This window comes from Frankia casuarinae, from assembly GCF_000013345.1.
Lineage (GTDB): Bacteria > Actinomycetota > Actinomycetes > Frankiales > Frankiaceae > Frankia > Frankia casuarinae.
Window position 1 is genome coordinate 1,836,586 of the sequence record NC_007777.1, and the last position, 115,343, is coordinate 1,951,928.

General features: G+C 69.3%; 90 protein-coding genes, 1 tRNA gene and 3 pseudogenes (2 of these 94 only partly in view). 45 read left to right on the forward strand and 49 right to left on the reverse strand.

The window, feature by feature from the left end:
• From FRANCCI3_RS07700 to FRANCCI3_RS07710, 3 genes and pseudogenes are all read right to left on the reverse strand, one after another.
• A pseudogene (locus FRANCCI3_RS07700) lies at positions 1–287 on the reverse strand (transposase) (its annotated part extends 87 nt beyond the left edge of the window); the annotation flags it as partial.
• Between the two features lie 468 nt (positions 288–755).
• Positions 756–1,616 (reverse strand): LacI family DNA-binding transcriptional regulator, encoded by an 861-nt coding sequence (locus tag FRANCCI3_RS07705; RefSeq protein ID WP_237704568.1) that lies wholly within the window; start codon positions 1,614–1,616, stop codon positions 756–758.
• An 89-nt stretch (positions 1,617–1,705) separates the two neighbouring features.
• On the reverse strand, positions 1,706–2,344 hold the full coding sequence (locus FRANCCI3_RS07710) for an isocitrate lyase/PEP mutase family protein (protein WP_011435972.1): 639 nt from the start codon (positions 2,342–2,344) through the stop codon (positions 1,706–1,708).
• Positions 2,345–3,561: 1,217 nt separating this feature from the next.
• Between FRANCCI3_RS07710 and FRANCCI3_RS07715 the strand changes: the two genes are divergently transcribed.
• The 3 genes from FRANCCI3_RS07715 (at position 3,562) to FRANCCI3_RS07725 (ending at position 11,944) form a co-directional block, all read left to right on the forward strand.
• Entirely contained in the window at positions 3,562–7,404 is a 3,843-nt protein-coding gene (locus tag FRANCCI3_RS07715) for a TM0106 family RecB-like putative nuclease (protein ID WP_011435974.1), read from the forward strand.
• 217 nt (positions 7,405–7,621) lie between these two features.
• The gene (locus FRANCCI3_RS27885; protein ID WP_237704569.1) at positions 7,622–8,659 is read left to right on the forward strand and encodes a LuxR C-terminal-related transcriptional regulator; all 1,038 of its coding nucleotides are present in this window, start codon (positions 7,622–7,624) and stop codon (positions 8,657–8,659) included.
• 549 nt (positions 8,660–9,208) lie between these two features.
• On the forward strand, positions 9,209–11,944 hold the full coding sequence (locus FRANCCI3_RS07725) for an MMPL family transporter (RefSeq protein ID WP_237704570.1): 2,736 nt from the start codon (positions 9,209–9,211) through the stop codon (positions 11,942–11,944).
• Positions 11,945–12,010: 66 nt separating this feature from the next.
• Here the strand turns inward: FRANCCI3_RS07725 and FRANCCI3_RS07730 are convergent, their stop codons facing one another.
• Positions 12,011–12,472: a ChaB family protein gene (locus FRANCCI3_RS07730; RefSeq protein WP_011435977.1), complete on the reverse strand. Its 462-nt coding sequence runs from the start codon at positions 12,470–12,472 to the stop codon at positions 12,011–12,013.
• Between the two features lie 206 nt (positions 12,473–12,678).
• Here FRANCCI3_RS07730 and FRANCCI3_RS07735 point away from each other — a divergent pair, with 206 nt between their 5' ends.
• A complete protein-coding gene (locus FRANCCI3_RS07735; protein ID WP_011435978.1) occupies positions 12,679–14,139 on the forward strand; it encodes an N-acetylmuramoyl-L-alanine amidase in 1,461 nt (486 codons plus the stop codon).
• Positions 14,140–14,189: 50 nt separating this feature from the next.
• Here the strand turns inward: FRANCCI3_RS07735 and FRANCCI3_RS07740 are convergent, their stop codons facing one another.
• Complete coding sequence (locus FRANCCI3_RS07740; protein ID WP_011435979.1) at positions 14,190–14,879, reverse strand: class I SAM-dependent methyltransferase; 690 nt, start codon at positions 14,877–14,879, stop codon at positions 14,190–14,192.
• A gap of 280 nt (positions 14,880–15,159) precedes the next feature.
• On the opposite strand from FRANCCI3_RS07740, the gene FRANCCI3_RS07745 reads away from it, so the two are divergent.
• The gene (locus tag FRANCCI3_RS07745; protein WP_011435980.1) at positions 15,160–15,864 is read left to right on the forward strand and encodes a FadR/GntR family transcriptional regulator; all 705 of its coding nucleotides are present in this window, start codon (positions 15,160–15,162) and stop codon (positions 15,862–15,864) included.
• A gap of 93 nt (positions 15,865–15,957) precedes the next feature.
• Here FRANCCI3_RS07745 and FRANCCI3_RS07750 read toward each other — a convergent pair whose 3' ends face one another.
• Positions 15,958–16,203, reverse strand: a complete 246-nt coding sequence (locus tag FRANCCI3_RS07750) for a hypothetical protein (RefSeq protein WP_011435981.1) — start codon at positions 16,201–16,203, stop codon at positions 15,958–15,960.
• A gap of 26 nt (positions 16,204–16,229) precedes the next feature.
• Positions 16,230–16,700, reverse strand: coding sequence for a response regulator transcription factor (locus tag FRANCCI3_RS07755; RefSeq protein WP_011435982.1), 471 nt, complete (start codon positions 16,698–16,700; stop codon positions 16,230–16,232).
• 765 nt (positions 16,701–17,465) lie between these two features.
• On the opposite strand from FRANCCI3_RS07755, the gene FRANCCI3_RS07760 reads away from it, so the two are divergent.
• Positions 17,466–17,786 carry an alcohol dehydrogenase catalytic domain-containing protein gene (locus tag FRANCCI3_RS07760; protein WP_035730374.1) on the forward strand — a complete coding sequence of 107 codons (321 nt, stop codon included), beginning with the start codon at positions 17,466–17,468 and terminating at the stop codon, positions 17,784–17,786.
• Positions 17,787–17,814: 28 nt separating this feature from the next.
• Here the strand turns inward: FRANCCI3_RS07760 and FRANCCI3_RS07765 are convergent, their stop codons facing one another.
• From FRANCCI3_RS07765 to FRANCCI3_RS07790, 5 genes are all read right to left on the reverse strand, one after another.
• Positions 17,815–18,354 carry a pyridoxamine 5'-phosphate oxidase family protein gene (locus FRANCCI3_RS07765; protein ID WP_011435984.1) on the reverse strand — a complete coding sequence of 180 codons (540 nt, stop codon included), beginning with the start codon at positions 18,352–18,354 and terminating at the stop codon, positions 17,815–17,817.
• 199 nt (positions 18,355–18,553) lie between these two features.
• Positions 18,554–19,354 carry a GNAT family N-acetyltransferase gene (locus FRANCCI3_RS07770; protein ID WP_011435985.1) on the reverse strand — a complete coding sequence of 267 codons (801 nt, stop codon included), beginning with the start codon at positions 19,352–19,354 and terminating at the stop codon, positions 18,554–18,556.
• A complete protein-coding gene (locus tag FRANCCI3_RS07775) occupies positions 19,351–20,268 on the reverse strand; it encodes an NADP-dependent oxidoreductase (protein WP_035730472.1) in 918 nt (305 codons plus the stop codon). Before FRANCCI3_RS07775 ends, FRANCCI3_RS07770 begins: the two co-directional genes overlap by 4 nt.
• A 531-nt stretch (positions 20,269–20,799) precedes the next feature.
• Positions 20,800–21,963 carry an acyl-CoA dehydrogenase family protein gene (locus tag FRANCCI3_RS07785; RefSeq protein WP_011435988.1) on the reverse strand — a complete coding sequence of 388 codons (1,164 nt, stop codon included), beginning with the start codon at positions 21,961–21,963 and terminating at the stop codon, positions 20,800–20,802.
• 83 nt (positions 21,964–22,046) lie between these two features.
• Positions 22,047–22,889 (reverse strand): 3-hydroxybutyryl-CoA dehydrogenase, encoded by an 843-nt coding sequence (locus FRANCCI3_RS07790; protein WP_035909043.1) that lies wholly within the window; start codon positions 22,887–22,889, stop codon positions 22,047–22,049.
• An 84-nt stretch (positions 22,890–22,973) separates the two neighbouring features.
• Here FRANCCI3_RS07790 and FRANCCI3_RS07795 point away from each other — a divergent pair, with 84 nt between their 5' ends.
• Positions 22,974–23,657 (forward strand): TetR family transcriptional regulator, encoded by a 684-nt coding sequence (locus FRANCCI3_RS07795; RefSeq protein ID WP_011435990.1) that lies wholly within the window; start codon positions 22,974–22,976, stop codon positions 23,655–23,657.
• Between the two features lie 264 nt (positions 23,658–23,921).
• The gene (locus FRANCCI3_RS07800) at positions 23,922–26,141 is read left to right on the forward strand and encodes an SF1B family DNA helicase RecD2 (protein ID WP_011435991.1); all 2,220 of its coding nucleotides are present in this window, start codon (positions 23,922–23,924) and stop codon (positions 26,139–26,141) included.
• A 48-nt stretch (positions 26,142–26,189) separates the two neighbouring features.
• On the opposite strand, the gene FRANCCI3_RS07805 is transcribed toward FRANCCI3_RS07800, so the two are convergent.
• Positions 26,190–26,417, reverse strand: coding sequence for a hypothetical protein (locus tag FRANCCI3_RS07805; RefSeq protein ID WP_011435992.1), 228 nt, complete (start codon positions 26,415–26,417; stop codon positions 26,190–26,192).
• 190 nt (positions 26,418–26,607) lie between these two features.
• On the opposite strand from FRANCCI3_RS07805, the gene FRANCCI3_RS07810 reads away from it, so the two are divergent.
• Together FRANCCI3_RS07810 and FRANCCI3_RS23290 are read left to right on the forward strand one after the other, a co-directional pair.
• Positions 26,608–28,440, forward strand: coding sequence for an MFS transporter (locus FRANCCI3_RS07810; protein ID WP_011435993.1), 1,833 nt, complete (start codon positions 26,608–26,610; stop codon positions 28,438–28,440).
• Between the two features lie 19 nt (positions 28,441–28,459).
• A complete protein-coding gene (locus FRANCCI3_RS23290) occupies positions 28,460–29,062 on the forward strand; it encodes a MerR family transcriptional regulator (RefSeq protein ID WP_236701461.1) in 603 nt (200 codons plus the stop codon).
• On the opposite strand, the gene FRANCCI3_RS07820 is transcribed toward FRANCCI3_RS23290, so the two are convergent.
• Positions 29,056–30,156 carry a PP2C family protein-serine/threonine phosphatase gene (locus tag FRANCCI3_RS07820; RefSeq protein WP_232234921.1) on the reverse strand — a complete coding sequence of 367 codons (1,101 nt, stop codon included), beginning with the start codon at positions 30,154–30,156 and terminating at the stop codon, positions 29,056–29,058. The two genes, FRANCCI3_RS23290 and FRANCCI3_RS07820, sit on opposite strands and share 7 nt — an antisense overlap.
• Positions 30,157–30,226: 70 nt before the next feature.
• Between FRANCCI3_RS07820 and FRANCCI3_RS26750 the strand changes: the two genes are divergently transcribed.
• Entirely contained in the window at positions 30,227–30,379 is a 153-nt protein-coding gene (locus FRANCCI3_RS26750) for a hypothetical protein (protein WP_023840923.1), read from the forward strand.
• A gap of 6 nt (positions 30,380–30,385) precedes the next feature.
• Here FRANCCI3_RS26750 and FRANCCI3_RS07825 read toward each other — a convergent pair whose 3' ends face one another.
• From FRANCCI3_RS07825 to FRANCCI3_RS07840, 4 genes are all read right to left on the reverse strand, one after another.
• Positions 30,386–31,147 (reverse strand): 3-hydroxyacyl-CoA dehydrogenase, encoded by a 762-nt coding sequence (locus FRANCCI3_RS07825; RefSeq protein ID WP_011435996.1) that lies wholly within the window; start codon positions 31,145–31,147, stop codon positions 30,386–30,388.
• 252 nt (positions 31,148–31,399) lie between these two features.
• Complete coding sequence (locus FRANCCI3_RS07830) at positions 31,400–33,037, reverse strand: LCP family protein (RefSeq protein WP_011435997.1); 1,638 nt, start codon at positions 33,035–33,037, stop codon at positions 31,400–31,402.
• Between the two features lie 158 nt (positions 33,038–33,195).
• Entirely contained in the window at positions 33,196–33,462 is a 267-nt protein-coding gene (locus FRANCCI3_RS07835) for a DUF1876 domain-containing protein (RefSeq protein ID WP_011435998.1), read from the reverse strand.
• Between the two features lie 435 nt (positions 33,463–33,897).
• Positions 33,898–35,664, reverse strand: coding sequence for a GAF domain-containing sensor histidine kinase (locus FRANCCI3_RS07840; protein WP_011435999.1), 1,767 nt, complete (start codon positions 35,662–35,664; stop codon positions 33,898–33,900).
• Between the two features lie 102 nt (positions 35,665–35,766).
• Between FRANCCI3_RS07840 and FRANCCI3_RS07845 the strand changes: the two genes are divergently transcribed.
• The 12 genes from FRANCCI3_RS07845 to FRANCCI3_RS07900 all read left to right on the forward strand — a co-directional run bounded on the left by FRANCCI3_RS07845 (position 35,767) and on the right by FRANCCI3_RS07900 (position 50,779).
• Complete coding sequence (locus FRANCCI3_RS07845) at positions 35,767–37,104, forward strand: acetyl-CoA hydrolase/transferase family protein (RefSeq protein WP_011436000.1); 1,338 nt, start codon at positions 35,767–35,769, stop codon at positions 37,102–37,104.
• A gap of 532 nt (positions 37,105–37,636) precedes the next feature.
• A complete protein-coding gene (locus FRANCCI3_RS07850; protein ID WP_373420616.1) occupies positions 37,637–38,884 on the forward strand; it encodes a glycosyltransferase family 4 protein in 1,248 nt (415 codons plus the stop codon).
• The gene (rfbF, locus tag FRANCCI3_RS07855) at positions 38,881–39,654 is read left to right on the forward strand and encodes a glucose-1-phosphate cytidylyltransferase (protein ID WP_011436002.1); all 774 of its coding nucleotides are present in this window, start codon (positions 38,881–38,883) and stop codon (positions 39,652–39,654) included. The genes FRANCCI3_RS07850 and rfbF overlap by 4 nt, the downstream gene beginning before the upstream one ends.
• Before the next feature lie 5 nt (positions 39,655–39,659).
• Entirely contained in the window at positions 39,660–40,700 is a 1,041-nt protein-coding gene (locus FRANCCI3_RS07860) for an NAD-dependent epimerase/dehydratase family protein (RefSeq protein WP_011436003.1), read from the forward strand.
• A gap of 102 nt (positions 40,701–40,802) precedes the next feature.
• On the forward strand, positions 40,803–41,993 hold the full coding sequence (locus FRANCCI3_RS07865; protein WP_011436004.1) for a class I SAM-dependent methyltransferase: 1,191 nt from the start codon (positions 40,803–40,805) through the stop codon (positions 41,991–41,993).
• The gene (locus FRANCCI3_RS07870) at positions 41,994–43,238 is read left to right on the forward strand and encodes a class I SAM-dependent methyltransferase (protein WP_011436005.1); all 1,245 of its coding nucleotides are present in this window, start codon (positions 41,994–41,996) and stop codon (positions 43,236–43,238) included.
• Positions 43,239–43,289: 51 nt separating this feature from the next.
• Entirely contained in the window at positions 43,290–44,381 is a 1,092-nt protein-coding gene (locus FRANCCI3_RS07875; RefSeq protein ID WP_011436006.1) for a glycosyltransferase family 2 protein, read from the forward strand.
• Between the two features lie 186 nt (positions 44,382–44,567).
• Complete coding sequence (locus FRANCCI3_RS07880; protein ID WP_011436007.1) at positions 44,568–45,335, forward strand: Wzz/FepE/Etk N-terminal domain-containing protein; 768 nt, start codon at positions 44,568–44,570, stop codon at positions 45,333–45,335.
• 34 nt (positions 45,336–45,369) lie between these two features.
• Positions 45,370–46,839 (forward strand): O-antigen ligase family protein, encoded by a 1,470-nt coding sequence (locus FRANCCI3_RS07885; protein WP_011436008.1) that lies wholly within the window; start codon positions 45,370–45,372, stop codon positions 46,837–46,839.
• The gene (locus FRANCCI3_RS07890; protein WP_236701460.1) at positions 46,836–48,500 is read left to right on the forward strand and encodes an oligosaccharide flippase family protein; all 1,665 of its coding nucleotides are present in this window, start codon (positions 46,836–46,838) and stop codon (positions 48,498–48,500) included. Before FRANCCI3_RS07885 ends, FRANCCI3_RS07890 begins: the two co-directional genes overlap by 4 nt.
• A gap of 34 nt (positions 48,501–48,534) precedes the next feature.
• The gene (locus FRANCCI3_RS07895) at positions 48,535–49,725 is read left to right on the forward strand and encodes a glycosyltransferase (protein ID WP_011436010.1); all 1,191 of its coding nucleotides are present in this window, start codon (positions 48,535–48,537) and stop codon (positions 49,723–49,725) included.
• 94 nt (positions 49,726–49,819) lie between these two features.
• Complete coding sequence (locus FRANCCI3_RS07900) at positions 49,820–50,779, forward strand: right-handed parallel beta-helix repeat-containing protein (RefSeq protein WP_011436011.1); 960 nt, start codon at positions 49,820–49,822, stop codon at positions 50,777–50,779.
• Between the two features lie 43 nt (positions 50,780–50,822).
• Here FRANCCI3_RS07900 and FRANCCI3_RS07905 read toward each other — a convergent pair whose 3' ends face one another.
• Complete coding sequence (locus FRANCCI3_RS07905) at positions 50,823–51,782, reverse strand: glycosyltransferase (RefSeq protein ID WP_023840916.1); 960 nt, start codon at positions 51,780–51,782, stop codon at positions 50,823–50,825.
• A 171-nt stretch (positions 51,783–51,953) separates the two neighbouring features.
• Here FRANCCI3_RS07905 and FRANCCI3_RS07910 point away from each other — a divergent pair, with 171 nt between their 5' ends.
• From FRANCCI3_RS07910 to FRANCCI3_RS07920, 3 genes are all read left to right on the forward strand, one after another.
• On the forward strand, positions 51,954–53,057 hold the full coding sequence (locus tag FRANCCI3_RS07910; protein WP_167534310.1) for a glycosyltransferase family 4 protein: 1,104 nt from the start codon (positions 51,954–51,956) through the stop codon (positions 53,055–53,057).
• Positions 53,058–53,320: 263 nt separating this feature from the next.
• Positions 53,321–53,803 (forward strand): YdcF family protein, encoded by a 483-nt coding sequence (locus FRANCCI3_RS07915; RefSeq protein WP_131728911.1) that lies wholly within the window; start codon positions 53,321–53,323, stop codon positions 53,801–53,803.
• 244 nt (positions 53,804–54,047) lie between these two features.
• A complete protein-coding gene (locus tag FRANCCI3_RS07920; protein ID WP_011436015.1) occupies positions 54,048–54,989 on the forward strand; it encodes a glycosyltransferase family 2 protein in 942 nt (313 codons plus the stop codon).
• On the opposite strand, the gene FRANCCI3_RS07925 is transcribed toward FRANCCI3_RS07920, so the two are convergent.
• Complete coding sequence (locus FRANCCI3_RS07925; protein WP_236701459.1) at positions 54,986–56,518, reverse strand: sugar transferase; 1,533 nt, start codon at positions 56,516–56,518, stop codon at positions 54,986–54,988. The two genes, FRANCCI3_RS07920 and FRANCCI3_RS07925, sit on opposite strands and share 4 nt — an antisense overlap.
• Before the next feature lie 513 nt (positions 56,519–57,031).
• On the opposite strand from FRANCCI3_RS07925, the gene FRANCCI3_RS07930 reads away from it, so the two are divergent.
• From FRANCCI3_RS07930 to FRANCCI3_RS07955, 6 genes are all read left to right on the forward strand, one after another.
• Positions 57,032–57,895 (forward strand): glycosyltransferase family 2 protein, encoded by an 864-nt coding sequence (locus tag FRANCCI3_RS07930; RefSeq protein WP_011436018.1) that lies wholly within the window; start codon positions 57,032–57,034, stop codon positions 57,893–57,895.
• Positions 57,895–59,691 (forward strand): glycosyltransferase, encoded by a 1,797-nt coding sequence (locus FRANCCI3_RS26755; protein WP_011436019.1) that lies wholly within the window; start codon positions 57,895–57,897, stop codon positions 59,689–59,691. Before FRANCCI3_RS07930 ends, FRANCCI3_RS26755 begins: the two co-directional genes overlap by 1 nt.
• Positions 59,688–61,088 carry a glycosyltransferase family 2 protein gene (locus FRANCCI3_RS07940; RefSeq protein ID WP_011436020.1) on the forward strand — a complete coding sequence of 467 codons (1,401 nt, stop codon included), beginning with the start codon at positions 59,688–59,690 and terminating at the stop codon, positions 61,086–61,088. Before FRANCCI3_RS26755 ends, FRANCCI3_RS07940 begins: the two co-directional genes overlap by 4 nt.
• Positions 61,085–61,474, forward strand: a complete 390-nt coding sequence (locus tag FRANCCI3_RS07945; RefSeq protein ID WP_011436021.1) for a hypothetical protein — start codon at positions 61,085–61,087, stop codon at positions 61,472–61,474. The genes FRANCCI3_RS07940 and FRANCCI3_RS07945 overlap by 4 nt, the downstream gene beginning before the upstream one ends.
• Positions 61,471–63,369, forward strand: a complete 1,899-nt coding sequence (locus tag FRANCCI3_RS07950) for a hypothetical protein (protein ID WP_011436022.1) — start codon at positions 61,471–61,473, stop codon at positions 63,367–63,369. The genes FRANCCI3_RS07945 and FRANCCI3_RS07950 overlap by 4 nt, the downstream gene beginning before the upstream one ends.
• A gap of 118 nt (positions 63,370–63,487) precedes the next feature.
• Positions 63,488–64,738, forward strand: coding sequence for a lipopolysaccharide biosynthesis protein (locus FRANCCI3_RS07955; RefSeq protein ID WP_041257837.1), 1,251 nt, complete (start codon positions 63,488–63,490; stop codon positions 64,736–64,738).
• On the opposite strand, the gene FRANCCI3_RS07960 is transcribed toward FRANCCI3_RS07955, so the two are convergent.
• The 8 genes from FRANCCI3_RS07960 to FRANCCI3_RS07995 all read right to left on the reverse strand — a co-directional run bounded on the left by FRANCCI3_RS07960 (position 64,684) and on the right by FRANCCI3_RS07995 (position 76,114).
• Positions 64,684–65,454 carry a class I SAM-dependent methyltransferase gene (locus FRANCCI3_RS07960; protein WP_011436024.1) on the reverse strand — a complete coding sequence of 257 codons (771 nt, stop codon included), beginning with the start codon at positions 65,452–65,454 and terminating at the stop codon, positions 64,684–64,686. The genes FRANCCI3_RS07955 and FRANCCI3_RS07960 overlap by 55 nt on opposite strands.
• Before the next feature lie 32 nt (positions 65,455–65,486).
• A complete protein-coding gene (locus tag FRANCCI3_RS07965; RefSeq protein WP_011436025.1) occupies positions 65,487–66,821 on the reverse strand; it encodes a glycosyltransferase family 2 protein in 1,335 nt (444 codons plus the stop codon).
• Entirely contained in the window at positions 66,818–68,686 is a 1,869-nt protein-coding gene (locus FRANCCI3_RS07970; protein WP_023840911.1) for a polysaccharide deacetylase family protein, read from the reverse strand. Before FRANCCI3_RS07970 ends, FRANCCI3_RS07965 begins: the two co-directional genes overlap by 4 nt.
• A gap of 381 nt (positions 68,687–69,067) precedes the next feature.
• Complete coding sequence (locus FRANCCI3_RS07975) at positions 69,068–69,478, reverse strand: RNA-binding S4 domain-containing protein (protein ID WP_011436028.1); 411 nt, start codon at positions 69,476–69,478, stop codon at positions 69,068–69,070.
• A gap of 150 nt (positions 69,479–69,628) precedes the next feature.
• Positions 69,629–70,783 carry an ABC transporter ATP-binding protein gene (locus FRANCCI3_RS07980; protein ID WP_011436029.1) on the reverse strand — a complete coding sequence of 385 codons (1,155 nt, stop codon included), beginning with the start codon at positions 70,781–70,783 and terminating at the stop codon, positions 69,629–69,631.
• Positions 70,780–72,336, reverse strand: coding sequence for an ABC transporter permease (locus tag FRANCCI3_RS07985; RefSeq protein WP_011436030.1), 1,557 nt, complete (start codon positions 72,334–72,336; stop codon positions 70,780–70,782). Before FRANCCI3_RS07985 ends, FRANCCI3_RS07980 begins: the two co-directional genes overlap by 4 nt.
• Positions 72,333–73,346 carry an iron ABC transporter substrate-binding protein gene (locus FRANCCI3_RS07990; RefSeq protein WP_023840907.1) on the reverse strand — a complete coding sequence of 338 codons (1,014 nt, stop codon included), beginning with the start codon at positions 73,344–73,346 and terminating at the stop codon, positions 72,333–72,335. The genes FRANCCI3_RS07985 and FRANCCI3_RS07990 overlap by 4 nt, the downstream gene beginning before the upstream one ends.
• A 98-nt stretch (positions 73,347–73,444) precedes the next feature.
• On the reverse strand, positions 73,445–76,114 hold the full coding sequence (locus FRANCCI3_RS07995) for an AMP-binding protein (protein WP_011436032.1): 2,670 nt from the start codon (positions 76,112–76,114) through the stop codon (positions 73,445–73,447).
• A 406-nt stretch (positions 76,115–76,520) separates the two neighbouring features.
• Here FRANCCI3_RS07995 and FRANCCI3_RS08005 point away from each other — a divergent pair, with 406 nt between their 5' ends.
• Both FRANCCI3_RS08005 and FRANCCI3_RS08010 read left to right on the forward strand, forming a co-directional pair.
• Positions 76,521–77,195 (forward strand): DUF308 domain-containing protein, encoded by a 675-nt coding sequence (locus FRANCCI3_RS08005; RefSeq protein ID WP_235186898.1) that lies wholly within the window; start codon positions 76,521–76,523, stop codon positions 77,193–77,195.
• Positions 77,196–77,379: 184 nt separating this feature from the next.
• On the forward strand, positions 77,380–79,320 hold the full coding sequence (locus FRANCCI3_RS08010; protein WP_108913736.1) for an ABC transporter ATP-binding protein: 1,941 nt from the start codon (positions 77,380–77,382) through the stop codon (positions 79,318–79,320).
• 54 nt (positions 79,321–79,374) lie between these two features.
• On the opposite strand, the gene FRANCCI3_RS08015 is transcribed toward FRANCCI3_RS08010, so the two are convergent.
• From FRANCCI3_RS08015 to FRANCCI3_RS08025, 3 genes are all read right to left on the reverse strand, one after another.
• Positions 79,375–80,868 carry a hypothetical protein gene (locus FRANCCI3_RS08015; protein ID WP_011436035.1) on the reverse strand — a complete coding sequence of 498 codons (1,494 nt, stop codon included), beginning with the start codon at positions 80,866–80,868 and terminating at the stop codon, positions 79,375–79,377.
• Between the two features lie 148 nt (positions 80,869–81,016).
• Positions 81,017–81,277: a hypothetical protein gene (locus FRANCCI3_RS08020; RefSeq protein ID WP_011436036.1), complete on the reverse strand. Its 261-nt coding sequence runs from the start codon at positions 81,275–81,277 to the stop codon at positions 81,017–81,019.
• A 304-nt stretch (positions 81,278–81,581) separates the two neighbouring features.
• Positions 81,582–81,830, reverse strand: coding sequence for a hypothetical protein (locus FRANCCI3_RS08025; RefSeq protein ID WP_011436037.1), 249 nt, complete (start codon positions 81,828–81,830; stop codon positions 81,582–81,584).
• Positions 81,831–82,388: 558 nt separating this feature from the next.
• Here FRANCCI3_RS08025 and FRANCCI3_RS08030 point away from each other — a divergent pair.
• The 3 genes from FRANCCI3_RS08030 to FRANCCI3_RS23295 all read left to right on the forward strand — a co-directional run bounded on the left by FRANCCI3_RS08030 (position 82,389) and on the right by FRANCCI3_RS23295 (position 85,979).
• Entirely contained in the window at positions 82,389–83,588 is a 1,200-nt protein-coding gene (locus tag FRANCCI3_RS08030) for a cytochrome P450 (protein WP_011436038.1), read from the forward strand.
• 43 nt (positions 83,589–83,631) lie between these two features.
• Positions 83,632–83,826: a ferredoxin gene (locus tag FRANCCI3_RS08035; RefSeq protein ID WP_023840904.1), complete on the forward strand. Its 195-nt coding sequence runs from the start codon at positions 83,632–83,634 to the stop codon at positions 83,824–83,826.
• Positions 83,827–84,332: 506 nt separating this feature from the next.
• Complete coding sequence (locus FRANCCI3_RS23295; RefSeq protein WP_011436040.1) at positions 84,333–85,979, forward strand: fibronectin type III domain-containing protein; 1,647 nt, start codon at positions 84,333–84,335, stop codon at positions 85,977–85,979.
• Between the two features lie 90 nt (positions 85,980–86,069).
• Here FRANCCI3_RS23295 and FRANCCI3_RS08045 read toward each other — a convergent pair whose 3' ends face one another.
• The 11 genes and pseudogenes from FRANCCI3_RS08045 to FRANCCI3_RS25290 form a co-directional block, all read right to left on the reverse strand.
• The gene (locus FRANCCI3_RS08045) at positions 86,070–87,806 is read right to left on the reverse strand and encodes a fatty acyl-AMP ligase (protein ID WP_011436041.1); all 1,737 of its coding nucleotides are present in this window, start codon (positions 87,804–87,806) and stop codon (positions 86,070–86,072) included.
• Between the two features lie 53 nt (positions 87,807–87,859).
• On the reverse strand, positions 87,860–88,660 hold the full coding sequence (locus tag FRANCCI3_RS08050) for a thioesterase II family protein (protein WP_011436042.1): 801 nt from the start codon (positions 88,658–88,660) through the stop codon (positions 87,860–87,862).
• Positions 88,657–89,952 carry a cytochrome P450 gene (locus FRANCCI3_RS08055; protein ID WP_049760874.1) on the reverse strand — a complete coding sequence of 432 codons (1,296 nt, stop codon included), beginning with the start codon at positions 89,950–89,952 and terminating at the stop codon, positions 88,657–88,659. Before FRANCCI3_RS08055 ends, FRANCCI3_RS08050 begins: the two co-directional genes overlap by 4 nt.
• Positions 89,953–89,963: 11 nt before the next feature.
• The gene (locus tag FRANCCI3_RS08060; RefSeq protein WP_011436044.1) at positions 89,964–90,866 is read right to left on the reverse strand and encodes a class I SAM-dependent methyltransferase; all 903 of its coding nucleotides are present in this window, start codon (positions 90,864–90,866) and stop codon (positions 89,964–89,966) included.
• Between the two features lie 5 nt (positions 90,867–90,871).
• On the reverse strand, positions 90,872–91,129 hold the full coding sequence (locus tag FRANCCI3_RS08065; protein WP_011436045.1) for an acyl carrier protein: 258 nt from the start codon (positions 91,127–91,129) through the stop codon (positions 90,872–90,874).
• A 12-nt stretch (positions 91,130–91,141) separates the two neighbouring features.
• On the reverse strand, positions 91,142–92,158 hold the full coding sequence (locus FRANCCI3_RS08070; protein ID WP_011436046.1) for an acyl-CoA desaturase: 1,017 nt from the start codon (positions 92,156–92,158) through the stop codon (positions 91,142–91,144).
• Positions 92,159–92,408: 250 nt separating this feature from the next.
• Positions 92,409–93,659, reverse strand: a complete 1,251-nt coding sequence (locus tag FRANCCI3_RS08075) for a cytochrome P450 (protein WP_011436047.1) — start codon at positions 93,657–93,659, stop codon at positions 92,409–92,411.
• Between the two features lie 181 nt (positions 93,660–93,840).
• Complete coding sequence (gene chrA / locus FRANCCI3_RS08080) at positions 93,841–95,037, reverse strand: chromate efflux transporter (RefSeq protein WP_011436048.1); 1,197 nt, start codon at positions 95,035–95,037, stop codon at positions 93,841–93,843.
• 195 nt (positions 95,038–95,232) lie between these two features.
• Entirely contained in the window at positions 95,233–95,892 is a 660-nt protein-coding gene (locus tag FRANCCI3_RS08085) for a DUF305 domain-containing protein (RefSeq protein WP_011436049.1), read from the reverse strand.
• Between the two features lie 91 nt (positions 95,893–95,983).
• A complete protein-coding gene (locus FRANCCI3_RS08090) occupies positions 95,984–96,484 on the reverse strand; it encodes a hypothetical protein (protein ID WP_011436050.1) in 501 nt (166 codons plus the stop codon).
• Between the two features lie 82 nt (positions 96,485–96,566).
• Positions 96,567–96,782 (reverse strand): annotated as a pseudogene (locus tag FRANCCI3_RS25290) (C40 family peptidase); the annotation flags it as partial.
• Positions 96,783–97,014: 232 nt separating this feature from the next.
• On the opposite strand from FRANCCI3_RS25290, the pseudogene FRANCCI3_RS24290 reads away from it, so the two are divergent.
• Positions 97,015–97,345: pseudogene (locus FRANCCI3_RS24290) on the forward strand (SAM-dependent methyltransferase); the annotation flags it as partial.
• A 357-nt stretch (positions 97,346–97,702) separates the two neighbouring features.
• Here the strand turns inward: FRANCCI3_RS24290 and FRANCCI3_RS08100 are convergent.
• Together FRANCCI3_RS08100 and FRANCCI3_RS26760 are read right to left on the reverse strand one after the other, a co-directional pair.
• Positions 97,703–99,469 (reverse strand): GGDEF domain-containing protein, encoded by a 1,767-nt coding sequence (locus tag FRANCCI3_RS08100; protein ID WP_011436052.1) that lies wholly within the window; start codon positions 99,467–99,469, stop codon positions 97,703–97,705.
• A gap of 60 nt (positions 99,470–99,529) precedes the next feature.
• The gene (locus FRANCCI3_RS26760; RefSeq protein ID WP_023840896.1) at positions 99,530–99,670 is read right to left on the reverse strand and encodes a hypothetical protein; all 141 of its coding nucleotides are present in this window, start codon (positions 99,668–99,670) and stop codon (positions 99,530–99,532) included.
• A gap of 697 nt (positions 99,671–100,367) precedes the next feature.
• Here FRANCCI3_RS26760 and FRANCCI3_RS08105 point away from each other — a divergent pair.
• Positions 100,368–101,210: an SAM-dependent methyltransferase gene (locus FRANCCI3_RS08105; protein WP_011436053.1), complete on the forward strand. Its 843-nt coding sequence runs from the start codon at positions 100,368–100,370 to the stop codon at positions 101,208–101,210.
• A 193-nt stretch (positions 101,211–101,403) separates the two neighbouring features.
• Here FRANCCI3_RS08105 and FRANCCI3_RS08110 read toward each other — a convergent pair whose 3' ends face one another.
• Both FRANCCI3_RS08110 and FRANCCI3_RS08115 read right to left on the reverse strand, forming a co-directional pair.
• Entirely contained in the window at positions 101,404–101,952 is a 549-nt protein-coding gene (locus FRANCCI3_RS08110) for a flavodoxin family protein (protein WP_011436054.1), read from the reverse strand.
• A 517-nt stretch (positions 101,953–102,469) separates the two neighbouring features.
• On the reverse strand, positions 102,470–103,015 hold the full coding sequence (locus tag FRANCCI3_RS08115; protein ID WP_011436055.1) for a hypothetical protein: 546 nt from the start codon (positions 103,013–103,015) through the stop codon (positions 102,470–102,472).
• 168 nt (positions 103,016–103,183) lie between these two features.
• Here FRANCCI3_RS08115 and FRANCCI3_RS08120 point away from each other — a divergent pair, with 168 nt between their 5' ends.
• Positions 103,184–103,966, forward strand: coding sequence for a DUF899 domain-containing protein (locus FRANCCI3_RS08120; RefSeq protein ID WP_011436056.1), 783 nt, complete (start codon positions 103,184–103,186; stop codon positions 103,964–103,966).
• Positions 103,967–104,419: 453 nt separating this feature from the next.
• On the opposite strand, the gene FRANCCI3_RS08125 is transcribed toward FRANCCI3_RS08120, so the two are convergent.
• Positions 104,420–104,495: transfer RNA gene (locus tag FRANCCI3_RS08125), tRNA-Leu, on the reverse strand.
• A gap of 246 nt (positions 104,496–104,741) precedes the next feature.
• Here FRANCCI3_RS08125 and FRANCCI3_RS08130 point away from each other — a divergent pair.
• From FRANCCI3_RS08130 to FRANCCI3_RS08150, 5 genes are all read left to right on the forward strand, one after another.
• Positions 104,742–105,341, forward strand: a complete 600-nt coding sequence (locus FRANCCI3_RS08130) for an ANTAR domain-containing response regulator (protein WP_011436057.1) — start codon at positions 104,742–104,744, stop codon at positions 105,339–105,341.
• A 91-nt stretch (positions 105,342–105,432) separates the two neighbouring features.
• Entirely contained in the window at positions 105,433–107,049 is a 1,617-nt protein-coding gene (locus FRANCCI3_RS08135; RefSeq protein ID WP_035909012.1) for a branched-chain amino acid ABC transporter substrate-binding protein, read from the forward strand.
• A gap of 311 nt (positions 107,050–107,360) precedes the next feature.
• Positions 107,361–108,566, forward strand: coding sequence for a branched-chain amino acid ABC transporter substrate-binding protein (locus FRANCCI3_RS08140; RefSeq protein ID WP_011436059.1), 1,206 nt, complete (start codon positions 107,361–107,363; stop codon positions 108,564–108,566).
• 212 nt (positions 108,567–108,778) lie between these two features.
• Positions 108,779–111,499, forward strand: coding sequence for a DNA polymerase I (gene polA, locus FRANCCI3_RS08145; protein WP_023841700.1), 2,721 nt, complete (start codon positions 108,779–108,781; stop codon positions 111,497–111,499).
• A gap of 250 nt (positions 111,500–111,749) precedes the next feature.
• Entirely contained in the window at positions 111,750–113,828 is a 2,079-nt protein-coding gene (locus tag FRANCCI3_RS08150; RefSeq protein ID WP_011436061.1) for a putative bifunctional diguanylate cyclase/phosphodiesterase, read from the forward strand.
• A 9-nt stretch (positions 113,829–113,837) separates the two neighbouring features.
• Here FRANCCI3_RS08150 and FRANCCI3_RS08155 read toward each other — a convergent pair whose 3' ends face one another.
• Together FRANCCI3_RS08155 and FRANCCI3_RS08160 are read right to left on the reverse strand one after the other, a co-directional pair.
• Positions 113,838–114,965, reverse strand: a complete 1,128-nt coding sequence (locus FRANCCI3_RS08155; protein WP_011436062.1) for a M4 family metallopeptidase — start codon at positions 114,963–114,965, stop codon at positions 113,838–113,840.
• A 162-nt stretch (positions 114,966–115,127) separates the two neighbouring features.
• Positions 115,128–115,343, reverse strand: partial view of a hypothetical protein gene (locus FRANCCI3_RS08160; RefSeq protein ID WP_011436063.1) — the 3' portion only. It continues 456 nt past the right edge of the window; 216 of the gene's 672 nt are visible here — the last part of the coding sequence; its start codon lies beyond the right edge, outside the window — the gene reads right to left on this strand; the stop codon is at positions 115,128–115,130.

Sequence of the window (115,343 nt, forward strand, 5' to 3'; positions counted from 1 at the left end):
ACGACGCCAGTCCGACCACCATGTGATCATCGCTGCTGGGATAGCAGTCTGTCCGAACAGGGCGAGGACGTGCCGGATTTCGTTGGAACTGAACGGAATCATCTGCTCCTCCAACCAGTCCCGCAGCTCGGCGTTCGCGCCGTACACCTCGTCACCGGCGACCCAGCCCAGCTCCCGATGAGCCAGCCAGAACCGGCGGATCATGTCCAGGGCCAGCAGTGGTTTCGTCGCGAACCCCGCCGTCGGGGCACCCCCGCCGCGGCGCACCGATCCCGGTCCTCGGTCCAAACCGGCCTCCCACACCGCCACGTCCGACCCGGATACACTCCGCGCCGCGGCCACCGCGGATTCTTTGTTGGTTCTCACAAACTACGGAGGATCACAGGGTGGCCACCCCCGTTCGGACGCCACGCCGCCACCCCACACAGAGACCACACATCGGCCACTGTCACTGGAGTACTAGGCACGGTTGACGGTCTCCAGACCGCGCCCAACCCGCCACACTTGTCCGTCGCGACCATCCGTCGCGACGTCGGCCCCCGGCCGAGGCCGTGCTGCGGCGGGTCGTCGGACGTTGACGAGCGCGCAGGTATCGAGGCCACGGATGCCCACCCATGGCACAGTGGGAATCCGTGACAGGTGAACGTATGGCTACGGCCGGGTAGCAAGGACGATCAACCGCGCCGATGTAATGGCGTCGTAAGGTTTCCCTTGATAGCTGCCTCGGGTGTCAGTGATGCGAAAATCAGCATGAGTTATGTTGTTCCGCTCGCGGGGCGGCACGTCGTGTCACGGATCTCGATGCTCACGGGCAGCACGACCACTTCCGAGGCGTCCAGGTTCTGGGAAGCATCCGGAACAGCGTCGAGGAGACTGAGCAGCAACTCGGCGGCGATCTTCCCCTGACGGGCCAGCGGCTGGACGACCGTCGTCAGCTCGAACACCTCTGCCTTGTCGTGCCCGCCGAAGCCGATAACAGACATGTCCTCCGGCACGCGGAGCCTGGCACGGCGCAACGCCCGCAGCGCACCCATCGCCATCTCGTCGTCCGCGACGAACACCGCCGTGGGCGGCGACTCGACCGAGAGCAGCTCAGCCATGGCCCGCTCGCCTCCCAGCCAGGTAAAACCCCCGACCGCCTCCAACCCCGGGTCACATTCGATACCGGCAGCCGCGAGAGCCTCGCGATACCCGCGCCGCCGATCCGCGGAAGCGGTGGAAAGCGCCGTCTCGCGATTATCTGATCCGTCCCCGGCCGCCTCACCCGAGATCAGCCCGATCCGCCGATGACCCAGATTGATCAGGTGCTGCACCGCCGTACGGGCACCGCCGACGTCATCGACCCGCACGCTGGGGAAACCGGGCACGCTCGCGCCGACCAGAACAACTGGTTCTTTAAGAAGGAAGCCCAGGATTTCGATCTCCGTCGGAGTGACCGGAGTGAGAGGTGGACACAGGACGAGCGCCGCATCGACTCGCTCACACAGTGACAGCGCATCGAAGAGGCCCGAGTCGTCCCCGAGGTTGTAAAGCAACAGGTCCAGTCCGGCCCCCCGCAGCACCGCCTCGGCCCCCCTGAGGACTTCGAGGAAAACCCAGTTGGCAACATCCGGCACGATCACCCCTTGTGGACCAGGACCGCGCCGGTCAGGCTCAAAACGGCGGCGAGCACGGCGAGAATCATCGCGGCTGGGAGGGTACGCATTCACGAGGTCTCCGATCTCTGACACCGATGCGATCTGATCGTCCAGTTGTGGAGCGGGGCCGGTCCTAGCTTCTCCGATCTGTTGGGCGGTGTCTTCCATCGCCCAACAGATCGGAGGGGCTGGTTCGCGAAGATCCAGTGTGTGATACCGGACCTGGCGTACTCCTCGGCACCGAGCGCTGGATAGCAGGTTGGTGCGATGAACACCGGCGTGCGCCGATCCCATCCCCGGCCGAATTCCAGAAGTTCCTCGCCCCCGTCGGGTCGCGTGGCTTGCACAAACACCGCGTCCGCGCCGGCATCCACATAGCGGTTCGCGCGGTTCAAGGCCTCGGCCACGCCGTGCCCGGCCACCAACGCTTCGGTTCGGGCGATCAAGAAACAGCTGGGCTCCAGCCCGCGGCGCGTGGCGCGGAGGCATTTCTCCTGTTCTTCCACGCTGGCCAGGTCCCGCTCACCGGGGTACAGGATCGACCACTTGTCCAGCGTGTTGTCCTCGATGCACACCGCGCTCGCGCCGGCCTGGGAGATTGTCCGCGCCGCCAGGTCTACCTTGCGCGGGCCTCCGTACCCGGATTCCATGTCCACAACCACCGGATGACGCGTCGTCCTCGCCACGGTCCGTACCACACTGGCCATCTCGGAGGAATCTATTAGCCCGAGATCGGGAAGGCCCCCAGCGCGGCGGACACACAGAAACTGCTCACCCAGACGAAGTCGGGGTTGTGCTTGTCGGCCAGCCGTGCGGACGGGCCGTCATACACGCCAACTCCGAGACGTACAGGAGTATCGGTCGAGAACCAGCTGGGTGTCACGTGATTACCTTCCCGGTTTGTGATGTCGAAGAGTTCGACTTTTAACCATTGGAGTGGTATGCGTAGCGCTCCATCGAGCCGCACAGATGAAATCTTCGTTGGGAGCTAGCGGCTGTCCGGTGACCATCACGGCGCCCGCGGCTGCGGGCCCGGCACCCTGCTCGTGACCGACGGTGACATACCGGAGGGTGGCGCCGTCGATCAGCGTTCGGGGCGGGGAAGGGATCGGACCCCTGGGGGTGCCAAAGATGATCTTTTCATTCGTCGACCCCAACGAACCGACCACCGACCGCGCTCCGGTCATCTTCTTGATCCTTTTTCTCCGGTCGGTGAGATCATGAAGATCCGAAGTGAGCTCCCGAGGCATATCGTCAACCATCATGTTTACGTACGCTACTCCCGGATTGGTGTCGATGCGCGTCGCGCGTCGCCTGGGGGCGTGTGACGTAAATCTCCCTAACTGGGTGCCAAGCCCTTTTATCGATCTTGATCTCAGCTAGCTTGCTGGGAATTTTGGGGCATTTGAAGCTTTTGCGTAGCAATCATGTACGGTTCGCAATCGTGATGTCATCCTTGGTTAGGTTGCATGGGCTCTGGTCCGTGAGGAGGCGGAGTCCCAGGATTCCCGATCCTTATGATCTTAACAATCGATCGGTTGAAGATTGTGCTGTCGCTGGACGAGCACTGTGTCCCGCTCCGTCCACGCTGGTACATGCGTGGCTCACCGCTCGCGACCGTGCGGTGTGCCGGGCAGTTCTCGCCTGCTCGTGGTTACGGGTCCACGTGTAGAGCCGGGCACGGGCCCGGCGGCCGACCGCACGCCCCAGCCGATGGCCGTCGTCACCTCGGTGTCCCGCGCGACGGACAGGGCGCGTACCCAACGCCCGGCTGGTGTCGCCGCCCTCACCGGCCACCTTCAGTCCTTCGGGGCACGCCCGGCCGGGTTGGTCCGGACCGTGAACCCGGATCGGGAGAGGATTGGCACGGGACCGAACGGGATGGCCCGGATGGAAACGGGATGGCCCAGATGGGGATGGTGTCGTGCACAGGTTCGAGGACCGCTGGGTGGTTTCCGCCAGTGATCTTGTCGACGTCGTCGAGTGTGGGCATCGCGTCGGGCTTGCGCACGCGCTCGCCGCCGGGCTGGTGACCGGGGAGACGTCGGAGAACGGGCCGCGCCGGATCGACCGGGTGCGCCTGACCCCCGCGGACACCACTGCCGTGCGGCACGGCGAGGCGCACGAACGACGCTGGCTGGAGCATCTGCGCCGGTGTTTTGGCGCGGACGGGGTCGTGGCGATCGAGCGGCCCGCCCCCACGCTCGCCGCCCTGGCCCAGGCCCACGAGCGGACCCGCCAGGCGTTGGCCGCCGGGGTTCCCGTCGTCTACCAGGGGGCGCTGTTCGACGGCGCGTTCCAGGGGCGCCCCGACTTCCTCATCGCGGCGCATCTCGACCCGGTCGCCGGCGCATCGACCGGGCCCGCGGTCGCGGGCCGTTACGAGCCCTACGACGCCAAGCTCGCCCGGCACGCCAGTCCGGGAGCCGTGCTGCAGCTCGCCGCCTACGCGGCGGCCTTACCGTCGGTGGGCGTACCCGTTCCGCGGTTCATGCATCTGCTGCATCCCGCGCAGCGGGCCACCGCTCCAGAGCCAGAGCCAGAGCCCGCGCTCGGGGTCGGGGTCGGGGTCGGGGTCGTGCGCACGTTCCGGGTCGACGATGTCGTGCCGATGGTCGGGCACGCGCGCAGCCGTCTCGCCGATCGGCTGGCGGCTGCCCCCGCGGTTCCCGAACCGTCCTGGGCCGAGCCCCGGTCGGCCTGCGCCACCTGCGCGTTCAGCGCGCACTGCGCGCGCGGCCGGGCGGAGGCCCGCGACCTGTCGCTGGTCGCCGGGCTGCGCGGCGACCAGCGACAGGTGCTGCGCGCGGCCGGCATCACCGCGGTGGAGGAGCTCGCCGCGGCCCGCGACGACCAGCGGCCCGCGACGATGTCCCCGGCGACGTTCGCGGGACTGCGTCTTCAGGCGGAACTGCAGGCCGGGCAGGATGCGACGCGTACCGCGGACGACCCGGTCGGGACGGTGACCGTCCGGATGACCGGCCCGGAGGGTCTCGCGGCCCTTCCGGTGCCCGATCCCGGTGACATCTACTTCGATATGGAGGGCGATCCGTACGCGCTGGACGCCGCCGGTCTGGAGTACCTGTTCGGCGCGGTCACCCTCGCGGACGGCGAGCTCTTCCGGGCGTTCTGGGCACACGATCGGGCGGGGGAGCGGCAGGCGTTCGAGCGTTTCGTCGACTGGGCGACGGAGCGGTTGCGCGCGCACCCCGGCGCGCACATCTACCATTACGCGCCCTACGAGCCGAACGCGTTGCGCCGGCTGGCCGCGCGACACGGCACGCGGGAACGGCAGGTAGACGATCTGCTCGCCGGGCACCGGCTGGTGGATCTCTACGCCGTGGTCCGGCGCAGCCTGCGGATCTCCCAGCCGTCCTACTCGATCAAATACCTCGAACCGCTGTTCCTGCCCGGTGCCCGACAGGCCGAGGTGAAGAACGCCACCGACAGCATCGTGGCGTACGAGAGCTTCCTGGCACACCGCGCCGCCGGGGAGCTCGCCGCGGCCGACCGCGTCCTCGCTCAGATCGCCGACTACAACCGGATCGACTGCGTGTCGACCCACCGACTGCACCGCTGGCTACTGGGCCTGCGGGGGGCCGACGGCGGCACGCCGCGGATCGACACCGCTGCCGCCGTTGACACCGCTGCCGCCGTTGACACCGCTGCCGCCGTTGACACCGCTGCCGCCGTTGACACCGCTGCCGACGCCGCCGACGACGCGCTCGTCGACGCCGCCGACGACGCGCTCGTCGACGCCGCCGACGACGCGCTCGTCGACGCCGCCGACGACGCGCTCGTCGACACCCTCGTCGCGGGCCTTCCCGACGATCCGGCCGACTGGACGGGAGACGAGCGGGCGCGCGCCCTGCTCGCCGCGGCCGTCGGATACCACCGGCGTGAGAACAAGCCCGCCTGGTGGTCGTACTTCGCGGCGCTGACCGCCGATCGCGCCACGCTGGAATCGGCCGACGACTGCGCGGTCCCGGTGAGCTGGACCGTTGTCGAGGACTGGGTCGAACCGGCCGGGCGACGGCGGCGGAGTCGTCGACTGCTGCAGGCCCGCGTCGATCCGGACCGTCCGCATCCCTTCGACCGCGGCGAGGCGGTGCGGCTGCTCTACCCGGGACCGCCCGGGGCCGAGGGCGCCACCACCGACGCGGTCGTCGAGCGAGCCGAGCCGCACACGCTGCTGCTGCGGGAGAGCGTCGCCCCCGACGGCGTGGCCCGCAGGCCGCCCCTCGCCGTGCTGCCCGGATCGCCGGTGCGTCCGGAACCCAAGCCGGCGGCGATCCGCGGCCTCGCCCGCCGGACCGCCGACGCCCTGCCGGACCTGCCCGCGGACCCCGCGTTGGACCTGCTGCGACGTCGCCCCCCGCGGCTGGTCGGCCGGGACGACCTGCCGGCGCCCGGCGAGCACGACGGAGACCAGATCGCCGCCGTGCTCGCCGCGGTGAGCATGCTCGACGGCTCCTACCTGGCCGTGCAGGGGCCGCCGGGGGCGGGCAAGACCTACCTCGCCGGCAGGCTCATCCGCCATCTCGTCGAGCAGGGGCGCACGGTCGGGGTCTGCTCGACCAGTCACAAGGCGATCGAGAACGCGATGCTCGCCGCGACCGGCCAGCCGCCGGCGGACCCGAAGCCCGCGGACGCCCGGGCCGCGGACGCCCGGGCCGCGGACGCCCGGGCCGCGGACGCCCGGGCCGCGGACGCCGTGCCCGCCTGGCGCCCCGCGGTGCCCGCCGCGAAGAAACAGCGGTCCGGGGCGAGGCCGGCTTCGGCGGCTTCGGGCATGTTCCCGCCCTGGGATGGTCCGCGGGATCTGCGGGCACTCGCGGCGTGGCGCCGGGAGCACCCCGAGGGCCACCTGGTCGGGGACACCGCCTGGGCGTTCGCGAACCCGGTGCTGCGTGGTGACCCCTTCGACGTTCTGATCATCGACGAGGCGGGGCAGTTCGCGCTCGCGGACACCCTCGCGGTGGCTGGCGCGGCCCGCAACCTCGTGCTCCTCGGCGATCCGCAGCAACTGCCGCAGGTGGTGGCCGGCATCCATCCGGACGGCGCGGACGCATCGGCGCTGTCGCATCTGCTCGGCGACGCCGAGGTGATCCCGCCCGAGTTCGGCTACTTCCTCGACCGGACCCGCCGGCTGCACCCGGCCGTGTGCGCGCCGGTGTCGGCGCTGGCGTACCGGGGGCTGCTGCACGCGCATCCGGTGGCCGGGACGCGCGCCGTGGCGGGTGTGCCGGCCGGGCTGTACCTGCACGACGTCGAGCATCACGACAACGGCACCCGGTCGGACGAGGAGGTGGCCGTGATCCGTGACATCGTTCGCCACCTGCTCGGTCGTACCCTCGTCGACGGCGGGCCCCCGCGCCCGCTCCTCGGCAGTGACCTGCTCGTCGTCGCCCCCTACAACCGGCAGGTGCGGGCGGTCGAGCACGCGCTGGGCAAGGCGGGCCTGCCCGGGGTGCGGGTCGGGACGGTGGACCGTTTCCAGGGCCAGGAGGCAGCCGTCGTCATCACCTCGCTCACCACGTCCAGCTCGGCCCAGGCGCCGCGGGGGCTGGACTTCCTGCTCTCCCGCAACCGGCTCAACGTCGCGATCTCCCGGGCCCAGGTGGCGGCGGCGCTGGTCATGTCACCGGCGCTGCTCGACAGCTCTCCCCGTTCGGTCGCCGAACTTCAGCTCCTCGCCGGGTTAGCCCGGCTGCGTGTCATGGCCCGAACGGACCTGCTCGCCGTGCGCTCCCCGATACATTCCTGACACTTTCCTGGTACGTTGCCGGAACCTGGTGGGTGGTGGCGATGAAGCCACGGAGTCCACTACGCGCCCGCGGCCCCCGACTCTCATGCAGATATGTAAAGTCCGTTTCGTCGGTATTTGTTTGTGCTTATTGTAAAGCCGGTGCTAGGATTCGCGACGTCTGGGCAGGTTGGGGAAGGGGATGCTCATGACTCTTACACTGGCTATTCCTAGCCGTATGCAAACTGTTCTGCCTCGGGCGCTCGCGCGCCTGCGGGCCTCATCGGGTGCACACATTACTTTCGGGGGAATGGTCGCACTCCATTCCCGCACCCTGACCATCACCAACGTGGACGGGCCGGGGCCGGCCGGGCTGATCGGTGTCGAGATCCCGTCCGGGATGGGCATCGGCGGTCAGGTCGTCAAGCATTGCCGGCCGGTCGTCATCAACGATCGAGCTGCCGCGCGAAGAGCGCTGCGATCCACCGCCGCGGAGATCGACGACACCGGTCTCGGTGCGATCATGGCGGTGCCGGTGTGCGAGGACGGCGCGGTGGCCGCGGTACTGTACGCCGCTGTCGAACCGGATCTGTCATTCGATGAGTCGGCTATTCACGCGGCCATGGCGGTGGCCCGGTTGATGGAGCGCGAACTCGGTCTCGTCAGTGGGGGGCCGCGGTCGAGAGTGCCGTCGGTACCGGTCCAGGGGCGGGTACCGGTCCAGGGGCGGGTGCCGGTCGAGGGGCGGGTGCCCGTTCAGGGCGGGGTGCCGGTCGAGGGGCGGGTGCCCGTTCAGGGCGGGGTGCCGGTCCAGGGGCGGGTGCCGGTCCAGGGGCGGGTGCCCGTTCAGGGCGGGGTGCCGGTCGAGGGGCGGGTGCAGGTGCCGATCCAGGGCGGGGTGCCGGGGGCCGTCCCGTTTCCGCGGATGCCGGGTCTGCCCCGGGAGAGCCTGCGGCTGGCCTATCGGGAGCTTCAGGAGGTCACCGAGCATGTCGCCGATCCGTTTCTGCGTGGTCGCATCGGCGGGGTGTCCGAGCTGCTGCGCGGGCTGCTCGCCGAGGAAACGAAGACGGTCGGACGGCTGACGCTGACCCCGCGCGAGTTGGAGGTGCTTGCCCAGGTCTCGTTGGGATTGTCCAACGTCGAGACGGCCCGCCGGCTGACGGTCTCGCCCGAGACGGTGAAGGCGTACCTGCGCAGCATCATGCGCAAGCTCGGTGTCCGTAACCGGACGGCCGCGGTACACGCCGCGCGCCAGATGGGAATGCTGCCCTGATCTCAGGGGTCCGCACCGGACCCCTGCCGGGGGTGTGGCCGTGGCTGCCGGTCTGGCAGTCACGGCCATTCGACCCCGCCGTATATTCCCGGCGCCGGTGTACGAGGATCTCGACCGCGGGTCGATGTGGCCTGCCATCGGTGCCATAGCGGCGTTTTCACGTTGTGCGGGCAGGCGTGGCGGGGCCGCCCGGCCGGCGAGCCGAGGCTCAGGCTGGACCTGAGGCATTGCCCTACTACCTTTGGGATTGTTCCCGGCATTCCCGCCCACTCCTCCTACGCCGCGGCGGCAGCCTATCCTCGAAGATTCTTCCAGTTGCCCTGCTTTCGGCGGCCGAATATCGATCGTGGCCGGGTTCCCGCTACACTTCTGCCTCCGGGCGAGGGTAGTTCGGAACCGGGACCCCAGGCGGGTCTACTTTCGAGGCGGAAGCTCGGGACTTCCTCGCAGTGCTCCATGCGGTGCTCCATGCCCGGACGTGTGGTCGCTGGCGGCCACCGTCCGGCCGTTACGAGATCCATCGGCACGGGAGATCCTCGAAGGAGCGTCATGCCGTCGTTCGCTGATCCGGCGCAGCAGCGCGAATCCCGACCCGATCGGGTGACGTATGCCGCGTTGTCGCACGGACGGGACGAGGGGTCGCACGGACGGGACGAGGGGTCGCACGGACGGGACGAGGGGTCGCACGGACGGGACGAGGGCTGGGCCGACCGCGGCCCCGCGTCGGCGGGCTCCACCGGCGCACCACCCCGTTCGCTGTTCACGATGGTGGCTGACGCGGCCGTCGTGTACCGGGGAAGGGTACTCGCCGCCGCCTGCCTGCTGGTGGTCGTGCTGCTGCCGTGGAATGCCGGAATCTACGACCAGCTCGCCACCGGTGGTTTCTACGCACCGGGCGATCCGTCGACGCGGGCTGAGCGGCTGCTCGACGAGGAGTTCCCGGACGCGCCCCCCGACGTCGCCATCATGCTGACGTCGGCCCCGGGTATCGACGGGCCGATCGCCGCCCGCCTGGGCCGGGAGCTCACCGGGCGGATCGCCGCGGAGCCGGGGGTGACCTCGGTGCTGTCGTACTGGCCGGGCGGGCCCAACGAGGCGAGCCCGCTGCTGCGTGCGAAGGACGGCCGGTCGGCCCTGATCGTGTTCCGGCTCACCGGTTCCGAGGACCGCATCCAGCACCGCCTGAACGCCCTGCACGACCGGTACGCCCACGATGGTCCGGGGGTCCAGGTCCGGTTCGGCGGGGCGCCCGCGGTCATGCGTGATGTGACCGAGCGCAGCCGTGTCGACCTGGCGCACGGTGAGCAGATCTCCGCTCCGCTGGTGTTCCTCGTGCTGCTCTACGCCTTCGGCACGGTCCTGGCCGCCCTGCTTCCGGTCCTGGTCGGCGTGGTGTCGGTGGTGTCGAGTCTCGCGCTGCTGCGGCTGGCGGCCACGCTCACCGACGTGTCGGTCTTCTCGGTGAACCTGACGACTGCCCTCGGATTCGGTCTCGCAGTCGATTACAGCCTGTTCATCTTGCGACGTTTTCGGGACGAACGGGACCGCGGGCTGCTCCCGGCGGCGGCGCTGCGCCGGACGCTGGAGACCGCCGGGCGCACGGTGTTCTTCTCCGGGGTGACGGTGGCGCTGTCCCTGACGGCCGCGCTGGTCTTCCCGATCTATTACCTGCGTTCGTTCGCCTTCGCCGGCATCATCGTCGTCGTCGCATCGGAGGTGGCCGCACTGCTCGTGCTGCCCGCGGCGCTGATGGTGCTCGGTGACCGCATCGAGCGCGGCAACGTCCGGCTGGCGTTGTCGCGCCTGAGACGCTCGGGGTCACGCCCCTCGGGTCGCCGGCGGTCCGGTGGCCACCGCGTGGGGGCCTCGGCGGCTGGCCGCGGCTGGTCGGCGCTGGCGCGGCGGGTCATGCGCCACCCGGTGTTCTTCGGTGGGGTCGCGATCTTCGTGTTGGTGCTGTGTGCCGCCCCGCTGCGCCACCTCGACCTCGCGCTGGCCGACGACACGGTCCTGCCGGCGACCGCGGAGGCTCACGTCGTCAACGACGCGATGCGGGAGGACTTCGTCGTCTGCCTGTCCTGCCAGATTCCGATCGTGGTGCCCGGAGTGGACGCGCGGGACCCGGGGAGCGCCGAGAAGCTGACCGACTACGCGACCCGCCTGTCCGCGCTGCCGGGCGTTGCCCGCATCGACACCGTCACCGGCAGCTTCCTGCGGGGCGAGCGGGTCGGTGTGGTGCCGAAGACTGCGATGAGGTACGTCGGAACGCACCGCGGCGCCTGGCTGTCGGTGTGGCAGACCGACAGGTCTCCGCTGTCCGAGTCGGCGAAGGACCTGGTGCGGAGGCTGCGGGCGGCACCGGCGCCGTTCGGCGTCCTCATCGGCGGACTCGCGCCGCACTTCCTCGACACCTCGCATTCCATCAAGCGGAGTCTGCCGCCGGCCTTCGCCGTCGTGATGACGGCGACCTTCATCCTGCTGTTCCTGTTCACCGGCAGCGTGCTCCTTCCGCTGAAGGCGATGTTCCTCAACACGCTGAACCTCGCTGCCACCGTCGGGCTGCTGGCGTTCGTCTTTCAGGACGGACACCTGACCGGTCTGGTCGGCGACTTCCAGGTGTCGGGCACGCTGGAGATGACCAGCCCGGTCCTGATGTTCTTCATCGCGTTCGGGCTCAGCATGGACTACGAGATCTTCCTGCTCGCCCGCATCCGCGAGGAGTACCTGCGGACGGGAGACAACCGCGATTCCGTCGCCCGTGGGCTGGGGACGACCGGTCCACTGATCACGAGTGTGGCGCTCGCTCTCATCGTGGTCATGGTTGCGCTGTCCGCGTCGGACATCAGCATGATCAAATTGGTGGGTATCGGGCTGACCGTGTCGATCGTGCTCGACGTGACCCTCGTTCGAGCGATCCTCGTCCCGGCGTTCATGGCCCTGGCGGGCGACTACAACTGGTGGGCTCCCGAGCCGCTGCGCCGTCTGCACGCGCGGTTCAGCCTGCGGGAGGGCGGCGACGAAGCGGCCTCGCACGCGGGGGACCCGGGGCCCGGGGGACCCCCCGACCCCGGGGGACACTCCGACCCCGGCAACCGCATGACGACGAAGATCATTTATCGGCGGGGGCGGGGAGAACCTACCCGAGGGGCCCGGCCGCCGGTCGGGCCGGCCCCGACCTGGCACTACTACCTGCGCCCGCGGCGGCGCGCGGACGGTGGGCCCTTACCGGCCATGATGGGTATCCGGGGTTTCGCACTCGACGACATCCGCGTCGAAAGCGCATAGGTAGTACGCATTAGGTAGTAAACGCCAATCTCGGCCTTGGCCGGTAGCCTCGGGAGCTGACGACTCCTACCCGCCGCCGCGGGCTTGCGCGGTCCGCCTGCGGTTGGCCTTCTTGATCGCATCGACGAGATCGTCCCTCGACATCGTCGAGCGGCCGGGGATGTCGAGCTCACGGGCGAGCGCGCGCAGGTGTGTCAGCGAGGCGTTCGCGTCCACGCCCTCGGCGGTCGGCCCGCTGTGCCGGGAGGCGGGCGTCGGCTTGGCGGCCTGATCGTCGGAGGGACCGGGCCGACTCTTCGGCCGCCAACGGTCCCCCACCTTCTCGTGGGTGTGCTTGAGCGCGGCAAAGGCCGCACGGTGGGCACGCGCACCCTCACCGTAGGTTTCCACCGCCGAGTCGTGGGTCTTCTTCCAGGTGCGGATGGCCTGATCGTCGGAGCGGGTGATGGTGGACGGAACGTCGTCCCGCATCTCGTCGGCCTGCGCCTTCTTGTCGGTCTTGTCGGTCCGCGGCTTCTTCCCGACCATGGCACTCCTCCTCCCGAACGGATGCTCAGGTCCTCCCGAGCGGATGCTTATGGACCTTCCCTCGATGCCGGGACGTATTCCCGTCCCCGTTGCCGCCGGGTAGCTCGTGGCCCGTGGTGGATCTCTTGGCGCCTTGATGCAAAGAGTGAGGCATCGGCTACCGTAGCGTGCCAATGTCTCGACCATGACGACCCGAAGGACGCCTCATGTCCCATGCCGCTGACCCGTTTCGTCGGCGTCGCCGTGAGCCCGGTCTGTCCCGGCGCGGAATTCTCGGTCTCGCCGGTGCCGGTCTGGGTGGAGGGGCGGAGGCGCTGCTCGCCGCCGCGCCGAGCAGCGCGTCCGCTGGCCCGGCCGGGCCAGCGGACGCGGGGGCCCGACCCGGTGCGGAAGCGCGGGCCCTCTCGGCGCCGGGGACGCGTGTCGTGCTCGTGCCCCGGACCCTGGCCGCCGTGACGAGGGGAGCGGGGCCCGCGACGTCGGATTTCGACATCGGTTACGTGGCGGTCCGATGGACACGTGACGGGAACGATCGCGCGGCGGATGGCAGGGCCGGTTCCGGGGGTGCCGGCACGGGGACCGCCGGGACCGCCGATGCCGGCGGTGCCGTTTCTCGGGGCGCCGAGATCCGGCTGCGCCAGCCGGGGGGTGGGTTCGACGCATGGCGGCCGCTGGCGGTCGGCTGTCCGGCGGAGCGGGACGATTCGCCGGCCGGGGGGAGGAGCGCCGCCGTGCTGGTCGCCGCGCACCGCGCGACCGGCTACGAACTGTGGTTGCCACCCGGCGCGACGTCCGTGACGTCCACCGCCCTGAACACGACGTCGGGGCCGTTGCAGCGGTTGACGGCCCCCATTGTGTCCGCCTATGCCGCCCTTTCCGCGATCTCGGCTTCCCGCGCCGCCCTTTCCGCGCCTTCGGCTTCCCGCGCCGCCTGGTCGCCGGGGCTCTTCGCCGCGCCCAGGTCGTCGCCGCCGCCCCGGGTCGCGACCGCGTCCGGGGTGTCGGCGGTCCCCGCCGCGCCGGTCGCCCCCGTCCGGCTGCCGGCGACGCTTGACCTGCGCTACCTGCCCCGGGCCGCGTGGGGCGCGGACGAGTCGCTACGGCTGTCCCCCTCGTCCGGCAGCGGTTGGAAACCGACGTACCACCCGGGCCAGGTGGTCACGGTTCATCACACGGTGACGCCCAACGACGATCCGAACCCCGCCGCCACCGTGCGGGCGATCTACCACTTCCACACGGTCGAGCGGGGATGGTCGGACATCGGGTACCACCTCCTCATCGACGAGGCGGGCACGCTCTACGAGGGCCGGTGGTCGGGAACGGACAGCGTTCCCGGCCACCGGGAGGACGGCTACGTGGTGACGGGCGCGCATGTGGCGGACTTCAACGCCGGCAACGTCGGCGTCGCGCTGCTCGGTGACCTGCGGACGCGCATCCCCACCGCCGCCGCCCGTCGCACGCTCGTCCTGGTGCTGCTCGCGTTGACCGGAGCGCATCATCTCGACCCGCTCGGCACCGTCCACTACGTCAATCCGGTGAGTGGCAGGCGTCGTACCGTCCCGGCCGTCAGCGGGCACCGCGACTGGATGGCCACCGAATGTCCGGGCGGCACGGCCTACACCGCCCTGGCAGGTGTGCGGACGGACGTCGCCCGGCAGCTGATGTGAGGCTCACCGGCTGGTGCCCCGCCGGGCGACGGGGTGGGCCGTGGACGGATTCAGGGGCGCCAGCCGGCATAGACCGCGAACCTGCCGTGCTTGACGACGCAGTCGACCGGCGCGAATCCGGCGTCGGCCAGCCAGTCGAGCTGGTCGGCGAGCGGCGCGCACCGATCGAAGGACATCCGCCGCAACGCGGCCTCCCACTCGGCGTCGTCCGAACCCGCCGCCCGGGCCTGCCGTTCGTGCATGTCCTCGTACTGCCGGGTCAGGGCGGCGGTTGGGCCGTTGACCTGCTCGAGGTTGACGAACAGCCCACCCGGCCGCAGGACGTCGCGCACCCGGCGGAACAGGTCGCGCTTGCCGGGGTCGTCGAGGTGGTGGATGGCCAGCGCCGAGACGACCGCGTTGAACGGGCCGGGAGGCAGGGCGGATGCGAGGTCCGCGACGGTGACGGCCTCGACCGGGCCGCCGGACAGCCGCGCCTGGGCCTTGGCCAGCATCGGCGCGGCGCGGTCGAACAGGTGCAACCGGACGTCGGGGACGGCCGCGACGACCGCGGCGGCCAGCAGACCGGTGCCCGCGCCGAGGTCGAGCACCGCCGGTCGGGCGCCACCCTGGCGTGCCACCAGGTCGCCGACCGATCCGTACAGCAGGTCGAAGGAGGGGACGAGCCGGCGGCGCTCCCCGTCGTAGGTCCCGGGATCCCAGCTGGGTGTCTCATAATATGAGATAGGCATCTCATTCATTGAACAATCATACGATCGGGCCCGGCCGCGCAGCACCGCTTCCGGCGGGTCCGCACATCGTGCGTCACCCCGCAGGTCCGCCCCGTACTCCGCCCCTTGGGCCTCGTGGCGCCCTGTACGCCGGCGTTCGCTCCCGCTCGTCCCGCTGTCGGCGTCGATCTCGCCGACGGTGTTGCCTTCGGTACCTGAAACTCACAGGTACCTGAAAGTATGATGTTGTTCGCGTCATGTCTCGGGAGGCGTCACGTTCGGGAGGAGGGACGCTCGGGAGGAGGGACGCATGAAACGGGTGGCCGCGGTGAGCACAGCGACGGCGGTCGCCCATGTCCTGCGGGAGGAGATTCTCAGCCGGCAGGACGGCGACCTGTACCTTGGCCAGGAGAACGAGCTGCTGGCCCGGCTCGGCGTCAGCCGGCCGTCGCTGCGTCAGGCGGTGCGGCTGTTGCAGGCCGAGGGGATCCTCACCGTCCGCCGGGGTCATCACGGCGGTCTGTACGGACAGCGGCCGGACGCGGCCGGGGTCGCCCACATGGCGTCGGTCTTCCTGCGCACCCGTCGGGCCTCGTTCGCCGACCTCAGCGCGACCCACGCCCTCATCACCACAGAGTGCGCCCGGCTCGCCGCGCTCAATCCGGATCCGGCCGAGCGGGGTCGGCTGCTGACCTTCGTTGACGCCGACGCCGGTGGGGACGCCCGCGACCACGCCCGGGCCCGGGCGCAGTGGGGCGTGCTGCTCGCCGAGATCGCCCGCAGCCCCACCCTTCAGCTCTTCGAGGACGTGCTCGGTTCGCTGTCGCGGTATCCGACCTCGCGGCCGTTCCTGCTCGACCCCGACAGCGTCGCCCTGGCCTGGGAGCAGTGTCGGTGGATCGCGGAGGCGGTGCGGGACGGCGATGCCGACACCGCCGCCATGCTGTGCCGCGAGCACGAGGACGCGATGGCCCGCTACCTCCGCGACCAGCCGGATGATCTCCTCGGCTGGTGAGCCGTCCGGCCGGGTCCATGCCGCCACCCTCGCGCATCGTCTGCCCGGCGATAGTGGCCGGCTGGCCGGGCGCGCGGGGTGGGGCCCCGTGCCTCAGACCGTGAACGTCCTGGTGATGGCCTGCTCGGTCTGCTGGAACGAGCCGTTGGAGTCGTGCACCGCCGTCTTGAGCGCCAGGATGTCCTCGGTCAGCTCGCCGGCCGCCGTCGACCACGTGGTCCGCAGCGGGGCGTACGCCTGCTGCTCCGTGCTGCGCCAGCTCAACGCCGCCGACCTGACGGCGGCGTTGGGGTGTCCGTAGGCGGATGAGCCGCGGGCCCCGGCGCCGCCGGGGTCCACGGGCCGCCTCGGTCCACGGGTCGGGTTCAGTCCAGCAGGCCGCTCTGCCGGGCGGCGTGCACGGCTGCCGTACGGTTACGGACCCCCATCTTGCGCATGATGCTGCGCATGTAGGTCTTCACGGTCTCGGCGCGGATCGTGAGGTGCTCCGCCGCCTCGACGTTGGAGCAGCCGGTGGCCACGAGGGTCAGCACCTCCATCTCCCGCAGGGTGAGGCGGAAGGGCGGCGGCTTCGGCGGGCCGGGCGTGACGACCGGTTCGTTGCGCAGCAGGGAGTAGATGTGCAGGATCTGCCGCCGGAGATGGGGGGCCGTCATCTGGGCGCTCAGCTCCAGTAGCTCGATCTGGGCCAAACGGACCCGCTCCCGCTGCGTGCGAGAGTCGGGCGGCTGTCCATCGGCGACGAATGGTCCCGGTGCGTGGTCAAAGCCGGCGGGGGTCATCGTCCGGTGCAGGCGCACCTGCATCGGGATCGAATCCGATGCCACTGGGCCCATTATGCTCCTCTCCCTATCCACGTCGATAACCCGGCTACCTCCGGCTGGGCGCCCCCGGCCAATCAGGCGCGTACCGGTGTATTCATGAAGGGGTGGTCGGTCCCGGGATCAGCCGTACACCACCTTTGTGCGATGCCTTCCATGATCCGATCGCGGGTGAAGTGGACACACCGCCACGTCGGCTCCGCTCCAGGCTGGCCGTCCGTCTTCGTCGGATGGCCGCTGCCGGCTACATCGAAAAGGTTATCTCCTTGCCCCGGCCGGTCGTCAATGGTGTCGCTCCCATGGGTGAGAACATACTGCTCCCCCCAGTCGGAAGGTTCGAGGGTAGTCTTGAATGCTACCCCGAAAGGGGCTCCTTCGGGTGCGTCATGTCACGTCGCCGCACCAAGGTCCCCCTCGGTTTGAGGGGGTGCGAAGGAGATTCCTGGAGGTCGGCGGAAACCCGCACGTCAGCGGGTTGATGGTGGGCAGCGGAAACGGCCTCGGGAGTTATCCGATGAGCCGGCTGGGTTAATAGATGGGACGGCGGCGGATGATGTGCGCGGATGCACGGGAATCTGCGCGGGTGGACGGTAGGAATAGGCCAGGCTGGCCATGGCGGCCGCGGTCACACCCGGTCGGAGCCACCCGGTCGGAACCACCCGGTCGGAGTTACCCGATCGGAGCCACATCCGGCTGGAGCCACCCGGTCGGAGCTACCCGACCCGACCCGAGCCCGCCGGCCCGCGTCGGCCCGCCGCCCCCTCGATCATGCGCGCAGCCGTGTACCGAGATCGCGAGGACGTCAAGGTCGAGGAGGTCCCCGAACCGGGGTGCCGGCCGGGGCACGTCAAACTTCGCGTCGCCCACAACGGGATCTGTGGCAGCGACCTGCACGAGCACTACGCCGGCCCCATCCTCTTCCACGCCGAGCCGCATCCGCTGACCGGCCTGTCGATCCCCCTCGTCCTGGGACACGAGCTAGGCGGCACCGTGGTCGACGTGGGCGATGGTGTCGGCTCGGTCGCCGTGGGCGACCGGGCGGCGCGCGGTGACGCTACCAGGCAGTCGGTGGTGATCGACGATGGTCTCGTGATGCGCTGAAACGCGGGTTTCCGCTCGAGCCGGCGGGTCAGGAGTGGATGACGGCCCGGCCGGTCATCGACTCGGGCAGGATCCGTACCCAGTGCGGATGCTCGATGCGGTCCGCCCAGGGCTTGAGTCCCGTCTGCTCAAGCCTGGCCAGCGTGCCCGGGTCGGTGACGGACACGGCCTTCCCATTGATCAGGACGCTCCAGCCGCTGCGGGACGCCGGATCGCGCCCGTCGACCTCGAAACCAACCGCGTCCTCCTCGATCGCGGCGGTCAGCTTCGAGCCCACGGCCGTCCGGAAGGCCACCGCCTCCCCGTCCATCACGTAGTTCACCGGCAGCACGAGGACCTCCCCATCCGCCCGGAACGCCACCCGGCCGAGCTGCTCGTTCCCGAGCAGCCACAGGCAGGTTGCGGGGGACAGCACCCCGCCACCGGCATGGTCGAAGGCGAACGCCACCCTGATGCTGGTCCCGCTGGTCTGGGTCGGTGTCTGCGTCGTGGGCATGGCCAGCTCGGTCCGATCGGTCGGTGAAGCCACGGTGACGAGCGCCGGCGCGCCCGCGTTCGGCGGGGTCATCGCGTCATCCCCCTCGTTCTGGGTAGTCGACGTACCTCCACTTCTGGACGGTAGTCGGACGGGGCGACCGCGGGCAGGGCCGGTCGTCGCGCCGGCGCGGGTCGTCCGACCGGGGGATGGCCTGCCGGTGGTCCGCACCGGTCCGCGGGGAAGGCGTTCGCCGGCCGGCCGGGACGGTGGTTACGCGGCCGGGCGGTGGTCACGCGGCCGGCTCGATGTCCGGTATCCGCGCGGCGCGGAACGTCACCTCACGCCGCAGCCGGAACCCGAGCGACTCGTAGAGCCGGATCGCGTTCGTGTTGGTCGCCGCGGCGTGCAGGAACGGTGTCTCCCCGCGGGCCCGGATGCCCGCGGCGACCGCGCGGACGAGCCGGGTCGCGAGGCCCTGGCCCCGGTGGTCCGCGTCCGTGCAGACGGCGCTGATCTCGGTCCAGCCGGGCGGGTGCAGCCGTTCCCCGGCCATCGCCACCAGCGTGCCGTCCCGCCGGATGCCGAGGTACGTGCCGAGCTCGATCGCGCGAGGCAGGAACGGCCCGGGTTTGGTGCGTTCGGCCAGCGCGAGCATCTCCGGCACGTCCGCGGTCCCCAGCCGCACGGCCTCCTCGTCCGGGAGCGCGTCGACCCCCTCGTCTACGAGCTGCGCGCCGTCGAAGATCGCATCCCCCCAGCCGGGCGGCGGGGAAGCGTCGATGCCGGTGAACGGCGCGATCGCGCCCGGGCCGAGCAGCGCCGCGACGTTGCGCCAGGTGCTCTCGTCGGGCACGTCCGGCAGGGCGACGAACGGTGACACGCCGACCGGGTAGCGCAGCACGTCACCGACCCGCTCGGCGAAATGCGCGTGCGGACCCAGGAGGGAGGAACGGACGGGGTTGTTCAGCACATGCTGGCCGGTCGCGTGCCGCCCGGGCTCCGGCCGGTCGGGTCCCGGCCGCCCGGGGGCGTGCCGCCCGGGGGCGTGCCGCCCGGGGGCGTGCTGTCGGGGAACGGCAAGCTCGGTCACGCGGCGACCTTGATCACGATCTTGCCGCGGGCGTGGCCGTTCTCCACCGCGCGCAGCGCCGCCGGGGCCTGGTCCAGCGGGAAGGTCGCGGTCACGAGCGGGTCCAGCGCGTCGTCCACGACCAGCTGGGCGACCGCGTCGAGCACGCGGCTGTCCCGGGCCCGCTGGACCGTCGTCCCGCCGTACCGGTCGCTCGCCCCAGACAAGGCCGTGACGAGCTTCGACCGGTCCGCGAGGACCTCGACGACGTCGTCCAGCGTCTCGCCCCCGACGAGATCGTAGATTCCGTCGACCCCCCGGGACGCGGCGGCCCGCACCCGGTCCGCGACATCGGGGCCCGGCTCGACGTGCGCCACGCCGAGGGCCTCGACGAAGTCCTTCTTGCCGGCGCTCGCGGTGCCGACGACCGTCAGGCCCGCATGCCGGGCGATCTGCGCGGCGGCCACTCCCACGCCGCCACCCACACCGATGATCAGCAGGGTGGCGCCGGGCGGCAGGGCCAGCTGGTGCACGCCGTCGTAGGCGGTCGCCGCCGCGACCGGAAGCGTCGCCGCGGCCACGAAGGACACCGCGGCCGGCTTGCGCGCGCTCTCCCTGGCGGTCAGCACCGTGTACTCGGCGTAGCCACCGCCCGGCGCGCTGCCGAACACCTCGTCGCCGACGGCGAATCCGTTGACGTCCGGGCCCACCTGCGTCACCACGCCGGAGGCCTCCACTCCGAGCACGACCGGAAACACGGCCGGCGGGGCGGCCGGCAGCCGCAGGCCGCCCCGCAGCTTCCAGTCCACGGGGTTGACCCCGGCGGCGCGTACCGCGATCGTGAGCTGACCCGGCCCGGCCACCGGGATCGGGAGGTCAGCGAACGCCTCCACCTCCGGACCGCCGTGGTCGTTGTAGACGTAAGCCTTCGGCACCACAACCACCGTTCCCTTCGCCGTTTCCCTGGCCGTCCCGCCGCGGCTGTCCCACCGCGTCGAGACCTCCGCGATGTCCGCGATGTCCGCGGCAGGCGTCAACGCCGACCGCGATCACCTACAACACCGGGGCGGGCCGTCACCTTCCGGCGGTGGCCGGCACCGGGACGGCGGCGGCCACCGCCGAGGTCAGGCCGATAGTCGAATTCTGGTTCTGTTCGACGTCGAAGAAGGGCCGAAGAAGATCGAAGAAGGCTGGGGGAGGCCGGGGGAGGCCGGGAAAGGCCGGGGTGACCTGGGAGGCCGAGAAAGGCCTGGACAGGTGCGAACCCGGCCGACTCACGTCCGGCGCAGCCACTGCTCGGTGAGTAACTCGTAGGACCGCACCTGCTCGGCGGGGGTGACCTGGCGGGGCCGGTTCTGCGCTCACGGCCACGACCCCGCCGGTGGCTACCGGCACCGAGCCTGCCCTACAGCCGACCCGGTGACTCCCATAAGCCTGCTAACTCCCTCCAGGTAGGGCCAGCGGAGTTAGCCGGCGAGGAGCTGGCGGGCCATGACGATGCGCTGGATCTGGTTGGTACCTTCGTAGATCTGGGTGATCTTGGCGTCCCGCATGAGCCGTTCGGCGGGGAAGTCCTGGGTGTAGCCGTAGCCGCCGAGTAGCTGTACGGCGTCGGTGGTCACCTGCATGGCGGTGTCCGACGCCAGACACTTGGCGGCGGCGCCGAAGAACGTGAGGTCGGCGTCCCCCCGCTCGGACTTGGCGGCGGCGACATACACCATCTGGCGCGCGGCCTCCAGCGCCATGGCCATGTCGGCAAGCATGAACTGGATCCCCTGGAAGTCCGCGATGCGCTTGCCGAACTGCTTGCGCTCCTTGACGTAGTTCAGGGCGAGGTCGAGTGCGCCCTGGGCGATGCCGATGGCTTGTGCACCGATGGTCACCCGAGTGTGGTCGAGAGTACGCAGCGCCAGCCGGAGGCCGTGACCGAGCTCGCCGATGAGACGATCCTCGGGAATTCGGCAGTCGTCGAAGAGCAGCTCGCGGGTCGGAGAGCCCTTGATGCCCAGCTTCTTCTCCGGGCTGCCGACGGAGAAGCCCGGGTCGGAGCTCTCCACGATGAAAGCGCTGATGTTGGCGCCGCGTCGGCCGTCGGGGTCGGTGACGGCGAGCACGGTGTAGTACTCGGAGATCCCCGCGTTGGTGATCCAGGACTTCTGCCCGGAGAGCACCCAGTGGTCGCCGTCGCGGACGGCGCGGGTCTTCATCGCAGCGGTGTCGGAGCCGGCCTCACGTTCGGAGAGGCCGTAGGAGAAGGCGGCCTCGCCGCGGGCCAGCGGTGGGAGGTATCGCTGTTTCAGGTCGTCGGTGCCGCCGAGGATGAGCGGGAGGCTGCCGAGCTTGTTCACGGCGGGGATCAGCGAGGAGGACGCGCAGACGCGGGCGACCTCCTCGATGACGATGCAGGTGGCGAGCGCGTCGGCGCCGACGCCGTCGTATTCGACAGGGACGTGGGGCGCGTGGAAGTCGGAGGCCACCAGCGCGTCGTAGGCCTCCTGCGGGAACCGGCTGTGGGCGTCGACGTCGGCGGCGTACGGCGCGATCTTGTCGTAGGCCAGGGTGCGCACGGCGTCGCGCAACTCGAGGTGCTCGTCGCTGAGTCGGTACAGGTCGAAGTCGGTGGCGGTCATGGGTTCCTCGCTCACTAGGTCGCTTGCCAGGGCGCTCAGTAGGTGCAGAAGAGTTACTAAGGCGCTCAGTAGGTGTAGGGCGCTCAGTAGGTGTAGAAGCCGCGGCCGGTCTTGCGACCCAGCAGGCCGGCGTCGACCATGCGGGCCAGCAGCGGCGGCGGCGCATAGAGGGGTTCCTTGAACTCCTCGTACAGCGACTCGGCCACTGCCTTGGTGGTGTCCAGCCCGATCAGGTCAGCCAGCGCCAGCGGTCCTTGCGGGTGGGCGGCACCACGGACCAGTCCCTGGTCGATGTCCTCGGCCGTGGCGAACCCGGACTCCAGCATCCGGATCGCCGAGAGCACGAACGGGATCAGCAGGGCGTTGACCACGAAGCCCGCCCGGTCCTGGCAGTCGATGGCGTGCTTGCCCAGATCGTCCTGCACGAACGCCCGCGCCCGCTCGGTCGTCTCCGGGTCGGTCAGCAGGCTCGGCACCAGTTCGACCAGGGACAGCACCGGGACCGGGTTGAAGAAGTGGATACCCAGGACATGGGTGGGCCGTTCGGTGGCCACGGCGAGCTTCATGATCGGAATGGAGGAGGTGTTGGAGGCCAGCACCGCGTCCGGGTCCTTGACGACCTCGTCGAGTCGCTTGAACAGCGTGGACTTGGCGGTCTCGTCCTCGACGATCGCCTCCACCACGAGGCCGCGGTCGGCCAGGGCCTCGATGTCCTCGACGACCTGGATGCGTTCGAGTACTTCCGCGGCGCTGGCCACCTTGCCGCGGCTCTCCGCGCGGGACAGTGATGTCTCCAGGCGCTGCCGTCCCGCGGTCACGGCGGGCGTGGTCATCTCCACGACGACCACGTCCTTGCCGGCACGGGCGCAGACCTCGGCGATCCCGGCACCCATCAGGCCACAGCCGACGATACCGACCTTGTTGATGGCGTTCACCTGGCTCCTCCTCCACGGTGTTGGTACGCAGTATCATAGTTGTGGAACTACGTACCACCAAGTAATTTCGGTGCCGTGGAGCAGCAGCCGGCCCGCTTGGCCAAGGACAGGCTCGTCGCGGCGGCGTTCGAGCTCTTCGAGGAGCGTGGCTTCGAGGGCACGACGGTCGACGACATCGCGCAACGCGCGGGCGTCGGTCGGACGACGTTCTTCCGGATCTACCGGTCCAAGGAGGACGTGATCTTTCCCGAGCACGACGTGCTGCTCGGCCACATCGAAGCCCGGCTTGCGACCGCCGCTCCAGAGACCCGCGGGCTCGCTCTCGCGGAGGCCGCCCGCATAGTGCTGCAGCACTACCTCGCCGAGGGCGAGCTCGCCCGCGCCCGCTACCGCCTGACCAGCACCGTCCCTACACTGCGCGCCCGCGAGGTGGCCGGCATCCGGCAGTATCAGCGCCTGTTCGCCAGGTTCCTGCGCGACTGGATGGGCAACGCGCCCGACGGCGCCCTGCGTGCCGAGTTGGTGTCCGCGGCCATCGTCACCGCCCACAACCATGTGCTCCGACGCTGGCTCCGAGGCGAGACCACCTCCCCCGGCGAGGAGTTCAACCGTGCGATGGAGGTGGCGCTCGAGCATCTCGAAACACCTGCTGAAGCCGGGACAGCCGTTGTCATATTCCGCACCTCCGCCGGCGTGGACGCCGTGGTCACCCGGCTGCGTCGGGCACTTGAAGAGGAACAGCGGCGCCCCTTGAGCTAGCGAGGGTGTCTGAAAGGGATGCCGGCGGACCTACTTCGCGGTACTGGTCACGGAAGGGGACGCCCCGGACCGCGCCGGGGAACGGTGGCGATCGACCGAAGGGCAGGATGGGCACACGGTCCGGGGCGGACACCGCCCGCCCGGCTGCTCTGCTCGTTGCCCCGCTCGGTCCGTTACCCTGCTACCCCATCCGAAGCTGGAGATCGTCTTGTCCCACCCCGAGGAAGCGGTGATTCTCATCGTCCCGGCGTCCCGGCGGCTACCATGATCGGACGCGAACCCTTCCGCGGCGCGGTCCTCGATGCGGTGCTGGAACGGATCACCTATGCCAACGAGGAGACCGGCTACACGGTCGCGCGGGTTGACACCGGGCGCGGCGGTGACCTGGTGACCGTCGTCGGGGCGTTGCTCGGCGCGCAGCCGGGGGAGTCGCTACGGATGCGGGGGCGATGGGGTTCGCACCCGCAGTACGGCCGCCAGTTCCAGGTCGAGGATTACACGACCGTGCTGCCGGCGACCGTCCAGGGCGTGCAGCGCTATCTCGGCTCGGGCCTTATCAAGGGCATCGGTCCGCGCCTGGCCGAACGCATCGTCGAGCATTTCGGGGTCGCGGCGCTGGACGTCATCGAAAAGGAGCCGGAACGACTCATCGAGGTGCCGAAGCTCGGCCCGAAGCGTACCAGGGCGATCGCCGAGGCGTGGGAGGAACAGAAGGCCATCAAGGAGGTGATGGTCTTTCTTCAGGGGGTGGGTGTGTCCACCTCGCTGGCGGTGCGGATCTACAAACAGTACGGGGACGCGTCGATCGGTGTGGTGCGCAATGAGCCCTACCGGCTGGCCACGGACGTCTGGGGCATCGGGTTCCGCACCGCGGACACCATCGCGAAGGCGGTGGGGATTCCGCATGACAGTCCGCAGCGGATCAAGGCTGGCCTGCTGTTCACGCTGTCCGAGGCCACCGACGGCGGTGGCCACTGCTTTCTGCCCGAGCCCCGGCTCATCAGCGACGCCGTGCAGATTCTCCAGGTCGACACCGGTGACGTCATCGAGTGCCTGGGGGAGCTGGTCGCCGAGGACGGGGTCGTCCGGGAGGAGGTTCCAAGCGAGGATCCGGCGACGCCGACGGCCGCGATCTACCTGGTGCCGTTCCACCGGGCCGAGATATCCGTTGCCGGCCAGTTGCGCCGCCTGCTGAATACCGGCGCGGACCGGTTGGCCGCCTTCGCCTCGGTGGACTGGGACCGGGCGTTGGGCTGGCTGCGGGAGCGGACCGGGGTCGAGCTCGCGCCGGCCCAGCGCGATGCGGTGCAGCTTGCCCTGACGTCCAGGGTCGCCGTGCTGACGGGCGGACCGGGCTGCGGCAAGAGTTTCACCGTCCGCTCCATCGTGACGCTCGCACTGGCCCGGCAGGCGAAGGTGATCCTCGCCGCGCCGACCGGCCGGGCCGCGAAGCGGCTGACCGAGCTGACCGGGCACGAGGCATCGACGGTGCACCGGCTGCTGGAGCTGCGGCCGGGCGGTGACGCCGCCTTCGACCGGGACCGCCCGCTCGACGCCGACCTGATCGTCGTTGACGAGGCGTCGATGGTCGACCTGCTACTGGCGAACAAGCTTGCCAAGGCGGTTCCGCCCGGCGCGCATCTGCTGCTGGTCGGCGACGTCGACCAGCTGCCGTCGGTCGGTGCCGGCCAGGTGCTACGCGACCTGCTCGCCGAGGGGACGCCGATCCCGCATGTCCGGCTCACCCAGGTCTTCCGAGCGGCGACCGAGTCCGGGGTGGTGACCAACGCGCACCGCATCAACCGTGGTGACTATCCGCTGGTCCGGGGACTGCCCGACTTCTTCTTGTTCGCCGCCGAGGAGGCGGAGGAGGCGGCGAAAATCACCGCGGAGGTGGTCGCCCGGCGGATTCCGGCGAAGTTCGGGCTTGATCCGCGCCGGGACGTGCAGGTACTGACCCCGATGCACCGCGGCCCGGCGGGGGCCGGCGCGCTGAACACCCTGCTGCAGGAGGCCCTGACGCCGTCCCGCCCGAACGTGGCCGAGCGGCGCTTTGGCAGCCGGACGTTCCGGGTCGGCGACAAGGTTACGCAGGTGCGCAACAACTACGACAAGGGCGCGAGCGGGGTCTTCAACGGCACTCTCGGCGTGGTCACCGCGCTGGATGTGGAGAACCAGACGCTCACCATCCGGACCGACGAGGACGAGGACATCGACTACGACTTCGGGGAGCTCGACGAGCTGACCCACGCCTACGCGGTGACGATCCACCGCTCCCAGGGCAGTGAGTACCCCGCGGTCGTCATCCCGCTCACCACCAGCGCCTGGATGATGCTGCAACGCAATCTGCTCTACACGGCCGTCACCCGGGCGAAGAAGCTGGTCGTGCTGGTGGGATCCCGCCGGGCGATCGGCCAGGCGGTGCGGGCCGCCGGTCACGGCCAGCGGCACACCGCGCTCGACCACCGGCTGCGTAGCGGGTGACTGGTGAACACCACCTACCATCGGCTCGTAACGGTAACGGCGACACGGTCAGCTCGACGCCGCCACGCCCAGGCTCACGCTGGTTGCCGCGGCTATGACCACTGCCTCCGCTTCCGCGATGACCTTCTTGACGATCGGGGCGACCGGCGTCAGGTCGGTCGCCGTCCGGATCCGCTCCTTCGCGTGCCCGCGGGACGCGCGCTCGGGTGCCACCACCTCGAGTAGACGGGCCGGGCCCGCGAGCGCGAGCAGGAGAAGTTCCTCGGCGAGCAGCATCGTCGTCTCCTCATTCGTCGGCGTTCGTGCCCCGGACCCTTACCTGGTCCGGGGACGGGGGCGCCCGGTCGGCCGGCTGGCAATCCCCGGTCGCGAAGCCGACGCCCACAACGGCGTATATCGGCCTCCGGCCGCTATGAACCATGTCACATCTACCGCTGACGTTAGATAGAGGCGCTACCTTCGTGCGGTGACGACTTCCGACACCGCCGCCGGCACCCTGTCGCTTGAGGCCGACGAGGTCCTGGCCCGGCCCGGTCCGGACAACTACAAGTGGATCGCGCTGTCGAACGCGACCATTGGCATCCTGATGGTGACGATCAACAGTTCGATTCTTCTCATCGCCCTTCCGGATATCTTCCGGGGAATCGAGATAGACCCGCTCGCACCGGAGAACACCTCGTACTTCCTCTGGATCCTGATGGGATTCCTGCTGGTCACCTCGGTGCTCGTGGTGAGTCTGGGGCGGGTCGGCGACATGTTCGGCCGGGTGCGGATGTACAACCTCGGCTTCGCGATCTTCACGCTGTTCTCGATCCTGCTCGCCGTCACCTGGATGCATGGCACGGCAGCCGCCTGGTGGATCATCATCATGCGGGTGCTGCAGGGCGTGGGCGGTGCCTTCCTCTTCGCCAACTCCAGCGCGATCATCACTGACGCCTTCCCGGAGGACGAACGCGGGCTCGCCCTGGGGGTCAACGGCGTCGCGGCGATCGTCGGATCATTTCTGGGGCTGTTGATCGGCGGTCTGCTGGCGCCGGTCGAATGGCATCTGGTCTTTCTTGTCTCGGTGCCGTTCGGCATCTTCGGGACGGTCTGGGCCTACCTGAAGCTGCGCGACAACGGGGCGCGCACCCAGGCCCGGATCGACTGGGCCGGCAACATCACGTTCGCGGTCGGCCTCATCGCGATCCTGACCGGCATCGTCTACGGGCTGCAGCCCTATGGCGGTCACACGATGGGCTGGACCAAGCCGTTCGTGCTGAGCTGCCTGTTCGGTGGTCTCGCGGTGCTGATCGGCTTCGTCGTCATCGAGCTGCGCTCCGCCGACCCGATGTTCCGCCTGGACCTGTTCCGGAGCCGGACCTTCACCATGGGCAGCATCGCGGCTCTGCTCGGCGCGCTCGCCCGTGGTGGTCTGCAGTTCATGTTGATTATCTGGTTGCAGGGGATCTGGTTGCCGCTGCATGGCTACAGCTTCGAGAAGACCCCGCTGTGGGCCGGCATCTACCTGATTCCGGTGACCGTCGGATTCCTGGTGGCGGGGCCGCTGGCCGGCCGGTTCGCGGACCGCTACGGTGCGCGTCCGTTCGCCACCCTGGGACTGGTGATCACGGCGGTGGCGTTCCTGCTGTTCGACGCCATTCCCATCGACTTCGACTATCCGTGGTTCGCGCTGATCCTGTTGCTGATGGGCCTGTCCATGGGCCTGTTCGCGGGGCCGAACACCAGCAGCGTGATGAACACCCTGCCGCCCAACCAGCGCGGTGCCGGTGCCGGCATGCTCAACACGTTCCAGAACTCGGCCAGCGTGCTGTCCATCGGTGTTTTCTTCACCATCATCGCGCTCGGGCTGGCCGCCAGCCTTCCGGACGCCATGTACTCCGGGCTTGTCGGGCAGGGCGTCTCCCCGGCGAAGGCGCACGAGCTGGCGAACCTGCCGCCGATCGGCAGCCTGTTCGCCGCGTTCCTCGGGTACAACCCCACCGAGCGACTGCTCGGCCCGGACACCCTGTCGCAGCTCGACCCGGCGAAGGCCGACTTCCTCACCGGGCACACCTTCTTCCCGAACCTCATCTCCGGGCCGTTCGGTGACGGTCTGCGCCTCGCCTTCGCCTTCGCCGCCGTCGCCTGCCTGGTCGCCGCGGGCTTCTCCTGGCTGCGCGGGAAGCAGCGGCCGCACGTGCGCCGTCCGCTGCTCGAAGAGACGGCCGAGGGGCTGGCCGGCGCGGGCGACATCGCGGCGATGGAGGACGGTGCCGGGAGCGCTCTTTCGAGCAGCCCCCTGGCCGCCGAGCGATAGGCCGCGGGCTAGGCCGAGCGTGAGAAAGGCCCTGACGTCGATGATCAGAGCCGCCGATGGCGCCGTGCGGGCCGATGGCGCCGTGCGGGCCGATGGCGCCGTGCGGAACAATTGCCTGGTGCGGGACGGCGACGCGGCCAAGAGCCCGGTCAAGAGCGCGGCCAAGAGCGCGGTCAAGGATGCGGCTCGTGACCTGCGCGGGATCGGTCAGGCCGCGCAGGAACTGGGCGTCTCGGTGCGGGCCCTGCGGTATTACCAGGAGGTGGGGCTGCTCACCCCGTCCGGGCGCACCCTGGGCGGGAACCGGCTGTACGCGGATTCCGACCTCGCCCGGGTGCGGCGCATCCGCGAGCTGCAGACGCTGCTCGGCTTCAACCTGGACGAGATCCGCACGATCCTCGCCTACGAGGATCGTCTCGCCCAGGTCCGGCAGGAGTACCACGCGGCGTCCGACGACGCGGACCGCATCCGGCTGCTGACCGAGGGCACGTCGGCCTACCGGAGGCTCCGCGTCGAGATTGACGAGAAAATCAGCCGGCTGGTGGCCTTCCGTGACGAGATCGACGAACGGATCGAGCGGGCGGACCGGCTGGCCAAGGGGGTCGCCGACAGCTCTCAGTGATCATCCGATCGTCGGGTTGGGCCGGCGTGCCGGGTCGGTCCGGGAACCTCGACCGCCAGGAGCGCCACATCGTCGTTCAGCGTCGATCGCGTCCAGTCCCGGACCCGGTCGGCGAGATCGGTCAGCGCCTCGTCGAGTGACGTGTGGGCGAACGCGGCCTCGGCCGCGGGCAGCAGGGGGAAGAAGGCGCCGGTCGTGGGGGCGCGTGCCTCGGTGATGCCGTCGGTATAGAACAGCAGGCGATCCCCCGCCCGCAGCACGGTGTCCGTCACGTTGCTCCCGTCCGTGATCAGCCCGAGCGGTGGCAGCCTGGACGAGACAGTGAGCAGATCCGCCTGCCCGGCACGAACGAGAACGGGATCGGGATGTCCCGCGTTCGCCAGCGTCAGACGGCTGCCGTCGACCTGCCCGACGACCGCGGTGACGAAGTCGTCCAGGCAGCTGGCATCGGCGACCTCCGCGTCGAGGTTCGCCAGCAGATCGCGCAGGCCGCCCGTGCGTCGACTCATCAGCCGGAAGCAGCTGAGCACCCGGCTCGCGATCCGCACGGCGTCGAGCCCCTTGCCCCGTACGTCACCAATGAGCAGGCGGGTTCCCCACGGGCTGTCGACGACCTCGTACAGATCCCCACCGATCATGGCCTCCACGGTGGCACTCTCGTAGCGGACGGCGAACCGCAGCCCGCCGGACGACGACGGGACGGGACTGAGGATCGTCTGCTGCGCCACCTCGGCCACCCGAGTGACGTTCTGCAGCTTCGTCTCGCGTCGGATGTTGTATCGGCTGACCAGGACGGCCATCACTCCGCCGGCCGTGACCCCGACCAGCCGGACCACCTGGGCCGTCGGGCCACCGCCGCTCCGGCCGAACAGGTCATCGTGCAGACCCAGCAGGATGCCCGCCAGGACCGCCGCCACCCCGTAGCCTGCGGTCAGCCGGGGTCCGGCGAACGTGGCCGCGAGCATGGGGCTCAGAATCGCGAGTCCGATCACGTTCCATTTCTGGTTGCTCAGTTGCAGTCCGACCACCAGGGCGAGTATGAGCATCGGGGTGATCGGGGCGATCGGGGCGAACCAGCGCAGCACCCTCAGCACCTCAGTACCGCAGCACCCTCAGCACCCCGGGAGATCCGCCCGGGGATCTCGCCTTGGCCAGGCCGCATGGGTGTCTGTCTACCCGCGAGCGGTCCGGACCGAACCCGCCGGAGCCTGCTTCCAGGGGGCCTCACCAGCCAGCATGGACGCGCTGACCCGGCGGCGGGCCCGGCCCGCCGAGACCTCGATCGCGCGCCTCGCCGAGCAGCTCGCGGCGCTGTGAACCCGTTCAGCGGGGTGCCATCCGGATGGCACCGTCGAGGCGGATGGTCTCGCCGTTGAGCATGGGGTTCGCGATGATCTGGGTCGCGAGCAGGCCGTACTCGTCGGGGGAGCCCAGGCGCGAGGGGTGCGGGACCTGCTGGCCGAGAGAGACGCGAGCCGGCTCCGGCAGCGAGGCGAGCAGCGGGGTGTCGAACAGGCCGGGGGCGATGGTCACCACGCGGATCTTCAGACTGGCGAGGTCGCGGGCGATCGGCAGCGTCATGCCGACGATGCCGCCCTTGGACGCCGAGTAGGCGGCCTGCCCGATCTGGCCCTCGAACGCCGCCACGGACGCGGTGTTGATGATGACGCCACGCTCGCCGTCGATCTCCTCGGTCCTGCTGATCCGCTCGGCCGCGAGTCGGATGACGTTGAACGAGCCGATCAGGTTGACCTTGACGACCCGCTCGAAGATGGCCAGTGGGAACGGCCCTTCCTTGCTCAGCGTCTTGGCGGCGTTGCTGATGCCGGCGCAGTTGACGGCGATGCGCAGCGGGCCCAGCTCGGCAGCCACGTCCAGGGCTGCCGTCACGTCCTGCTCGGAGGTGACGTCGCCGGGGCTGAATCGCACCGAACTGCCGAACTTCTCCGCGACCGCCGCGCCGTTCGAGGACGGGAGGTCGAGGAGGACCACGCTGGCACCAGCGTCGATGAGCCGGGTGGCGGTGGCAAGGCCGAGGCCGGAAGCCCCGCCGGTCACCACGGCGACTGAATCCGTGATCTGCACGTGAGTTCCTCTCCGGGAGGGACATCGGCCGGAGGCGCGGCCTTGGCTGTGCGGGGTGGAGCTGGGGGAACGAGCCGGCCGTCCCCCGACCGGCGACCAGGGGAGGCGGCCATCCGTGCACACCCCGGAAGACGTGCACACCCCGGAAGAGTAGTGCAAGCCGCGCGGGCGGACAGCGCTCCCGTGGGCCGCCAGCTCCGCGCTGCCCACCGGTTGGCGCGGATTGGGACCGGGCCGGTGGGACCAGGAGGATCAGTAGGTGCAGGTGGGCGGGCCCGGCGAGGGCGCTCCCGGCGGCGCCGGTCCGGCGGCGGGTCCGGCCGCCGCCGGTGCGGGCGCAGGCGCGGTCCCACCGGCCGTCACACTCGGCGTCACCACCGCGGTGAAGCCGGAGCCCAGGACGAGCTGGACACCGGTGATGCTCGCATCGGCGAGCAGGACCGAGCCGGGCACCGCCGCGGCGACGGTGTTCGCCTCGGCCTCCTGCCCGGGGGCGTAGAGCACCCGGGAGGTCTCGTGGGTGAGGACCGAGGCGTTGCCGGCGTTGCGGGCGTGGAAGCCCTTGGCAGTCAGCTGCTCGGTGACCTTGGAGGCGAGTCCGGCCCGCGACGAGCCGTTGTAGACGGCGACCCGGACCTGGGAGGGCGCGGCGGCGGCGCCGGGAGCGAGCGCCGGACCGGTCCCCCCGCTCCCGGCGTCGGTGGTAGAACTCGCGCCCTCGGCCTTGCCACCCATCGGCGCGACGATGCGCTGCAGGTCGTCCGGCCGGTAGAGCTGCACGGAGGCCGGGACTCCGTGCAGGCGGATGTTGCCGTTGTCGTCGATCGCCCCCTCGGCACGGGTCGGCGCGTGGACGGGCACGGTCTGCATCTGGAGGCCCCCGGTGGCCAGCCCGCGGACTCGGGTGCCGAGGCTGCGCAGGTCGGCGATGCTGGTGTGGTTGTCGAGGGTGAGCGCGCTCGCTGCCGCCGATACCAGCTTCTGGGCCTTGATCGGGTTCGTCAGGGTGTCGTCTGCCATGATCTTGTGGAACATCGAGCCGATGAACTGCTGCTGCCGGCGGATGCGGTCGAAGTCGCCGTCCGGCAGGCCGTGGCGTTGGCGAACGAAGGCCAGGGCCTGGTCGCCGCCGAGCTGGATCGTCCCGGGCCCACCGACGAATCCGCTCATCGGGTCGTTGGTGTTCGTGCTCATCCGCCACCGCCCGCGGTCGTCCTGGTAGCGGCTCGGTTTCGCGTCCGACGGCTTGATGCAGACCTGGACACCGCCGATGGCATCGGTGATCTCCTTGAAACCCTCCAGGTCCATCGAGATGTAGTGGTCGACCTGCAGGCCGGTCAGGCTCTGCACCGTCTGCACCAACAGCGACGGGCCGCCTACGGAGATCGCGGCGTTGAACTTGTCGTGCCAGGCCTTGTGACGTTTGCCGGCCCCGTCGGTGTACTCGGGGATCAGCACATACATGTCGCGGGGGAAGGAGACCATGGTGGTGGTCCCATCCTTCGTCAGGTGCGCGAGGATCGTCGTGTCGGAGCGCTGGCCCGGCGCGTCTCCGTACTTACCGTTGGTACCGGCGCGGCTGTCGGTCCCGACCAGCAGGTAGTTCGCGGTCCCCACCCCGCCGGAGTCGCCGCCCGAACCGAGGCCGAGGTCGACCCGGTTGACCTTGCCGTCGACATAGAAGTACGCGGCCCAGCCCCCCACCGTGGCCACGAACACGAGGCAGGACACGCAGGCCAGGAAGACCCGCAACCCGCGACGCCTAGCCGACCGTCCGCCGCGTGCCGACCCGGATCCCGACCGGCCGGACCCCGATCCCCGCGGGTCGAGCCGGGGTGGAAGCACCCGCGCGTGGTCGGCGGCGTCGTTCTGCGGGTGCGGTGCGGTCACTTCCCGCCTCTCCTCGAGCGGTCCGGCGAGCAGGGTCCGGCATGGCACGGAAAGTAACACGAATGGTTTCATGCTCCCTGATGAGGGGTTCAGCCGAGTTTGGCCATATCCGGGTGAGCGGCGGCGGCTTCACCGGCTTCACCGGCGGCGGACGACGATCACATAGTCCGGTCGGGTCCCGCCATCGCCGCCTGGATGTTTTCGGCGGCCGCGTCGAACAGGCGGTGTGCCAGCTCCGACAACGCGCGCGCGGCGGCCACCTCGTCCCCGATCTCGGGAACGTCGGACTCCCCGGGGTGCAGCCGGGCCTGCCCCGTCCCGTGTAGATCGTCGCGGGCGCTGCCGTGCAGGGCCGCATCCGCCTGGGTACGGCCGTGCTGCTCCGTCAGGGAGATCTGCACGGTCCAGGTTCTCGTGGTGGTCATCTCGGCCTCCGTCCGACGAGTTCTCCTCGGATGAGTTCTTCCTGGTTGTCACGTGCCCGCGTGGTCCCCGGTGACACGGGGGGGGGGGTGACACGGGGGGGTGACACGGTGCCCGGCCCGGGCACCGGCCGGGCCGGGCACCCACAGGTGGCGTATGGCCCGTTCATCGGCGCGCTTAATGTTGGGCATCCTCCGCCTTCCGGTATTGCCGGGATTCACCGTCCCGGCAACGGGAAGGCGTGGGGCGCCGCGCCGGTTGGTCCAGGAGGAACCGGTCCCCGGGAGGGACTGGTCCGAACGCGAGAACGGGAGGCGAGTGGATGACGGCCGAGGCACGAGGGCGGATTCGGCTCGAACAGGGCCGCGGGCGGGTGCGGACGTATCTGGGCGGCCAGCTGGTCGCGGATCCGTCGGCCGGCGGGATCCGCGGACGGGTCAGCTAGTCGGCACCGACCAGCGCAGCTGGGTGCCGCCGTCGGGGCCCGGGCCGAGTTCGAAGGTCCCGCCGAGATCCCGCGCCCGGGCCCGCATGTTCGCCAGCCCGCTGCGGCGGGTGGTAGGGCCGATGCCGACCCCGTCGTCCACCACGTCGACGGTGACGGCGCCGCTCGCGGCGGTCACGGTCACCTCGACACTGCTCGCCTTGGCATGCCGGGCGGCGTTGGACAGCGCCTCGCGCACGACCGCGATCAGATGGTCGCCGACGGTAGAGCCGATCATCGTGTCCACCGGTCCGTCCAGCCGGACCCGCGGGGTGAAGCCGAACGCGCCGGTCATGTCGTCGATGACGCCCAGGATCTGCGCCCGCAGGCCGCTGCCCGTCGCCGGTGCCGCCCGGCCCCGCAGCTCGAAGATGGTGTGGCGGATCTCCCGTACCGTCTCGTCGAGATCCTCCACGTAGGTGTTCATCCGTTCCGCCCGGGTGGGCCGCTCCTCGCTGGCCGCGAGGCCCTGCAGGCCCATCGCCACCGCGAACAGGCGTTGCATCACGTGGTCGTGCAGGTCGCGGGCGATCCGGTCGCGGTCCTCCAGCAGGGACAGCCGGCCGCGTGCGGCCCGGGAGCGGGCGAGTTCCAGCGCGAGCGCGACGTGCGCGGCGAACGCGGCCGCCAGCTCCAGGTCCGCGTCTGTGAACAGGTCACCGCCCCGGCGCCGGGCGAGGATCAGCGCCCCGGACGTGACATGTGACGTGATCAGCGGAACGATCATCGTTGGCCCGATGTCGAGGTCGTGGACCTCGGATTCGGCCAGTTCACGGACGTCGGCGACGACCAGCGGCGCATGGTCGCATACCGCGCGGCCGGCCAGCGAGCTCTCTATCGGTACCCGTCGGCCCCGCAGCAGGTCCGCGTCCTGCCCGGCGGCGACGTCGAAGGACAGCTCGGTCGCCGTCTCCGACCCGAGGGCCAGCGCCGTCGTGTCCGCGCGGGCGACGTCGCGGGCCCGCTGGACGATCAGCTCCAGCGGGTCGTCGCCGTCTGCGAGCAGATGCCGGGTGATGTCGGCGGATGCCTGCGACCACTGCTGGCGATGCTGGGCCTCCCCGAACAGCCGGGCGTTGTCGATCGCCACACCGGCGTTCGCGGCCAGCGCGAGCGCCAGCTCCTCGTCCTCCGCGGTGAACACCCGACCGCCGCGTTTCTCAGTGAGGTAGAGATTGCCGAAGACCTCGTTGCGGACCCGGATCGGCACCCCGAGGAAGGCCCGCATCGGTGGATGGCCCGGGGGGAAACCGACCGCCTGGAGGTGGTCGGCGATGTCGTCGAGGCGCACCGGCCGCGGTTCCGCGATGAGCAGGCCCAGCACGCCGTCTCCCCGGGGCAGCCGCCCTATCGTCTCGACGAGTCCCGGGTCCATCCCGACGTGCACGAACTGTTCGAGCCGACCGTCGCGGGAGATTACCCCGAGCGCGCCGTAGCGGGCGTCAACCAGCTCGCACGCGGACTCGACGATGCGCCGTAGCACCACGTCGAGACTGAGGTCGGCGGTGACCATCCGGTTGGCCCGCAGCAGGCCGTGCAGCCGGCTTTGAGTGGCCAGAACGTCCTGGGCCCGGTCCACCAGCTGGGCGAGAAGCTCGTCGAGCTCGAGCCGAGCGACCGCGGGAAAGATCAGCTCTCCCGGCGGTCCCGGAGACGGCGCGGTGCCGGCCAGATCGGAGGTCCCTTCGTCCGCGGAGGCGAGGTCCCGTTCGGACTCCATGTTCTCAAGACGATAACCGACCGGGCCTGGGCCGGCATGATCCGCGGGATGAGGCGATGACCATTCTTCGCTGGCCGCGCACCGGTACGCCACCATGCGGGTATGGATATCGTCAGCGAGGCGGAGTTCGGTCGCCGCATCGAGACCCATCTCGCCGCGGGTTCCGGTGTGGGCGGTGGAGCCGGTCCTCGTGGAGCCGGAGCCGGTACGGGGGTAGCCGGTCCTGGCCGATGGCGGTCGGCCACGCCGCGGGTCGTGGCGGCGGGGAACTTCGCCACCCCGCTCGTCGCGTTGCGTGTGATCGACGCGGTGGTGAGTGAATACCGCCTCTTTATGATCAACGCTCAGGGTGGCGTGCCGGAACGCGGCGGCGTGACGCCGGAGACCGCGTTCGTCGGCCCGGCGATGCGCAACGTGCCCGGCCTCGACTACCTGCCCAACCGGCTCAGCCTCGTGCCTCGCCTGCTCGCGACCACCCACCGGCCCGACGTCGTCGTGTTGCACACCAGCGTGCCCGACGGGGGGAAGGTCTCGCTCGGCACCGAAGTCAACATCCTGCCGGCCGCGGTCGAGGCGGCCCGCGCGCACGGGGGACTGGTGGTCGCCCAGCTCAACCCGGCGATGCCCTACACCTTCGGCGACGGTGAACTGAGCATCGATGACGTCGACCTCGCCGTGGAGGTGGAGCAGCCGCTCGCCAGCCCCGCGGTCACGCCCGTCGACGACGTCCGCGGGCAGATCGGCGAGCGGGTCGCCGCGCTCGTCGAGGACGGGGCGACCCTGCAGCTCGGCATCGGCGGTGTCCCGAACGCCACGCTGTCGGCCCTCGTCGACCGGCGGGATCTGCGCGTGTGGACCGAGACCTTCTCCGATGGCATGCTCGCGCTCGAAGCCTCCGGCGCGCTGGCCGCCGGGACACCGCTGCGGACCTCGTTCCTGTTCGGGTCGGCCGAGCTCTACTCGTGGGCGCACCGCAATCCGCGGCTGCTGCTGGTGCGCACCGAAATCGTGAACGACCCGGGGGTCATCGCCCGGCAGCCGCGGATGACCTCGATCAACACCGCGCTGCAGGTGGATCTGTATGCGCAGGCGAACGCGTCCTGGATCCGCAACCGCATCTACTCCGGCTTCGGTGGGCAGTCCGACTTCGTCGTCGGCGCGCTGCACGCGGCCGACGGCAAGGCGATCATCGCCCTGCCGAGCCGGCATGCCCGGTCGGGGGATTCCTGTGTGCTGCCGCGGCTCACCAGCCCGGTCACCAGTTTCCAGCACAGCTACGTCGTGTCCGAGAACGGGACCGCGGCCGTGTGGGGGCGCGGCCAGCACGAACAGACCGCCCGACTCATCGACCACGTCGCCCACCCCGACGCCCGAGCCGGCCTGACGGAGGCGGCCGGGTCGCTGGGACTGCTCGCCGGCCGCGCATCGTCAACCGTCTGATCCGGGACCGTCTGATCCGATGATCGTCTGATTCGGTAAGCTGACCAGAAAGCCGAGGAACGCACGACAAGTCACCGGGTGGTCCGCCGCCAGGAGCGGCTTTGCGTCAAAAAGCGCGAGAGTGCCCCGGGCGTTAAAGACGCGAACACGGCATCCATGGCGGCCATGGCTGCCGCCGTCAAACAGCATGGCTGGAATAAGCCGCCCCCAACGGTCAGTTCTGTCGTTCCTGCGTCGAGAATCGGCCGAGCCCGGTCCCAAGACGCGACACGCAAGTTTTTCAATCGCCGGTGACGCCCAGGCCGACCGCTAGCCTCGCCATGACGGAAAGGAAAGGATAGGTCCACCGTCCGCGGGCAACGGGGTCGTTCATCTTCGGGAGAAAAATGTGGGACAGACACGCGACGGGACTATCTCGTTGGCTACGGGCGCGAATACTCTCACGTCGGCGCCTGACACCGACTCGACCGAATCTCCCGACATCGGCGACGCAGGACGGGTTCTGATCGTAGTTCAGAACCTGCCGATTCTGATCGACCATCGGACGTGGCAGGAATGCCAGGCGCTTCGCAACCAGGGCTACCAGGTTGCCGTAATATGCCCACGGGGCCCGGGGCAGCGGCGTCACCAGATCGTTGACGGTGTCAGCATCTGGACGTATCGTGGCGCACCCCGGACCCAGGGTGTGCTCAGTTACGTCTTCGAGTTCGGCTACTGCTGGGTGCGAACCGCTGTCCTGTCCGTCGCCGTGGCCCGCCGGCACGGATTCGACGTGATCCAGGCATGTAACCCGCCGGACACGTACTGGGCGCTCGCGCTGTTCTACAAGCCATTCGGCAAGAAGTTCGTCTTCGACCATCATGATCTCTGTCCGGAACTCTATCGCTCACGGTTCGGTAAGGACGGGGGGCTGTTGCTCCGCGCGTTGCTGCTGCTTGAACGGATGAATCAGCGGGTCGCTGACCACGTGATCGTGACCAACGAATCTTACCGGCGGCTGGCCCTGACCAGGGGGCGGCTGCCGTCGGAACGGGTGACCGTCGTCCGAAACGGACCGGACCCCGAACTGATGAAGCCCGCCGCGGAGCGGCCCGAATTGCGGCGCGGCCGGCAGCACCTTGCCTGTTATCTGGGAATAATGGGCCCGCAGGACGGTGTCGACCGACTCCTCGATGCCATACATCACTATGTCCACGTTCTCGGGCGCACCGACTGCGCCTTCGCCCTGCTGGGATTTGGTGACTGTCTGGACGATCTGCGGAAACAGTCGAGCCGGCTCGGTCTCGACGACTGGGTCGAGTTCACCGGGCGGGCCGACGACCAGATGATCCGGGACTACCTGTCCACCGCCACGGTCGGATTGTCGCCGGACCCGCGGAGCCCGCTGAACGAGGTGTCCACCATGTCCAAGACGCTCGAATACATGGCCTATGCGCTGCCGGTGGTGGCCTATGACCTGACCGAGACCCGGGTGAGCGCCGAGGACGCCGCCGTCTATGTACCCTCCGACACGGTGGCGGACTTCGCCCGGACCCTCGCCGAACTGCTGACGGACCCGGACCGACGCCGGACCCTTGGCGCCCGGGGTCGGGAGCGCATTGTGAACGAACTGTCCTGGCGGTATTCGGAGCCCCGCTACGTCGGGGTCCACGACCGGCTACGTGGTCGCCAGGCCGGCCACCCCAGTATCCCGGTCCCTCGTCAGGGCGGCTTGACCCGCGTGAGCGGCTCGGCAGCGCCGGTTCACGCGACCGGCTCCCGGGAACGAGCGGAACGATGAAGGTCGGTATTCTTGCCGGCGGTCTGGGCAGCCGGTTGGCGGAGGAGACGGTCATCAAACCCAAACCGATGATCGAGATCGGCAACCGGCCGATCATCTGGCACATCATGAAGTACTACGCTCACTTCCAGTTCACCGATTTTACGATCGCCCTGGGGTATAAAGGCGAATATATCAAACGCTGGCTGGTGGACTACGCGGCGCTGACCAGCGATCTCACGGTGTCGCTTCGGCAGAGCGCTGTGGAGCGGCACGGGGGTACCTCGGAGGATTGGCGGGTAAATCTGGTCGACACCGGTCAGAATACCGCCACCGGCGGTCGTATCAGGCGACTCGCGCCCTGGCTCGGTGACGCGGGGACGTTCATGTTGACCTGGGGGGACGGCGTAGCGGACATCGATCTCAACGCGTTGCGCGACTTCCACCGCTCGCATGGCAGGATCGCCACGCTGACCGCCGTGCGGCCACCCGCCCGGTTCGGTCACCTCGAGCTGGCCGGGGACCAGATTGTGGAGTTCTCGGAGAAACCACAGGCCGGTGAGGGCTGGATCAACGGTGCCTTCTTCGTCCTGGAACCGCAGGTCTTCGACTACATTGCCGGCGACGACACCCAGTTCGAGAAGGAGCCCCTTGAGAGGCTCGCCAAGGACGGTCAGCTCATGGCGTATCGGCATGGCGGCTTCTGGCAGTGCATGGACACGGTACGCGACCGCAAACTCCTGCAGTCACTGTGGGATGGTGGCTGTGCGCCCTGGAAGGTATGGGACTGAGCTCGATGCGTATTCTGGTCACCGGACACGACGGATATATAGGAACCCGTCTCATCCCGCTCTTCCGGGCTGCCGGACACGATGTGGTGGGTCTGGACAGCGGACTGTTCTCCGGGTGTACCCTCGGACCCGATCCGGACTTCGTGCCGGCGTTGAAACTTGATATTCGGGACGTCCGGCCGTCCCAGCTGGAGGGTTACGACGCGGTGGTCCATCTGGCGGGCATATCCAATGATCCGCTGGGTGATCTGAACCCAGCCGTGACCTATGACATCAACGCCCGGGGGACGTTGCTGGTTGGGCGTGCCGCCAAGGCCGCGGGCGTACCGCGTTTCGTCTTCTCGTCCTCGTGCAGCCTCTATGGTGCGCACGGAGACGCGCCCATCGACGAGTCGGCCGAGTTTCATCCGGTGACTCCCTACGGCGAGTCAAAAGTGATCGCCGAACGAGAGCTCGCCGAGCTTGCCGATGACGATTTCAGCCCGGTCTTCCTGCGTAACGCCACGGCGTACGGCGTCTCACCCCGACTGCGTGGTGATCTTGTGGTGAACAATCTCACCGGCTACGCGGTGACGACCGGCGAGGTTTACCTCAAGAGCGACGGGACGCCGTGGCGGCCGCTGGTACACATCGAGGACATCGCCCGGGCGATGCTCGCCGTGTGCGAGGCGCCCCGCGAGAAGATCCACCTCAAGGCCTACAATGTCGGCCGGTCGGCGGAGAACTATCGGATACGCGACGTGGCCGCGATCGTCGAGGAGGTCGTGCCGGGCGGCCGGGTGGTCTTCGCGGACACGGCCGGGCCGGACAAGCGGAACTACCGGGTGGACTGCGACCGTATCGCCGAGGAGATACCGGGATTCCGGCCGGTGTGGACCGTCCGCAAGGGGGTCGAGGAGCTCTACCTGGCCTACGTCGCCGCCGGGCTGACCAAGGAGGAGCTGATCGGCTCCCGCTTCCAGCGGATCCAGCGCATCCAGCAACTCATGGCGGACGGTCTGCTCGACGTCACCCTGCGGTCGGCCGCACCGATGCGGGTGCCATGAGCGTGCTCGGCCGCCGCTGCCGCGGCTCGACATACCTGCGGCGACGTACCCGCGGCGGGGCTGCCGGTTCATCCTTCCCGTTCCGACACCGAGGGTCGTTCCATGACTGACCAGTCCACCGCCTGCCCCGCCTGCGGCGGTTCCCGTCTCACCTCCGTCTATACAAAGGACGACGTCCCGTCGCACAGTTGTCTGCTGCTGGCCGACGAGGACGAGGCCCGGGCGTTCCCGAAGGGTGATCTGCGGATCGCCTTCTGCGAGCGCTGCGGCTTCATCATGAACACGGCCTTCGATCCGACCAAGAATCAGTACTCCGCCCGGTACGAGGAGACGCAGGCATTCTCCACCCGATTTCAGGAGTTCGCGCGGGACCTCGCCAAGCGCTGGACCGACAAGTACGATCTGTACGGGAAGACGGTCCTGGAGATCGGGTGCGGCAAGGGTGAGTTTCTCGTCCACCTGGTGGAGCAGGGTGCCGGCGCCGGCATCGGGATCGACCCGGGTGTCCGGCCCGAGCGCATCACCAGCCCGGTTGCCGGCCGGCTGACCTGGATCACGGACCTCTACTCCGAGCGGTATGCGCACCTGACCGCCGATGCCGTCGTGTGCCGGCACACCCTGGAGCACATCGCGCCGGTCGGCGACTTCATGCGGATGATCCGGGCCGCGCTCGGTGACCGGACCGATATCCCGGTCCTCTTTGAGCTGCCGGACGTCCTGCGGGTGCTGCAGGAGGCGGCGTTCTGGGATGTGTACTACGAGCACTGCTCCTATTTCAGCGCCGGTTCGCTGGCGAGGTTGTTCCGAGCTACCGGGTTCGAGGTGCTCGACGTCTCCCTCGACTATGACGATCAGTACCTGCTGATCGAGGCGCGGCCGTCCACCGTTCCGGCGGCCGGTGACCCGCTGCCGATCGAGGACGACCTGGCCACCCTGCGCGTCGGGGTACGGCACTTCCAGCGTGAGGTGGCCACGACGCTGAACCGGTGGAGCGAGATGCTGTGGCGCGGGCACCAGCGCGGCGAAAAGGCGGCGATCTGGGGTTCGGGCTCCAAAGGTGTGTCGTTTCTGGCGACCCTCGGCCCGGCCGCCGACCTGGTCCGCTACGCCGTCGACATCAACCCGCACAAACACGGCATGTTCATGGCGGGCAGCGGCCACCGTATCGTCCCGTCCGAGTGGCTGCGGGAAGATAGGCCGGATCTTCTGATCATCATGAATCCGATCTATCGTGACGAGATCGCGGGGGAGTTGACCCGGCTGGGCGTCGACACCGAGCTGAGGGCCGTCTGAGTGAGCAATGTCTGTCTGGTGAGCAACGTCTGTCCGGTGACCAATGTCTGTCCGGCATGCCAGGGCACCGCGCTCGAAGACCTGGTACGTGTTGAGCGTTCGCCGGTGATGACCGGCGTGCTGTGGCCGTCGCGGGAAGCCGCCATGACCGCGCAGCGCCGTGCTCTGGAGCTGTCGCTGTGTGCCGAGTGCGGCACCGTGGTCAATGTCGCGTTCGAGGCCGGCCTCGTCGAGTACGGCGGCGAGTATGACAACTCGCTGCACTTCTCGCCCGCCTTCCGGGCGTACGCCGAGGCGTTGGCGGACCGTCTGATCGTCCGGCATAACCTGGTGGGGCGGGAGGTTGTCGAGATCGGGTCGGGCAAGGGGGACTTCCTGCGCCTGTTGTGTGCCCGGGGACTGTGTGCCGGAACCGGGTACGACCCGACCTACATCGGCCCCGAACGTGCCGACGACGCCGCGGTGACCTTTGTGGTCGACCTGTACGGTTCGCGCTATTCCCATCTCCCGGCGGATCTTGTCGTCTGCCGGCACGTCCTCGAGCACGTGTCCGATCCACTGGGCTTTCTGACCGATATCCGCAATGCGCTGGGCGGCCGGGACGCGTCGCTGTATCTCGAGGTGCCCAACGGCGGCTTCGTCCTCGGCGAGGCGGGGGTGTGGGACTTCATCTACCCGCACGTGTCGTACTTCTCGCCGGCTGGACTTCGGCGGGTGGTGAGCGCGGCCGGGTTCACCATCACCGACGCCGGAACATCCTACGGTGACCAGTTCCTCTGGATCGAGGCCAAGACGGCGCCGACGACCCGTCCGTCCGGTCGGATCGGACCGGCCGCCGGCGAGGACGTGGTGGCGACGGACCGCTTCGTGGTCCAGGCCAGAAAGTTCGGTGACGTCTACCGGGAGGTTGTCGGGCGCTGGTCCGCGCATCTCGCCGACCTGGCGACGGACGCCGATTCCGCCTGGGACGCGCCGCGTGCGCTGGTCTGGGGCGCGGGGTCCAAGGGGGTGGCATTCCTCAACGTGTTGGACGTCGGTTCCGCCGTGCGGGGAGTCGTCGACCTCAACCCGCGGAAGAGGGGCCTGTTCGTGCCCGGCACCGGGCATCCGGTGTTGGCACCCGAGGACCTGTCGGTGGAGCGGGTGGGGCGCGTTTTTCTTCCGAATCCGCTGTATCTGGACGAGGTGCGCGGCCGGTTGGCGGAACTGGGTGTGCCCGCGGAGGTCGTGCCACTTAGCAGCTGACAATCTCGTCAGCAGAGGTTCGGCTCCGGTCGGACGGAGGGACGATGGAGAATGGCCATACCTGTCGACAGCGGCACCCAGGACGAGGCCCGACCCAAGGGACCTGATCGCCAGGCGGGGCGTGGTGTCGTGGGGCGTGATGTTGTGGGGTGTGATGTTGTGGACCGTGGTGTTGTGGGGCCCGGTGTCCCGTCACCCCACCCGGACGCCCGGCCGCTCGTGACGGTGGGACTACCCGTCTTCAACGGGGAGAACTTCCTGGCTCGGGCGCTGGAGTCGATCGTCGTGCAGGACTACCCGAATCTTCAGATCGTCGTCGCCGACAACGGCAGCACCGACCGAACCGAGCAGATCTGCCGGGAATTCGTCCGCCGGGATCCGCGGATCGAGTACCACCGGAGTCCGGTGAACCGCGGCGCGGCCTGGAACTACAACCGGATCGTCCACCTCGCCGCGGGAACCTACTTCAAGTGGGCCGCCCATGACGACCTCTGCGCCCCCGCGTTCGTCAGCCGGTGCGTCGAGGCCCTGACTGCCGCGTCGTCCGCCGCCGTCCTGGCCTACCCCAAAACGGCGCTCATCGACCTGAACGATACGGTGACCGGTGGCTTCGAGGATGGGATGAACCTGTGTGAGCCGACGCCGCACGAGCGTCTGCGACACTTCCTGTCGACCCGTACGGAATACCATCCGGTATTCGGCGTCATACGGGCAGAAGCGCTCCTGAAGACGGATCTCATCGGAAAGTACGTCGGTTCAGACGTGGTTCTCCTGGCGCAGCTCGCCCTGGGCGGCCAGTTTGTCGAGGTGCCCGAACGCCTGTTTCTCAGGCGTTTCCACGAGAATACTTCTATGAATGCCAACCCAGATGCCGCGGAACGCGCTCTGTGGTTTGACCCGCACCGGCGGGCGCCGTCGCTGCCGATGGTGGAGAAGACCATCAGGATGGTTCACGTGATCCTGTCCCACGACCGGCTCGACCGGGCCGAGCGGGCTCGCTGCCTGGCGGTTCTGGGGCGGCAGTGGGCATTGCCCCATGCTCGGCACATGGGTGGCGAGGTACGCGCGGCATTCGGGACCCGAATCGGGACCCGAATCGGGACACGAATCGCCGCGAAGTTCCCCTCCCAGCGGTCCAGGTAGCGCGGCGACACGCGGGTCGGCCTGCATATCGGCGCGGCGCAGGGCGACTACATTGAATCGGTCCAGGCTGATGATGGGATCGGTTCAGGTGCATGAATCCTTGGAGCCCCGAATGACAGAACCTTCCGGTCATGGTGCGGACCAGGCCTCGCCGTCGGCGTCGTCGGCTTACCGGGGGAGTCCGACATGGACATCGTGACGGTCTCCAGAACGGCGTTCCGCCGATGGTATGTCATGCTTCCGATCCTGCTCGCCACGGCGGCCGCAATCGGGATCACGATGTCTGTCGCCAAGCCCGTCTACCAGACGAAGGCCATGGTCCTCGTGGTCGGCCCGTCGGTGGAGCAGAAGCTCGCCGCATCCTCCTCCGGTTCCGGGTTTATCCTGCAGCCCGTCAACCCGCTTTCCTACTTCGGCGATTCGCTCAAGTCGCTGGCTCTCACGGAGTCGAAGATCATGGACTCTCGCCAGGTACGGGAGGAGATCCGTTCGGCTGGATTCCATGGTGACTACGAGATCTCGGTGCAACCGGAGACGGTATTCCTCGACATAACGGCCACGGCCGCCGATCCCACCGAGGCCACTCGCACCCTGGATCAGGTGGTACGTGTGATCACCGCGAAGTCGAACGGCCTGCAGTCTGCTGTGCCGCCGGACCAGCGTTACCGGATAGCGCCGCTGTCCGAGCCGCCGCTGATGAGCGTGCGACCCGCCCGCAGCCTCAAGCTGCTTGGCACCGTCGCGTTCCTCGGCGTAGCGGCGGCGCTGGGGCTGGCGCTTGCCGTCGACGCCGAGGTCGGGCGCCGGGCCCGGTCACGGTCACGGGCGGAGCATTACGGTGCCGCCCGGGCAGGCGCCAGCCGCGGCCGGGGTCGGCGCGGACGGCACGCACTGCCCGAAGATTCCATGGCGGGCACTCGACGGGTCGCCTGGCGGTTCGAGGCGAATCGGTGAGAGGCGAACCGGTGATCAGCGGGCTGGTGGCCGGATGACCGCCGGCTCTCTCGTCGGCCGGGCGGCGCCGGGGGTCGGGCCGTTCGGTACCGGCCAGGCACCCGGCGTCGCCGGGCCGGTGCTCGCCGCGGTCGCGTTCGGATCCGCCACCGTAGCGGCGGCGATGGTGCTCGGGCCGGTCGGGCCGGCCGTGGTGCTGGCCGTCCCGGCCGTGGCGGTACCCCTGCTGGCGAGTCGGCGGGACGCGGTGACGCTGCTGACATCGATGGTCTTCGTTCTCTTTGCCGTGCCGGCGACCTACCGGCTCCCCCCGCTGGGGAAGTTGACCGTGCCCGTCGGCCTCTGCTGTCTTGCCGGCTGGCTGGTTCACCAGGCCGCACGACGTGCCCGCTTCGACCCGGTGTTCCAGCCGGTGCGGGCCGCGACGCTGGTACTCGTATGGGTTCTCACGCTCAGTTTCGCGATGATGTTCACCCGCGTGGTGGAGGCGACAGAGGTCAGCTCCGCTCATCGCAGTCTCGTGACGGTGGTGGCACAGGCCGGGGTGACGCTGTTGGCCGCCGATGCGATCCGGTGCCGGACCCGGCTGGACAGCCTGCTGCGCCGGGTGGTGCTGGGCGCCACCTTCATGGCCGCCATCGGCGGGATCGAGTTTCTGACCGGTCGTAACTACAGCGCCGTCCTGGTCCCCCCGGGACTGTCGCTCAGTCCGGACGTCGATCGCATTGACGTCCGGTCCGGCTTCGAGCGGGTCGCCGCGACGGCCGTGCATCCGATCGAGTTCGGGGTTGTCCTGGCCGTGGTGTTGCCGTTGGCCCTGCACTACGCCATTGCCGCCCGCGGGTGGGCGCGGGTCGGTGCCTGGGCCCAGGTCGCCGTCATCGGGGCCGTCCTGCCGATGAGCGTCTCGCGAAGCACCGCCGTGAGCCTCGCCGTGGCGATCCTGACCCTGACGGCGATCTGGCCGGTTCGCCGCCGCCTCAACGGCCTGCTGGCGCTGGCCGGGTCCGTCCTCGTCCTGCACACGGTGTTTCCCGGTCTGATCGAGGCGACCGTCTCGCTGTTCCTGCGGGCCGACGCGGACCCCAGCGTGACCGGCCGCACCGAGGACTATGCCCCGGTCTGGAAGTTGTTCACGCAAAGGCCGCTCCTCGGCCGTGGGCTGGGCACGTTCACCCCCCACCAGTACTTCTACCTTGACAATCAGCTACTCGGCTCGGTGCTGGAGACCGGAGTCGTCGGGACAACCGTGCTGCTGGTCTGGGTCGCCGTCGGTCTCTCGGTGGCCCGTGGGGCGCGGCGGTGGGCCCGGGAACAGCGTGACCGGGAGCTCGGCCAGGCGTTGACGGCCTCGATCCTCGCCGGGGTCGCCAGTTTCCTCACCTTCGACGCCCTGAGCTTCGCGTTGCTCGCCGGCCTGCTGTTCCTGCTCATCGGCTGCGCCGGAGCACTCTGGCGGATGACCGCCGCACCGGCGGTCCTGGCCCCCGGGGGGCAGCGGTGACCCAGCCGGCCGTGACCCAGCCGGCCGTGACCCAGCCGGCCGTGACCCAGCCGGCCGTGACCCAGCCGGCCGTGACCCAGCCGGCCGTGACCCGGTCGGCCGCCCCGTCGGGGGCGAGGGAGACCGTGGCGGAACCGTCGCCGCCCCGTCGGGCGCCGCGCGGTTCGATGGCCAGCGGCGCCCGGTGGATGTCGGTGAACCAGGTTGTCGTGCAGGTCACCCGCCTGCTGGTCCAGGTCGTCCTGGCGCACCTGCTCGAACCGCGGGCGTTCGGTCTCATGACGATGGCGCTGGTCATCGTGATGTTCCTCGAAATTCTGCGGGGTTTCGGGACCGGCATGGCGGTCGTCCAACGAGACAAGATCAGCGAGCGGCTGCTCAGCAGCGTCTTTTTCCTCAATATCGGGCTTGGTCTGGTCATCTCGGGCCTGCTGGCGTTGCTGGCGCCCGGCCTGGCCAGCCTGTACGGCGACTCGGCGCTGACGCCCGTGCTCCAGGTCCTGGGCCTCGGCCTGCTGCTCGCCAGCCTCGGTGACCTGCAACAGTGGCTGCTCCGCCGGGAGATGAAGTTCGGTGCCGTCGCCGCGGCGAACATCATCGGGACGGCGGCCAACGCGGCCTGCTCGATCGTGCTCGCTCTGCTGGGCTACCAGGTGTGGTCACTGGTCATCGGCTATCTGGTCGGATTCGGGGTCACCACCCTCGTCGCGTGGCTGCAGTCGCCGTGGCGTCCCAGGGCCTCGTTCAGCCCCGCCGAGGTCAGGTCCGTGCTGCGTTTCAGCGCCAACCTGAGCGGGTTCAGCGTCTTCAACTTCTTTCTGCTGCACGGCGACAAGGTGATTGTCGGGCATTTCCTCGGAGCCCAGCAGTTGGGCTACTATGGCCTGGCGCAGCGGGTGCTCATGTATCCGGTGAGCACTGTTTCCACGGCGTTTCAGGAAGTCATGTTCGCCGGTCTTTCCCGGCTCCAGAACGATCACTCCGCGATCCGCCGGGTCTATTTCCGGTCATGCGCGGTCGCCGCTCTGGTCTGTTTTCCGGTCATGGCTGGACTCACTGTCGTCGCGCGCGACGTCGTCCTGGTCGTGCTCGGCGCGCGCTGGGAACGGCTGGTGCCGCTCATCTGGCTGCTCGCCCCGATCGGCGGCATCCAGTCGGTGAGTTTCAGCGTCGGAGTCCTCTACAACGTGAAGGGAAGAACCGACCTGCTGCTGCGCTGGGGAATCTTCTCCGGCCTGCTGATGCTCGGCAGCTACTTCGCCGGCCTGCCGTGGGGAATCAACGGGGTCGCGGCGGCGTACGCCATCGTGATCGTCCTCCTGCTGCCGCCCGGCTTCGCGATTCCCTTCAGCCTGGTGGACGCGAAGCCGCGCGAGCTGGTCACCGCGGTCTGGCCGCACGTCGTGGCGACCGCGGGGACCGTCGCCGTGATGGCCGCCGTCCAGTGGCTCACCCACGGGTTCCGGCTCGCCCGCCCGGTGTGCCTGTTGGCGAGCGTGCTGGCTGGTGCCGCGACCTACGTCGTGATCACGTGGAGGCAACGTCCACCCGCGTTGGCGGACCTACTGCAGTGCGTCCGGCGCGCGAGCGCCGGCTCGGGGCAGCCTGCTTCGGCGTCGTCGCGCAGAGACGGCGCGCTGGGCCCGACGGCTCACGGGTGAACCCGATGGCTCAACGGTGAAGGAGTTCACTCTTATGAAAGACGCCCCCACGGCGGATCAGCGGGACGTGGTGCTGGCCCTGCCGATCGAGACGCTCCAGGACATGGCGATCAGGGCGTACATGCGTCCTCCCGATCGTCTCCTGCTAACCCTGCTGCGATCGCCCCGGGTCCGGCGCGTGGTGGTGGCCGAGCCGTTCCGGAGCCATCTCGGTACGGTGCTGCGGGGCGGCCGGAGCACCGTCCTGCCACCGTCCGGTGGCGTTGAGGGGCATCTGGTGTCGCCGCAGCGGTGGCGCCGCAAGGACCCGGTGACGCTGCCGTCGCTGCGGGCGGCCTATCGGCGGTATGACAGGAGGCTCGGCCGGGCCGCGGCCCGAGCCGGCTGTAAACGACCCGTCGTGATCACCATGTATCCGCCGCTGGCGGGCTTTGCCGACATGTCCTGGGCCGGCTCGGTCATGTACTACGCCCGGGACGACTGGGCGACCTACCCACCGCTACGGCGGTGGCATCCGGCCTTCCGGCATGCCTACGAGGAGATCCGGCGCCGGCGGCTGCCGGTCATCGCGGTGTCCAGGCCGCTGCTGGAACGCCTCCATCCCACCGGTGCCGGGCTGGTCGTGCACAACGGTGTCGATCCGGCCGAGTGGCTGCGCCCGCCGTCCCCGCCGGACTGGCTCCGGCGCCTCCCGCGGCCGTGGTGCGTGTATGCGGGCACCGTCGACACTCGCCTCGATCTGGACATGATTCGCCGCCTGGCGTCGGCCGGCACCGTGATTCTGGCCGGCCCCATCCCGGACGAGGCCTCCGTCCGGTCGCTGCGGTTGCTGCGGTCGGTGCGGTTGCCTGGGCATCTGCCCCGGCCGGCCGTGACCGGTCTGATCGCCGCGGCCGACGTGTGCCTGCTCACCCACCGGAGCACTCCGTTGACCGAGGCCATGGACCCCATCAAGATCTACGAATATCTGGCGGCCGGGCGTCCCGTCCTCGCCACGGACCTCGCCCCGGTTCGGGGCATCGGGCGGCGGGTCCGGCTGCTGCGCCCGGGGGACGATCCGGTGGCGGCGATGAACGAGGTCCTGATCTGGCCGGCCGTCACGGAGGCTGACCGGCTGGATTTCGTCGCGGACAACAGCTGGTCCGCTCGGCACGTCGCCTTCCTGGACTTCGTCCTTGGCCCGGCCGCGCCGGCCGAATCCCGTCTTCTGGCGGTGCAGGCGTAGACCGGCTGGCGGTCCTCGCTCGGGTCTGCGGACCCGCGAAAAGAGCCGGTATGGCGCGGCCTCCGGCTCAGTGGGATATCCCTGGAAGGATTCGATGGCTCGCGCTGAGTTGACCAATCGACGCCGGTATGTCCTGATTGGATCCGTGGCGATGCTTGCGGTGCTGGTGGCGGGCGGTGGGCTGCTGGTCGCCCTTCGCTCGAGAGGCGGGCCCGCGCGGACGGCGGGCGCACCGGCCCCCGCCACTGTCCCGGCCGGGGTTTCACCGGATGGCGCTGCCGCGACCCGCGGCCTACCAGGGGACGACCAGGCCGCGGCCCGAGGATGCGACCGCAAGCCGGACGCCTCGAACACCGGCCCCGCGCCCGGATCCCGGTTCCAGCCGATGCCCGCCGGGAAACTGGCCACTCCCGGACAGGTACTGGAGAACAAGGAGTTCTCCGGACTCATCGACATCTACGCCGACAACGTGACGATAAGAAACTCGATCGTCCACGATGGCATCCGCGTGCGCGGAAGCCACGTGCTGATCGATCACGTGGCGACAAGTGGGATTGCGATCAGCGGTGGCACCGGTCACGTCATCCAGTACAGCAATCTTTCCGGTGGCGACGACGGCTTCCACATCTCGTCCACGCTCGAACCGGTTTCCGGCGTCATCATCCGCCATAACTACGTCCACGACCGAAGGCCGCCGAAAGGGGCCCACACCGACGGCATCCAGGTCCGCGGCGTCCGGAAACTGAGTGTGGTGTGCAACAACATCGACCTCTCCCCGTACGACAAGACCCAGACAGCCGTCGTCTTTCTGGAGTGGGCGAACGGAGGCAACCGTGACGTGGTCGTCGACCACAATTGGTTGAACGCCGGCGGAACGACGCTCGTGGTCGCCGCCAAGAATCTCCGCGTGACGGACAACCGTTTCGGCCGCGGCTTCCGCTGGAATGTCTGCCGGCTGGGCAACGACGATGCCGGTAGGAGCACTTTCTTCAGTGCCGGGAATGTCTGGGCGGACAACGGCCGGCCGGTGGTCCTGTGTGGCCAGACCCGATGACCTGTGTGGCCGGACCCGATGTGTGGCCGGACCCGAAGTAAGGTCAGGGACACGACGTCGACGTTGACGGTGCCGGGCTGCCTCCGCGGCTGCTGCCGTCACGCTCCCACGTGCCGAGGTCCCCGCGACGCACCTTCCGGCGGGCGAGCACCTTCGCCACGGTGGAGACCGCGAGGTACGCCGGCGCCGCGCCGAGCAGGCGGGGCTCGGCGCGGACCACCCTGAGCCAGTCCACGGACCCGCCGACGATGCCACGACCATCCTTCGTGGAACCGCCCGCGGGCGCCAGCCCGAGGGCGCGCAGTTGGGCGTTGCCGGCGAAAACCCGGCTCTTTTGTCGAACGAGGTCGCGTGCGGTCCGGGCCGGATGTACGACGAAACAGGTGCCGTCGACCGTGGATCGCTCATCCGGTGCGAACCGGTGATAGAGGAAGAAGTCATCCGCGATTGCGTCCGGGAAACGATCGAAACAGGCCCGGCCCTGCTCGCTCACTCCGATGACCCCACCGATTCGGCCGTTGCGCACATAGGGCAGCCGCAGCCAGATGCGGTAGTAGTCGCGTACTACACGGCTCGTGCCGGCAAGACGGATTGTCAGGTGCGGTGATGCGGCCAGTGCCGGGCCGGTCCGCAGCACGTCGGCCACCTGTAGCAGGTCGGCGCCGGACACCTCCAGGTCGGCGTCCACATAGAATCGCGGGAAGGTGGTGACCTCGGCGTCGCCAAGGTTCAGCGCGGCCGCCTTGCCGGCCTTCGCGGTCTCCACGCAGCGGACACCTCGGTCGCGGACCCGACGGGCGGTCTCGTCGGAGCAGCCGTTGGCGACCACGACGATCTCCAGGTCCTCGGGGGCGGCGCCGTCGGCGAGCCGGTCAAGGCAGCGGCCGATCACGGCCGCCTCGTTATAGGCCGGAATGACGACGCTTGCGCGCGCATGCTTATAGTGCGCCGGGGTGGCGGGGGTTTTTCCGCTCACCCGGTCGGCGCGATCTGACTGTTGCATGACAAAATCCACGGTCTGATCACCCCAGGCCGGCGCCGGCCCGCGCGACGCAGTCGTATTCAGGTAGGCGGGCGGCACACACGGTAGACCATCGTGACCGGACCGGGCGCGTGCGTGGGGACCCGACGACACTTCCCGTGGTGACGCCCGGCGCTGGCGATGAGAACTCTCGTGAACTACCAGAACTTAGGTGGACTAATGGTCGAATGTAATCTTGCGCTTCACTACAGCGGCGGCCTTGACGCGAACAAGTGGCGCGAGCGTCACGGTCGCGGCGAGGTTCCGGACGCTCTTCCGTATGGGTTCGATCGGTTGGCGCGCTATTCAGTGAAAGTCTCTCCGGTTAGCTTGCGGGTATCCCGGGACGCGTTCTTCGTTCGTGGTCCGCGTATTTTCGGCGGCTATGAGTGGGTGGAGACCGCGGCCTCCCGCCGAACGGTCGGTGGCTCGGACGTCGTCTTGTGCTGGGACGAGCGGGTCGGGGTCCCGGCGGCGCTGATGGCGGGAACGCGAAACCATCCCCCCGTCGTGACCGGCGTGATCTGGCTGGCCGATGTCGCCGGTCGACGGCCCGGCTCGCTGAAGATCGCCCGTTGTGCCCTGCGAAGGTCCAGCCGGATATTTACGCTTTCCACCGCCCAGATTCCGCCGCTCCGAACGCAGCTGGGCATTCCTGAAGGACGTTTCTCGCACGTCCTGTTCGGGGTCGACTCCACATTTTTCCGGACCTCTGTCAACCCTCCGAAGAAAGGGCTCGTGGTGAGTGTCGGAAATGATCGGCACCGCGACTTCGAAACGTTGATCCGCGGCCTGTCCCAGGGGTGGAGCAGGCTGGCGGAGCTGAGGCTGGCGGAGCTGAGACTCGAGCTGGTGACAGCCCGAAACGTGGCCGTGCCACCGTGGCTCGGCCGGCGTCGGAACCGTCTTACTCTTCCCGAGGTGAGCGATCTGTACAGGGCCGCGTCGATGGTGGTCGTCTGCCTCCGGCCCAATCTTCACGTGAGCGGCGTAACCGTCGTGCTGGAGGCGATGGCCAGTGGTCGTCCCGTCGTGGTGACCGATACCCCCGGCATCCGGGACTACGTCGATCACGGCCGTACCGGGATTCTCGTTCCGCCCTACGACACCGATGCGCTCGCTGAAGCGGTCGTGCATCTGGTGCTCGACCCGGACCGGGCGGCCGCGCTCGGTGCGGCCGCCCGCCTGGACGTCGAGCATCGCCTGAACACGGAAGCTCAGGCCCGCCGGTTCGCGACTTTGTTGAGAGAGCTCTAGCCCAGCCCGGAAAACGGAGAATCCGTGGTCAGGAGAAATACCGACAGATGGGCGTTCGGGACCGGCCGGGGTCCTCGGGCACCGACGGTTTCCTCGGTCGTGGTCGGACACAGGCATGTTTGAATGACGGTGTGGTTTCCGCTGCGTCGTCACCGCCGGCCGGTGAGCGGGGGTCATCCGGTCCCCCGCCGGGGGCGGGCCGGGCTGCGCGCCACCGGCGGGGACGAGCGGGGCGACGCCGGCTCATCGTGATGCTGTTCGCGGTGTTCCTGGCAGGTTTCACCGCGCTTACCCTTCGGCTGTTCGTATTCCCCGCCGCCGACGTGCCCGTCCAGGCGGACGCCATCGTCATGTTGGCGGGTCCGGGGGACAGAACCGGCAAGGCGATCGAGTTGGCCCGTACCGGTTACGCTCCCGTCCTCGTGATGTCCACCCCAGGGACGCGGGGGTGCTCGGCCCACGAGGCACCGAAGGCGGAGGTGATCTGCTTTTCTCCGCACCCGGTGACTACGCGGGGCGAGGCGCGGGCAGCCGCTGAGCTCGCCGCCCGACATGGCTGGACCAGGATCCTCTTCGTCACCGGCCGCGCGCAGGACACCCGCGCCCGCATCCGCATCAGCCGCTGCTTCCACGGTGATCTGCGGGTCACTGTGGTCGGTCCGCGTCGCCTCCGGGAATGGCCTTATGCGATCGCCTACGAGTGGGGCGCCCTCGCCAAGGCGCTGATCTGGCAGCGAAGCTGCTGACCCCGAGGAGCAGACCAGGAGACCGGGTGGGAATACTGGCCCACGTTGCGAGGATCCGGAATACGCCAGAAACGCCCGCCGGCCTGCGGTCGGATAACCAACCGAACGACAACCCGTCGTCTAGGGTGAGGCAGGAACTGGCGGCCGGGGCCAGCCGGCACGATTCGCGTTACGGCCGATGGCCGGACCACCACTGCCGACACAGATTACCTGGGTCACAGATTACCTGGGTCTGGAGAGGGAAATGGGCGTCGACGTCTCGATCCTGATCGTCTCGTACAACACCGGCGCGATGACGGCGGCATGCCTGGAGTCCTGTGCGGCCACGTCCGACGGCCTCGCGACCGAGATGATCGTCCTGGATAACGCCTCCACGGACGACTCCGTCTCGATCATCCGTGATCGGTTTCCCAGCGTGAACCTGATCGAGCAGAGGACGAACCTCGGCTTCGGTCGGGCGGTCAACCTCGCGGCTTCCCAGGCGAAGGGGGAGTACCTGCTCCTCCTCAACCCCGACACGGTGGTGCTCCCCGGCGCGGTCGCGAACCTGCTGGACTTTGCGCGGGCCAACCCTAGGCACGGCATCTACGGCGGTCGCACCCTCGGTCCAGACCACACCGTCGACCCCAGGTCGTGCTGGGCTGTTCCGACCGTCTGGAGCCATGTGTGCTTCGGCCTCGGACTGTCCACCGCCTTCCGGCGTTCGGCCCTGTTCGATCCCGAATCGATGGGACCGTGGCCTCGCGACACGGTTCGGACCGTGGGGGTGGTGACGGGCTGCCTGCTGCTCATCCCACGCGCGCTGTTCGAGCAGCTCGGTGGCTTCGACTCCCGTTTCTTCATGTACGGCGAGGACGTCGACCTGTCGATCCGGGCCCGCCGGGCCGGCCTGGATCCCGTGATCACACCCGCCGCGGTCGTGGTTCACCATGGCGGTGCGTCCTCCGCCGGATGGGCGGACAAGCACGTGCTGGTGATGACGGGCAAGGTGACATTGGCGCGGACCCATTGGACCGGGTGGCGCCGGACGGTGTGTCTGGCGATGCTGGTCCTCGGGGTGGCGCTGCGGGCGGCCCTCGCCACGGTAATCGGCCGGCCGGCCGGCACCGGGAGCGGCGGCTGGCGCGTCGTATGGACCCGGCGGGCCGACTGGCGGGCCGGCTATCCGCCCCTTCCGCCAGCCTAGAATGCGCCGGACCGCCGCAGCACGGCGCTAACAGTCCGGGCGATGATGGCGAGGTCGAGCATGATCGACCAATTCTCTACGTAGTAGAGGTCGAGTCGCACCCCGTCCCGCCAGGGCAGTTCTGAACGCCCATTCACCTGCCACAGTCCGGTCAGGCCGGGCTTGACCTTGAATCGACGGTGGACGGAGTCGTGATATTGAGCGACCTCTGCCGGCAGCGGCGGCCGCGGCCCCACCAGCGACATCTCGCCGCGGAGGACGTTGACGAGTTGCGGCAGCTCGTCGATCGACAGGTGCCGTAGCGTTCGTCCGACCCGAGTGACGCGGGGGTCGTCGCGAATTTTGAAAAGTGGTCCGTCGGCCTCGTTGCGCTCCTCCAGCGCTGCCCGGCGCCGTTCGGCATCCACGTACATCGTCCGGAACTTGAGGATCTGGAACTCGCGGCCGTCCTTACCCACCCGGGTCTGGCGAAACCATGCCGGTCCGGTGCTGTCAACCTGGATGGTCAACGCGACGAGAAGCAGCAGCGGGGACAGGGTAACGAGGGCCACGGCGGCAAGGACCCGGTCGAAGATGTCTTTGGCCACCTTTCGCCAACCGGTATAGACCGGGCTCTCCACGTGTAGCAGGGGGAGACCGGCGATCGGCCGCAGGGATACCCGCGGCCCGGCGATTCCGGCCATGCTCGACGCGATGACAAGATCGACACCGGTCCCCTCGAGGTCCCAGGCGATCCGCTTGGCGGCTTCGATGTTGACCGCCACGGACGAGGCGACCACCACCGTGTCGGCCATGGCGCGGGCGACGGTGGACCGCAGCGCCGGCAGGGCGCCGAGGACGGGAAAGGGAGAATAATCGGCCGAGTAGTCGTCCTGCCGGGGTAGACATGCGCCGACGATCTCGAATCCGGCTGCGGGTTCATATCGGAGCTCGCTGACGAGTTCGGCCACCGTGCTACGGTCGCCGACGACGACGACCCGGTGGCGGGCACGGCCGGCCTGCCGAGCCGCCACCAGCCGTCGGCGGGCGAGCATCCGACCGGTAATCAGCAGCAGTAGCCCCAGCGGCAGGACCACCAGACAGAACCCGCGAGCGACTTCTGCGCGCAGGACGTAGGAGAGGATCGCCGTCGTGCCCCACAGTCGGAATGTCGCGACGCTGATCCGCCGGTATTCCTCGGTTCCGATGCCCAGATATTTCGTCTGATAGGTGTCGGCGGCGCCGAGCATGGCGATCCAGCCCAGTCCGATACCTATCGCGACGGAAAGATATGACGCCCCGTGGACGGTTGGGTTCGCATTCATGCCGAACCGGAGGAGATAGGAACAGGTAAGCGCGACCGTGATTGCCGTGGCATCGATGATGAAGATTCTGGCGGTCAGCCTGACCTTCCACTCCGGCGGCCCGGCTGCCGGCGGCTCTGGTTGCCGTTGTCGCGGAATAGCCGGGACGGTCGTGTCCCGGGGCGTGGCCGCCACCGACGAGAGCACCGCGGGGTCCTCGTCCCGCCCCCCGGTCGAGTCAGACACCTCGGGCCTTCGTCGTGCGGTGTCCCCGGCCTTGGCCATATTGGTTGTTCTCCGCTCCATCGGATGGCAGTGGGTGTTCATAGTTGCTGCTGGATTGGACCTGGAACGATCCTTCTTCCGTAGCCAGCGAAGGTGAGCCAGTCGGTGAGCAGCCCCAGCGACCCGCCGGTCGTGGCGAACGTACGCACCTCAGTGGTCGCGCGTCCAGAACCCCGTCTGGACACCTCGTCTGAACGTGTATCGCTGCCGCGACCGTGTCCCGGTGAACGCATCCGCTGGCCATGCCCCGACCGGCCGGGGAAACGGTTGAGCCGCCGGTTGCGTGCCATCCGCCGCCGGCGATGAGGAAATATCCCGACCCCCGTCGGCGACACGCCAGCATCCCGGGTTTCCAGAGCTATCAACATCCATTATCTAGAGTCACGGCGCGTGACGAGCGCGTGGTCGGAAGCTCGGCAGGACGAAATTCCACCGTGGTCCACCGACTATCCAGGTCTGTCCAGGGGGGCGTCCTTGTCTGGTTCGGGTGATTCGCCATCGGTAAGTGTGGTGATTCCGGCGCTCAACGAGGCGCGGAATCTGCGGGAAGTATTCGGCCGACTTCCGGTGGACGCCGAAATAATCCTGGTGGACGGGAACTCCACCGATGACACCGTCCGACTGGCCCGCGAGCTACGCCCCGACGTGGTCGTCGTCCGCCAGACCCGATACGGCAAGGGCAACGCCATGGCCTGCGGCTTTGCCGTGGCATCGGGGGACATCGTGGTCACGCTCGACGCCGACGGCTCGGCCGACCCGGCCGAGATACCCTCCTTCGTCGCGGCCCTCGTCCAGGGCGCCGACTTCGTCAAGGGAACCCGATTCGCCCACCGTGGCGGCAGCAACGACATTACCCTGCTGCGTACTCTTGGAAATCTCTTCTTCTGTCATCTGGTCAACCTGCTCTTCCACCGCCGGTTCACCGACCTGTGCTACGGCTACAACGCATTCCGGCGAGATTGTCTGCCGATGCTCGGGCTGATGCCGGGAGAAACCGACGGCATTCGGCGGCATGGCGACGGCTTCGAGATCGAAACCTTGATCACCCTCCGTGCGACCAAGGCCTGCCTGCGGGTCACCGAGGTCGGCAGCTTTGAGCACAAGCGCCTTCACGGCGCGAGCAACCTGAATGCGGGCCGGGATGGTATGCGCGTCCTGCGGACCATCCTCGTCGAATGGTCGGAAAACCTTACCGCCCGGTCACGAAACCGCGCCAGGTGGGACGGCATGCTGCTCAGCAGTCCCGGTCAACCGGTATCGACCATCGTCAGCCAGCGACGTCCGGGCGACCTTCCCCATGGCCGGCGCAGGACAACCGGCGCGACGGAATACGCGTGATGACCCCCCCGGCCGGCCCGCGGCTCTCGGTGGTCATCTGTGCCTATACCGAACGGCGCCGGCACGATCTGCAGCGCGCGGTGACCAGCATCGCCGAACAGACCAGGAAGGCCGACCAGCTGATCCTCGTCATCGACCACAATGACCGGTTGCGCCGGTGGGCCGAGGCTGCGTACCCCGGTGCCACCGTGATCCCCAACACCGGCCGCCGTGGCCTGTCCGGTGCCCGCAACTGCGGCGTCGGGGCCGCCACCGGCGACGTGGTCGCCTTCCTGGACGACGACGCCCACGCCGAGCCGGACTGGCTGGCCCAGTTGGCCGCCCACTACACCGACCCCCGGGTCGCCGGGGTCGGCGGTGCCGCCATGCCGGTGTGGCCGCACCGCCGACCCCGCTGGTTCCCCCCCGAGTTCGACTGGGTGGTCGGATGCAGCTACGTCGGGCTGCCGACCGACACGGCTGCGGTCCGTAACCCGATCGGAGCGGGGATGTCGTTCCGGCGGGCCGTGTTCGATCGCGTCGGCGGGTTCACCGAGGGGCTTGGGCGGGTCGGCACCACACCGCTGGGCTGCGAGGAAACCGAGTTCGGTATCCGCCTTCAGGCGATCCTCCCGGACGCTGTCGTCCGCTACGAGCCACGGGCACGGGTCTGGCACCAGGTAACCGGCGACCGGGCCTCCCTGCGGTACTTCCTGGCACGCTGCCATGCCGAAGGCCTGTCCAAGGCCGCGGTAGCCGACCGGGCCGGGGCGGACGCGGCGCTCGCCACCGAACGGCAGTACCTGAGGCGGACGCTGCCCCGAGCACTGGCTCGTGACCGCCACAGCCTGGGCACCTGGCCGCGAGCCGGGGCCGTGCTGGTCGGCACCGGGTCCACGGCCATCGGCTACGCACGCGGCCGGCTACGCCTCGCCGCCGGCCGGCGTGACACGCCACGTCAGCCGATCCCGTCGGAGGTAGCTGTGATCCCGATTCTGCTGTACCACTCGGTGACCGATTATCCGGTGGCGAGCTATCGACGTTGGACGGTCGATACCGCAACCTTTGTCCGCCATCTCACCCTCATTGCCGGTTCCGGCCGGGTACCGCTGACGGTGTCCGAGTATGTCGAACGGAGGCGGCACCAGACCCTGCCTCCGCGACCGGTCCTCATCACCTTCGACGACGGATTCGCCGACAACCTGGCCGCCGCTCGTGAGGTCGTCGCGCACGGGCTCACCGCGACCTGCTACGTCGTCACCGACTGGATCGGCCAGGTCGGCATGCTGCGCGGCGCCGACCTGCGGACCCTGGCCGGCCTCGGGGTCGAGATCGGTGGTCACAGCCACACCCATCCCCGGCTCGACGAGCTTCGCCCCGACGAGGCGCGCCGGGAGATCAGCGACTGCAACGCCCGGTTGACCGCTGCGATCGGCGCACCGGTGGGCTCCTTCGCCTACCCCCACGGCAATTACGACCATGCCGTTCGGCGGCTCGTCGGGCAGGCCGGCTTCACGTCCGCCTGCGGGGTGCGCAACATGATGTCGCACGGCGCCGACGACCCGTTCGCCCTTGCCCGACTGACCGTGACGGTCGACACCCCGGACCGGCAGATCAGGGCGTGGCTGGACGGGGCCGGCCGCGCGGCCCCCGCTCGGGAGTTGCTGCGTACGCGGGGCAGCCGGCTCTCCCGTCGAACGAGGGCTCGGCTCCTCGGCCCGCGTCTACCCTACCGACCAATCGTCACCGATCTGCCCGTACCAGCCGATCTGCCCGTACCAGCCGTCCCGGCGGCGTTCGGGGAGGTGCGGCCGTGACCACCACGCCGCCGGCCATGATGCTGCCGGGCGACGGTCCGATCGCGCTGCACGAGGTAGAACTGTCCGCGCCGCTTCCGGTGCTCACCGGTGACGGGCCGGCACAGGTGCTGGTCCGGCTGCACGGCCGTCCCCTGGGGGTGGTCGCTGCGACGCTGTCCCCGGCCGGCCTGCGCCCGGACCAGCTCGCCGGCCGGGTCATGGACAGACTCGGGCCGGACGTGGCCGCCCACCTGACCGCGGACGGGCTCGCGGTTCCCGAAACGGTCCCGATCGACGGAGTTGTGACGTCAGACGTCTGCCGGCCGGTGCTCCCCGCCGAGCTCGCCGGGACCGTCGTCGTGACAAGCTGCGTCGCCTCCCCCTCGCTGGCGGCCACGCTCGCGGGAATCCTGGCGCAGTCCGTGCCAGCGCAGGAAATCATCGTGGTCGACAACCGGCCGCGCACGAGCGGCATCCGCGAACAGCTCAGTCGGATGGCCGGCGAGGTGCGCTACGTCGCCGAGCCAGAGAGGGGGCTTTCCCGGGCCCGCAACGCCGGACTGGCCGCCGCGACCACACCGGTGGTCGTCTTCACCGACGACGACGTCGAGGTCGACCCGCGCTGGTTGGAGTTCCTCCTGTCCGGGTTCGCCGCCGGCTCGGGTGTCGTCGACGAGACGGTGGGGTGCGTCACCGGGCTGATCCGGCCACTGGAGCTCTCAACCCCGGCGCAGGTGTGGTTCGAGCAGTTCGGCGGCTTCGGCAAGGGCTTCGTCGGACGCCGGTTCGACCGCACCGAAAATCGATCAGGCGACCTGCTCTATCCCTATACCGCGGGCGTGTTCGGCAGCGGCGCGAACAGCGCTTTCCGGACTGATACGCTGCGTCAGCTTGGTGGTTTCGACGAATTTCTCGGCACGGGCACCGCGGCCCGCGGTGGCGAGGATCTCGACATCTTCCTGTCCGTGGTGCGCAGTGGCCACGTCCTGGTCTACGAGCCGGCCGCGCTGATCCGCCACCTGCACAAGCGGACCACTGTCGAACTGCGGCGCCAGATGTACGACTACGGGGCCGGCCTCGGGGCGATGGTCACCAAACGCATCGCGACTCAACCCGCCGAACGCCTCCAGATCGCCCGTCTCGTCCCCGGCGGCCTGCATCATCTTCTCCACCCACGCAGCAGCAAGAACGCCGGCAAATCCCGTGACTATCCCCGGTCCCTGACCTTGATCGAGTTGGTCGGTGTGGCCCGAGGGCCGGTCGGCTATGCCGCCAGCCGGGCCCTCGCCCGGCGCCGGCAGCGCGATCTTCCTCATGACCACGCACCGACTCCCGGTGCTCCCCCCGCCCCCTTTCCCAGGGCGCCCATCCCCGAACCGCGGATCTCCACCGTGACCACTGGAGCGCAACCATGAGCAGCGTGTACGCCCGCCGAACAACGCAGGCGGCGCTCGTGGCGGTAACCGTGATGCTCGCCTTTCTTGTGGTCTGCCGAACAGATTCTCCGGTACGGGTCCTGCTCGCCGTCCCCGCCGCCTTCCTCCTTCCCGGGGCCGCCGTGCTGGCCAGGCTCCCGGTCGACGGGACGGCGGCATGGATCGGGCTTGCCGTCGCCATCAGCCTTGCCGTCGACGTCCTGACCAGCATGCTCATGGTCTGGTCGGGATGGTGGCACCCAGCCGTGATGCAGTCCGTCGTGGGACTTGCCTGCTGCGCGGTCCTCATCCACAGCCTGCGCGCGGAGCTGCGCGCCCAGCCGCGCGCCCGGCCGCGCGCTGACGGGAAGGTGCGAGGGCGTTGACCGGCAGACCGCTGCTTCCGCCGGAGATACCGGATCCCCGGCTCGGCCAGAACGCGGCTTCCCAGCCCCACGCCGCGGCTGCCCGGGCCCGCCTGCGCTCGGTCCGTCAAAGACGGCCCGAGGACCCCGGAATCCGGCGGCCGGCGCGGTTGTCAGGCCCCTTCGCGACGGGCCTTCGCTGGCTGTTTCCGCTGGCGGTCGGCATCACCCTCTGGGGGCTGTCACTGCGGTGGATCCACGTCGAGAACCTCACCGACTACGGTCTCCCGCCGGCACTGCCCATCGCCTGGTACGTCGGCCTGGGCGTGCTCCTGCTCGGCGCTGTCGGCGCCGTCGGGCGGGCCCGCTTCCAGCCGTTCATCGCGGCGGCCTACCTGCTTGCCTGCATTCTCGTGCTCTACGGCACCCTTCCGCTCATCCTGGACGTTCCGCACTACCCCTGGGTGTACAAGCACATCGGCGTGGTCCGCTATATCGAGCAGCATGGCGGCGTCGACATCGACATCGATATCTACCACCGATGGCCCGGCTTCTTCGCCGGTACCGCGGTCTTCGGCTCGCTTGCCGGCCGACCCAACCCGATCGCCTTCGCCGCCTGGACCGAGGTCTTCTTCACCGGCATCGACGCCCTTCTCGTCTGGGCGGCCACCAGGACGCTGCTTCGCGAGCCACGGATCGCTGCGGGCGCGGCACTGGTCTTCGTCGTGACGAACTGGGTCGGGCAGGACTATTTCGCCCCCCAGGCCCTCAGCCGGACGCTGGCCCTCGCCCTGTACCTGGTGCTCCTGCGGCAACTCCGCACCGGCGCGCCGAGGGCCATCCTGCGGCGGACCGTGCGGTCCGCCGGAGTCCACAGCAGAAGGCCGCCGCTGCGCTTCGCCGCCCCGCCAGGCCCAACCTGGCCGCTGCCGGTGGCGGTCGGCGTCGTGCTGCTCCTGGACGGGGCGGTGGTGGTCAGCCACCAGTTGACCCCGTACCTGCTCCTCCTCGGAGTCGGTGCGCTGACCGCGGCCGGGCTTGTGCGGCCGCGGTGGGTGGTGGTCGCCATGGCCGGTCTGACGATCGCCTATCTGATCCCGCACTTCGCCTATGTTCAGGATCATTTCGGGGTCTTCAGCAGTCCCGACCCGTTCGCGAACGCCCGGTCAGAGGAGCCGCCGCTTCCTTCGTCGGGGAAGCTGGCCAAAACCACCGGACTGATCCTGACCGGCACGGTCTGGGCCCTGGCCGGAGTCGGCGGGCTGCGCCGGCTGCACCGCGGTGACGGCCGGGTGCTCCCGCTCATCCTGCTGAGCATCGCACCGGGCGTCATCCTGTTCGGGCAGAGCTACGGCGGTGAAAGCATCCTGCGGGCGATTCTGTTCTCCCTGCCCTGGTGCGCGCCGTTGGTGTGCTGCGCCGTCGCGCCGATGACCGGGCGGTGGCGACGGCGGCACGTCCTGGCGGGCTGCGGCGGGATTCTCCTCCTCGCCACGCTCTTCATGCCCGCCTTCTTCGGGAAGACGGAACTGAATCTCATGAACGCCGACGAGGTCCAGGCCGGTGATTATCTGTACGCGCACGCCCGGCCCGGGTCGGTGGCCGTGCTGACCGGGGCCACCTTCCCGAGCCGCTACGGGGCTCGATATCCCGAGGTGGACGATGTCCTGATCACCGACACCTTCGGCGAGCGCGCAATCAGGCCATCGACGGTGAATGCCGTGGCCGACTTCATCGGAACGTACCCGGGACGGGGTTACCTCGTTTTCTCGACGGCACAGGAGGTGTATGACCGTGTATACCGGACGGCGACCGCCGGTGCGCTGCGGGCGGTGGAGACGGCCGTCCGCTCCTCGCCGCGGTTCCGCCTCTGGTACGCGACCCGGAACACCCGTATCTACGAACTCGCCGGATAGCACCTGGACCCTGCCGCGGCCCCGTTCGCCGCGGACTCTGCCGCTATCGGCGAACGGGGCCGCCGGCCAGAGCGGTGCCCAGAGCGGTGCGCTGTACCGCAACGGCATGGCGTTGGCGATGAGCGGCGGCCTCTCGTCGTTGGTGGGCAGCCTCTACTGGGTGCTGGCCGCCCGGCAGGCCGACCGGCCGTCGGTCGGCGAGGCCACCGCCCTCATTTCGGCCCTCACCGGTCTGTCCTACCTGTGCCAGCTGGGCCTGGGGGGCGCATTGACCGCCTTCCTGCCGCAGGCGGGGGGCCAGGCGCGCCGCCTGGTCGTCGGCGCCTACGCCGGCGCGGCCGGCCTCAGCCTGCTGGTCGGTTTGAGTTTTGCCTTGCTGGCCGCCCGGATGAGCCCGGCTCTCGCAGTTCTCCAGTCACCCCGGATCGCCCTCTTCTTCGCCATCTCGGTGGCGATCTGGTCGCTGTTCGCACTGCAGGACAACGTCTTCACTGGCCTGCGGAAGGCGGTCGTCGTACCGATCGAGAACACCGCTTACAGCGTCGTCAAGCTCATTCTGCTCGTCACCTTCGGTGGCGGGGTGAGCGGACTGGCATTGTTCACCTCCTGGGTGATGCCCGCGGCGGTAGCCGTCATACCGGCGTCGGTCATGCTGCTGGTGTGGCTGCGACCCGCCGGACGTGCGCCAAGCCCACCCGGGCTGGCCGCGGACTTCCGAAAATACCTGGCCGGCGACTCGCTGGCGGAGCTGGTGTCCCAGCTCAGCACGACGCTCCTGCCGATGATTGTCATCGCCCGGATCGGGGCGACGGAAGGGGCCGCGTTCGGAATCAGTTGGTTGATCATATGCACGGTCGACGAAATCCCCTGGAGCCTCGGGACCTCGCTCACGGTCGAAGGCGCGCAGCCCGGCGCCGACTCTCGCCGCCTCCAACGGGCGATGCTGCGCCGCATTCTCCCGATTGTTATCGGAATCGTCCTCGCCCTCATCGTCGCCGCGCCGCTTGTACTGGCTCTCTTCGGCCCCTCCTACCGGGCCGACGCGACCACTGTGCTTCGACTGCTGCTGTTGGGCTCGGTCGCCCGCACAGTCGTCATCCTGGAGCTGTGCACGGCCCGCGCGCAGCGGAGGGCCGGGTGGCTCGTGTGTATCGAGGCGCTGCTGGCGGTGCTGGTGCTGCCCAGTCTCTGGCTGCTGGGTGGGAGCCTGGGACTGGCGGGGGTCGGCCTGGCCTGGTTCGGATCACAGACCGCGACCGCGTGTGTGGTGCTCGCCGCGGGTCGAACCGGCGATGACCAGGTCGACTCGCCACCCTACCGCGGCTTCTCCGCCCGCCCACAGGTCAGCACCGGAAAGCGCGCGTCCTGAACATCGAGATCCTTGCGACTGACGTCGCCGACTGCCAGACCCAACAACGCCGAGACACCGGCCAGGACGTTTCCGAAACCCTCCACCGTGGCCTCGATCCCGACTCGGGCGAGTTCGGCGCGAAGACCCGGCGGCGTCCAGCGCCACTTGTCGTCGGCCCCGTCGTCCACGTCAATACGTCCCAGTGCCGGAACCGAGATCAACAGGACGCCGTTCGGTCGAAGCGACCGCCACAGATTCTCCAGACAGCAGCCCGGAGAGGTGTACTGAAGGACCTGAGTGAGAATCACACAGTCGAACTCGGCGGCGGGCAGACTGTCCGCGACATCGAGGTCGACATGAAGATCGGCATGATGGTTCGTCTTATCCCGGTCGATGATCGTAATCCGACCCGGAGTTCCGAACCGCGAGCTGTATTCCGCGTTTTTGACCTCCAGTACATGCCCCCGGATATCGTTGGCATGCCGACTGATCCACTGTTCGATATAGTGCCGGTCGACCGGCAGCCCGCGGTCCCATCCGTAACGGTCGCTGAACGGCCTGACCCGTTTCATGTTCCCCCACGACACCCGGCGCCCAGGCGCGTTCCGCAGCGTCCAGTACGCCATCTGCCGCACCACTTGCGGCGATCGCCGGTAGTAGCCGAGAGCCCACTCCGGCGGGAATCTCTCCCGCTCGACCGCCGGGTTCCCCGCCCTGGGCCTGTCACGTTGCATCACGTCACGCGTCACAGCCTTTCCGGTCGTCGTCACCGCCAGGCGGCCGTTTGCCGCTCCCGGGCGTAGAGCAACGGTCCGGCGGCGTAGCCGGCGAACTCCCGCAGCAGGGCACCCTTCGGGGCCTGGACCCGCCCGTCGAGCCGCTGGCTCGTCGCATGGCCGATGCGGGCCATCCCACGCAGGCCTCGTGGGATGCGACGTACCACCTCACCCCGGGTCGACCGCTGGAGAAGCAGCTTGGCCAGGAAGGCCGTGAAACCGGAGCCGTAGCCGAACATCTGAGCGAGCAGCGCCGCGTCGTCGGCGCGGTGGTGATGCCAGACGAAGGCGGCTGGTTCGTACGCGATCGCTCGGCCCGCCCGCAACATGCGCACGAAGAGATCGAGGTCCTCGCCGCCCCGGCTCCTGGTGCCCGCTCCCAACGCCTCGTCGAAGCCACCCAGGTCCCGCAGGAACGCGACGTCGAACCCGACATTCGCGCCGGTGCCGACGAAACCTATATAGGGGTACAGCGGACCGTGCCGCTCGTTGTCGGCGAGGTCGAAAAGCACCGGCTCGCAGCGGGTGGACCAGTACGACGCCCGGGCGTCGAAGTAGACTTCGGCCGCGCTCACGATGCTCGCCGTGCAGACGAGTCCCGTGACGCACGCAACGTCCGGCCGGCGCCGGAAACCCCGAACCAGCCCGTCGATCCAGCCGGGGTCAACCGAGACGTCGTCGTCGGTATAGGCGACGTACACCCCCCGCGCCAGCGCGAGCCCGCGGTTGCGGGCGCGGGAGAGACCCGGGCGTGGTTCGGGGACATAGCGGAATCGTTCGTCGGTGGCCGAAAACGAGTCGACGACCCGCTTCGTGGCGTCGCTCGACGGGGCATTGTCCACGATGAGGAACTCGACGGCCGGATAGGTGACCTCCGTGAGTCGACGCAGGCAGTTGGCCAGGATCTCACTGCGGTCTCTGGTGGCGACGACGACGGAGACGAGATCCGTGGAATCGAGATCGGTGGATTGAACCTTGTTCGGGCAGGCCTCGGTGGCCGCGGCAGGCCTGGTGCGGGCGTCGAGGCGCTCGAGCGGGCGGAGACCCTCGCCGACCAGGTGATCGTTGATGCGCCCGCCGAACTCCGACCAGACCCTGCCGAGCAGCTCATCGACGTCGATGCCGGTGGCCGTCCTGGCGGCCGCCGCGTAGCCGAGCGGCTCACCGTGCAGCAGGGCGAGGACCCGCGCACGTCGCTGACGGTCGCGTGGCGGCACGACCGAGCGCACGACGCCCCCGGCCGACACCTCGAGCTCACAGCACCAGATACCCTCGTCGGCCGCGGCTGGGCCGGCCGGGGACTCCCGATTCCCGTGCAGGTTCATCCGACGCTCCTCGCCTCGTGATCTTCGGCCTCGTGATCTTTGGTGTGTCCGCGGATCGTCCGTTGGACCGGGAGAACTCGACGCAATGCCCCACCCAGTTCCCGCTCGATGTCGGGACGGATGTCGGGACGTCGGTAAACCTGCGATCTGCGCACCGTCTCGACGAGCGCATCAACGCGGGTATGGCGCTCCACCTCGATCCTGGGCAGGGCATAGCGGTCCTGAGCCGTGGGGAAGGCGCGCCGAGTTTGCAGCGCGAACGCCGCGTCGTATCCCGCCTTCTTCACCATCATGCGCACGCGCGCGTCATGTTCCCCGTAGGGATAGGCGAACAGGCGTGGCACGGGCAGCCCGATGGCCGCGAGGTCGCCGCGCGCCGCGGAAAGATCGTCCCACAGGCCGGCCCCACTCATCCTCGTCAACTGCCCGTGAGTGCGGGAGTGCGCCGCCACTTCCCAGCCTTCCTGGTGAAGGGCACGCAGCCGGCTCGCGTCGAGGAGCGGCAGCCTGGCGGCGCCGTTCACCGCATCCCACCTGTTCCAACCGCCGATCTCTTTCGTGACCACGAAAACCGTCGCGGGAATACCAAGTTCCCGAAGGACGGGCACGGCGTGTTCGAACAGACTCGAATAGGCGTCGTCGAAGGTGAGGACCAGCGACTGATGCCGGGCGGGCCGGCCGTCGAGATGATGCAGGAGTTCATCGACCCCGACGAAGGTGAAGCCGGCGCCCAGCAGGGCTGTCAGCTGGGCCCGGAACTGTGGCGGGGGAACCGCATACCTACTCAGCAGGGGATCCGACACGTCCTCTATCGCATGATAGGCAAGGATCCGCAGGCCAACGTCCGGTGCGTGCAGGAGACCGCCGCGCTGGTGGGTTCCCCGCCAGTAGGAGCAGTCGCGTAGTCCCAGGAACATCCATCTGGTGGGCCGGTCCACCTTCCCGGCGCTGACTCTTCCGAGCACGAGACCCGCCGGGACGCGGGACGCCCAGGGCGGTGCCGCCGCCGCGGCCCTGGTGAGGCTTCCTCTGATCGTCTTCCCGCCATGCTGGGCAAAGAGCAGGTCACCGAGACCCGGATGTTTTCGGGAAAGCGCGGCATCGGCCTGCCCGGCCTGCGTCCACTGCCTCAGGTGCGCCTCGGGCGAAACGACGTAACGCTGGTAGGAGACGGCGTCGGCGGCGAATCGAACCCGCGCACCGCTCTGCAGCAGCCGGTAGAGGAAGTCGGTGTCCTCACCGCCGAAGCTGCCGCCGGCGGTAAAACCCGTGTCGAAACCGCCGAGCCTGGCGAAGGTCGACGCCCGCATCGACACCTGCCCGGAGAGCAGGTCCGCGACGGTCAGCCGCCCGTCCGACCGCAGCAGCCTCCGGCGGCGTGCCCGGGCCCACCGGTCGACTCCGTAGGTGAGCACCGTAGGAGGCGAGGCGGGGTGCATCGGGATGTGGCCGACCACGGCGTCGGCGCCGGCGGCGAGAAGCCGCTCATGCTCGACGAGGAGCCGCCGGTCCGCCGCCATGTCGTCGTCGAGAAAGAGGATGAACTCGCCGAGCGCGCCCGCGGCGCCACGGTTTCTCGCTGCGGCCGCGCCCGCGTTCTCCTGCCACAGGATTCGCTTGGAGAACGGCAGAGAGACAGCCTGGAGAGCCTTCTCAGTGCCATCCGTGGAACCGTCGACGACGACGATCAATTCGCAGGGCCACGGCATATCGAGATACCTGAGTTCCGCAATACTCTGCAATACCACGTCTCGGCGGTTGTATGTCGGCATCACAATGCTGAACCGGACCGAACGCCCATTACGGGCGGGCTGCCCCGCCGAATGGTCCGGGATGTCCACGCTCGGTTTCTCACGGTAGCTCATCGCGAATTCCACCGAGCCAACCCGGATGACGCTCGCCCCATGGGCCTGACTCTAGTTCGAGCCGGTCGGTGCGGCGGGACGCGACCCGCGGTCGTGTCGTCCAGGCAGATCAACCTCACGATCGCGTTCCACGAGCGCGGATAACGCTACGCGGCACGCAGCGGCAGAGCCCGGTCCCGGTCACCGGCAACGTACCCGGTCGCTTCCTTCGTTTTCTTCACACCGTTGATGCGAAGTAATCCCATGGCGGGTAGTACCAGGGTTAGTAATCCCAGGGCAAGGTTCCTGGGGATGGTCATGGTGTGTGGGCGATTGCGAACTCCCTCGACCGAGGCGTCGCCTGACCGGGGCGCCGCTACTGGGCACCCAGTAGCGGCGCCGCTACCGCGCATCCGGCCGGCGGGGCTGGTCGCGCAGGCGTTCCAGCGCCCGCCGGTCGCGCTTCGTCGGCCGCCCGGCGCCCCGATCGCGCACGGCCACCACCGGCGGCACCTCGCGCGCGACCGGCGGGCTGCGGTCGACGAAGGACTCCGCGGCAACGGGCGCGCCGACCCGCCTGTGCGGGATCCGGGTGACGACGACGACCCGCTCGTGCCCGGGCTGGCGCACCCGGATCTCGTCGCCGGCCCGCACCGGATGGGCCGGCTTGACCCGCTCGCCGTTGAGGCGGACATGGCCGGCGCGGCAGGCGGCGGTCGCCTGCGATCGCGTCTTGACCAGGCGCACGCACCAGATCCAGGTGTCGATCCGGGCGGTTCCCGCCGGCGACGTCATAGGCGTGGGCGACGTCATAAGTCTGACTGTACGAATCGACCGGCCGACCTGTCGTCGTTCGGGGACGGTCAGGCGGTGACGATCGACCTGCGTGGCGGTAGCAGGGCGCTCGTGACCGCCGCGACCGTGCCGGCGCCGGGACCGGCGTCGGTGAGAGCCGCGACGGAGTCAATGGGGTGGGAAGGCCGTGACGGGCCCGGTGATCGACAGCCGCACGCGGGTGCCGGGTTCGGGAAGCTGGCGCCCCGGCACCCGCGCCGTCACGGTGCGGCCGGACCGGTCGAGCCGGAGCTGGACGGTGGCGTCGTGGCCGAAGTACCGCACCTCGGTGACCCGGCCGACCACCACGTTCCGCTCCTTGTTCCGCTCCTTGTTCCGCTCTTCGTTCCGCTCTTCGTTCTCGTTTCGGTCCTGGCTCTCGTGCTGGTTCTGGTTCTCGTTCTGGTTCTCGTTCTGGTTCTTGTCGCCGTCCGCCGCGGCGAGGAGCCTGATCTGTTCCGGCCGGACGAGCAGGCGCGCCTCGCCCTGGGGAGACCCGGGCCGGACGGCGAGTTCGCCAAGGTCGCAGGAGGCGGTGAGCCCGGTGACGACGGCGGGCATGAACACGGCGGCGCCGACGAAGGCCGCGACGGTCGGGTTGCCGGGTGAGGCGTAGACGCCCTGGGGTGTGCCGGTCTGGGCGATGCGACCGGCGGCCATGACGGCGACCTGGTCGGCCAGTGACAGCGCCTCGTTCTGGTCGTGCGTGACGAGCAGCGCAGTGGTCCGGTTGGCACGCAGCGCTTCGACGACGGCGCGGGCGGTGTTCAGGCGGAGCCCCGCGTCCAGGGAGGAGAACGGCTCGTCGAGCAGCACCAGGGACGGCCGCGGGGCCAGGGCCCGCGCCAGCGCCACGCGCTGCTGCTGGCCGCCGGAGAGCTGATGAGGGAACCGGCGGGCCAGGCTCGCGTCCAGCCCGACGAGGTCGAGCAGCTCGGCGGCCCGCCCGGCGGATCGGCGTTCGGCGCGGGGCAGGCCGAACCCGATGTTGGCCGCGACGTCCACGTGCGGGAACAGGGCACCTTCCTGCGGGACGTACCCGACCCGCCGCCGCTGGGCGGGAACGCTGCGACCGGGGCCGAACACCCGTTCGGCGCCGAAGTCGATCGTCCCGCCGTCCGGGTCGCCGAATCCCGCCACCAGCCGTAGCAGGGTGGTCTTGCCGCAGCCCGACGGCCCGAGCACGGCCGTCACACTGCCGTCGGGCACTCGCAGATCGATCCCGGCGAGGGCTGTCGTGGCGCCGAACCGTTTGGTGACCTGGCTGACACTCAGCGCTGTCACGTGCTTCTCCTAGCAGAACGGGTGAGCAGGAAGGTCGCCGGGGTCGACAGCAGCACCATCAACCCCGCGTAGGGGGCGGCCGCGCCGTAATCGACGTCGCGGACGTTGCTCCAGAACTCGGTCGCCAGGGTGTCGGTGCCGGTGGGTGACAGCAGCAGGGTCGCGGTGAGTTCGGTGACCACAGCGAGGAACACCAGGATGGCGCCGGCGCCGACGCCGGGGGCGATCAGCGGCAGGGTGACCCGCAGCCAGGCCCGCGTCGGGCGCAGGCCCAGGGCGTGTGCGACGTCGTCCAGGACGGGTGGCGCCTGCGCGATCGCGCCCCGTACCGCCACCGTGGCCCGCGGCAGGAACATGATCGCGTAGGCGGCGATCAGGAGGGTGGTGGTCTGGTACACGGCCGGCAGGATGTGCAGCGATACCGTGACGAGAGCGAGCGCCACCACGATGCCCGGCAGCGCGTTGGCCGTGTAGGTGCTGCGTTCAAGCAGCGTCCCGATCCGGCCCGGGTGGCGTACCGCGAGCCACGCCACCGGAAGCGCCAACAGGACGGTGCACAGCGCGCCGGCGAGGCCGAGTCCGGCCGCGGTCGCGGCGGCGGTGGCCAGTTCGACGGCGGGGAAGGCGGCGGAGGCACCCACCAGCAGCCAGCGGACGAGGCTCACCAGCGGCACGCCGAGCGCCAGGCCCACGACCGCGCCGAGCCCGCCGACGGCGGGGGCGGTGAGCCGGCCGAGCCGGGCGGGTTGCGCGGTGCGGCTGGCTCCGGGCCCGAGCCGGGCGTAGCGGTGCCGACCGCGCAGGCTCAGCTCGGTGCCGACCAGGACCGCGCAGTACAGCACCAGGACGCCGGCGAGCATGTTCGCCGCCGGGCCGTTGAACGACGAGCGGTACTGGTCGTAGATGGCCGTGGTGAAGGTGGGGAACCGCAGCATCTGCAGGGCGCCGAACTCGGCGAGCAGGTGCAGGCCGACCAGCAGCGACCCGCCGAGGACGGCCGGGCGCAACTGCGGGAGCACGACCCTGGTGAACGTCCGCCACGGGCCGAGCCCGAGTGACCTGGCGGATTCCTCCAGCGCCGGGTCCAGCCCCCGCAGGGTCGCGCCGACGGGGAGGTAGACCAGCGGGTAGTAGGCGAGTGTCACGATCAGCAGGGCGCCCGGGTATCCCTCGACGTCCGCGGTCAGCGAAACCCAACCGTAGCTGACGACAAACGCGGGCAGTGCCAGCGGAGCGGCGAGCAGCACGTGCCAGACCCGTCGTCCCGGCAGGGCCGTCCGTTCCACCAGCCAGGCGGCGGCCGTGCCCAGGACGGCGCTGGCCGCCATCCCGCCGGTCACGAGCTTGGTGGTGTTGACCAGCAGCTCGCCGACCCTGGGCCGGATCAGCAGCCGCCAGGCCTCCGACCAGCCCACACTGACCGTGTATCCGACGACGAAGAACAGTGGGACGGCCGCGAGCAGCGCGACGAGCACGCAGGCCAGCAGCAGCGGGCGCGGGTACGCCGGGCCGGTGCGTACCCACCATCCCGCCGTCGTGGGCTGGCCGTTCAGAGCAGGCCCGCCCGCTGCATCAGTTCGACGACCTTTGGTCCGTTCAGGGTCGAGATGTCGATGTCGGGCGGATCGAGGGTCGACAGCGGCTTCAGCGCAGGGTTCGTGGGGACCGCGTCGGACACGGCGTACTCCAGGGCACCGCTGTCGACCAGCGCCTTCTGCCCGGCGTCGCTGGTGAGGAAGGCGACCAGCCGCTGCGCCTCGGCCTGCTGGTCGCTGGCCGCGAGGACGCCGGCGCCGGAGACGCTGACGAACGCGCCCGGGTCCCGGTGGCCGAAGAAGTGCAGGTCGACGTTCCTGCTGTCCTTGCCCGACTCCGCCTGGTCCTGGTACCAGTAGTAATGGTAGATCACAGCGGCGGGGACCTCGCCCGCGTTCACGGCGCGCAGCGCGGCGATGTTGTTGTCGTAGATCTTCGCATTGCGTTTCAGCCCGGCGAGCCACTCGGCGGTGGCCCCCTCGCCCTTCACCGCGAGTACGGCGCTGACGATGGCCTGGAAGTCCGCTCCGGCCGCCGCGACACCGACCTTCCCCTTCCACGCCGGTCCCGCCAGGTCCATGATCGACGTGGGCAGCTCGTTCTTGGCGACCTGCCCACGGTTGTAGATGAACACCGTCGACCGGGCCGCGAAACCGACCCAGTTGCCGGTGCTCGGGACGTACTGGTCAGGCACCTGGCCCAAGGTGGCCCGGTCCAGTTTGCTGAAGCGGCCGGCGCGGTCGACCAGCGTCATGGCCGGCGAGTTCTCGGTGACGAAGACGTCCGCCGGCGAGCTGTCGCCTTCCTGGACGATCTGGTTCGCCAGCTCGGGGTCGCCGCCGCGACGCAACTCGACCTTGATGCCGGTCTGCTTGGTGAACGCGTCCACCATCACCCGCATCAGGTCCTGGTGCTGCGCGTTGTAGAGCGTGATCGTCTTCCCGTCGTCCCCCGAGCCGCACGCTGACAGGCCGGCCAGGCAGGTGGCCGTCACCAGCACGACCAAGGTTCTTCCTAACGAACCCATCGGGCTCCTCCAGCTGAACACTCCACCTGAACCCTCCACCTGGACAGACACGTCCGACCGACCTCGAACCCCTAATCGGTGTAGAAGTTAACTCATGCTTACCTTAGCGCCGTAGAATGTGACGAGTGGCACAAGTCGGGAGCGCTGGCGGGCGAACCGCGGAGCGGACGCCTGGCGCCGAGTGGGATCGGCACGCCCGCCGTGAGCCGGCTGAGAAGGCCCATGGCATGGAACGAGACCTTCCACGCGGCGACGCCGACGGTGAGCGAGGCCAGCAGCGCCAGGACCGGATGGTCGTCCTGCAGAAGGGGGAACACCTGCCAGTGGGTCAGGTAGATGTAGAGCGAGCTGCCGGCCAGCGGGCCCGCCAGCCGGCGCAGCGGGCGTGGGCAGCGGACGCTCGTGGTCCAGGCCAGCAGGAGCACGCCGCCGAGCACCACGTGCTCCCGGCGTGCGTCAGCGAAGAACCCGGGGATGGTGAGCGCCGCCGCCGCGGTGAGGGCCAGCCGCTGCCGTACCGTGGTCGCGGCGGCGGTGGCCCATCCCAGCGCGAACAGCCAGAGCACCGCCACCGACGTCTGGGTGTGGCGTGGTCCCGGCGGTAGGGCCACGACGTCGAAGCGGGTGAGCAGACCGGCGGCGAGGACACCGGCGGCGACGGCCCACGGGCGGCGCCGCTGCCAGCGGTCGAACGCCGGCACGCCGAGCAGGGCCGCGAGGACCAGCAGGATCTGGACCAGGGCTTCGACGAACCAGAACTCCCAGGGTGGGCCCGCGCGGTCCGGCCCGAACACGCTGTTGAGCAGCACGATGTTGGCGGGTTCGTGTTCGTCCATGACGAGCACGAGTACGGTGATGAAGACGATGCTCGGCATCGCGAGGTACGCGATGCTGCGGAGCAGCCCGCGGACCCGGTCGCGCCGCGGCGCCGCGGTCAGGTGGAAACGGGCGAAGTTGTAGCCGGCGACGGCGATGAGGAGATGGGCGCCCCCGAGGATGCCGCCGACGGCGTCGAAGGTGTTGGCGTGCGTCCCGACGATCAGCACGATCGCAACCGCCCGGAGCAGCACGCTGGTCTCGATCGAGCTGCCAGAGCCGCCAGCCCGGCGCTTCGGTCGCGTGGCCGGCTTCAGGTCCCGCACGGCCATGGTGTGCCAGCCGGCGGGCAGGTGTCCGAGGGCGTCCTCCAGCCGCAGTGACAGTTCCACGTAGGACAGCGAGTCGCCGCCCAGGCTCACGAAGGTGCTGTCGTCGGTGACATCGTCGCGGTGGAGCAGCTCGGCGAACAGCCGGCGTACGTCGGCTGTTCCGTCCGACGGTCCGTCCCGTCCGGTGGGCGCGGTCGTGCGCGCCGGTCGCGCGTCGCGGGCGATCTCCTGCAGCGCGACCAGATCCGGTTTGCCGGTGGCCAGGCGGGGCAGGGCGGCCAGGCGGTGGACGCGGACGGCGTTCTCCGGCAGCCGGCAGGCCCGCGCGACCAGCCGGCGGACCGAAGGCGTGTCCCGGTCACCCTCGATCATCACGTCAACGGCGTCGTCGCCGGTCACGCAGCAGGCGCTGAGCCCCTGGCCGGCGAGGGTGTCTTCCACGTGTTGCAGGTCGATCCGGATCCCGAAGACCTTGGCGGATCTGGTCTGCCGTCCCACGATCTCGTACAGGCCGTCATCGGTGCGGCGCGCGACGTCCCCGGTGCGCAGCTCGTCGAGCGTCGGACCGAGCGCGAGGTCCGAGGCCGTCCGCGCGTAACCCATCATGACGTTGGGCCCGGAATAGACGAGCTGCCCCAGATCCCCGGTGCTGTCGGTGCTCCCGGTGCGGTCGGCCAGCGGCTCGAGCCGGAACGACCCGCCCGGGACCGGGACTCCGATGGTGTGGGGGTGGGTCGGCGCGAGGTGCGGCGGCAGGCAGGACATCCGCGCCGTGGCCTCGGTCTGGCCGTACATCACGACGAAGTCCCAGCCGTTGCGTCGTCCGAGCTCGGCGTAGCGGGCCACCCGGTCCGGCGCCAGTCGACCGCCGGCCTGCGTGATGTAGCGCAGATGCGGCAGCGACATCGCGTCGAAACCGATCCTGTCGAGCAGGTCGAACGTGTAGGGGACGCCAGCCAGCGAGGTTCCCTGCCCGTCCCGGAAGAGGTTCCAGAAGCAGGCGTCCACGACGGACAGGGACGTCAGGATCAGACCGGCCCCGCACAGGAGGTGACTGTGCACGACCGACAGCCCGTAGCAGTAGTACAGGGGCAGGGTCGTCGCGGCGCGGTCGCCGGGGCGAAGGCCGAGGCACTCGACGATCGACTCGGCATTGGCCTGCAGGTTCGTGTACGACAGCCGGACCAGTTTCGGTGAGCCCGTCGAGCCCGACGTGCTCAGCAGCAGCGCGAGGTCCGGATGAAGGTCGTGCTTCGAGCCCTCCCGCCGCTGCTCGACGCGGGTCCGCGTGCCGGCCGGGCGGATCACCACGTCGGGGTCATAGGACGTGATCAGGGCGTCGGTCGACGCGGCGTTGTCACCCGGCACCAGCAGGACCGCGTGCCCGGCGGACAGCGCCGCCAGGTACAGGACGAGGACGTCGATCGTGTTGACCGCCGCGAGGAGCACCAGCCGCCGCCCGGCGCCGAGCCGACCGGCGGCGGCGTCGACGCGTGCCGCCAGTTCGCGGTAGGACAGCCGGCCCTCAGCCGTGACAACGGCCGTGCGGTCACCGTGCCGTTCAAGGTGGCGGGCGAGGAACACAGTCGAGCTTGCGAGGGACGGGCCTGCCTTGGTCACCCAGCCAATGTACAAGTAAGGAAAGCCTACCCTAAGTCATACCTCTCACTGCGCCTACGTCATCGACCTGTGACGTTCGGTGCCGCAGCCGCCCATGGATGATCTTGCTGTGTGGCGGTGGCAGTGGCGGCGGCAGCGGTGGTGATGGTGGCCCCCCGCCCCAGGGCGGCACCCACCTGCTGGGAGGAGTTGAGTAACGCCGCGGGCGATATGGCGTCGTCGTCGGTTCGGAATGATGTCCAGCGGATAAGCGTGGTTCGCCGGGTGGCGGGCATCAGCTTGTTGACCTGTGATGTCGAGCGCCAGCTGACGGCAAGGTCCTTGTATCGGTGACCGACGAGGGGAGAATAGGATCGTGAGCGACATAACTGCCTCAGATCGTCGTACACATGAAAGATCCACAAATGTGCCCTGGTTTGGTTTTCTCGCCGTTGGAGCAGCTTTTGCCCTGTTCGCGCTGGCCATTCCGCAGTTCGATCTGACCACGGTATGGTCGATCGCCGTGCTTCTCGGGATCGTCCTGCTCCTCGGTGCGGTGAGTGAGTTGCTGGCGGCGGCGGCGACGGCCCGGGACTGGCGCTGGTCCCATGCGCTGCTCGCGGTGCTGTTCGTGGCCGGCGGGGTGGTGGCGCTGGTCTGGCCGGATCCCACGGTCAAGGCAGTGGGCCGGATCGCGGCCTGGTTCTTTTTGATCAAGGGTCTCTACGACGTCGTCAACTCGTTCGTCGCCCGACGGACTGAGCAGCAGGCCGCGGCCGGGCAGTACGCCACCGCGGCGGAGGGCCGCCCCACCCCGGCCCAGTGGTGGATGCCGCTGATCGTCGGTGCGTTGGAGATCGGGGCGGCGTTCTGGGTGGTGGGTTCCCAGCGGGTCTCGTTGCCGCTGCTGGCCCTGTGGGTGGGCCTCACGGCCCTGGCGATCGGGCTGACCAAGATTGCCATGGGGTTCCGGCTGCGGGGCGTTTCCCGACCGCCCGCCTCGCTGGAGGGCCTGGCGATTCCCGGCTTCGGCGCCGGCGCGGTGGAAGGCAGGCGGCTGGAGGAGGGGCGCGTCCAACGACCCGTGTCCGGGAACCGTTGACGATCCCGGGTGGTCCCCGGATCCCGGCCCCGGTTTCTTCCCGGCCCATCGGCTTCCGCCACCGCGGTCGGTCTGACCCTGACGCCCCACCGCCCCGACTCGCGTCAGGGCGGTGGGGCGTCAGGGTTGTGCTCCGCGGGAGGCTCTTCGCCGCCTCGGCGCGCGTCGGCATAGCCTCGGCGGCGTGATCCGTGAGCCGCTGCCCGTCCCGTCGGAGACGGCCTTCCCGTCGTGGGTGATCCGCTTGCATGCGCGTGCGCTCGCGCGGTTGACCGGCGCGCCCGAGGCGCGGCGCAGCGTCCGGTTCTTCGCCGACCAGGGCCGGGTCGTCGCGGTCCTCGTCGGGCTGTCCGTTCTCGGTTCGGCCGCCGTCGCCGTCGGGCCGTTCGTCCTGCGCCATCTCATCGACACGTCGTTGCCCACCGGCCAGGTGCGTGACCTCGTCGTCCCCGTTCTGCTGCTGTGCGCGGTGCTGGTGTTCGAGTCGAGCGTGCTTTCGGTGCGCATGGCGCTCATCGCTCGGCTCGGCGGCGTTGTCTCCGTGCGGATCCGTCAGACGGTGAACGCTCACCTGCAGCGCCTGCCCTTCGCCTTCTTTCCCCGCAGCCAGCAGGGGGAGGTGATGACGGTGATGTCCACCGACGTCCTGAACGCCCAGAACGCGATTTCCGCCACCGTGCAGGCGGTGGTCTGCCGGATCGCGGACATCGTCGTCGGCTCGATCGTCGTCTTCGTGCTGGACTGGCGTCTGAGCCTGGCGGTGATGGTCTTCGCGCCGGCCACGCTGCTGATCGTCCGCTCGGGCCGGCGGCGGCTCGCCGCGCTGTCCATCCGCCAGCGGGAGCTCGACGGTCTGCTCATGGTCCAGGTCGCCGACACCTCGTCGGTCTCCGGGGCGCTGCACGTGCGGCTGTTCGACCGGGTCGACTACGAGCAGACCCGCTTCGACGCGGCGGGCGCCGAGCTGCTCGCCGCCGCCGAGGATCAGGCCCGGCTGATGTCGCGGGTCCGGTTCCTGGTCAACCTCGGGATTATCGCGACGATGACGGCGGTGCTGGCGCTGGGGGCCTGGCTGGTCTCCAGCGGTCGCATCACGCTCGGGACGGTCGCAGCCCTGGGCGGCGCGTTGCTGGTGGCCTTCGGACCACTGTCGTCCGCTGTCAACCTGCGTGCGGAGCTCGCGGGTGCGGGCGCGTCCTTCCGGCGGATCTTCTCCCTGCTTGACGTCCCGCAGGACGAGGTACGCCTGAGGTTCGAAGGGGCCCGGGCCCCCGCGCTGACCGTCCCCCGCGCACCGCGGTCCGGGACGGAACCGGTGCCGGCCGCCGCTCGCTGGGGAGTCGATGCCGGCCGGGGACTCGATCTGACGTTCGACGACGTATGGTTCTCTTACGATCTTGCCACGGCCGAGGACCGGCCGGACGGCGACTGGCCGGACGACGACCCGACGTGGAACCTGCGCGGGGTGACCCTGAAAGTCGCCGCGGGGACGACGACGGCGATCGTCGGGGCCAGCGGGGCCGGCAAGACGACCATCACCTATCTGGCCAGCGGCATGCACCGGCCGCGGCGCGGCGGCATCCGTCTCGGCGGGGTTCCCCTCGACGACATCCCGCCGGATAGTCTGCACACGATGATCGGCGTCGTCCCTCAGGACCCGCATCTGTTCCATGACACGATCGCGGCGAACCTTCGTTACGGCCGGTTGGACGCAACCGACGACGAGCTGCGTGCCGCCCTGGCGGCCGCCAGCCTCTCCGCCCTGCTCGACCGGCTGCCCGAGGGCCTGGCGACCCGGGTCGGCGCCCGGGGCTACCGGTTGTCCGGTGGTGAGCGGCAGCGGTTGGCCATCGCCCGGGTCCTGCTGCAGTCACCACGGGTGCTGGTGCTGGACGAGGCGACCTCGGCGCTGGACACCGTCTCCGAGGCCGCCGTGCGCACCGCCCTGGACCGGCTCGCGGTGGGGCGGACGTGCCTGGTGATCGCGCACCGGCTGTCCACGGTGATTGACGCCGACCGCATCTACGTGATGGACCACGGCCAGATCGTCGAGGACGGCACGCACAGCGAGCTGCTCGCCGACGGCGGCGCCTACGCCCGCCTCTACCGGCCCACCGTCGTCTGATCGGGTGGGGGCTGTCGGTGGTGGTGCCGTCGCGAGCTGGCCGGCGGGAGGCCGTTACCCGCGTCGGCAGCCTTCCCGGTGCGCCCGGACCGCCCGTAGCACGCCCCGGGCGAGCAGGAACAGCACGAACAGCATCCCGCCGGCCGGCAGCGCGACCAGCAGCGCGGAGACGACCTCCGCGAATGCGGTGACCAGCTTCCCGTCACGGGTCGCCCGGCCCGCCAGCCCGAGATAGTCCCACATGGCCCGGGTCGTCCGGGTAAGCACGAACGGAACCGAGACCATGAGCACGACCAGGTTCACCAGGATCAGCGGCGCCGCGAGCAGCGCCCAGGCGGTCACCACGATCCGGGCCGGCCGGGTCAGCCCGTCCGGTCGGCTTCGGATGTCCGGCGGGGTCAGCCCGTCCGGTCGGCTCCGTCCTGCTGATCGGGCAGGCCGCCCGCGCGGGACGCGGTTGCGCCGCCGTGGCAGCGTCGCGCGTAGCGCCGGCCCCATCCGGTTGAACAGGTCCGGTACCCCGGCCAGGTCGCTGACGATGTAGTAGCCGTCGAGCCGGACGAAGGGCGCAAGCTGGCGCATGGCATCCAGGTGGACAAGGACGACGGCGGTCACCAGCACACCGGCGTGGGTGAGCGCGAGAGCCCCGGCGAGCAGCAGAACGAACAGTCCGTTGAAATAGATGCCGCCGAGGTCGGTGCGCAGCCGGCCGAGCCGGCTCAGCCGGTAGGAGTCGGTGACGTCGGTGAAGAAGGCCGGCCACACCAGGTACATGCCGAAACCGATGACTCCCGGGCGGGCACCGCCGTAGTGGCAGGCCGCGGCGTGCCCGCATTCGTGGAACAGTGCGCCGGCGAGGGCCAGGCCGACCACCACCAGGATCAGCGCCGGGGTCGCGAGCACCTCCGCCGCGCTGTCTCGGACGCTGTGCCGGCCGAACGTCCACACGTCGGTGACCACCAGCAGGGCCAGCAGCAGGGCCACGGCCGCTGGCCGGAACAGCATCGCGAACACCCGGCTGACCCGGTGCACGGCCGGCGCGGGTAGCAGGGTGTGCCGGGCTGCGAGTGTGAACAGCGCCTTCGCCCGTGGTGCCGGGGTGACGCCGTTCTCGCTGGCGATCAGGCCGAGTGGCATGAGCCGATCCGCTACGAGGTACGCGACGTCGGCGCCACTCATCCGGCGGGCGCAGACCACCGTGACCCGGTCGGCAATCGCGGCGACGTCGCGGGCGCCGTCCGCCGCTTCGAGGATGTGCGCGAGCAGTTCGGTGAGTGCGACGACCTGACCGTCGGCGCGGCGGGCCAGGAAGACGGGTCGGGCCAGGCCCGACCCGGTGAACTCGCCGAGTAGCGCCAGGCCGTCGGCCCGGCTCGGTCTGGCGGGTACCTCGGTCGGCCCGGGAACGCCCGTCGGATCGGTGACGCCGGTGACGCCGGTGATATCGGTGACGCCGGTGATATCGGTGAGGTCGGGCGTCCGGTCCGGTTTGGAAGGCACCGGCGGCATCGTTGTCGGCCGGGTGGACGACCGGGTGGACTCGGTCATCTGCGTCCCATCCTCATTGTCATGAACTGGCGGGAAGCCGGCCGCCGGTCCGTCGACCGGCGGCCGGCCGGGTGACCACCCCGGAGGAATCCGGCGGTGTATCTGTCGGTCGTAGCGGTAAAGCGGTAAAGCGGTAAAGCGGTCGGTGTTATTTCTGTATGATGATGTTGATGCTCGGTACCAGTGTGATGAGAATGGGCAGGAATCCACCGGCGACCTGCGGCTCCGCATGAGCGTCGATCTGTGCCATTTTCGACCAGGGGGAGCCGACCGGAAAGAAGGTTGGGTCAAACTCCTTCCGACCGATCTCGACCGCGGCGAGAGTCGTCCGTTCGGGTAGTAGTTCCGCCCATTCCAAGAACAGTTCTCCATTCAGCTCGCCGGCGCAGTTGCCCGTGATATCGTTCATCCTTGTTTCCCACCGATCTGAGTTGCCTCGGATATTCGGGCGGTGGGAACGCTAGCCACCGCTCAACCTGGTGGCCAGCACCTGCACAAGGTGTGTCACGGTCGTGCCAGCGTCGGTCGAAACTTCGGCTGGCCTTCTCGGATCGGCCTGACCGAGGCGAGGGCATGCCTTCCGGCCGGCCGAAGGATAGTCGGCCGGCCGGTGGCCGCGGGTGCACGGTGCCCTTGGCGACCTCGGGAGAACGTGGTCGGGTGCGGTTACCCGGCCGGGGAGACCGGCGTGAGGAGCAGAATCGTTCCGGAGTTCACCACTGCTCGATGCGGTTCCAGCTGTTGGCGATGGTCTTGACGAACGCTCCGTCGCTGTAGGCGGTCTGCGGCTCCGGATGATTATCGATTTGGGCATTGTTGCTGCCCGGCGAGCCGACCGGGTAGAAGGTGGGGTCGAACTCGGTGCGGTTTATCTCGATCGCCGCCAGGGTCATGCGCTCGGGCAGCAGCTCCGCGTGTTCTTGCGCCAGCTCGACGACGTCTGTCTCCCTGCGGTCCCTCATCTTCTGGCTCCCCTGTGTGTCGCTCGGTACCCGTCATGACGCAGGATGTGGGCACCGGCCGGTGGCGAGGAATCGGCCGGCGCGGGGCGGGGTCAGAACTCACCGGAGGGCGCGGATTCCGCGGCATCCGGTGGTACTACCGAACTGTAGGAGCCGCGGTTACCCTCCGCAACACGGATCTTGTCCTCGGTCGATCTGACCGGTCCAGGCCCACTCGGCGGGTGGTCGGATCATCATCCGCGCCCGGGCGCGAGCCTGGCGTGGGGAAGGCCGATTCTCTACGGATGATTCACCATGGCATTTTTCCCGATGGCGATAGATGGGAAATCAAAAATGGTAGACAATATTGAACTATGGTGAATTTTGTCAAAAAATATAAAATAATACTGACGTGTCGAACAATGCCGATCCACTTGTTGATGGATGTTCTCTTCCTCGGGGCTATCTTCGGCGGTGGATATCCGGATGCGGTCCGTTCAAACGACAGCAATTTTTCGCGTGGATGGTAGCGTCGTCGGTGTCCGAGGTCCCGCGTGAACGACGAAGGGTGGACAGGCGATGGCCGCGGCACCGATAGTTCCGCTGCATATACGGCGAGCGCAGTTCGATCCGATCGAGGAACTCGTCCGGATCCGGGACACCGACGGCGTCTGCCGCGTTGTCACCGTGTTCGGGATACCCGCGTATCTGGTCAGCCGGTACGAGGACGTCCGCGAGATACTCGCGGATCCGGGCAGGTTCAGCAACGTCAATCAGTGGGTCGTAGGTCCTGGCGGTCCCGTCCTGAGTGATGAGGAAATCGCCGAACTGCGGGCGGGGCAGATGCTCGCGTTCGATCCGCCAGATCACACCCGGCTGCGCCGGATGCTCACCCCGGAGTTCACCGTGCGCCGGATGCGCGGGTTGGAGCCGCGGATCCGGGACATCGTCGACGCGGCGCTCGACGAGGTGGAACGGGCCGGCCGGCCTGCCGATCTGGTCGCGACCTTCGCGCTTCCGGTGCCGTCGCTGGTGATCTGCGAGTTGCTGGGGGTGCCGTATTCCGACCGCGCGGAGTTCCAGCAGCGCACCCGCCGGCAGATCGACGCCTCGTTGCCGATCGAGCAGCGGCTGGCCCTGCAGCGCGAGGCCCGTGCGTACATGGCCGGGCTGGTCACGCGGGCGCAGGCCGCCCCGGGCGAGGACCTGCTGGGCATGCTGGTGCGCGAGCACGGCGACGAACTGAGCACCGCCGAGCTGGTCGGCATCGCCTCGCTGCTGCTGGTCGCCGGGCACGAGACGACGTCGAACATGCTTGCTCTCGGCACCCTGGCGCTGCTGCGCCATCCCGACCAGCTCGCCATGGTCCGCGACGATCCGGCCCAGGTCGAGCCCGCCGTCGAGGAACTGCTGCGGTGGCTGTCCATCGTGCCCTCCGGTGTGCCCCGCACGACGACGACCGAGGTGGAGATCGCCGGTCACCGCATCCCGGCGGGCGAACAACTGCTCCTGGCGCTACCCGCGGCCAACCGAGACCCGGCTCTCGTCGGGGATCCGGACCGGCTCGACATCACCCGTGGCGCTCCCGGCCACGTCGCTTTCGGCCACGGCGTGCACCACTGCCTGGGAGCGCCGCTGGCCCGGATGGAGATGCGCATCGCGTTCCCCGCGCTGCTGCGACGCTTCCCCGATCTCGCGCTGGCCGTGCCCTACGAACAGGTCGCGTTCCGTGCCCATCATGTCGTACACGGGCTGCACGCACTCCCGGTCACCTGGTGAGACCCGGTCCCTGGTGGAAGAGGGCGGAACAGGAGGGTGTCGCATGAAGATTGTCGCTGATCGCGCCGTCTGTGTCGGCGCTGGGATGTGCGTGATGACCGCGCCGGAGGTCTTCGATCAGGGTGACGACGGCCTCGTCGTCACCCTGATCGAAGAGGTCGCCGCCGGTCGGCTGGACGCTGTGCGCCGATCGGTCGCGCTGTGTCCGTCGAAGGCGCTGCGCGTGCTGGACGACTGACGAACGGGTCGGCCGCCCGGCGGGCGTCACGCGGTGCAGTTGCTGGTGAAGCCATCCGTGGGCGGCGTGGATCCCGGGGGCGTGGACATGGCACCTCCGATGCGTCGCGACCGGGGTCATCGGGCGCACGTCCGGATGGCGGGCGAGATCCGGTCTCCGCTGATCATAATAGGTTGATGAGCTGACGGATCGCGGCGCATCAAGACCCTGATGCGTGGTTCCGTGCCGCTCCGGGGTGCCGTGTTCCGGGGTGCCGTGTTCCGGACCGCCGTGTTCCAGGGGTACCGTGCTTCCGGTTTTGGGGGCTTTCCCGACCGAGAATTTCCGTAGGCCCGCTCGGCCGAAGGTGGTCCATGAGCCAACGGGCGCGTCCGCACGTCCACCGAGACGGCGGCGTATATCTTGGGGTCGCGTCATATCAGTCCCGCGTCCGGAGTAACGTCTCCTTAGCGGTGCCACGCTGATATGCCGGCTGAACCCGACAAAACCCTCGGAGGAGACAGACTGTGTCGGATTCGCAAGGTCTTGTGTTCGCGTCAGCGGAGTGGCTGCCCAACGGAACCGAACATTGGGCCAACTTCAAGGTGACCATCTCCAACTACTCCACCGAGGACGTGGTGGATCCGGAGATATCCTGTACGTTCGCCGCGCCCCGGCTCATCCGGAATGTTTACGGACTGGTGTTCAACCCAGTTGATCGGCCGACTGACGTCGTCACTGGCCGCCTGGTGTCCGAACGGAAGATCATCCAGGCGAGGGGATCGCAGGAGTTCACCCTCGCGATGCAGAACGGTGGTACGGGCGCCGGCTCGGATCCCGCCCTGCTGCCGAACGGCTTCACGGTCAACGGGGAGAACGCCAACCCACCCGAGGACACCGATCCGCCCACGGTGCCGGAGAAGCTGCGCATCACCGGCTGGGCGCCGCACAGCCTGCACCTGACCTGGGATCCGTCCACGGACAACATCGCGGTGGCGGGCTACGAGGTGTTCTACCGGACTCCGGGTGGAGAACCCCGTGTCCTGGCGACCACCGCCGCCGAGGCCACGGTGTCGGGGCTGAACTCGTTGACGGAGTACATTCTGCGGGTCCGCGCGTTCGACGTCAGCGGCAACCGGTCGGAGCTGTCCGAGGAGGTAGCCGCGTCGACTACCGCCCCCCTCCCGGACCCCGGTACCTGGGATGCGCCGCGAGCGCCCTTCGTCGACTACACCGCATGGCCGAACCCGAAGCTCGCCGAATACGGCTCCCTGTCCGGAATCGACAGTTTCTTCGTCGGCTTCCTGGTGGCGCAGCCGGGCGGCGACAAGAAGGTGTACTGGGGCGGCTATCCGAGCTACGGGGAGGCCGCGACAGGCGATTTTGGCAAGGAGGACTTCGCCGCGTTCACCGCGCAGGGCGGGAAGGTCATCCTCTCCTTCGGGGGTGCTTCCAACGTCCCCCTGGAGGATGTGGAGACCGACGTTTCCAAGATTGTGGCGACGTATCGGGCGATCCTCGCGAACTACGGGGTCAGCCATGTCGACTTCGACTTCGAGGGAGCGTTCATCCAGAACCGGGCGGGGTTGGAGCGGCACGTCGCCGCCATCTCCCAGGTGCTCCCGGCCTACCCCGGCCTGAAGATCTCCTACACGCTTCCCGTCGACGGCGCTCCCGGCAGCCTGGTGGGTTTCAACCCCGACGGGGTGCGTCTGCTGCATCTGCTCGCCGACGCGGGCGTCCAGCCATCGCTGATCAACGGCATGCTGATGGAGTTCGGCCAGACGGCCCCCTCGGACGCCTATGAGTGCTGCGTGATCGCGCTTAACGGCATGTTCACGCACATCGCCGGGGCCTGGCGCGACTGGGACGAGCAGAAGGTCTGGCGGCGGATCGGCGCCTGCCCGATGTTCGGCCGCCACATCAACGGCCGGATCTTCACGCTGGACCACATGCGCCGGCTCGTGGAGTTCGCCCGTACCCACAACATCGGCGCCGTCTCCGGTTGGGACGCCACCCGGGACTACAACCAGGGCCGCCTGCCCGAATGCGCCGACTTCAACGGGAACGACCTGGCGAAGTGCACCTACGTCGAGCAGAACCCGTTCGACTTCTGCAAGATCATCGCCACCTACCGACCCGAGTCCGTTCCCGCCGCCGCGCTGCGGCGGTAGGTCCGCGCCCGCGGCCCGGCGGCGCACGTAGCCGCCGGGCCGCGGTCCGGCTTTCCTGGCGGCATTCCGCCAGGCGGACCGGCGGATCCGTCAGGCGACGGAGGACATCCCCGGTTCCCAGATCTCGAACCCGGCCGCCAGGTAGCGGTTCCTGGCCGCGGCTCGCATGATCTTGCCGCTGCTGGTCTTCTGTAGCCGGCCCGGCAGGGCCAGCACGAGGTCGTTCACCGAGAGGTCGTGTTCCCGCGTCACCGCCGCCCGGATCGACGCAGCGACGTCCCTCGCGTCGGCGGTGAGGCGCTGCTCGTCCCTGATCTCCTGCACGACGACCAGCTTCTCGCTGTCGGCACCGGGAACCGAGAACGCGGCGCACCCGCCGGGGCGCAACGCGGGGTGGGCCGACTGGACGGTGAGCTCGATGTCGTGGGGATAGTAGTTCCGGCCCCGAATGATCACCAGGTCCTTCAGCCTGCCCACGACGTAGACCTCGCCGTCGACCAGCAGGCCGAGATCGCCGGTGCGCAGGTAAGCCCGGCCGGTCTCGCCGTCGAACTCGGCGTGGAACACCTCGGCCGTCGCCTCCGGGCGGCGCCAGTATCCCTGCGCCACCTGGTCGCCGGAGACCCAGATCTCGCCCACCTCGTCCGCGGGGCACGGGCGTCCCGTTTCGGGGTCCACTATCCGGAGCTCCTCCTCCGGGAGGACGAGCCCGGATCCGACGAGACTCCGGCCGCGTCCGCCCGATGCCGGCACATAGCGCCGGTGACCGAGCGCCTCGACGTCCGCCTCGAGGGCGCGGGGACCGCGGCCCTTCCGGCTGCCGGTCACGAGCAGGGTCGCCTCGGCCAGGCCGTAGCACGGGTAGAACGCCTTCTCGTCGAACCCGTGGGGCGCGAAGATCGCCGAGAACCGGCGCAGGGTCTCGTGACGGATGGGCTCGGCCCCGTTGAACGCGACCTTCCAACAGCTGAGGTCGAGGTCCGGCACATCCCCCCGGGCGGCCCGTGCGACGCAGACATCGAAGGCGAAGTTGGGCCCGCCGCTGGTGTGGGCCCGGTACCGGGAGATGGCCGACAGCCAGCGCAGGGGCCACCGGATGAACGTCATCGGCGCCATGAGGATGCTGGTCGCCCCGAGGTAGAGCGGCTGCAGGATGTTGCCGATCAGCCCCTGGTCATGGAAGAACGGTGCCCAGCCGACGAACGTCGAGTCCTGATCGTGGTCGAACGCGCGCCGGATCATCTCCTGGTTCGCGGCGAGGTTCCGGTGGGAGACCATGACCCCCTTCGGATCGGACGTGGAACCGGAGGTGTACTGAAGGAAGGCGACGGAATCCGGCGGACAGGGCCGGGGGCGGAAGCTCGTGCCCGCCTGGTCCGTCTCGTTCGTCTCGTCCGCCACCTGGTCGACCGGCAGCCAGGGGAGGGGGCCACGGATCGATTCCACGACGGGCCTGATGTGCTCGACCATCGCGCCGACGGTGAGCACGGCCGAAGGCTCGCAGTCCTTGATGATGCTCCGGGTCGCGTCCTGGATCAGGTTCCTGCGCGGGGGGTTGACGGGGACCGCGATCACCTGCGCGTAGAGGCAGCCGAAGTAGGCGACGATGAAATCCAGACCCGGCGGGAAGAGCAGCAGCGCCCGGTCGCCGGGCCGGCAGCGCCGGATCAGCTCCCCGGCCACGGCGAGCGCCCGCGCGTGCAGGTCGCCGTACGTCAGTACCGCCTTTTCCGCCTCGTGTTCATCCACGAACACGTAGGCCCGCCTGGCCGGCTGGCGGGCGGCGCGGTTCTGTAGGACTTCCGGCAGCAATGTCGCGTGCGGCACCCTTTTTCCTTCCCTCGACTTTCCCTCCCGCCCCGGGAGCGGCTCGACGGAGCTCATTCCAACGCCGCGGCGATGCGCGCCGCGATGGCCACCCGGTGGCGTTGATGGAAGAAGTGATCGCCCGGGAAGGTGTGGACCGCGAAGGCCGCGTCCGTCTCGTCCCGCCAGGCTTCGATCTCGGCCAGGTCGACAACCGGGTCCGCGGTTCCGTAGAAGGCCGTGATCGGGCAGCGCAGCCTGGGTTCGGAGCGGTACGCGTACTCCTCGCTGAGCGTCAGATCGACTCTGGTGAGCCGTAGCGTGTAGCGCAGGAAGGCCGCACTCCGATGTGAGCCCCCCGTGTCACCCATCGTCTTCAGCGCGGCAACGAGCGCGTCGTCCGGCAGGTGATGGATCGGTGCCCTGCTGGCGGGCCGGTGTGGCGCCCGGCGGCCGGAGACGAACAGATGCACCGGTGGGATACCCGCCGCACTCAGCGCGCGGGCCAGCTCGAAGGCGACCAGTGCTCCCATGCTGTGGCCATACAACGCCACGGGCGGGTCGATCAGCCGGGTCACCTGTGGTAGCAACGCGTCGACGGCATCGTGCACCAGGCGCAGCGCGGGCTCGGCCACCACGTCCTCACGACCGGGCAGCTGGACCCGCACCGCCGCGACGGTCGACGGGAACAGCCCAAGCCATCTGGCGAAGGAACTGGCTCCGGCACCGGCGTGCGGGAGGCAGATGAGCCGCACGGCGGCATCCGTCGGTTCGTACCGCAGCCACGTCCGGCCCGTCAGCCCGGTGCCCGTCAGCCCGGTGCCCGATACCCCGGTGCCCGATACCCCGGTGCCCGATACCCCGGTGCCCGTCACCCGACACCCCGCACCGAGACCGGAAGCTGCTTCAGCCCGCGGACGATGAAGCTGTGATCCTGCCAGTCGGGTTGCGTGACCAGGAGTTCCAGGCGTTCGGCTCGCCGGTACAACCGATCAAGGGCGACCTGGGCCTGCAACTGCGCCAGAATCCCGCCCAGGCACCCGTGCATCCCGTGGCCGAAGGCGAGATGCCCTCGTGCGTCGCGGGTGATGTCGAACTCGTCCGGCCGGCTGAACACCGCGGGGTCGCGGTTCGCGGCGCCGAGGCACAGCAGAACCTGATCGCCTGCCCGGATCCGGCTTCCGTCGATCTCGACCTCGCGCGTCGCGACGCGCTTGGTCAGCTGCAGGGGACTGTCGTAGCGCAGAGCCTCGTCGACGGCGCCGCCCAGCAGCTCCGGCCGACGGCGCAGGCGCGCGTCCTGATCCGGGTGCTGGAGCAACGCGAGGAGACCGTTGCCGATGAGGGATTTCGTGGTCTCGTTGCCGGCCACGAAGCACATGATGCAGACGAAGACGACTTCCTCATCGCTGAGCCGGTCGCCCCCGGCCGTCCGCGCGGCGAGCAGCCGGCTGATCAGATCGTCACCCGGCCGGGACCGGCGTTCGGTGACCACGTCGTCCAGGGCCTGCGCGAATGTCTCGACGACGTCGGATACCCGGGTGAAGTCCTCGGTCTTCATCAGCCCCGGCTCGAGCAGGAAGCGGATGTCATGCGTCCAAGGCCCGACGCGCTCGCGCAGGCTGTCCGGAAGGGCCATCCAGTCGCACATGACCGTGAGCGGTAGGGGCCCCGCGAGATCGGCGACGACGTCCATGCCGCCGTCGTCCCAGGCTCGCCGCACCAGCCGCTCCGCGACCTCGTGGACGCGGGGGCGCAGCTCGGCGACCGCCTGCGCCGTGAATACCCGGTTCACCAGGCCACGCAGCCGGGCGTGGTCGGGGTTGTCGGTGAAGACGAGCGACTTGGTCGCCAGCCGCCCGATCCGCGCCACGTCGTCCCGCGACAGCCGCGACGCCTGCCGGCTGACCAGCTGGGGGATGAGCCCGGCGCTGAACGTCCGGTCGTGCAGGACACCGCGCACGTCGGCGTGCCGCGTGAGCACCCACATGCCCAGCGTCCGGTGGACGGGCTGCGCGCCTCGAAGCCGCGCATAGAGCGGGTACGGACTGCGCCGGAACTCGGCGCCGAAGGGGTTGAAGCGGATCGGTGCCCGGGTGGCTTCGGCGGTCGCGGTGTCGGCGGTCGCGGTGTCGGCGGTCGCGGTGCTGGGTGTCGGGGACGTCATCCCGCCCGTGCTCATCCCGCCCGCACCCCGCGGCCCTCGAAGTATCCGCTCCCGAAGGGCTGAAGGACGAGCCTGAGCAGGCAGATCTTTCCCATCCGGAACCCCAGGGCGGACAGCTTCAGGTAACGCTCGTACCGGGCGACCACCTCCGGTCCGACGACACCCACGGCCTCCTCGCGGTGTCGGCGCAGTCGGCGGGCCCACTCCTCGCATGTCCAGGCGTAGTCGAGCCGACCGTTGTGCACCGACTGGATCTCGAAGACACCCTCCGCCGCGGCGGTGATCTCCGTGAGCGTCGGCAGATCCGCCGCCGGAAATATCTCCTGCTGAATGAAGGCGCTCGCGTTCTCGCGGGACATGTTCGCGTAGGCGATCGTCTGCAGCGACAACACGCCGTCCCGCTTCAGCCAGCCGTGGCAGCGGGTGAAGAACTCCCGGTACAGGCGGATCTTCTCGGCGGACGAGTCGTCGGGTCCGGCGAAGTGCTCGAAGGCACCGATGGAGATGATCCCGTCGAACCGGGTGCCGGGTTCGTAGTGCGCCCAGTTCTCCGTGCGCACCTCGACACCGGGATAGCCGCGGGACCGGACGAAGGCCGCCTGCTCCGCACTGAGGGTGAGACCGACGGAGCGTCGCACCCCGTGCGTTTCCGCCAGTCGCCCCAGGATCGAGCCCCACCCGCAGCCGATGTCCAGAACGCTTTCGGCGCGGTCGGCGCGAATCGCGTCCAGGTGGAACCGCAGCTTCCTTTCCTGGGCTGTTTCCAGGGTGTCGTCCGCGCCTTCCCGCAGCGCGCAGGAGTAGGTCAGCGAGCGGTCCAGCCAGAGCCGGTAGAAATCATTTCCGACGTCGTAGTGGTGGCGGATGGCCGCCGCCGCTCCGACCGTCCGATCGTGTCCGACCGAGGTGGCCATGACGACTATGCCACGTGCCGCGGGAGCTGCGTGTGCAGGTACGTGGCGACCGCGTTGAGGTTCGGGTTCTCGAACAACGCCTCGGGCGGTAGGTCGACGCCGTAGCGTTCCTCAACCTCGATCAGCAGGGAGACGGCGAGGGCGGAATCGATTCCCAGTCGATCGAAGTCCGCGTCCGGATCGACCTCCTCCGCGGGTATCTCGAGGAGACCCGCGACATACTCCTGGCACCAGGTGACAATCTCTTCCCTGCTTGGCTCCACCGTGCTCGCTCCTTATACCGCGGTACTCGGAGCGGATCTTCTGGCGGCGATGCGCTTCGCCGCCATCCGCTCTTCGGACGGAAGTTTGACATCCCAGGCGAGGCCACTGACCGCGAGCAGCCTGATGAGCCAGTAACCCGGATCGAGGCGGTACCACCGCAGCCCGAAGGAGGGCGAATCGGGGAACGCGTGGTGATTGTTGTGCCACGATTCGCCCAGGCTCAGCAGGGCGAAGATCCCGCCGTTCCTGCTGTTCTCCCGGGACTCGTAGGGGCGGGTGCCGAACATGTGCAGGAAGGAGTTGATCCCCCAGATGACGTGTTCGAGGACGAACATCCGTACGAGACCACCCCAGAGGAAGCCGCTCACCGCCCCGGTCCAGCTTTGGTAGACGAGGCCACCGACGAGCGCCGGGAGCAGAAGCCCGAGCGTCACCCAGTAGTAGTAGAGGCGGGCCACCCGGACCAGCGCGCGGTTCTTGATCAGATCCGGCGCGTAGTGGACGACGTTGGGATATTCGTGGCGGCGCATCCACAGGAAGTGCGAGTGGGCCAGGCCGCGGAGCCGGCCCTTCAGACCGTTGCCGGCGAGATTCGGCGAGTGCGGGTCTCCGTCGCGATCGCTGCACTCGTGGTGCCGCCGGTGCAGAGCGACCCAGGACACCACGCCGCCCTGGCCGGCCATCGAGCCGAGTACCGCGAGCGCGGCCGCCGCGGCCGGCGCCGCCTTGAACGCGCGGTGCGTGAAGAGCCGGTGATAGCCGACGGTGATGCCCAGACCGGTCAGGAGCCACATCGAGAAGAGTAGGGCGAGTTCGGTGGCCCCGATCGGATGTACCGCGAGAAACGCGATGGCGGCGGCGGTGCCGGCAATCGGGAGGACGTCGAACAGCAGGAAGTGCCGGCGCTGCAGGCGATGCAGGTAGGAATTGCTGATCGTCTTCCGGCGGGGAGTGGATCCATCGGCTCCGTACCCGTTTTCAGAGTACCCGGTTTCAGGAATGTGCGTTGCAGGCTGGAAGCCAGCCATTCTCGACCGCCTCCTCCGGAGGGCTGCGGATGGGTCGTCGGCCCGAACTTTTCCGATCGTAACAGCCGTCGTGGCCGGTTCCGGAACATGCGCCGGAGTAATCGATCGTGAGATTGTGTTTCGTTATCGTCCGCTGCTGAGCCGCACCCGCCGGCTCTCCGGCCCACGGATAGTGCGGGTGCCGCGGTAGTGCGGGTGCCGCGGTAGTGCGGGGTGTCGCCCAGCACCGTCATAGGGCGACACCGCATGGTCAGGGCGACAGCCGGATGGGGAGTGTCTCCAGGCCACGCACGGCCAGATGCGGGCGATAGGAGGGAGGGTCGCTGGCCGGCGTGAGGCTACCGGCCCGGCGCACGAGTGCCTGCAGGGCGATCTCCGCCTCCAGTCGGGCGAGCGGCGCGCCGAGACAGTAGTGGATCCCCAACCCGAAGCCGAGATGACGGGGGGCGGGTGTCGGCCCGGCGTACCGGCGGATGTCGAACCGGTCCGGCTCCGCGAAGGTCCGCGGATCCCGCCCGGCGGCGGCCAGCATGATGACGCCGACCTCGCCCGCGGCGAAGGAGTGCCCGGCGACCTCGGTGCCACGCAGCGCGAGACGCCCGACGAACTGGACGGGCGGGTCGTGGCGCAGCGTCTCGTCAACGAGTGCGGGCGCCAGGTCGGGGTCGGCCCGCAGCGCGGTGAGCTGGTCGGTGTCACGCAGCAGGGCGAGCACCGCGTTGCCGATCAGGTTGATCGTGGTCTCGTACCCGGCGACCAGCAGCAGAGCGCACAGCTCCAGCAGTTCGGCCTCGGTCAGGCTGTCACCCTGCTCCCGCACCGCCACGAGAAGACCGAGCAGGTCGTCGGTCGGCCGAGCCCGTCTGGCCGCGATCAGATCCGTGAAGTAGGCGTCGAACTCGACGGTGGCCTTCCCTCGCAGGGCCAGCTCGTCGGGTGTGAGCAGATAGTCCGGATCGAGGCCGCGGGTGAGGGCGGTTCCCCAGGCCCGGAACGTCTCCTCGTCCCGCACGGGCACACCCAGCAGATCGCAGATGATTCTCAGGGGAAGGGGACGGGCGAACGCGTCGATCAGATCCACCTCGCCAGCCGCGAGCGCGGCGTCGAGCAGCGACTCGACCAGGACGGTGATCTGTGGCCGCAGCCCGGAGATGACCCGGGGAGTGAACGCCTTGCTGACCAGCCCGCGCAGCCGGGTGTGATCGGGCGGGTTCACGCCGAGGAGCGACCGCAGCCCGCCGTCGAAGCTGTTGGCGGAACGCCAGGCGTTGGTTCCCCCCTCACCCCGGCCCCAGGCGGCGTCCTGCAGAACGTGCATGCAGTCCTGGTAGCGGGTGAGCAGCGTGACCTGCTGGGCGCCCAGCGGCAGACGGTAGAACGGATCCGCCTCCCGTAGGGCGTGGTAGCTGGGGTAGGGATCATGGCGTCGGGCCGGATCGAACGCGCCGAAGGCCGGCGGCGTGCCGACCGCGGCCGCACCGGACGGGGAATCGGCATCCATTGTCAGCTCCTCGCTTCCGGTGGTCGGTGACCCCGCAGCCGCGCCGCCGCCGCTGCGTGCGACCGTGAAGGACGTTTGCAGGGCGAACCGGACTCCCGATGAAGGGAACGCGAACGGACGACGAGAAGAACGGGAAGGACGGGAAGGACGAGGAGACCGAGAAGGCCGACCGGCCTCTCCCTCATTGAGGGAGAGGCCCGCCGGCGGCGGTGACGACCACCCCGACCGCGGCGGCGATGAGCAGGGTGAGAACGACGCCGCGGCGCAGGGGCAGCAGGAGGATCATGGCGCCGCCGAGGGTGGCATACTGCCAGGGCCGGTCGAGCGCGCCGGCTAGCGGGATGGCGGAGCCGAGGATGGCGCCGGCCGCGGCGGGGGCGGCGCCATCGAGGAAGGCGCGGATTCGCGGTTCGGCCCGCAGCCGGGCGAAGTGGGGACCGCCGAGCAGGATGAACGCGAACGACGGACCGAAGGCGACGGCTGCGGCCAGTAGCCCGCCGCCAATCCCGGCTGCCGCGTACCCGACGGCGGCGACGGTCTGCACGACGGGGCCGGGGGTGATCTGTCCGAGCGCGACCGCGTTGAGGAACTGGTCGGCGGTCATCCAGTGATAGTGGTCGACCGCGTCGGTCTGCATCAGCGGGATGATGACGAAGCCGCCGCCGTAGGACAGGGCACCAACCTTGAAGGCAACCCAGATCAGCGCGAGCAGCCCGCCGGTGCCGGTTGCCGCGGCGGCGAGCAGGGGCATGGGTGGCGCGGCAGCGCCCGGCTGGCGGCCGGGCCGATGGTGGCGGCGGGCGGCCAGCTCGAACGCGCCGCAGCCGAGCAGGACGAGCACCAGCCACGGGCCGACAGCGGCGGCAGCCGTCGCCCCGGCGGCCAGGTAGCACGGCCAGCGCAGGCGGCTGACCGTGCGGGCCCGCCGCCAGCTTGCCGGCAGCAACGCGACGCCGGTCTGGACGGCGACGGCCGCGACCGCGGAACCCGCCCCGGCGCCGGCGGCGCGCACCCACCGCGGCGGCGAGCCGGCGAGGAAGATCGCCGCCAGCGCGAGAATCAGGATCAGACCTGGCACGATGAACGCGATCCCGCCAACGAGCGCACCCGGCCGGCCCCGGAGCCGCCAAGCGCAGTAGATCGCCAGCTGGGTGGACGCCGGTCCGGGCAACAGGTTACAGACCGCTACGGCGTCTTCGAATTCGGTGGCGGTCAGCCACCGCCGTCGCTCCACGCAGAGCTGGCGCAGCAGCGCGATGTGCGTCGGCGGGCCGCCGAAGCCGAGGCAGCCGATCCGGCCCCATTCCCGTAACACGGCGAGCAGGCTCGGGTGAGCGGGGGTGGCCGCGGACGGCGCATCGAGCTCCACGGTTGACATCCTCTCCTCCCCCGAGGGAGGGGATTCCCGGGCCTCGCGGCACCCGGCCGGGTGGTCAGGGTCGGCGCCGATCCACGAACCCTCCCTCCCCTGAAGCACTCGACTGAAGCACTCGACCGGCTGGCCGCGAGATGGTGGCCGCGAGGGTGTGTCGCGGCCACCATCTCTGCAAGCCAGGCAGCTCGGTCAGATCTTTCAGATTTTAGCGAGGAGGTTCCGCATACTCGTGATCTCGGCGTTCTGGGTGTTCTGAATATTCTCGGCGAGCTGCTGCGCCGGGGTATAGCGTCCGTCGCGGATTTCCGTCTTCGCCATGGTGACGGCTCCCTGGTGATGTGCGATCATCATGGTGAGGAACATCTTGTCGAAGGCGGGTCCGGTCGCGTTCCCCAGCGCGGTCATGTCCGCGCTGGACATCATTCCTTCCATGGTGTCGCCCGGCATCATGGTTTCTGATCCGTGGCCGTTCATGCCGTGGCCGTTCATGCCGGGGCCGCCCATGCCGGGGCCGCCCATGCCGGGGCCCGATCCGCCGCCGCCGGCGGGGGGAGCGGTGGGCTGCTTCCAGGCCGTGAGCCAGCCGACCATCGTGGTGATCTCCGGAGTCTGCGCGGCGCGGATCTGCGGCGCGAGGGTCTTCACCTCCGGGTTCTGGGCGTGGGTGCCGGCCAGGTCGGCCATCTCGATGGCCTGCCGGTGATGGGGGATCATGTTCTGGGCGAAGATGACGTCGGCGGCGTTGTAGTCGGTGCTGCCGGTGGCACTGGTGGCACCGGTGCTGCTTCCCCCGCTGCCGCACGCGGTAAGAACGGCTGCGGCCAGAAGCGCCGGGATGAGCAGGATGAGTCGTCTCATGCTGGTTCCTCGTCTGCCAGGTGTCGGTAGATCCTTGTGCGGGTTCGCCGTGCGGAAGTCCGTGGGGACGCGCAGGCGAAAGCCGACCGGTCTACAGGCGGAGCACGCAGAGGCAGACGAGTGAGGGTGCGTGGGACGGTGGCGGTCCGCCGGGGGGCGATCGTCCAGGCCGGGATGACGCCACACGTAGCCGGCTCCGGGCGGTGAAGGTCGAGCGGACGGCGCGGGTGAGCAGCAAGGCGATGAACAGGACGCCGGCCAGGCGAAGGAACGCCAGGCACAGCTGACCGGCATGCCCGTCGTGGCCTGCGTCTGTGGCCGGCATCGTGACCCTGGTCCGCGGGTCGAGACCGGCCAGGTGGACGGGCGCGGAGCGCGGATTCATCCCACCGTCGGGCATCGTCGCGTCGGGCATCGTCATTGATTCGCTCCGGGCCGCGGGGAGCCCGTGCGTGCCGGAGTCGGTATGGCCGGCGTGCGCGGACAGGCCGCCGTGCATGAGCAGAATGCCGAGGAGCACGGGCACGAGAAGCGGGAGCAGATGCAGCCTGCCCGGGGTGCTCTTTTCTCTTCCTCGGCGCCGGACCCTCACCGTTGCATGATGCTCCACGCGCAGGCGCTCGGTAAAACCCGCGCCCGGGCCGGCTCGTCTCTCGCACGGTCGAAAGAGCGGCTTACCGGACCCTGCCGACGTAGTAGCTGCTGCTGTAGATGGGCTGTAGGTTGACATTTCGTCGAGTTTGTGGCGCGGCCCACATATAGCCGTTGCCTGCGTAGATGCCCAGGTGGGTGATGTTGCCGGGAGTCCCGAAGAAGATGAGGTCGCCGGGCTTCTTCCCGGACCTGGGGATGCGCACCGTGGCCTGGAACTGCTGCTGGCCGGCCCCTGGTCCGCACCCGAGTTGCACATGCCGCACGGCTCGGACGCCGTACACCGACCACCGCACCGCCGGACCCTTGTTGACGATGTCGACCCGATCCAGCCCCAGAGAAACTGCGACAGCACGGCTCGCCGTGGTCTCCTCCCCGGCGTCGTCGAGCCAGCAAGGAGCTATGATCATGGTGTTGCGCGGCAGGGACCTTCGGATCCAGCAGGCTTGAGAGGAGACGCGATGATTCAGGATCGCGGTCCTTCCCTTCGTCCCCGATGCCGACGACCCGTACGGCATCGGGGACGGCTCGTCGACGCCCTGCTGTCCGGCAGCTACCTCGCCCTCACCCATGCCACTGTCGACTTCGACCCGACCCTGCTGGCGGCGACCGAGACCTATCGGCAACGCGGCATCCCACGCAGCCACGCAGCCGCGCCGAGGTGGAACGTTTCCTGGCTGGCCTGGAACTCGTCGAGCCGGGCGTGCAGGTCGTGCATCGCTGGCGGCCGGACGACACCACGCCGAAAGACGTCACCGACGCCCAGGTCAACAACTACGGCGCCGTAGGCCGCAAACCGTAACGTCCCTCCGATCGGCCCCGATGCTGGCGGTACCCACCTCCAGAGAAGCTGTGTCTCCCCAGATCACCTCTGGGGAGACACAACGAGGAAACCCTGGCGAACTTCGGCGCTTCGCCGCTGGGGCGGATCACTACCAGCGTGGGCGCACCGGTCCACCCGTGAAGAACCGGAGCAGGTCGCCGAGGATCCACTCAAGATCCAAATTGGGTTCCGGCTCGACTGGCGGTCCGGCCAGTCGAGCACCGGGGTGAACGGTGCGGTCGGTCACTGGATACCTCGATCAGACGGCGACCGACCTGAACGGGGCGCTCCTCCCCAGGCCGGTGATACGCGCGCGGAACGGGGCAGGCAGATGGATCACATCAGGCCTACTACTCGGCCGTAGGCGCCCACCGGGTCGTCCTGGCTGGGTGGGTCCGGGTGGCGGTGCTCGGGGAGGGCGGACAGCTCCGGCCGGTAGACGACCAGCCTGCCCGCGCGTTCCCGCTTGGCCGCGTACATGGCCAGGTCGGCCTGGTGCAGCAGGCTGTCGGGACTGGCCGGCCGGGTGGTGGAGCCGTCGAGCGTGACTAGGCCGAAGCTGGCCCGCGGGGTGTAGATCTGCCCGGCCAGCAGGCACGGCTCCTGGACTGCCATCGCGAGCCGCTCACCCACCTTCCGGGCGTCGACGCCGCCGCTGCCGAGAATGATGGCGAACTCGTCCCCGCCGAGCCGGGCGACGGTGTCCACCGCGCGGGTGTCCGCCCGCAGTCGCTCCGCGCTGATTTTGAGGAGTTCGTCCCCGGCGGCATGGCCGAGCGTGTCGTTCACCAGCTTGAACCCGTCGAGATCCAAAAACAGGACGGACACCGTCCCGGAGTCGCCGGCGTGGCAGGCGTCGGGGTTGTCGGGGTTGTCGGGGTCGTGGGTGAGGGCTCGTTGCAGCCGCCGAGTGAACAGCGCCCGGTTCGCCAGGCCGGTCAACGGGTCGTGGAACGCCTGATGGTGAAGCTGCCGTGCGCGCTGGCGTACCTCGGCCAACAGTCGGTTACTCTCCGCCAGGGTGACCATCTGCCGGACCAGCGCCACCAGCAGCAGTCCGACCATGCCGTACGCCTCGAACCGGTCGAGCTGCGCACCGGTCGACAGTTTGCCCAGGATCAGCAGGCCGGCCGCACCGAGCACGGCGTAAGGCAGCACGGCGTGCGCCCACACCGCCCGGGGGCCGCCCGGGGTGAGGCTGTCGGTCGTGAGGCTGTCGGTCGTGAGGCTGTCGGGTGTGGGGTTGTCCGGGTGCGTGCGCGCCGGTAGCAGAGCGGCAAGGAAGATCATCATAAAGGCGAGGGTGAATCCGATCATGGCCCAGGGGGGAAGGTGGTGGCTGTCCGGCGCGGTGCTGTAGACGGAGATGTTGCTGGTGAGTCCGTCGATCAGCAGGCCCGTGCTGAGCAGTACCGACGCCGCCGGGGAACGCGGCCGGCGGAAGCAGGTGATCAGCAGCACCGCCGTGGCGAGGATCAGGCTGGCGACCGGGTGGAGCAGGGCGGCCAAGAGCTGGATGGGGTCGGGCGGGCCGGCCGGGACGAGCGCGGCGAGAGTCGTCCCCCACGCCAGCAGGATGATCGAGCCGACGATCAGCACACAGTCCAGCAGGGTGATCGTATGCCAGCGGTATCCGCTGTGTCGCGCGGTCCTGGTGTTCTCGCCCTGGCCTTCCACCGGTGCGGTGGGTAGGGACAGCAGCCCGGCCAGGGCCACCCCGTAGAGAACGAGGAAGATGGCATAGCTCGGGGACATGCGGCCAGTCAGGAAGCCGCCGGCGAGGAACGTCGCCGCCGTCGCGAGGTTGGCGACCAGCACGCCGCCAGCGGCGAGGCGGGCGAACCGCCGGCGGCGCTCCGTCCCGCGAACCTGCCGGGCGGTCCGGAAGCAGGCGGCCGCAGTGGCCAGTTGGGCAGCGGCGTCGAGGAAAATCGACGCGATTCGGGGGGTCTCCGGATTTACGACCAGTTTTCCCCAGGTCTTGCCGGATTCGGCTGGCCGCTGCGGGGCAAGTTCCCGAGTCCTCGTCTGGAAGAACTCGACGGCGGGCGTCCTCGCCAGCGTGTACCACCTATCGTGGGTGATCGGGTATACGGGGGTCATTATTTCTCCTTGGCGGGGTGTCAACCCGGATCGCCGTATTGCGTGCACAGCCAGCGACGATCATGACGGTTGGCGGTCGACGAAACACCGCGCCTGATCGTGCAGTGCTGTCACCGTCTTGACCTGCGTGACAGGTTCACCGTCCGTCGCATACAGGTCGGTGAGCGTGTCAGCGTTGTCGACGTTGACAAGGGTTCCCATCGGCTTTCCGCTGCCTTGTTGTATGAAGTGAGTCACAGCCTTGCAGTCGGTGGGGGGTGGTGCACCACCCCTCCGGGTAGTCAATAGCTGGAAATCGGGTGGTCAGTGTCCTGAGCGAAGCCACTCTTCCCGGAGATCCTGGTTTAGATCTTCTTTTTTTATGCGGAGCGTGGCGAGAAGCATGGGCGGTGGTCGAATCCGAGCTCCCGCCACCGTCGAAAGACCGGCGGGCACCACCTCAAGGGCACGAACGTCCACGTCCGCCGACGGTGCTCCCGTTGCTGACGGTGTTGGTGCGGCTCGCCTGCGTGCAGGACCGGGATGGCGGCCGGCCGCCGCTGGCTGGCCGCCCCTGGCTACCCACCCGGCGATCGCCGGACGGGAAAACCACGGGTTCACCCGTGAATGGACATGAACCTAAAGTTTTGATATCGCGCCTGGACTGGGCGGTTCGGGTGCGTGGAGCCGGCGTTGCGGCGGTGGGGACGTTCCCATTTCCGTAGCCGGGTGTGGGTGGGAAAGGCGACGGGATCTGCCGGGCCGGGCCCGTTTCCAGCGGCCGCCTTCTCCAGGGTCGGGCCTTCTCCAGGGTTGCTGTGGATGGTGCCTGCCCGTGCCGTTAGGGTGCTCGTCAGTGGCATCCGAGTGGCATCCGAGTGGCGAGCGGATGTCCGAGTGGCAAGGGGATGGAGGAGCGGTGACGGAAACACGGGACCCGGCGTGGGTAGCGACGACGGGGGACCGGGAGCCGGTGAACCTGCGGATGGATCTTCCTCATACGGCCCGGATGTATGACTACTACCTGGGTGGGAAGGACAACTTCCCGGCCGACCGGGAGGCCGCCGAGCAGGTCATCGCCGCGTTCCCCAACGCCCGCGTCACGGCCCGGGAGAACCGGGCGTTCATGACGCGGGCGACCCGGTTTCTGGCCGGGGAGGTCGGGATCCGCCAGTTCCTGGATATCGGTACCGGCATCCCCACCAGCCCGAACCTGCACGAGATCGCCCAGGGCCTCGCCCCCGACACCCGGGTGGTTTACGTCGACAATGACCCGATCGTGCTCACCCACGCCCGCGCGTTGCTGACCAGCACCCCGCAGGGGCGCACCGCCTACCTCGACGCCGACCTGCGCGACCCTGACGGGATCCGCGCTGCCCCGCAGCTGCACAGCACTCTTGACCTCACTCGGCCGATCGCCCTGTCCGTCGTCGCGATCTTCCATTTCATCCCCGACGCGGATGATCCCTACGGGATCGTGCGTCGGCTCCTCGACGCGTTGCCGTCGGGGAGCTATCTTGTCCTCACCCACGGCACCGGAGATTATGATCCGGACGCGGAACGGGCGGCGGAAGCCTACCGGCAGAAGGGGATGTCGGTGCAGCCCCGCAGCCGATCCGAAGTCGAACGTTTCTTCGACGGGTTGGAGCTGGTCGACCCCGGGGTTCAGGTCGTTCACCGCTGGCGGGCCGACGGCAGCGCCGTCGAGGAGCTGACCGACGCGCGGGTCAGCATCTACGGCGGCGTTGCCCGCAAGCCGTAGCACACCATCCGGGCCAGGGCAGGTCTGAACCCGTCAGGCCGCGCAACATCCAGACATCCAGACGTGCCTACCCATAACAAGATCTACAAGATGCCTGAATGCTTACGCGCAACGCCCGGGCGGGCCGAGGGCTGTACGCCGGTGACCGCGAACCGCTCGACCACTACCGCTCGCCGTTGATCCATGGCTCCGGTCAGACCGGAAACTCGGTCCTCGCCGGCTCTGTGGCCACGTGCGACAGGTGTTCGCCCCACCGGCGCGCGCGGTCGATCTCCCCTGGTGCGAGTGCGTTGTCCTTCGTCACGAAGAAGCTCTCCGGCGGGCAAACCTGTCGCGCTCCGTGCCGGCGCAGCAGCCGGTGAATGCGCTTTGACGCCCGGCCAGTCAAGATCGAGGGCCCGTGTGCGCGCGTATCGAACGCTGCCGCATACCCCTCGATCACGCCGCAGCGGGCGAACCATTCCCGCAGTCCGGGGCCTTCTGCGCCGGGCTCGAGCGCCACACCGCTCGGTGGCTTCCGAGCGATCTCGCCGGCCGACGTACGGCTGGCCGGACGGCTCATGCCGTGCACATGCGTGGGACCGCCCACGACGACGACGTCGGCACCGCTGATCACCTCAGGATTTGCGTCACGCACCGGGATGACGACTACCTCATGGAGCGGGCCGATGCCATCCGCAATCGCCTGGCCAATCTGCCTCGTGTTCCCGAACATCGACTCGTACACAACAACAACCCGCATGGCGAAATGCCTCCTCGGATTCACTTACGGCGATGACCCGCAAACGCCGCCGCCTCGGGATCCGACGTTGCCGCTGCCTCGGGAGCCGACGTTGCCGCCGCGTCGCGGGAGGCAGCATCCGCATAGTTCCCTTCGTCTCCTCTTCGCCGTGACCGGCCAAGATCCGGCCCGGGCCTCCACGCCTTGTGCTCCTCAGTGGTCCCCAGCGGGGGCAGCATCCACCGGTGCGAAGGTCCCGGCCAAGCAGAGCACTGATGCCCGGTGGCCTCGCCCAACCGGTCATAGCGCGGCGGTGGGACTGAGCAGGATCGCGGACATCCTTCACGGTCCGCGTCGATGCCCATACAGTGAGCGCCTGATCAAACGTGTGCCCGGCTGGAGCGATTCCGCCTACGGCTACGCAGATCGTCCTGTTCCGCGCGCACCCACCACGCCGTCACGGCCGTCCGCCCGTGCCCGAGGAGTGAGAGGAGCAGAAGGCACGCCGCAGCGACCGGTTAACTGTCCCGGTCCCTGATCAGTCGTTGCCGCCTGTCGTGCGGCGGGTGCTGAGCAGGCGCTCTTCCAGCCAGGCCCATCCTTCGGGGCGACGGTGCCAGCGGTGCCAGTCCCACAGCACCCCGTGCACCCGCGGGCCCTGTTTGATGACCGCCAGCACCGCGACGCGGGTGCCTTCGGAGACAACCATCTCGGGGAACTCGCGAACCGCGCCGTCGGCGGTCCGGAACGATATGCCGCCGCTGCCGAACGGACCGGCGACCATGTCAGCCAGCTCCCCGACCGCTCCTTCGACGCGCGGGATCTCGACGGTCGCCGCCCCTCGATGGGGAACGTCACCGATCGCGACTAGTTCCCCCGTGTCGTGGAACCATTCCAGGTGCGCGACCCTCGACGCGAGGGCAGCAGCGACCGGGTCGGGCACCTGCCAGTTACCGAAATTGGTGATGAAACTGGTCGGGCGCCGCTCGTCGGCAGCGAGGAAGTCGTTGATCCCCCAGATCTCGACGTCCGCGCCTGCGACGGGCAGATGGGAAAGTGGTCCCCCGCCGGTATTCGCGGTCACCCTGCCTCCTCACGGCGCCGTTGCTCGATCCTCAGTTTGCCAGTTGCCAAAGCACGTTCCGCGCCGCCCCCTGCCGCGATGCGTTCCGGCCGGGTCGCGAGTCTGTTCTGGCGACCGTCGTAGGACGTCGTAGGACGCCGCCCGGCACGAGACACCACGGAGGAGACCATGACGACCACACCGGACGGCCCGGCCACAGCGCTGCCTGGCCGCCCGCCCGTCGTTGACCTGACTGCCTGGCAGACCGCCCGTGACGAGCTTCTGGTCCGCGAGAAGGCCCACACCCGCGAGGGCGACGCCCTCGCCGCGGCCCGCCGCCGGCTGCCGATGGTGGAGCTCGACGGGACGGTCGAGGTCGTCGGGCCCGACGGCCCGGTCCCGTTCCTGGACTTGTTCCAGGGCCGCGACGAGCTAGTGGTCTACAAGCACATGTGGTATGACGGCGCGCCGCACCAGGGGCAGTGCGAGGGCTGCACCACTACGGCCTGGCACCTGAAGGACGCCGTCTACCTCAACGCCCGCGGCGTCTCGTTCGCCATCCTGACCACGGGCCGTTGGGACGAGGTGGCCTCCTACGTTGAGTTCATGGGCTACACCCAGCCCTGGTACTCGGTGCGCGACGTGGACGGGCCGGTCGGCGGCAGCATGGGTTACATCACCTGCTTCCTGCGCGACGGCGACCGCGTGTTCCTCACCTACTCCACGACGGGCCGTGGCAACGAGCCGGTCAACGGGTCCCTCGGCCTGCTCGACATGACGCCCTACGGCCGCGGCGAGGCATGGGAGGACAACCCCGAGGCCTGGCCCGAGGGGCGCAGCTCGTGCTGGTTCTGGCGCTCGGACGCGGACGGGAACGCCACCTGGGGCCCGACCAGCCGCCCCGTGCCGCAGTGGACCCGCCCCGGCGCGACCCCCGTGGAGACCCTCGGTCGGCACGGCCACCACCACTGACGCGCCTTCGTCGACGGTGTCGGCAGGAAGCGCCCGTTGAGCGTTTCTATGCTGGCGTGCGTCTTAACGAGGATGAACAGGAGAAAATCCGCGCGGGGCTGCGGACGGAGCTTGACACTCGTCGGCGGGTGCGGCGAGCTGTACCAGCTGTCCGGACCGCAGGTGCAGCGCATGAGTAACCAGGCTTTCTTCACGAAGCTCTTGGCAGAGGTCGAAGAGGACGAGGCGGTCGTAACCGGCGTACGCCTCCGCGAGCCCTACGCCACGCTGACAGGAGAGGCGTTTCGGCGGGCGGTGGCCGGGGGTGGTGGCCGCGCCGGGCATGAGCCGGGCTGGGACAGTGACAAGCCCGGTCTGGCCGCGGACACAAGCCTCGGCCACGATCTGGACCCTGTTGGGGATCTTGGTCGTGGCCAAGGCTTGACCGTGACCAAGGTTCGAAAACGATCTATCTGGTACCCCGGGTGGGATTCGAACCCACACTGTCGGTGGTTTGAGCACCGTCTCTCTGCCGTTGGAGTACCGGGGCCGGCGGGTGGAGCGTGTTGGATCAGACGGAACAGGGGCGAGTTGGCGCAAGTGGAACGGGCGGAGGAACCGGGCGGGACGAGGGCGAGGAGATCGCCGTCGAACCTGGCCGGAACCGCTCCTTGAAGACTCTATCCGGGTAGGGTGCGTTTCGACCTCCCGCCCTCCGTGTCCGGGGCGGGACGGCCCCCCGATCGTCCGTCCTGCCACACTAGGGACGCACCTCCGAGACCAGGAGTCCGACTCGATGAGCCACCCCTCCTCGAACCCGCGCCGGGTTCTGATCGCCGAGGACGAAGCGCTGATCCGGCTCGACCTCAGGGAGATGCTCCAGGAGGAGGGCTATGAGGTGGTCGGGGAGGCGGGCGACGGCGAGATGGCCGTCAACCTCGCCGGCAAGCTCCGCCCCGACCTGTGCATCCTCGATGTGAAGATGCCGAGGATGGACGGCATCGAGGCCGGTGCGAAGATCGCCAAGGACCGTATCGCTCCCGTCGTCATCCTCACCGCCTTCAGCCAGCGGGAGCTGGTGGAACGTGCCCGTGAGGCCGGCGCCATGGCCTACGTGGTCAAGCCGTTCCAGAAGAAGGACCTGCTGCCCACGATCGAGATGGCGATGAGCCGCTTCACCGAGATCGTGAGCCTTGAGGCCGAGGTGGAGGACCTGCAGGGGCGCCTGGAGGCCAGGAAGATCATCGAGCGGGCCAAGGGCGTGCTGCAGACCGAGCACGGCATGACCGAGCCGGATGCCTTCCGCTGGATCCAGCGCACCTCGATGAACCAGCGCCGGACGATGCGGGCGGTCGCCGAGGCCGTGCTGTCGGGTGAGGCGTTGCCGGGCTCGTGACCTCCGTGTCCGTGACCTTCGCGTCCGTGACCTTCGTGTCCGTGATCCCGGAGGCCGGGTGAGCGATTCGTCGCGGACGTCTCTCGCGTCGATGACCGGTTCGATCGGGCGGTGGACCCGGGCCAGATCGCGCACCGGTCGCGGACGCGTGGCGCTTGCGGCTCTCGCCGTCCTGGTCCTCGCGGTGCCCTCGGTCCTGGGGCTCACGCTGGCCGCCAGCCTCGGCGCAGGCGATGACGCCGGTGGCGGCGCTGGCGCCAGAGCCGCCACCGGCGTCACCCGGGTCGCCACCCTCGGTGTGATGGCGCCGCTGTCCGGGGATCTCTCCACGGACGGGGTGAGCGCGCGCAACGCCGTCGCGCTCGCGGTCGACGAGGCCAACAAGTCCGGGGCCGTCCCGGGCTGGCGCATCGAGCTGTCCGCCCACGACGACCTGTCCCGTCCGGACGGGGGAGCGCAGGCCGTGGACGCCTTCGTGGCGAACAATCATGTCATCGGCGTGGTCGGGCCGCTGAGCTCACTCGTAGCGAAGGTGTCCCTGCCCACGCTGAGCGCCGCTGGCATCCCCGTCGTCTCCCCGTCGAACGCGGACCCGACGCTGACCGACTCCGGTTCCCGGCCGCGCACCCGGCCCTTCCCGTCCTACTTCCGCCTGGCCGGAACGGACGAGCGCCAGGCCCGGGTCGCAGCCGAGTACGCGGTCAGGACGCTCGGCCGCAGGCGTATCGTCGTCGTTGACGGCGAACCGAGATACGGCACGACCCTGGGCGCCCGCTTCGCGGCGCGCGCCGCCGCTCTCGGCGCGTCGGTGACATCGGTGTACCAGGTCCGGGGGGACGAAGCGGACGGATCCGAGATCGCCGACACCGCGCGGGCGATCGAGGAGGACGCCCCCGATCTGGTCTACGTCTCGACGGGTGCGGCCTTCGCCGGGAAACTGCGGGCCCGGCTCGCCGACGCGGGGACGTCGATCCAGGTAGTGGGTTCGGACGCGTTGCTCCAGCCCCGCTACACCGACGAGGCGAGGTCGGCAGCCGACGGCGATCTGATCATCGGTCCGCTGGTCCCGCCGACCCGGCTGCCGTCCTCGGGTGCCTTCGTCGCGGACTACTCCGACCGTTTCGGGGGACCGGCGGATGACGAGGGCAGTACCCGTCCCGGGGCCTCGGGCGGCGTGGAATCGCCTGGCGCGAGTGGGCGGTCGAGTGGGACTCTGGGCCCGCGGGGCCAGGAGGACCCTGCGGACCTGCGGAGCCAGGAGGATCCAGCGGAGACCGCCTCGCCCGGCCGGGGCGCCACCACCACCCCGAGGGTGGTCCACGGCACCTCGGCACCGGTATCGGCACCGGGGCCGGGCCTGGAGGAGGGGCCCCACGGGCCCCCGGCCGCCGGTACCCGCGGTACGTCCGGGGTGAACGACCCCGCCGCGGAGCTGGAGCTGCGGCGGGCCGAGGCCATCCCCGCGGTCGCGGCCTATGCGTACGACGCCGCCAGGGCGATCATCCGCGCAGCGGCCACGGTGCTGCCGGGCCGGACGACCGTGGACGCGGCCACCAGACACGACCTCGTGACGGCGATCGGAAGCGGCTCGTTCGCGGGGATCACCGGCTCCGTCGCCTTCGACCGCTGGGGGGACACCCGATCGCCCACGGTCGTGCTCTACACGGTACTCGGCGGCAGATTCGTCCCGTTGAAGACGGAGAACTGACCGACCGGCGGTGACGTGTCGGCGGCTGCCGTAATGGCTGCGGCGGCTGCGGCAACCGACATCCTCCGACCGGGCCGTTGCGGGTTCTGCCGGGTCGTTCGCTTCTCCGATCGGGTCGTTTGCTTTCGGACTCACCGGCGAAACCCCCTTCAAGTTACGACACGCTCACGTTGCGCTTCCCTTCCACTCCTCCGAAGGTTACGTTTTCGTCACTATCCGCTGTCGATCGGTTGCCGATGATGCGGTGGCGGACCGGGTCCTGACGCCGAGGGTGTCGGTAGCGGCAGCGATGTGCTGTGGGAGGGCGTGTCATGACGGGTCCTGGACGGCGAGGGGGCGTGCCCCGACCGAGCGTGACGCGGTGGGGGGCCCTCGGATCCGTGGGTGTGCTGACAGCCGCGGCCGTCCTTGCCGGCTGCGGCGGTGGTTCGTCCGGTGACGACGGGAAAAAGGAATACGCCATCGGTTTTCAGGGGCCGCTCTCCGGCGACAACCAGCAGCTCGGCATCAACGCCTACGACGGGGTGCTGACCGCTGTCGAGCTAGCGAACCGGCGCAAGGATCTGCCGTTCAGGCTGCGCCTGGTCGCCTCGGACGATCAGGGTATGGCCGAGCAGGGGCCCACCGCCGCGCAGAAACTGATCGACAATCCGGAGGTCATCGGCGTCGTCGGCCCCGTCTTCTCCGGACCGACGAAGTCGAGTGAGCCGCTCTACAGCGGGGCCGGGCTGCTGTCGGTCAGCCCGTCGGCCACCAATCCGGCGCTCACCGATCTCGGGTTCACCAGCTTCTACCGGGTCATCGCACCGGACACCGTGCAGGGATCCGCCGCCGCGGAATACCTTGCCAAGGTCGTGAAGGCGGACAAGGTCTACTCTCTCGACGACCGGAGCGAATACGGCACCGGCTTGTCCGGAGCGCTCGAGAAGGCCCTGACCGGCCGTGGCATCCGCGTGATCCACGACGGCATCAATCCGACGAAGGACTACACGTCCCAGGCCACGAAGATCCTCGCCGAGAATCCGGACGCCGTGTACTATTCTGGCTACTATGCGGAACTCGCGTTGCTGACCAGGGCGCTGCGCAGCAAGGGGTACACCGGGAAGGTCGTCAGCGGCGACGGCGCGAACGACGACCAACTCATCCACCAGGCCGGTGCCGGCAACGCCGAGGGAACGCTGCTGACCTGCCCCTGCGGTGACCCGAACAGCGATCCCGCGGCGGCGGGGTTCGTCGCCGACTACAAGACGATCAACGCCGACGCGCGGCCTGGAACCTATTCCGGCGAGGCTTATGACGCCACGAACGCCGTCATCGAGGTGCTGCGCCGGCTCGGTAGCGGCGCGACGCGGGAGGCCGTGCTCGCCCGGTTCGGCTCGGTCGACATTCCTGGCGTCACCAAGCGCATCAGATTCCGGAAGAATGGTGAGGTCGAGGGCTCGACGGTCTACGTGTACGAGGTCCGGGCCGGGAAACGGGCCGTGCTCGGCCCGGTCAGCTCCCTCGTCAGACCGTAACCGGCGGACCTGCCCGGCCGGCGGAGCGACGTGGTCGACGCATCGGTCCGCCCGCTCGCGGCGAAACTGTCCGACCCACGGCCTAAACTCGCCGCGTGTCCGTCACCACTTCGTCCCCCACCTCGTCTCCGTCCGGGAGCCGCTCGGCAGCGTCCGCCACTGGGGCCACTGGGGCCACTGGGGCCACTGCGGCCACTGCGGCCGGCCCGGCCGTGTCCTCGCCGAGTCCCGCGCCATCGAGCCCCGCGAAGTCGACCCCGGCAACGCCCCGGTTGTTGCTGCTTGATGGGCACTCGCTGGCCTACCGTGCCTTCTACGCGCTGCCGGTGGAGAACTTCTCCACCACCACGGGCCAGCCGACGAACGCGGTGTACGGATTCACCTCCATGCTCATCAACGTCCTGCGCGACGAGCGGCCGACCCATGTCGCCGTGGCGTGGGACCTGCCGACCCCGACCTTCCGGCACACCCAGTACGCCGAGTACAAGGCCGGTCGGGGCGAGACCCCGGCCGACTTCGTCGGCCAGGTCAGCCTCATCCACCAGGTGTGCGACGCCCTCGCGGTGCCGGGGGTCAGCGCGCCGGGATACGAGGCCGACGACGTGATCGCCACGCTCGCGACCCTGGGCGCGGCCGAGGGGATGGACGTGCTGGTCGTCACGGGTGACCGTGACGCGCTGCAGCTGGTCGACGAGCGGGTGACGGTGCTGATGACCCGCAAGGGCATCAGTGACATGGTCCGCTTCACCCCCGACGAGGTGCAGGCGAAGTACGGCCTGTCCCCAGTGCAGTACCCGGACTTCGCGGCCCTGCGCGGGGATCCCTCCGACAACCTGCCGTCGGTGCCGGGGGTGGGGGAGAAGACCGCCACCAAGTGGATCCAGCAGTTCGGCTCGCTGGCCGAACTGGTCGACCATGCCGACGAGATCGGCGGGAAGACCGGGGCGTCGCTGCGCGCCCACCTGTCCGAGGTCATCCGCAACCGTTCCCTGACGGAGCTGTCCCGTGACGTGCCGCTCGACGTCGTCCCCGCCGGCCTGCGGATGCGGCCCTGGGACCGGGAGGCCGTCCACCAGCTGTTCGACACGCTGCAATTCCGGGTGCTGCGGGAGCGGCTCTACGCGGCCCTCGCGATCGCGCCGCCTCCCGCCGACGAGGGGTTCGAGATCGAGCTGACCGTGCTCGGGCCGGGCGAGGTGGCCCGGTGGCTCGCCGAGCACGCCCACAGGGTCGGCCGTACCGGCCTGCACGCCCGGGGCACCTGGGGGCGCGGCACCGGTGTGCTCGCCGGTCTCGCGCTGGCCGCGGCCGGCGGTGCCGCGGCCTGGATCGACCCGACGCTGCTCACCCCCGCGGACGTGGCGGCGCTGGGCGCCTGGCTCGCCGATCCGAACCAGCCGAAGGCCGCCCACGACGTGAAGGGGCCGATGCTGGCCCTGACCGAGCTTGACCTGCCGCTCGCCGGCGTCACCAGCGACACCGCGCTCGCGGCCTATCTGGCTCTGCCCGGCCAGCGGTCCTTCGACCTGGCCGATCTCGTCGCCCGGTACCTGCATCGCGACCTGTCCGCCGACCCCGTCCCGGGCGGCCAGCAGCTGACCCTCGACGGCTCCGGCGAGGCCGACCAGGCGCACGCGGACGCCGTGCGGGCCCGGGCCTGCCTCGAGCTCGCCGACGCCCTCGACGCGGACCTCGAACGCCGCTCCGCCGCCACCCTGCTGCGGGACATCGAACTCCCGCTGGTCACGGTCCTGGCCGGCATGGAGCGGGCCGGCATCGCCGTGGACTCCGAGCACCTGACCGAGCTGCAGAAGCACTACGGCGGCGAGGTCAGCGCGGTCGCCGCGCAGGCCCACGAGATCGTCGGCCGGCCGTTCAACCTGGGCTCCCCCAAGCAGCTGCAGCAGATCCTCTTCGACGAGCTGGGCCTGCCCAAGACCAAGAAGATCAAGACCGGTTACACCACGGACGCCGACGCCCTCGCCTGGCTGGCGGTCCAGTCCGACCATCCGCTCCTGCCGGTGCTGCTGCGGCACCGCGACGTGGCCCGCCTCAAGACGGTCGTCGACTCGCTGATCCCCATGATCGACGATATTGGGCGCATCCACACCACGTTCAACCAGACGATCGCCGCGACCGGCCGGCTTTCCTCCGCGGACCCGAACCTGCAGAACATCCCGATCCGGACGGCCGAGGGGCGCCAGATCCGCCGGGCCTTCGTCGTCGGCGCGGGCTACGAGACGCTGCTGACGGCGGACTACTCGCAGATCGAGATGCGGATCATGGCTCATCTTTCGGGTGACGAGGGCCTCATCGAGGCGTTCGGCTCCGGCGAGGACCTGCACACCTTCGTGGCCGCCGAGGCGTTCGGCCTGCCGGTCTCCGAGGTCGACCCGGAGCTGCGCCGGCGGATCAAGGCGATGTCGTACGGCCTGGCCTACGGGTTGTCCGCGTTCGGCCTCGCCGGGCAGCTCGGCATCGCGCCGGACGAGGCCCGGGAGCACATGGACGCCTACTTCGCCCGGTTCGGCGGGGTCCGCGACTTCCTGCGTGGGGTCGTGGAACGGGCCCGCAAGGACGGCTACACCGAGACGATCCTCGGCCGCCGTCGCTACCTGCCCGATCTGACCAGCGACAACTCCCAGCGGCGGCAGATGGCCGAGCGGATGGCGTTGAACGCGCCGATCCAGGGTTCCGCCGCGGACATCATCAAGATTGCGATGTTGGGGGTCGACCGGGCGCTGTGTGCCGGGGGGTACGCCTCCCGGCTGCTGCTCCAGGTGCACGACGAACTCGTCCTCGAGATCGCGCCCGGCGAGCACGATGCGGTCGAGCGGCTGGTCCGGGCCGAGATGACCTCCGCGTACACCATGTCGGTGCCGCTCGACGTGAGCGTCGGCGCCGGCTGCACCTGGGACGACGCGGCGCACTGAGTGTTCCTGTTACTGAGTGTTCCTGTTACCGAGCGTTCCTGTACCCGGATGTCATTTTTGTGCCGAATTACTCCGCTGGCTTCCCGGATTTTCCGTCGTCTCCGGTATCAGTCGAGGAATTGTACCGAACCGTGAAATTGCATCGGTGCCGGGAAGCTGCTGGCTATGATGTCGGTCACGCCGGATCGACGGCTATGTTGGAAGGAAGCCTGACCCGGCCCTGTCGCCGTCGTGCACCGTGATCTCTCGGATGCGGGGTCGTTGCGACACCCGGAGCGACGTCCCGTTCGGTGCGGTTCGTCCCTGTTCGGTCCGCCTGATCCGCTCGGTCCGTTCGGTCGGGCTCATCGCGGGTCAGTGCGGGAGGAAGCGGTTTTTGATCAGCGGGCGTACGTTCGCCGGCCGTCGGCGTTTTCTCGTGGTCACCCCTGCGATCGCGGCGGTGCTCTTCCTGCTCGCCGGGTGCATTCCGGGCTCCCCGGGTTATCTGCGCTGGGGAAACTGGCTGGGTCTGGTGGTCGCGGTCGGTAACGCCGTCGTCGGGCTGGTGGCCAACCCGAGAGGGCGCTGGATTCCGCCCGTCGCCGTCGCCTCGCTCGCCGCCGCGCTCGCCTTCGCGCTGGCGAGCGCGGCGCCCGGCCGGAACGCGGACACATACCTGACCTGGTTCCCGGTGCTGTGCGCCTATGCCGCCCTGGTCCCCGTCGGCTGGGCCGTCGCCGGCACCGCGGCCGTCTGCGCTGCCGTCGTCGCCGGCGTCACCGCCCACGGCGGACTGGCCGAGGCCGCCGCGCCCATGTTCTCCACCATCGCCGCCGTCATGCTCGTGGGCGCGGTGGCGAAGGCCCTGTTCCGTGAGGGCCTGCTGCAGAACCGTTCCGATCCCCTCACCCGCCTGGCCAACCGGGGCGGGACGATGGAAATCGGGCAGTCCGCCGTTGCGAAGATCAATGCCGCGGGGAACGAGGCTGTCCTCGTCCTGGTGGACCTCAACCGGTTTCACGAGGTCAACGATGCGCTCGGTCACCTCGGCGGCGACCAGCTGCTGAGGATGATCGCTGAGACGTTGCCGACCCTGACCCCGAGGCCGGTGTTCGTCGGTCGGGCCGGCGGGGACGAGTTCGCGCTGGTGTTCCGCGGGCCCGAGATCATCCCGGCGCCGCCCGCTTCATCCGTCTCATCTGCCTCGCCCCCCTCATCCACCTCATCTGCTTCACCTGTCTCGCTCGGCCCGTCGGGCGCGCCGGCCGTCCGCGGCCCCCTGCCCGCGGCCATAGCCGCCGGGCGGCGGCGCACCCTGGGCCGGCGGGTCCTCCGCCAGATCCAGGGGCCCTTTCAGGTCTGCGGGGTCGACGTCGAGGTGGACGCCTCGGTGGGCATCGCGGTGGCCCCCCGCGACGGCGCGACCATGGCCACCCTGATGAGCTGCGCCGATGCGGCCCTGCTGCGGGCCAAGCGGGTCGGGGAGAGCGTGGGCCTGTGGGATGCCGGCATCGCCGGGGTGCGGCCCGAGGAGATCGCGTTGAACGCCCAGTTGCGCGCCGCGATCGGCCGCGACGAGCTCGTCCTGTACTACCAGCCGGTCCAGTCAGCTCGGACCGGTGGGATCGTCGGTGCCGAGGCGTTGCTGCGGTGGCGACATCCGAGCCGTGGGCTGCTCCCCCCCGGCGAGTTCCTGCCGATCGCCGAGCGGTCCCCCCTGATCGCGGACCTGACCCGGTGGGTTCTCGACGAGGCACTGCGGCAGTGTGCCGCCTGGGACGCGGGGGGCCTGCACCTGCCGGTGTCGGTCAATCTCTCCCCCCGGATGCTGGTGATCGACGATCTTCCCCGGGTGGTCTCGGACTCGATCGCCGCGCACCGGCTGGCCCCCGACGTCCTCACCCTGGAGATCACCGAGAGCGCCCTGGTCACCCAGCCCGCGCGTGCGGCGACGATGCTGGGTCAGTTGCGCTCCCACGGCGTGGCGCTCTCCCTCGACGACTTCGGCACCGGGTATAGCTCGATGGAGATCCTCAAGACGTTGCCGTTTGACGAGGTCAAGATCGACCGGGGGTTCGTCACGGACGTCCGGGGGAGCCTGCCCGACGCCGCGATCGTGCGTTCCGTGCTCGATCTGGGACATCGCCTGGGGCTGCGGGTCGTCGGTGAGGGCATCGAGGACGAACGGACCCTGACGATGATGGTCGACTTCGGCTGCGATCTGCTGCAGGGAGAGGCGATCTCGCCTCCGCTGCCGGCGGAGCGCGTCCGCGAGCTGCTGCGGACCCGGGCCGCGAAGGCGGGCAAGGTGGTCCCGGGCGGTGACGTTCGATGTCGCCGGGCGTGATGGTCCGAATTACCCGGCTGCGCTGACCTGCCCGGCTGCGCTGACCTGCCCGGCTGCGCTGACCTGCCCGGCTGCGCGGACGACGATGCCGACGGCCTGCCACGCCTCGGAGACGGCCTTCCGCGCGTCCGCACCGAACAGCAGGCCGGCCTGGTGCACGGTCACCGAGGCGAATGCACGGAACGTCGTGTTCGGCCGGATCTGCGGTGCGCGCAGGGTCTCGTACCAGATGCGGCCGGCCTTCTCCCAGGCGTATCCGCCGAGAGCCGTCGCGGCGAGGTAGAACGCCTTGTTCGGGATGCCCGAGTTGATGTGGACGCCGCCGTTGTCGGCGGTCATCCGGACGTAGCGGTCCATGTGGTCCGGCTGGATGTCGTCGCCGAGTACCGGATCGTCGTAGGCGGTCCCGGGGGCCTTCATCGACCGCAGCGCGACGCCTTGGACGGCGTCTGTGAGCAGCTCGTCGCCGATCAGCCAGTCGGCCTGCTCGGCGGTCTGGCCGCGGACGTACTGCTTCACCAGGGAACCGAAGACGTCGCTGATCGACTCATTGAGCGCGCCGGACTGGTTCACATACATCAGCGCCGCCTCGTCCTCGGTGACGCCATGGGTCAGTTCATGACCGATGATGTCGAGCGACGCCGTGAAACGCTTGAACAGCTCGCCGTCGCCGTCGCCGAACACCATCTGGCGGCCGTTCCAGAAGGCGTTCTCGTAGTGGTCGCCGTAGTGCACGGTGGCGAGCAGAGCCATCCCCTCGTCATCGATGGAGCTCCGGCCTAGGACGTCGGAGTAGAACGCGAACGTCGAGCCCAGGCCGTCGTAGGCCTCGTTGACCGCCGCGTCGTCGATCGCGGCGCCACCCTCCTCGCGAACCATCGCACCCGGCAGGATCTCGGTGCCGCCCGCGTCGCTGACGGTACGCCGCGGGCCGGTCTCGGGCGCCGGGCGCGGTGGGACGGCACCGCGCCGCGTCGAGCGCATCAGGGCGTTGTGCACCCGGATGGTGCGATGAGAGGTGTCCTGGAGCAGGGTGGACAGGGCCCGGGAACGCTGCTCCTCGGTGCCGTTGCGGACAATGCGTTCGAGGATGTGGGGTGGGACCGCGCAGGGCAGGGCGTGGCGGGGGCAGGGCATCGTCGACTCCGTAGCGTGAGATGATCGCCGGTGGATTCCCGCGGGCATCGACGGCCGCGGATGACCCCGGAGTCACCGACCTTGCTACCTGCGACACAGGATGTCCAGAGAGTGCCGGTCCACCGCCTTCTTCTGGCTAGCCGGAAACGTTCCGTTACCACCCTATCCGCGATGCCGGCCGGGCGACCAGCCGGACGATGGGCCGGGCGGGGAACCGGATGCAGTGCGGAGCCGACCCCGACGGCGCAGGAGCGTCCGCGCCCCCAGCTGGATGATCGCCAACGTGAGGCTGCCGAGGATCAGGAAGGTCATGTTCTCGTCGAGCCAGGTGACGACGCCGTGCATCCATGGCGTCACGGCACGCGCCGCCGTCAGGTA

What these genes read in the sequence shown, in the direction of transcription:
- FRANCCI3_RS08025 (WP_011436037.1), bottom strand. Translation starts at nt 81,830, where the DNA reads ATGAGGGACCGCAGGGAGACAGACGTCGTCGAGCTGGCGCAAGAACAC.
- FRANCCI3_RS07735 (WP_011435978.1), top strand. Translation starts at nt 12,679, where the DNA reads ATGTCCCATGCCGCTGACCCGTTTCGTCGGCGTCGCCGTGAGCCCGGT.
- FRANCCI3_RS08075 (WP_011436047.1), bottom strand. Translation starts at nt 93,659, where the DNA reads ATGGATGCCGATTCCCCGTCCGGTGCGGCCGCGGTCGGCACGCCGCCG.
- FRANCCI3_RS08055 (WP_049760874.1), bottom strand. Translation starts at nt 89,952, where the DNA reads ATGACGTCCCCGACACCCAGCACCGCGACCGCCGACACCGCGACCGCC.
- FRANCCI3_RS07990 (WP_023840907.1), bottom strand. Translation starts at nt 73,346, where the DNA reads ATGGGTTCGTTAGGAAGAACCTTGGTCGTGCTGGTGACGGCCACCTGC.
- FRANCCI3_RS08150 (WP_011436061.1), top strand. Translation starts at nt 111,750, where the DNA reads ATGCGGGGTCGTTGCGACACCCGGAGCGACGTCCCGTTCGGTGCGGTT.
- FRANCCI3_RS07955 (WP_041257837.1), top strand. Translation starts at nt 63,488, where the DNA reads ATGAGCGGCGGCCTCTCGTCGTTGGTGGGCAGCCTCTACTGGGTGCTG.
- FRANCCI3_RS07865 (WP_011436004.1), top strand. Translation starts at nt 40,803, where the DNA reads ATGACTGACCAGTCCACCGCCTGCCCCGCCTGCGGCGGTTCCCGTCTC.
- FRANCCI3_RS07835 (WP_011435998.1), bottom strand. Translation starts at nt 33,462, where the DNA reads ATGACCACCACGAGAACCTGGACCGTGCAGATCTCCCTGACGGAGCAG.
- FRANCCI3_RS07880 (WP_011436007.1), top strand. Translation starts at nt 44,568, where the DNA reads ATGGACATCGTGACGGTCTCCAGAACGGCGTTCCGCCGATGGTATGTC.
- FRANCCI3_RS27885 (WP_237704569.1), top strand. Translation starts at nt 7,622, where the DNA reads ATGCAAACTGTTCTGCCTCGGGCGCTCGCGCGCCTGCGGGCCTCATCG.
- FRANCCI3_RS07745 (WP_011435980.1), top strand. Translation starts at nt 15,160, where the DNA reads ATGAAACGGGTGGCCGCGGTGAGCACAGCGACGGCGGTCGCCCATGTC.
- FRANCCI3_RS07885 (WP_011436008.1), top strand. Translation starts at nt 45,370, where the DNA reads ATGACCGCCGGCTCTCTCGTCGGCCGGGCGGCGCCGGGGGTCGGGCCG.
- FRANCCI3_RS07845 (WP_011436000.1), top strand. Translation starts at nt 35,767, where the DNA reads ATGGATATCGTCAGCGAGGCGGAGTTCGGTCGCCGCATCGAGACCCAT.
- FRANCCI3_RS08070 (WP_011436046.1), bottom strand. Translation starts at nt 92,158, where the DNA reads ATGGCTGGCTTCCAGCCTGCAACGCACATTCCTGAAACCGGGTACTCT.
- FRANCCI3_RS08120 (WP_011436056.1), top strand. Translation starts at nt 103,184, where the DNA reads ATGACGACCACACCGGACGGCCCGGCCACAGCGCTGCCTGGCCGCCCG.
- FRANCCI3_RS08020 (WP_011436036.1), bottom strand. Translation starts at nt 81,277, where the DNA reads ATGAACGATATCACGGGCAACTGCGCCGGCGAGCTGAATGGAGAACTG.
- FRANCCI3_RS07920 (WP_011436015.1), top strand. Translation starts at nt 54,048, where the DNA reads ATGGGCGTCGACGTCTCGATCCTGATCGTCTCGTACAACACCGGCGCG.
- FRANCCI3_RS08085 (WP_011436049.1), bottom strand. Translation starts at nt 95,892, where the DNA reads ATGAGACGACTCATCCTGCTCATCCCGGCGCTTCTGGCCGCAGCCGTT.
- FRANCCI3_RS07805 (WP_011435992.1), bottom strand. Translation starts at nt 26,417, where the DNA reads ATGCTGCTCGCCGAGGAACTTCTCCTGCTCGCGCTCGCGGGCCCGGCC.
- FRANCCI3_RS07800 (WP_011435991.1), top strand. Translation starts at nt 23,922, where the DNA reads ATGATCGGACGCGAACCCTTCCGCGGCGCGGTCCTCGATGCGGTGCTG.
- FRANCCI3_RS07960 (WP_011436024.1), bottom strand. Translation starts at nt 65,454, where the DNA reads ATGCAACGTGACAGGCCCAGGGCGGGGAACCCGGCGGTCGAGCGGGAG.
- FRANCCI3_RS08135 (WP_035909012.1), top strand. Translation starts at nt 105,433, where the DNA reads ATGACCGGTTCGATCGGGCGGTGGACCCGGGCCAGATCGCGCACCGGT.
- rfbF (WP_011436002.1), top strand. Translation starts at nt 38,881, where the DNA reads ATGAAGGTCGGTATTCTTGCCGGCGGTCTGGGCAGCCGGTTGGCGGAG.
- FRANCCI3_RS07710 (WP_011435972.1), bottom strand. Translation starts at nt 2,344, where the DNA reads ATGGCCAGTGTGGTACGGACCGTGGCGAGGACGACGCGTCATCCGGTG.
- FRANCCI3_RS08100 (WP_011436052.1), bottom strand. Translation starts at nt 99,469, where the DNA reads ATGACCCCCGTATACCCGATCACCCACGATAGGTGGTACACGCTGGCG.
- FRANCCI3_RS08155 (WP_011436062.1), bottom strand. Translation starts at nt 114,965, where the DNA reads ATGCCCTGCCCCCGCCACGCCCTGCCCTGCGCGGTCCCACCCCACATC.
- FRANCCI3_RS08140 (WP_011436059.1), top strand. Translation starts at nt 107,361, where the DNA reads ATGACGGGTCCTGGACGGCGAGGGGGCGTGCCCCGACCGAGCGTGACG.
- FRANCCI3_RS08060 (WP_011436044.1), bottom strand. Translation starts at nt 90,866, where the DNA reads ATGGCCACCTCGGTCGGACACGATCGGACGGTCGGAGCGGCGGCGGCC.
- chrA (WP_011436048.1), bottom strand. Translation starts at nt 95,037, where the DNA reads ATGTCAACCGTGGAGCTCGATGCGCCGTCCGCGGCCACCCCCGCTCAC.
- FRANCCI3_RS07725 (WP_237704570.1), top strand. Translation starts at nt 9,209, where the DNA reads ATGCCGTCGTTCGCTGATCCGGCGCAGCAGCGCGAATCCCGACCCGAT.
- FRANCCI3_RS07975 (WP_011436028.1), bottom strand. Translation starts at nt 69,478, where the DNA reads ATGACGTCGCCCACGCCTATGACGTCGCCGGCGGGAACCGCCCGGATC.
- FRANCCI3_RS08015 (WP_011436035.1), bottom strand. Translation starts at nt 80,868, where the DNA reads ATGACCGAGTCCACCCGGTCGTCCACCCGGCCGACAACGATGCCGCCG.
- FRANCCI3_RS07905 (WP_023840916.1), bottom strand. Translation starts at nt 51,782, where the DNA reads ATGCAACAGTCAGATCGCGCCGACCGGGTGAGCGGAAAAACCCCCGCC.
- FRANCCI3_RS07970 (WP_023840911.1), bottom strand. Translation starts at nt 68,686, where the DNA reads ATGAGCTACCGTGAGAAACCGAGCGTGGACATCCCGGACCATTCGGCG.
- FRANCCI3_RS07965 (WP_011436025.1), bottom strand. Translation starts at nt 66,821, where the DNA reads ATGAACCTGCACGGGAATCGGGAGTCCCCGGCCGGCCCAGCCGCGGCC.
- FRANCCI3_RS08035 (WP_023840904.1), top strand. Translation starts at nt 83,632, where the DNA reads ATGAAGATTGTCGCTGATCGCGCCGTCTGTGTCGGCGCTGGGATGTGC.
- FRANCCI3_RS07840 (WP_011435999.1), bottom strand. Translation starts at nt 35,664, where the DNA reads ATGGAGTCCGAACGGGACCTCGCCTCCGCGGACGAAGGGACCTCCGAT.
- FRANCCI3_RS26760 (WP_023840896.1), bottom strand. Translation starts at nt 99,670, where the DNA reads ATGGGAACCCTTGTCAACGTCGACAACGCTGACACGCTCACCGACCTG.
- FRANCCI3_RS07945 (WP_011436021.1), top strand. Translation starts at nt 61,085, where the DNA reads ATGAGCAGCGTGTACGCCCGCCGAACAACGCAGGCGGCGCTCGTGGCG.
- FRANCCI3_RS08110 (WP_011436054.1), bottom strand. Translation starts at nt 101,952, where the DNA reads ATGCGGGTTGTTGTTGTGTACGAGTCGATGTTCGGGAACACGAGGCAG.
- FRANCCI3_RS07765 (WP_011435984.1), bottom strand. Translation starts at nt 18,354, where the DNA reads ATGACCCCGCCGAACGCGGGCGCGCCGGCGCTCGTCACCGTGGCTTCA.
- FRANCCI3_RS07755 (WP_011435982.1), bottom strand. Translation starts at nt 16,700, where the DNA reads ATGGGCCCAGTGGCATCGGATTCGATCCCGATGCAGGTGCGCCTGCAC.
- FRANCCI3_RS07860 (WP_011436003.1), top strand. Translation starts at nt 39,660, where the DNA reads ATGCGTATTCTGGTCACCGGACACGACGGATATATAGGAACCCGTCTC.
- FRANCCI3_RS07730 (WP_011435977.1), bottom strand. Translation starts at nt 12,472, where the DNA reads ATGGTCGGGAAGAAGCCGCGGACCGACAAGACCGACAAGAAGGCGCAG.
- FRANCCI3_RS07785 (WP_011435988.1), bottom strand. Translation starts at nt 21,963, where the DNA reads ATGACCGCCACCGACTTCGACCTGTACCGACTCAGCGACGAGCACCTC.
- FRANCCI3_RS07740 (WP_011435979.1), bottom strand. Translation starts at nt 14,879, where the DNA reads ATGAATGAGATGCCTATCTCATATTATGAGACACCCAGCTGGGATCCC.
- FRANCCI3_RS26755 (WP_011436019.1), top strand. Translation starts at nt 57,895, where the DNA reads ATGACCCCCCCGGCCGGCCCGCGGCTCTCGGTGGTCATCTGTGCCTAT.
- FRANCCI3_RS08030 (WP_011436038.1), top strand. Translation starts at nt 82,389, where the DNA reads ATGGCCGCGGCACCGATAGTTCCGCTGCATATACGGCGAGCGCAGTTC.
- FRANCCI3_RS08130 (WP_011436057.1), top strand. Translation starts at nt 104,742, where the DNA reads ATGAGCCACCCCTCCTCGAACCCGCGCCGGGTTCTGATCGCCGAGGAC.
- FRANCCI3_RS07900 (WP_011436011.1), top strand. Translation starts at nt 49,820, where the DNA reads ATGGCTCGCGCTGAGTTGACCAATCGACGCCGGTATGTCCTGATTGGA.
- FRANCCI3_RS07895 (WP_011436010.1), top strand. Translation starts at nt 48,535, where the DNA reads ATGAAAGACGCCCCCACGGCGGATCAGCGGGACGTGGTGCTGGCCCTG.
- FRANCCI3_RS07875 (WP_011436006.1), top strand. Translation starts at nt 43,290, where the DNA reads ATGGCCATACCTGTCGACAGCGGCACCCAGGACGAGGCCCGACCCAAG.